The sequence below is a fragment of the Streptosporangium sp. H16 genome, from assembly GCF_051918855.1.
Classification (GTDB): Bacteria; Actinomycetota; Actinomycetes; order Streptosporangiales; family Streptosporangiaceae; genus Streptosporangium.
The window spans coordinates 111007-224252 of the sequence record NZ_JBPXMD010000010.1 but is presented as its reverse complement, the minus strand read 5'-3'; the positions used below and the strand labels follow the sequence as shown (position 1 = coordinate 224252).

The following is a 113246-nucleotide window of genomic DNA, read 5'->3' as shown; positions in this document are numbered from 1 at the left end:
ACGAGATCTACAGCTACGTCGTCATGATCATCCTCGGCCTCGCGGTGGGCGCGGCCGGCGACGCGGTCACCCGGCGAGGCCGCGGATGACCCGCCGGGCGTCCACGAGCCGGCCCGCGCGACGGCGCGGCGGGCCATCCGGCGGGAACGGCCGCCCGGCCTCGGCGATCTCGCGGCGCCCGCGCCCGCTACCCGGACACCTCCTCGGCGGCCGGCTCCGCCCGCCGGGTTCGCAGGGCCCAGCGCACGGCCGGTCCCGTGGCGAGGCCGGACAGCAGGAACAGGCCGCCGAGCACCAGCCAGCCCGGGGTCCCCCAGGTGAGGATCAGCGTCGTGAGCAGCAACGGGCCGAGCATCCTGGCGACCGCCGCGCCGGAACCGAAGAAGCCCTGGTACTGCCCCTGCCTGTCGGCCGGGGCGAGATCGAACCCGATCTCCCAGGCGCCGGAGGCGTGCGCCATCTCGCCGAACACCTGCAGGCAGGCCGCGAGGAGCAGGACGAGCGCGGCGGCCCATGCCGAGGACCAGGCCGTCGACGCCGACGACAGGGCGAACACCGCGCACGCGGCGAGCAGCACCGCGCCCGCCCGCCGCACGGACCTGGAGGCGCTCTCCAGGTCCGTGACCCGCCGGGCCACCCGCACCTGGAACAGCACGACGCCCAGGGTGTTGAGGATCAGCAGGGCGGAGACCGTCCAGCTCGGGGCCTCGGTCCGCTGGACGATCCACAGGGGGATGACCAGGCTGAGCAGCGGCATGTTCAGCAGCGTGACCATGTTGAGCAAGGAGAGCAGGGCGTACGGCCTGTCCCTGAGCACCGCCAGCGCCGGTTCGCCCGCCGGTGCGGGCGCCGCGGGCGGCACCGGGGGAAGGCGGAGCAGGATCAGGGCGGAGAGCAGGAAGCTCAGCGCGTCCATCGCGAGAACCGTCAGGTAGGCCGCCCGGGTGTCGAGGTGCAGCGCCGCCCCGCCGAGCGCGGCGCCGACCGCCAGCCCGGCGTTGACCGTCGCCTGCAGGTGGGCCCGGACCCGCGTCCGCCGCGTCCTGTCCACCAGACCGGCGAGCAGCGCCTGCCTGGCCGCGGCGAGCCCGCACTGCGAGATCGCGTACAGGCAGGCGGCCACCACGAACACGGGGAAGGAACGGACGAACAGGAACGAGCCGACCGCGGCGGCCGTGGCGACGGCCAGCAGGACCGCCGTGCCGCGAGGTCCCCGGCGGTCGGCGAGGTGGCCGAGCGGGACGCCCGCCACGAAGCCGACGGCCCAGCCGAGCGTCAGCGCGAAGCCGACCTGGGTCGGCGAGAGCCCCACGATCCGGATGAAGTAGAGCGCCGAGCACACGTAGTACGCGCCGTCCCCGATGGAATTTGTCAGTTGCGCGAGGGCGAGGACCCGGGGCGGCCCGGACGAGGGCATGATCCGGTTGAGCATGGTGCTCCTTCGTCGGCTTTTCGGTCGTCACGGGCCTGGCAGGACTCGCCGAGAGCCGTACGGAGGGCAACTTTAGAGAGCTGATTGGTCCCATGTAAGATCCAATATGAGGAGAGTCCACCGGGCCAATACGAGGGGACGCAATGGACTTCCACGTGAGCCTCACCGGTCGCGGCGACCTGTCCGCCCGCATCTACCGGCAGCTCCTGGACGCCGTCCTCGACGGCCGCCTGCGCCCGGGGGAGCGTCTGCCCCCCACCCGCGAGCTGGCGCGGCGGCTTGACGTGTCGCGCAACACCGCGGCGGTCGCCTACGAGCGGCTCACCGCCGAGGGCGTTCTCGTCGGCCGGGTCGGGGCGGGCACCTTCGTGTGCGCCGAGCCCCTCGCCCGCACCCGTCCCAGGAACGCGCCCGCGGGCGGCGGCGTGCGCCCCCGCCGCCTCTGGCGCTCCCCGGCCGCCCCACCGGCCGAACCGGAGGGAGAAGTCGCCTACGACTTCAGGGTGGGGCTCCCCGACGCAGAGCTGTTCCCGCTCGAAACCTGGCGCAGGCTCGTCGCCCGCGAGCTGCGTCCGGCGCTGGTGCGCTCCGCCGGCTACGGCGACCCCGCCGGGTACGCGGACCTGCGGGAGGCCGTCGCCCGCCACGTCGGTGTCTCCCGCTCGGTGCGGGCGAGCGCCGATGACGTGCTCGTCACGCAGGGAGCCCAGCAGGCGCTCGACCTGATCGGCCGCGTCATGATCGAGCCGGGCTGCCGGGTGGCCGTCGAGGAGCCGGGCTACCCTCCGGCCAGGCTGCTGTTCCAGTCCCTGGGCGCGCGGGTCGTCGGCGTACCCGTCGACGGGGAGGGCCTGGACGTGGCCGCCCTCCCCGACTCCGCCCGCCTCGTCTACGTCACGCCGTCACACCAGTTCCCGCTGGGTACGCCGATGTCGCTCGGCCGCCGCGCCGCGCTGCTCGAATGGGCCGGGCGGCGCGGCGCCGTGGTGATCGAGGACGACTACGACAGCGAGTTCCGCTTCGAGGACCGCCCGCTCGAACCCCTCCAGAGCCTCGACCGCAGCGGTCACGTCATCTACGTCGGCTCCTTCTCCAAGACGATGCTGCCGATGCTGCGCCTGGGCTTCCTGATCGCCCCCGCCTCGCTCCAGCCCGCCCTCCGCGCCGCCAAGCGGCTCACCGACTGGAGCGGCGAGCTTCCCACCCAGGCGGCGCTGGCCGGCTTCATCGACGAGGGCCTCCTCGGGCGGCACGTCCGCAGGGCGACGCGCGAGTACGCGGCCCGCCACGAGCGGATCCTCACCATCCTCCGGCGTGACTTCCACGAGTGGCTGGAGCCGGTTCCCTCCGCCGCGGGCCTGCACCTGTGCGCCTACCTGAAGCCGGACGCCGGGGTCGACACGGCCCTTGTGACGGCGTACGCGCGGGAGGCGGGCGTCGCGCTGCAGGACCTCGCCGTCTACTACGGCGAGGCTCCCGCGCGGGCGGGGCTGGTGCTCGGGTACGGTTCGATCCCCCTGGAGAGGATCGAACCGGGCCTGGGGCGGCTCGCGGAGAGCTTCCGCGAGGCGGGGAGCGTCCTCCCGCCGTCGCCCTGACCGGCCGCGACCTCCGCGAGGTCGGCCACGATCCGGTGATCGAACCGCTGGGCATGCGGAACACCTACCGGCCGGCCCCCGGCTCCCGGTCCGGGCCCGCCTCGGCCAGGAAGCGCCCGATGAGGGCACGCGCGCCCATGCCCGCGCCCATGCCCGCCGGCACCCCGGCGAGCACGCCCGAGCCCATCCCCACGAGCACGCCGACGGCGATCCCGATGACCAGCCACGCGATCACGCCCGCGACCGGGTACACGGCCGGGCGGGTGGTCACCGGGTACCCGCGGGGTGGACGTCCCGTCCCTCGGGGCGGGGAGGGAATCGCGCCCACGCCTACGCCTCGTCCGCCGTGCCGAGGCGCTCCTCCAGCCGTTCGAGCCTGAGCAGGACGGGGCGCAGCTCCTCGCGCACGGCCGCCGACAGGGCGCTCGCCGCGTCGGCGGGCAGGGCCGGGGGAGGGGCGGCGGGCCGGGTCTGCGCGCGCAGGTGGACGTACCCGGCGAGCGCGGCCGAGACCGCGTGGCGGGTCAGCCGGTGCTCGGCGCCCAGCTCCCGCAGGATGCGCCCGGCCGCCCCGTCCGGTTCGGCGACCAGCCCGAGGAGCAGGTGCTCGCAGCCGACGTAGTTGTGACCGAGCGAGGTGGCCTCGGTGACGGTCATCTCCAGGGCCGCCGCCGCGGGCGCCCCGAAGGCGAGCTCCGCCTCGTCGGAGCCGGTCGCGGCCGGGGTGTCGAGGCTGAGCCGGTCCAGGCGCCGCCGTACCTCCTCGGGGTCGATCTCCAGGGCGCCGAGAACCTGGATCGCCAGGTTGCCTCCCTCGGCGAGCATGCCGCCCAGCAGGTGCTCGGTGCCGACCTCGGCCGCACCCAGGGCGCGCGCCTGCTCCACCGAGAGCCTCACCACGTCCCGGGCCCGCGGGGTGAAGTGGGTGAGGCGCGCGGTCAGGTCGTCGAGGTCAGGGGCGCCGAGCGCCGTCTCGCGGATGGCCGTCACCCGCCGTACGGCCTGCTCCAGAGCCCGCTGGCACACGGCGGAGACCGGCACGCCCGCCTTCTTCACCGCTTCGGCCAGCTCGTCGGGCAGATAGACATTGATCTTCGGCATCACATCTCCCTTATGGGGTTACAGGAGGGTTATAACCCATTGATAACCCCAAAGGAGGCGCTTGTCCAGTGCCTGCCCGGGTTTCCCGGGCCCGCCGAGGGCCGTCTAGCGCGTCGCGCCGGTGAGGAACCGGGTGATACCGGGAGAGAGGGCCGTGCCTCTGGTGGAGAGCCACGCCAGGCGGTTGCGGCTGGTGAAGGCGGCGAGCCTGCGGGCCTCCAGCCGCGTGAGGTCGCCGGGACCGGCCAGCACGGGTGTCAGGGCGATCCGGTTCCAGGCGGCGCTCTCGCCCAGGGCGCGGGCGATCTGGGGGTGCGCGGCGCGGACGGCCGAGGCGATCGGGCGCAGGCGGCTCTCGGCGCCCGAGGTGGTGTCGACGGGCGCCAGGAGGTTGACGGCGGCGATCTCGGCGCCCGCCGCCACGGTGGTCCGGAGCATCTCCTGGCCGGCGGGGGACAGGCCGGTCCCGGTGACCGGGAGGGTGAAGCTCACCGTGAGGGAACGGCCCTCGCCGGCCGCCTCGCGCTGCAGGGCCGCGATCGCCCTGGCCCGCCGCAGCACGGTGGCGCCGCCCGCCGGGCCGTGGACCTCGAAGTCGATGTACGTGGCGTCGAAGGTGCCGATCGCCCGGCGGTAGGCGGCGGTGAGCCTGGCGAGGTCGGAGCAGGCCGCGGCGAGCTCGCGCCCCGCCGGGCCGCCGAAGGCGAGGCCCGCGTTCCCGCCCGCGGCGCGCAGGGGGGCGAGCCGGTTGGCGACCGGGTTGCCCCCCTGCGCCTGGAGCCCGCCCCACTTGGGGACGCAGCCCTTCTGCCCGGCGGTGAGGTGGCCCAGCGTGAACCAGCGCACGTGGCTCCTCCTGGCCTCCCTGGAAAGGTTGAAGCGCGGCTCGCGGACCGCGTCCACGAATGCCACGAAGCCCGAAGGGCGGGTGACGGCCGGTGGGGGCGAGGGCTCGGCCGCGGGCCCCGAGGTCGTTCCCGAGGGCGTCGCCCCGGACCCGGCCCGCCCGCCGAGGGGGGCCCACTCGCCCTGCGCCCTGGAGGGCAGCAGCCAGATCGCGGCCCCGGTGCCCGCGGCGAGCACGATCGAGGCGAGCACCACCAGGGGCCGGGGCGGGGTGCCGGGCTCGCGGACCCGGCGGGTGTGGGGGCGGTCGGTCGCCACAGGCATGTGATCCCCTCCTCGACGGCCAAGGGGTGATCGCTGTGAGTGGTCGATCCGCTACCCGTTGCGTCAGAGGCCAGAACGTTAGCAAGCGTTCCCGCCATGGCGCGGGCTTTCTGCGGATGCCGTCCGGAGTGCCCGGATAATGGTTCCCATGAAGTTGAGGATCTTCACTGAACCGCAGCAGGGTGCCACCTACGACGAGCTGCTGACGGTCGCGCTGGCCGCGGAGCGGCTGGGGTTCGACGCCTTCTTCCGCTCCGACCACTACATGCGGCTCGGACCCGGCGACCCGGGACCCGGCTCCACCGACGCCTGGACGACCCTGGCCGGCCTGGCCAGGGACACCTCCACGATCCGTCTCGGCACCCTGGTCACGCCGGTCACCTTCCGGCTGCCGGGCCCGCTGGCGATCAGCGTGGCCCAGGTCGACCAGATGAGCGGCGGGCGGGTGGAGCTGGGCCTGGGCACCGGCTGGTACGACGCCGAGCACACCGCGTACGGCATCCCGTTCCCGCCGATCGGCGAGCGGTTCGGCAGGTTCGAGGAGCAGTTGGAGATACTGGTCGGGCTCTGGACCACGCCCAAGGGCGAGACGTTCTCCTTCGAAGGCGCCCACTACCGGCTGGCCGACTCGCTCGCGCTGCCGAAGCCCGCGCAGAGCCCGAAACCGCCGATCATCATCGGCGGCACCGGCGCCACGCGCACCCCGCGCCTGGTCGCCCGGTTCGCCGACGAGTACAACGTGCCGTTCCGCACCCTGGAGGACACCTCGCAGGCCTTCGACCGGGTCAGGAAGGCGTGCGAGGCGGAGGGCAGGGAGCAGGTCGTGTTCTCCGTCGCGCAGACCGTCTGCGTCGGTTCCGACGACGCGGAGATCGCGCGGCGGGCCGAGGCGACCGGGCAGGACCTCGCCGCGCTGCGTGCGACGGGCCTGGCGGGCACCCCCGCCGAGGTGGCCGAGAAGATCGGGCGGTTCGCCGATCTGGGCGCCGAGCGGATCTACCTGCAGGTGCTGGACCTGGATGACCTCGACCAGCTGGAGCTCATCTCGGACGAGATCCTGTCCCACGTGTAGGCCGCGGGCCTGCGCGTCACCGCGCACGGACGGGCCGTTCCTCCTCGCCGTCCCGCCGGCACGCCACCGCCGAACCGGCTCGCAGCCGAACGGCCGAGCCGGTTCGCCGGCCATCGATGGCCGGATCATGGGGGTTCGGGGTGTTAACCGATGGCCGTCCCGGCGTGGGTGCGGCACACTGAACCGGGTGTTGCTGACGATCTCCACCACCGTGAGCCCCGCCACGGACCTCGGATTCCTGCTGCACAAGCACCCCGACCGGGTCCAGGAGTTCGGGCAGTCGTACGGCGTGGCACGTGTCCTCTACCCCGAGGCGAGCGAGGAGCGCTGCACGGCCGCGCTGATGCTCGACGTCGACCCGATCCGCCTGGTGCGCTCGCGCGACCGGTCCACGCCCGACTACACGCTGGGCCAGTACGTCAACGACCGGCCCTACGCCGCGTCGTCGCTGCTGGCCGTGGCGCTGGCCGACGTGTTCCGCACGGCGCGCACCGGGCGCTGTGACAGCCGTCCGGAGCTGGCCGCGGGGCCGATACCGCTGGAGATCACCCTGCCCGTGCTGCCGTGCAAGGGCGGTCCCGAGCTCGCGCGCCGGCTGTTCGAACCGCTGGGCTGGCGGGTCGAGGCGACCGCCCTGCCGCTGGACGAGGAGTTCCCCGAGTGGGGCGACTCCCGTTACGTGCGGCTGGTGCTGCGCGGGGAGGTCCGCCTGGCCGACGCGCTCAACCAGCTCTACGTGCTGCTTCCGGTGCTCGACGACGCCAAGCACTACTGGGTGGCCCCCGACGAGGTGGACAAGCTGATCAGGGCGGGCGAGTCGTGGCTGGCCGCCCACCCCGACCGGGGCCTCATCACTCACCGCTACCTCGGCCGTCGCCGGGCCCTCGCCCGTACCGCCTTCGCCCGCCTCGCCGAGATCGGCGACGACGTGGAGGAGGACCTCGAGACCCCTGCCGAGGAGGACCCCTCGGCCGACCCCGCCGAGGAGGGCGCCGCCGGAGAGGGGCCGACAGAGGGGAGCCCCGTCGCGGGGAGTGCCACCGGGGGAAACGCCGTCGCGGAGGGCTTCGCGGCGGGGAGCTCCGCCGTACCGGGAGCCGGTTCCTCCGCGCCGGGAGCCGCCACCGCCATCGGCGGGACCGGCGCGCCGGGCGGGGCACTTCCGGCCGGTGAGATCCCTTCCGAGGGGGAGGCGCGGACCGGGCCCGGGGGCGCCGCCAGGCGGCCGTTGAACATCCTTCGCCTGGAGGCCGTGCTCGCCACGCTGGAGGGACTGGGAGCGAGCACCGTCATCGACCTCGGGTGCGGTTCCGGCCGTCTGGTCGCGGCGCTGCTCGAACGGCCCCGGTTCACCAGGGTGGCGGGGGTGGACGTGTCCTCCCGGGCGCTGGCGTTCGCGGCCAGGCGGCTGAGGCTCGACCGGATGCCGGAACGCCGGCGGGAGCGGCTGGAGCTGTTCCAGGGCGCGCTGACCTACACCGACGTCCGGTTCGCCGGGTATGACGCCGCGGTGCTGATGGAGGTGATCGAGCACGTCGATCCGCCGCGCCTGGACGCGCTGGAGCGGGTGGTCTTCGGAACCGCCCGGCCGGGGCACGTGATCGTCACGACCCCCAACGTCGAGCACAACGTCCGCTACGAATCCCTGAGCGGTGTGCGCCACCCCGACCACCGCTTCGAGTGGACCCGCGCCGAGTTCCGCGCGTGGGCGGCGAAGGTGTGCGGCGAGTACGGCTACCGCGCCGAGTTCCTGCCGGTCGGCGACGACGACCCCGAGGTCGGCCCGCCCACCCAGATGGCCCTGTTCGGCCTCGCGGGCGTGAAGGACCCCGCGGGCGTGAACGATCCCGCGGGCGCGTCAGGCGATCCCGGGAGTACCGAAGGCGGTCCCGGAAGTACGGAGGCGCCCGTGGGCGCGGGAGACGCGGGAGGTGGAGATGACTGAGATCGCCGTACCGGAGATGTCGCTCGTCGTGCTCGTGGGGGTGTCCGGCAGCGGCAAGTCGACCTTCGCCGCCAGGCACTTCGCGCCGACCCAGGTGATCTCCTCCGACTTCTGCCGGGGGCTGGTCGCCGACGACGAGAACGACCAGGCCGCCACCCCCGACGCCTTCGACGTGCTCCACTACATCGTCGGCACCCGCCTGCGGCGCGGGCTGCTGACGGTCGTGGACGCCACGAACGTGCAGTGGGAGGCGCGCAAGCAGCTGGTCACCCTCGCGAAGTCGCACAACGTGCTGGTCGACGCGATCGTCCTGGACGTACCGGAGGAGCTGGCGATCGCGCGCAACGAGTCCAGGCCCGATCGGGACTTCGGGGCGCGCGTGGTCGTCAGGCAGCGCAAGGAGCTGCGCCGTTCCATGAGCAGGATCTCCCGCGACGGCTTCCGCCGGGTCCACGTGCTGCGCGGGGCCGAGGAGATCGAGGCCGCGACGGTCGTCACCGAGAAGGCGTGGACCGACAGGCGCGAGCTGACCGGCCCGTTCGACATCGTGGGCGACGTGCACGGCTGCCGCGCCGAGCTGGAGACGCTGCTGCGCGACCTCGGCTGGGAGGTCGATCCCGGCGGCGCGGGGGCGGTGCACCCCGAGGGCAGGACGGCGGTGTTCATCGGCGACCTGGTGGACCGGGGGCCCGACTCGCCGGGCGTGCTCCGGCTGGTCATGGGCATGGTCGCGGCCGGGACCGCGTTGTGCGTGTCGGGCAACCACGAGCAGAAGCTGGCCCGCGCGCTCAACGGCCGCAAGGTCCGGGTGGCCCACGGCCTCCAGGAGTCCCTGGACCAGCTGGCCGCCGAGCCGGAGGAGTTCAGGCGGGAGGCGCTGGCCTTCATGGACGGCCTGATCAGCCACTACCAGCTCGACGGGGGCAGGCTCGTCGTCGCCCACGCCGGGCTCAAGGAGGACTACCACGGCCGCGCCTCCGGCAGGGTCCGCTCCTTCGCGCTGTACGGCGACACCACCGGCGAGACCGACGAGTACGGTCTGCCGGTGCGCTACCCCTGGGCGCACGAGTACCGGGGCCGGGCCATGGTCGTCTACGGCCACACCCCGGTCCCCGAGACCGAGTGGATCAACAACACGATCTGCCTGGACACCGGGGTGGTCTTCGGCGGGCGCCTCACCGCGCTGCGCTACCCGGAGCGGGAGATCGTCTCGGTGCCCGCCGAGCGCGTCTGGTACGAGTCGGTCAAGCCGCTGACCGCCCCCGGTCACCGCGCCCCCGGCATGCTCTCCGTCGACGACGTGCGGGGCACCCGCCACATCGAGGTGCGCCACGGCGGCGGCCGCATCAAGGTCCGCGAGGAGAACTCGGCCGCCGCCCTGGAGATCATGAGCCGGTTCGCGGTGGACCCGCGCTGGCTGGTCTACCTCCCGCCGACGATGGCGCCTCCGGAGACCTCCCGTCTCGACGGCTACCTGGAGCACCCGGCCGAGGCGTTCGCCGAGTTCGCGGCGGCCGGGGTGACCCGGGTGGTGTGCGAGGAGAAGCACATGGGATCGCGGGCGGTGGCCGTGCTGGCCGCCGACCCGGAGGTGGCGGCGGCTCGGTTCGGGGTCACCGACGGCAGCGCGGGGGCGGTCTACACCCGTACCGGAAGGTCGTTCTTCGCCGACACCACCGAGCTGGTCGACAGGCTCAGGCGGGTGTGCGCGCCGCTGATGGAGGAGCTGGGGTCGGGTTGGATCGCCCTCGACTGCGAGCTGCTGCCCTGGTCGGCCAAGGCCGAGGGGCTGATCCGCGACCAGTACGCGTCGGTGGGCGCCGCGGCACGCACGGTGCTGCCCGAGGCGATCACCGTGCTGGAGGCGGCGGCCGGGCGCGGTTTGGATGTGGGCGATCTGTTGGACCGCACCCGACGCCGCTCCACCAACGCTGCCCGTTTCAGGCAGGCATATGCACGTTACTGCTGGCCTGTCTCCGGACTTGAGGGACTCCGGCTGGCACCGTTCCAGATCCTCGCCTGCGAGGGCAGGGCGACCGCGATCCAGGAGCCGCACTCCTGGCACCTGGACCTGCTGTCGCGGCTCGACGACCCGCTGATCGCGCCCACCCGGCACGTGTTCGCCGATCCGGCCTCGCCGGAGTCGACGGAGGCGGCCACGGCCTGGTGGTCGGCGCTGACCGCCGAGGGTGGCGAGGGCGGCGAGGGCATGGTCGTCAAGCCGCTCGACCCGCCGGACGGGCGGAGCCGGGTGCAGCCCGGGGTCAAGGTGCGCGGGCGGGAGTACCTGCGGATCATCTACGGGCCCGACTACACCGAGAGCCTGGACGTGCTGCGCCACCGGTTCCTGGGCCGCAAGCGATCGCTCGCCCTGCGCGAGCACGCGCTGGGTCTCGAGGCGCTCTCCCGGCTGGCCGAGGGGGAGCCGCTGTGGAGGGTGCACGAGGCGGTCTTCGCCGTCCTGGCACTGGAGTCCGAGCCGGTCGATCCCCGCCTGTAGTCCCCGCCCGTAACTCCCGCCCGTGCTCCCTGCCTGTGGTCCCGGCCTGTAGTCGCCGCCCGTGGCCCCCGTCGTCGGTTCCGGCCTGTGGTCCCCGCCGGTGCTTCCGGCCGTGGTCCTCGCGGGGGATGGCGCCGGTGGGAGCCGGGGGAACGACGCCGGTGGGAACGGCGCGGGTGGGAACGGTGCAGGTAGGGGCGGTGTGGACGGGGACGGTGCCGGTGGGGACGGCCGTCATGCGGCCGTCCCCGAAAGTCCGGGAGCCATGTCTCAAATCTCCTCATGGGGAAAAGAACCCTCATGGCCAGCACCGCTCCCACGGGCACCTCCGGTGAGAACATCGGGCACGTCGTCTTCATCACCGCCGCGGCGGCGATCGGCGGCTTCCTCTTCGGGTACGACAGCGCCGTCATCAACGGCGCCGTCACCGGGATCGAGAAGAACTTCGACGTCGGCCCGGTCCAGACCGGCTTCGTCGTGGCGATCGCGCTGCTGGGCTCGGCGCTGGGCGCCTGGATCGCCGGAGGGCTGGCCGACCGCTGGGGACGCACCAGAGCGATGCAGGTGGCCGCGATCCTGTTCGCGGTCAGTTCCATCGGCCAGGCCCTGCCCTTCGCGCTCTGGGACCTGGCCCTGTGGCGGGTGCTCGCCGGTGTGGGCATCGGCATGGCCTCGGTGATCGGCCCCGCCTACATCGCGGAGGTCGCGCCGCCCGCCTACCGGGGACGGCTGGGGTCCTTCCAGCAGCTCGCGATCGTGCTGGGCATCGCGGTCTCCCAGCTGGTCAACTACGCGATCGCGGAGCGGGCCGGGGGCGACGTCAACAACGAGCTGCTCGGGCTGCAGGCCTGGCAGTGGATGCTCGGCGCCTGCCTGATCCCCGCACTGCTCTATCTGGTCTTCGCGACGGTCATCCCCGAGTCGCCGCGCTTCCTCATCGCGGTCGGGAGAACGGACGCGGCACGCGAGGTGCTGTCGGAGGTCGAGGGCGAGGGAACCGACCTGGACGCCCGGGTGGCGGAGATCGAGACCTCGCTGCGCGGCGAGCACCGGCCCCGCCTGCGCGACCTGCGAGGTTCCCGGTGCGGGCTGATGCCGATCGTCTGGATCGGCATCCTGCTCTCCGTCTTCCAGCAGTTCGTCGGCATCAACGTGATCTTCTACTACTCGGCGTCACTGTGGCAGTCGGTCGGCATCAACCAGTCGGACTCGCTGCTCATCAGCTTCTCCACCTCGATCATCAATCTCGTCGGCACGTTCATCGCCATCGCGCTGGTCGACAGGATCGGCCGCAGGCCGCTGCTGCTGATCGGCTCCGCGGGCATGACGGCCGCGCTCGCCGTGGCCGCGTGGGCCTTCAGCGCGGGTGTCCCGAGTGGCGAGGCGGTCAAGCTGCCCGAGGCCCAGGGTACGGTCGCCCTGGTCGCCGCGAACGTCTTCGTGCTGTTCTTCGCGCTGTCGTGGGGTGTGATCGTCTGGGTGCTGCTGGGCGAGATGTTCCCCAACCGCGTCAGGGCCGCCGCGCTCTCGGTGGCCGCCGCCGCCCAGTGGGTGGCCAACTGGCTGATCACCGTCTCGTTCCCTTCGCTGAGCGAGTGGAATCTGGCCGGGGCCTACGTGGGGTACGCCGCCTTCGCCGCGCTCTCCTTCGTCTTCGTGCTGTTCAAGGTACGGGAGACCAAGGGGCGAAAGCTCGAGGAGATGGGCTAGGTTCGCCCCGTGCCGTCCAAGAGACAGGAAAGCGCCCCGCCCGCGAGGCGGGCGACCTCCGGAGCGCGAGTTCCGGCGCGGCCGAGCCGCGCCGAGCTCGAGGCGGCCGGGGAGAGGACGATCGAGGACGTGCTCGGGCCCTCGCTGGACGTGCTGTTCTGCGGGATCAACCCCGGCCTGTACTCCGCGGCCACCGGCCACCACTTCGCCCGCCCCGGCAACCGCTTCTGGCCCGCGCTGCACCGCTCGGGCTTCACCTCCCGGCTGCTCTCGCCCGCCGAGCAGGACCTGCTTCCCTCGTACGGGCTGGGCATCACCAACGTGGTGCGACGGCCCACCGCGCAGGCGGCGGAACTGTCCGCCGAGGAGTTCCGCGCGGGCGGGGAGCGCCTGGCGGGGCTGGTCGCCGAGATCCGCCCGAGGGTGCTGGCGGTGGCGGGGGTGACCGCCTACCGGCAGGCGTTCGGCGTGCCCAAGGCCGTGATCGGGCCGCAGGAGAGCGAGATCGGCGGCGCGGCGGTGTGGGTGCTGCCCAACCCGAGCGGCCTGAACGCGCACTGGACGCTGGACGGGATCGCGGGGGAGATGCGCAGGCTCCGGGAGTCCCTCGCCTGACCGGCCGGTGCGGGCGCCCCCCCGAGCCGGGACGGGCGAGCGGGCGAGCACGTCGCCCCGCTCGCCCGAACCCCTCAGAGGCCGGGCAGAGGCCGGCATGGGCCGGTCAGAGCGGGGTCAGGACGCGGTCGGGGGGCCGACCCTGCGGGAGTGCGTCCTGGAGCGCTCCCGCCTGCGGTGGAGCATGCCCAGCACCGCCATCACCAGCCAGGCGAGGAAGACGAACTTGAGCACCCCGAACCCGCCGATCAACACCCCGGCCACCATCACCAGGATGATCAGGGGGAAGAACGGCGGCCCGCCGCGGTGACCCCTGGGGTGGCGGCCCCCGGGGCGGTGGTGGCGCCAAGGGTGGGCGTGCGCGCGGTGCCGGTGACCCGGTCCCCACGGCCCGCCCGGCCCCCACGGACCTCCGCCCGGCCCCCACGGTCCTCTCCCCGGACCCCAGGGGGCCCCCGCGCCCCAGGGACCCCAGGTGTCCTCGGACTCCTCCGGCCGGAGGGCGCTCGGGCCGGGCAGGTCCGCGCTCACCCGGGCCAGCTCGCCGCCGGTCCGCGCGGACAGGATCAGTTCGAGGCGCTCGTCGAGCTCCTCACGGGTCAGGCGGCCCTGCACGTAGTGCTCGCGCAGGGACTCCATCGCCACGTCACGCTCGGCGTCTCCGATACGGAGGTCGTCTCGGGGGGTCATGGTCGGGTCACTCCTCGCCGGTGTCGCCGTCGGCCAAGATCTGGTAGAGCTTGCGGCGCGTCTCGACCAGGGTCTGCTTGGCCTGCCGGATCTGCGCGTCGCTGCCGGTCTGCAGGATCTGGAGCATGGCGAACCCCGACTGGCGGGTGATGTCCATCAGCTCCCAGGTGCTGTCGTCGACGTCGGGCGTCATCTCCTCCCACGGGGCGCGCACCTCGTCGGCGTGCTCGGCCACGTAGGCGCGTCCGGCGTCGGTGAGGCTGAAGGTCTTGCGGCCCTCGTTCTCCTCGGCCAGGACCAGGCCCTCGTCGGTGAGCTGCTGCAGGGCCGGGTAGACCGCTCCCGGGCTGGGCTTCCAGCCGCCCTCGCTGCGCCGCTCGATCTCCTGGATGATCTGGTAGCCGTTGCACGAGGACTCGGTGAGCAGGGCGAGGATCGCCGCGCGGACGTCGCCGCGCTTCGCCTTGCGCCCCCTCCCGAACGGCGGGCCGCCGAACGGGCCCCCGCCGAACGGGCCTCTGCCCCCCCTGCCGCCCCGGCCCATGTCCCAGGGGAACCCGCCGAAGGGGAAGGGGCCGCGGTGGCCGCGGTGCCGGTGCTCGCGAGGCCCGCCCTCGTGGTGCTCGTGGTGCGTGTGGTGTGGCGCGCGGGGGCCGTGCTCCGGGCCGCCCTCGTGCCATCCGGCGGCCATCTGCCGCCATGCCTCCCTGGCCGCGCGCTTCATCTCGCGCCTGACCTCGTGGGACCCGAATCCGGCCCAGGGAGCGCCCATCGCGTTGGACGATGTCATGCCGTACCTCCATGCTGCGATCGTCTTTTGATCGCTCTAGATGCTTCAAAGATATATCGAGAACATTCTGACGGCAACCTCATGTCACGAAATGTGGGACTTGGGGCATTTGATCGTTGGCGGGGTGGGAGGCTTCCCGGCCCGCCGGGCCGGGGGTCGACCGAGTCCGGGCCGGAGTCACCGAGCGGGTGACCCGGCGCGAGCCCCGAGGCTTCGATTCGCCGCCCTCCGCACCCTTTTCGGCGACCGTCGCAGAGAGTGATACTTCGTCACCCTGAGTAGAAGTGAGGCAGATCACGTAATTCTTGCCGGATTCTGGAACAAGTACTGAGACCTGCACGTTACAAAGGACGTAGACGGGATTCGTTCCGCGCCGGAAGGGCTGGGGGGTGCTTTCGGCGCGGAACGGTCCCGTCTGTCGTTTCTCCACGTTTTCGCACGTCTCTTCTTGATCGCGACCCTCCCGGGTTCGCGTCCTGGCCTCCGGTGACGACCCCCGGAGGGTTTCCCACCCCAGGCCCGCCCCGTGAGGGCGATCACTCCGCCGAGACGCTCCCGGGCCGCCGTCCCAGGCACCATTCGCCCGTTCCATCCGTTCCCCATCCGTAGGAAGATTCGGATGACAGGCACCTCTCGTGAAGGGACGGGAAGATCGAAGCGGACCGTCGTCGCTCTCGGGCGACCCTGGAGTCGGCCGGAAACGATCAGCACGCACGCGACGGGGCCATCTCGCCCGCGCGACACGCCGATGGCGTGAAATGGCACGGTCCTCCATCTGGAGGAGGCTTTGACGTACAGTCTCCCGAGGTGATCTTGATGGGGGTTTTTGACCGATGATGGGGCATACGCATGCGCTGACAGGGGCGATCGCCTGGCTGGGGGTGGCGCCCGCGCTGGCCGCGCTGCCCTTGCTGACCGAGACGTCCAGGTTCATCGAGACCGGTGTCATGGTCAACGCGCTCAACCCGGCCGAGTTCGTCGCCGGGGCCATCATCTGCGCCGGTGCCGCGATGCTGCCCGACCTCGACCATCCGAGCGCGACGATCGCGCAGACGTTCGGGCCGGTCACCTGGGGGCTGAGCAAGGCGGTCTCGTGGCTCGCCGGAGGCCACCGCAACGCCACCCACTCGCTGGTGTTCGCGATCGCAACGGGCTTCGGCGCGCACTACCTGGCCAACACCTATCCGATCGGCCGCGACATCCTGGTGATCCTGCTCATCGGCCTGGCGCTGCGGGCGATCGGCATCGGCATCCCGGGCAAGAAGTTCGCCTCGGCGATGCTCAACGTCGGCATGACGGCCGGGCTGTTCGTGGTGTTCCGCAGCGACAACGTGGAGTACGCCTGGCTGGGGCTCGCGGTCGCGATCGGGTGCCTCACCCACGTCGTGGGCGACTGCTGCACCGAGAAAGGTTGTCCTGTGCTCTGGCCGATGCGGCAGAAGTGGCTGCTGCCGTGGAAGATCGGCATCAAGACGGGCCGGGCCTTCGAGCAGAAGTTTCTCGCCCCGGTACTTTCCGTCGTCGTTCTCGGGCTGCTGTACCTCCGCCTCGCTCCGCAGTGATCATACTGAGGAGTAATTTGATGTCGAGATACCCGGAGGGATATCTTGATATCGAGACATCCGCTGCAACCTGTGGGTGGCCTGGAAGTTAGGCAGACCTAACAGTTCGGGGCGCTCGGGCGGTGCGGCAGGATTCAATCGCGCCCTATGTGCCGGCGCGCCAGACATCAGGTGATGAGGGAGGCGAACCGTGTCCGCGAACAGCTTCGGCAGTCGTGACACGCTCCGCGTCGGTGACGCGGAGTACGAGATCTACCGGCTGGACGCCGTGGAGGGGTCGGGACGTCTCCCGTACAGCCTGAAGATCCTTCTGGAGAACCTTCTCCGCACGGAGGACGGCGCGAACATCACCGCCGACCACATCCGTGCGATCGGCCAGTGGGACCCCAAGGCCGCCCCGAACGTGGAGATCCAGTTCACGCCGGCCCGCGTGATCATGCAGGACTTCACCGGCGTCCCGTGCGTCGTCGACCTGGCGACCATGCGCGAGGCCGTCCGCGACCTCGGCGGCGACCCCGCCAGGATCAACCCGCTCGCCCCGGCCGAGATGGTCATCGACCACTCGGTCATCGTCGACTTCTTCGGCGGCGCCGACTCCTTCCAGCGCAACGTCGACAGGGAGTACGAGCGCAACCGCGAGCGCTACCAGTTCCTGCGCTGGGGCCAGACCGCCTTCGACGAGTTCAAGGTCGTCCCGCCGGGCACCGGCATCGTGCACCAGGTCAACATCGAGCACCTGGCACGCGTCGTGATGGTCCGCGACGGGAAGGCGTACCCGGACACCTGCGTCGGCACCGACTCCCACACCACCATGGAGAACGGCATCGGCGTCCTGGGCTGGGGCGTCGGCGGCATCGAGGCCGAGGCCGCGATGCTCGGCCAGCCGATCTCCATGCTCATCCCGCGCGTGGTCGGTTTCAAGCTGACCGGCAAGCTCCCCGCCGGGGCCACCGCCACCGACCTGGTGCTCACGATCACCGAGATGCTCCGCAAGCACGGCGTCGTCGGCAAGTTCGTGGAGTTCTACGGCGACGGCGTCTCCAGCGTGCCGCTGGCCAACCGGGCCACGATCGGCAACATGAGCCCCGAGTTCGGCTCCACCTGCGCGATCTTCCCGATCGACGGCCAGACGACCGACTACCTCACGCTGACCGGCCGCCCCGCCGAGCAGGTCGCCCTGGTCGAGGCCTACGCCAAGGCCCAGGGCATGTGGCTCGACCCCGAGGCCGAGGAGCCGGTCTTCTCCGAGTACATCGAGCTGGACCTGTCCACGGTCGTCCCGTCGATCGCCGGCCCCAAGCGGCCCCAGGACCGCATCGCGCTGTCGGACGCCAAGAGCGCCTGGCGCGCGGCCGTCAAGGACTACGTGTCGAGCGAGCAGGGCCCGCTCGACGAGGCGTCCGGCGAGTCGTTCCCCGCCTCCGACTCCCCGGCGGTCTCCCACGACGACAACGGCGACAAGCCGCACCCGGCCGGCCTCAACGGCGAGCGCCCGCACAAGCGCGTGCGGGTCACGCTGGCCGACGGCACCGACTTCGAGATCGACCACGGCGTGGTCACCATCGCCGCGATCACCAGCTGCACCAACACCTCCAACCCGTACGTCATGATGGGCGCCGCGCTGCTCGCCAGGAACGCGGTCGAGAAGGGCCTGACCCGCAAGCCGTGGGTCAAGACCTCGCTCGCCCCCGGCTCGCAGGTGGTCACCGGCTACTTCGAGCGCTCCGGCCTGCAGCCGTACCTCGACAAGATCGGTTTCAACCTGGTCGGCTACGGCTGCACCACCTGCATCGGCAACTCGGGCCCGCTGCAGGAGGAGATCTCCGCCGCCATCCAGGAGAACGACCTCGCGGTCACCGCCGTGCTGTCCGGCAACCGCAACTTCGAGGGCCGGATCAACCCCGACGTCAAGATGAACTACCTGGCCTCGCCGCCGCTGGTCGTCGCCTACGCCCTCGCGGGCACCATGGACCTCGACCTGAACAACGAGCCGCTGGGCGTGGGCTCGGACGGCGAGCCGGTGTTCCTCGCCGACATCTGGCCGGCGCCCGAGGAGATCGCGGCGGTCGTCGCCTCCTCGATCGACCAGGAGATGTTCCTGCACGACTACGCCGACGTGTTCAAGGGCGACGAGACCTGGCGCTCGCTGCCGATCCCGACCGGCAACACCTTCGAGTGGGACCCGGACTCGACCTACGTCCGCAAGGCCCCCTACTTCGAGGGCATGCCGCCCGAGCCGCAGCCGGTGACCGACATCTCCGGGGCCCGGGTGCTCGCGAAGCTGGGCGACTCGGTCACCACCGACCACATCTCCCCGGCAGGCGCGATCAAGGTCGGCACCCCCGCCGCCGACTACCTCAAGGAGCACGGCGTCGGGGTCAAGGACTTCAACTCCTACGGCTCGCGCCGGGGCAACCACGAGGTCATGATCCGCGGCACCTTCGCCAACATCCGGCTGAAGAACCTGCTGCTCGACGGCGTGGAGGGCGGCTACACCCGCGACTTCACCCTTGACGGCGGGCCGCAGTCCTTCATCTACGACGCCTCGGCCAACTACCAGGCCGCGGGCATCCCGCTCGTGGTGCTGGCCGGCAAGGAGTACGGCTCGGGCTCCTCGCGCGACTGGGCGGCCAAGGGCACCGCGCTGCTCGGCGTCCGCGCCGTCATCGCCGAGTCCTACGAGCGCATCCACCGCTCCAACCTCATCGGCATGGGCGTGCTGCCGCTGCAGTTCCCCGAGGGCGAGACGGCGCAGTCGCTGGGCCTGACCGGCGAGGAGACCTTCGACGTCGTCGGGGTCGAGGCCCTCAACGAGGGCGGCGTCCCGCAGACCGTGACGGTCCGGGCCGACGGCAAGGAGTTCCAGGCGGTCGTGCGCATCGACACCCCCGGAGAGGCCGACTACTACCGGCACGGGGGCATCATGCAGTACGTCCTGCGCTCCCTGCTCGCCAAGAGCTGAGCAGGGGGGCGAGGCCGCACGTAAGCCTCGCCCGCATGGGGGCACACCCCAGACGAGAACCGCCCGGCGGGACACCATCCCGCCGGGCGGTTCCGTGCTTTCCGGAGACTTTCACGCGTCCCGAGGCCCCGGGATTCCGGGGATTTCCGAGGGGCGGCGCCGGGCAGGGGGCCGGGGCGGGCGGGGAGAGCGCCGCACCGCGCCGGGAAAAGGCAGCTCAAAGCCGCGATCCCGGTAACTGCGGGGGTATCGGGAGGGTGAAAGGCCGGTCGGACCCGGGACGGTTAAGGGCGCGTTTCTGGATTGTTACCGGCCACAACAAACTTTACCTACGGAGGGTCTGGCGCTCCAGGCCAACGGCGGAATACGTTGCCGCAAACAACATTCAACGGAACGGTGAGCCGAGACCCGGCAGAGCTGTACCCGCGAATCCGGCATGCCGCACGTCCGTACCCCCCAATTTCGAAGAAAGGACCCGTGCACCATGCGCAAGGGGATCCTCAGCCTTACCGCCGCCGCCGCGGCGATGACCCTCGGCCTCACCGCTTGCGGGAGCGACAGCCCCGAAACCAGCGCCTCGAGCGGTGCCGCCCCCACGGAGAGCGCGGCGGCCGCGGGCAAGGTCGGCGTCATCCTTCCCGACAGCAAGTCCTCCGCCCGTTGGGAGACCGCGGACCGCAAGTATCTGGAGGAGGCCTTCAAGGCCGCGGGTGTCGCCTACGACATCCAAAACGCCCAGGGTGACAAGACCCAGTTCCAGACCATCGCCGACCAGATGATCACCAACGGGGCCACGGTCCTGATGATCGTCAACCTCGACAGCGGCACCGGCAAGGCCGTGCTCGACAAGGCCAAGGCGCAGGGCGTGGCCACCATCGACTACGACCGCCTCACCCTCAACGGCGGCGCCCAGTACTACGTCAGCTTCGACAACACCAAGGTCGGCACCCTGCAGGGCGAGGGCCTGGTGAAGTGCCTGACCGACAAGAAGGCCGAGAAGCCGATCGTCGCCGAGCTCAACGGCTCGCCGACCGACAACAACGCCACGCTGTTCAAGAACGGCTACGACGGCGTGCTCAAGCCCAAGTACGACTCCGGCGAGTACGTCAAGGGCCCGGACCAGTCCGTCCCCGAATGGGACAACACCCAGGCGGGCACGATCTTCGAGCAGATGCTCACCGAGCAGCCGAAGATCGCCGGCGTCCTGGCCGCCAACGACGGTCTCGGCAACGCCGCCATCTCGGTCCTGAAGAAGAACAACCTGAACGGCAAGGTCCCGGTCACCGGCCAGGACGCCACCGTGCAGGGCCTGCAGAACATCCTCGCCGGCGACCAGTGCATGACCGTCTACAAGGCGATCAAGAAGGAGGCCGACGCGGCCGCCGCGCTCGCCATCGGCCTGGCCAAGGGCGAGAAGCCCGCGGCGACCGGGACGGTCAAGGACACCGAGAGCGGCGCCGACGTGCCCTCCGTCCTCCTCGACCCGCAGCCGATCTTCTTCGACAGTGTCAAGGACGTCGTCGCCGACGGCTTCGTGACCAAGGACGAGCTGTGCACCGGCGAGTTCGCCGACAAGTGCACCGAGGCCGGAATCCAGTAAGGCGCGGAGGGGGCGGCCGGTCGTTCCCCCCGGCCGGCCGTCCCCTCGCGCTCGATCGCGGCACACCTCACCCTGTGACGCCGGGAGACGCGGCAGGTGGGCGTCTCCCGGCGTCGCAGGGCGGGACGCCGCCCGCAGGCGCCCGAGCCGCGCGAGCTTCGCCGCGCGAAATGAACACAGGGAGCACAACCCCATGACCCCCGCACTGGAACTCCGCGGGATCGACAAGAGTTTCGGTCCCGTACAGGTCCTGCACGACGTCTCCCTCTCCGCGTACGCCGGAGAGGTGACCGCGCTGGTCGGCGACAACGGCGCAGGCAAGTCCACTCTCGTCAAGTGCGTCGGAGGCATCCACGCGATCGACTCCGGCGAGTACTTCTTCGACGGCAAGCCCGTCCAGATCGGCAGCCCGCGCGACGCGGCCGACCTGGGCATCGAGATCGTCTACCAGGACCTCGCGCTCTGCGACAACCTCGACATCGTCCAGAACATGTTCCTCGGCCGCGAGCACAAGCGCGGCATCGTCCTCGACGAGGACACGATGGAGGAGATGGCGGCCAGGACCCTGGAGAGCCTGTCGGTCAGGACCGTCAAGTCCATCCGCCAGCTCGTCGCCAGCCTCTCCGGCGGCCAGCGCCAGACGGTGGCCATCGCCAAGGCCGTGCTGTGGAACAGCAAGGTCGTCATCCTCGACGAGCCGACCGCCGCCCTCGGCGTCGCCCAGACGGCGCAGGTGCTGGAACTGGTCCGGCGCCTGGCCGACCAGGGCCTGGCCGTCGTCCTGATCTCGCACAACATGAACGACGTCTTCGCGGTGTCCGACCGGATCGCCACCCTCTACCTCGGCCGGATGGCGGCCCAGGTCAAGACCTCGGACGTCACCCACGCGCAGGTCGTCGAACTGATCACCTCCGGCCGCAGCGGGGACCTCGGCCTCACCAACGGAGTCACCGTATGACCGCCACGATTTCGCCGAAGACCGTACACGAGGCACCCTCGATCAGGACCAACGTCCGGGGCTACGCCGAGAGGGTACGCGGCGGCGACATGGGCGCGCTGCCCGCGGTGTTCGGCCTCGTGGTGCTCTGCGCGATCTTCGCCATCCTGCGTCCCTCCTTCCTGACCGCGGGGAACTTCGCCAACCTGTTCACCCAGGGCGCCGCGGTCACCGTGATCGCCATGGGCCTGGTCTTCGTGCTGCTGCTCGGCGAGATCGACCTGTCGGCGGGCTTCGCCAGCGGCGTCTGCGCGGCGGTGCTCGCGATCATGCTCAGCAGCCAGGGACTGCCCTGGTACGTGGCGGTGGGCGCGGCGATCCTCACCGGCGTGGTGATCGGCACCGCGATCGGCTCCATCGTCGCGAAACTCGGCATCCCGTCGTTCGTGGTGACGCTCGCGGCCTTCCTCGCCTTCCAGGGCCTGGTCCTGCTGCTCGTCAAGGGCGGCACCATCATCGCCATCCGCGACGAGACCATCCTGTCGATCGCCAACAAGAACCTCCCGCCCACGCTGGGCTGGATCCTGCTGGTCGTGGGCGTCGCCGCCTACGCCGGCCTCCAGTTGCTGCGTTCCCGCAAGCGCGCCTCTCGCGGCCTCACCTCCGACCCGCTCTCGCTGATCGCGGTCAGGGTCGGCGCCCTCGCGCTGCTCGGCGGTCTCGCCGTCTACTTCCTCAACATCGAGCGCAGCCGCAACGTCGCCGTCGTCTCCCTGGCGGGCGTGCCGCTGGTGGTGCCCATCATCGTGGTCCTGCTGCTGATCCTGACGTTCGTGCTCCGCCGCACGGCGTACGGGCGCCACCTGTACGCGGTCGGCGGCAACGCCGAGGCCGCGCGCCGGGCGGGCATCAACGTCGACCGGATGAAGATCAGTGCCTTCGTGATCTGTTCCTCCATGGCCGCGGTCGGCGGCATCATCGCCGCCTCACGGGCCAGCTCGGTCGACCCCAACACCGGCGGCAGCAACGTGCTGCTCTACGCGGTCGGCGCCGCCGTCATCGGCGGCACCAGCCTGTTCGGTGGCAAGGGCCGGGTGCTGGACGCCATCCTCGGCGGTGCCGTGGTCGCGGTCATCGAGAACGGCATGGGCCTGATGGGCTACAGCTCCGGAGTGAAGTTCATGGTGACCGGATCGGTGCTGTTGCTGGCCGCCATGGTGGACGCGCTGTCCCGCAAGCGGGCGGCCGCCACTGGTCTAAGGTGATCAGCGACTCCGATCCACCGAAGGAACATCACGTCATGCGGGCAGGCCCCTCCCAGGAGGAGATCAGGCGTCACAACCTTGGGGCCCTGCTCAGGCACGTCCATCTGAGCGGCCCCACCTCGCGTGCGGAACTCACCAACCGGATGGGCCTCAACCGCAGCACCATCATGGCGCTGACCGCCGATCTGACCGCCGCGGGGCTGGTCAGGGAGGAGCTCCCCAGGGAGACGGGCAGGGCCGGGCGTCCGTCCCTGGTGGTCCGCCCGGAGTCGGCGCGGGTCTACGTGTTCGCCCTCGACGTGGGCGTCGACCGGCTGGTCGCCGCCCGCGTCGGCCTGGGCGGCACCATCCTCGACCGCCGCGAGACGGTACGGCGGCGTGGCGACTTCTCCCTGGAGGAGATCGTCGGCCCGCTCGCCGCCTTCGCCCGGCAGATGCACCGCAGGACCCGGCCCGACACGGTGTGCGTCGGGGTGGCGGCGGCCTTCTCCGGGGGAGTGGGACGCGGCGACGGGGTCGTCAGGTTCGGGCCCAACATGGTCACCGTGGACGACGTGCCGTTCGCCGACGAGATGACCCGGCGGCTGGCCTTCGGCCTGCCGGTCACCGTCGGCAACGACGCCAACCTCGCCGCCCTCGCCGAGCAGACCAGGGGCGTCGGCGTCGGCTGCCGCGACCTCGTCTACCTCCACGGCGACGTCGGCATCGGCGGGGGAGTGATCGTCAACGGCCAGCTGCTCGGCGGACACCTGGGCTTCGGCGGCGAGGTCGGGCACATGATCGTCAACCCTGACAAGGGACGGCTCTGCGGGTGCGGCTCGCACGGCTGCCTGGAGGCGGAGGTCGGGGAGCGCGCCCTGCTGGAGGCCGCGGGCCGCTTCGGTTCCCGGGTCGGCAGGGACGCCGTCCGCGCCGCGGTCGACGCCGCCGACCGGGGAGACGTCGTCGCGCAGGCGGCCCTGAGCCGCGTCGGCGACTGGCTCGGCCTGGGCGTCTCCAACCTCGTCAACCTGTTCAACCCCGAGATGGTCGTCTTCGGGGGCACGCTCAGGGAGATCTACCTCGGCTCCGCCGCGCAGGTCCGCAGCCGCCTCGCCCTCGACGCCCTGCCCCCGTGTCGCGAGCAGCTGCGCCTGCGCACCTCGGCCCTCGGCGATGACGCCACTCTCGTCGGCGCCGCCGAGCTGGCCTTCTCCCAGGTCCTTGCCGACCCTCTCGAGGTCCTCGCCCGCGCGGGCTCCTGATCCTCCCGCGCCGTCCGGCTGTGGTGAGGGGCGGGGACCGCCCCGCTGCCCGGGGTGGGGCGTTCTGATCCGCGGCGGTTCGTGGCCTGCGGCGATCCGGGTTCTCGGGCGATCGGTGCGTCGTGGCGATCCGTGGGCTGTCGCGCCGCCGACACCCGGAGCCGCGGGTGCCGGCGGTGGTGCGGGGTTACTTCACGAGACCGGCGACCAGGTGGCGCAGCTCGATGTGACCGGCCTTGAGCTCGGCGACGTCACCCTCGACGCGCTTCATGGAGAGCTCCAGGTTGCCGACGGAGCGCTTGACCACGGAGATCTCCTCGCGGAGCTCGGCGTGCCCGGTTCGCATCTCGGCGCGCAGCTCGTCTTGCCCGATGCGCAGCTCGTCCTGCCCGGCGCGCAGCTCGTCCTGCCCGGTTCGGAGTTTGTCCATTTCCGTCCGGATTCCAGACATCTCCGTTCGCAGGTCGGTCAGGACCTCGAAGATCCCGGCGTTGATCACCTTGCTCTCCTCGTTCTCCAGGCGGAGCTTGGCGACGTCCGTTTCCAGGACGCGCAGGCGAATGTCTGTGGCGTTCATGTCCGTCTTTCTCCTTGCCGTCGACCAGCGGGGGGACCGAGCCTGGTTCCGTGGCGTGGACGGTGCTCACGGGGAGGGATGTTCAGTCAGCGTCGCCAGATTACCCAACGTCACGAAGCGGTCGCCACTCGTGTTCGCGTTTCGGGGGAGACCGCTCGCGCCGGGCGGGGATGAGTCCTGCACCCCTGGGGGGATGTGACTTACACCGGGTGGAAAGAACGACCACCCGTCGCGCGTCCGTGGGACGGCGGCGGGTGGTCGCGGGGGTCGGCGCGGTCGGGAGGGTCAGGCGACCCTGGACTTGGGGGCGGAGAAGGTGTTGCAGGCGCCGGGGGTCTCCTGCTGGAAGCCGCGGGTCACCCAGTAGGCGATGCTCTTGGTCGTACCGTGGCTGGCCGTGCTGTAGGCGGCGTTCAGGACGTACCTGAAGTCCGACTCGCGGCGGCCGAGGGAACGCCAGATGCTGCCGATGAAGGCGCCGCTCAGGCACTCGGCCTGGAGCTCGACCTTGCGCAGCTCGGGCAGGTACGCCTTGTCGTTCTTGTACTTCCGCTTGAAGACCGTGGGCAGGATCCCGGAGAGCTGCTGGACATGGTGACCGTACTCGTGGGCCAGGGTCTGCAGCAGGAACAGCTCGGTCGCCTGGGAGAGGATCCCCTTGTCGAGGTAGAAGGTGATCTTCTTGTTCAGCGAGCAGTAGACCGCCTGGGCGCCCTTGGGGAACTTGCCGCAGCCGGTCGGGACGCCGAGGCGCGTGGTGACCGCGAACCTGGGCTTGGAGAACGGCAGTTTCGCCTTGGAGAACTGGTACTCCCAGCCCTCGTTGAGGCAGTCCAGAGCGAAGCTGAGATAGGTCTCGGCGGTGTCCAGGTCGTCGTTGTAGACCGGCTGCTCAGGACAGGCATCCGGTTCGAGCTTGCCCGTCTTGTAGATCGGGTTGGCGGTCAGGGCGGCCTGGCCCGTGGGTACCGGCGCGAGTCGTCCGGTGGTGACCGCGGCGCCCGCCGTACCGGCGAGCAGGGTGCTCACGAGCACGCCGGAGAGCAGTGCGATAAGGGGGATGCGCATGATCCTCAACCCTAGGGGAGGTTAAAGCGGGGGGTAAAGCGGATATGCGGCCACGCTTGGAAAGCGCGGCCGCATATCGCGGTTTCGTGCCGGAAGTCGGGCGGCGTGAGGCGTGCCGGAGATCGGGCGACGGGTCGGGCGGCTCAGGCGACGCGGCCGGCCGGGGCCGTCCAGGTGTTGCAGCCGGACGGGGAGCCCGCGTTGAAGCCGCGCTCCATCCAGTAGGCCTGGCTGCGGCCCTTGCCGTGGTCGTTCTTGGGCCAGTTCTTGTGCCCGTTGGCGCTGACCCAGCTGACCATCGCCTCCCACTGCGCCTGCTCGACCGGCAGGTCGTCGGCGGCCTGGCGCAGGAAGGCGGAGGCCAGGCAGTCGGCCTGCAGTTCGAGGCGGCGGGAGAAGGCCAGCTTGGTGGACGAGGAGGCGCGCCAGATGCTGCGGCCGTAGTAGTCCATGATGCCCGCGAGGCGCTGCACGTGGTGGCCGTACTCGTGGGCGATGAACTGGGCGTGGTTGGCCGGGTGGGCGTTCTTCAGGACATCACGCGTGACACCGATGTAGATGGTGCGGTTGCTGGAGCAGTACAGCCCCCCGGCGCTGCTGGGCCACCGGCCGCAGGGGGTGTTCACCTTGGTGGTGGAGAAACGGAGCTTCGGGTGGGAGAACCCCAGGTTGGTCTTCCTGAACTGGGTCTTCCAGGCAAGGTTCAGGCAGCGGATGAGCTTGGTCACGAAGGTCCGGTAGGAGGCCGCGCTCCCCGCGCGGATCTGTCCGGCCTGGCAGCGCATGGTGGGCAGGGTGCCGGTGCGGTAAAGGGGACTGGCCGTCGCGGCGGCCCGGCCGCGCGGGGGTGCCTGCTCCTTGACGGAGGCGGCGGAGCTGGAGGGGGTGGTCGTACCCGACGTCGTCCCGGTGACCGGCGCGACCTGCTGCGAGGCGGAGGGCGCGATGGTCCGTGAGGCGGACGCGCCGGCCGGGGCCAGGCCCGTCACCAGCGCAAACGTCAACGAGGCGGCAACAAGAGATGATAGTTGCCTATAGGGGAGAGTTTTCATGGTGGGGCAAAGGTTATTGCAAGTGTGGATAAAACGTGCAGAATCACCGCTCTCGGGGGTTGCGTCCTCCATCGCAACTAGACTCGTCGTGACGTTGACTGGACAGAGAGGATGATTCCGTGAGCGAGCGGACCGGGCAGCCTGGAAATCTTCTGGAGTCGGTCAAGGGGCCAGGAGACCTCAAGCGCTTGGCGGTGGACGAGCTACCGGTCCTCGCCGCCGAGATCAGGGATCTCCTGATCTCCTCCACCGCCCGCAGCGGCGGCCACCTCGGTCCCAACCTCGGCGTCGTCGAGCTGACGATCGCGATGCACCGGGTCTTCGACTCGCCACGCGACCCCATCCTGTGGGACACCGGTCACCAGGCCTACGTCCACAAGATGCTCACCGGCCGGGCCGGGCAGTTCGACACGCTCCGCCAGGAGGGCGGCCTGTCGGGTTATCCGAGCCAGACCGAGTCCGAGCACGACATCATCGAGAACTCCCACGCCTCGACCGCGCTGTCGTACGCCGACGGCCTGGCCAAGGCGTACAGGCTGCGCGGCGAGGCCGACCGCACGGTCGTCGCGGTGATCGGGGACGGGGCGCTCACCGGCGGCATGGCCTGGGAGGCGCTCAACAACATCGCGGCGCGCAAGGACCTGCCGCTGATCATCGTGGTCAACGACAACGGCCGCTCCTACTCGCCGACCATCGGCGGGCTCGCCTCCCACCTGGCCTCCCTGCGCACGAACCAGCGCTACGAGGACGTGCTCGACTTCGTCAAGGGCAACCTGACCAAGGTCCCGGTGGTCGGCGCCCCCGTCTACGACGCCCTGCACGGCGTCAAGAAGGGCCTCAAGGACGTCCTGGCCCCGCAGGTCATGTTCGAGGACCTCGGCCTGAAGTACATCGGGCTGGTCGACGGCCACGACGAGCAGGCCGTGGAGTCCGCGCTGCGCAGGGCCCGCGACTTCCGCCGCCCCGTCATCGTGCACGTGCTCACCAAGAAGGGCTTCGGCTACTCCCCGGCGGAGAACCACGACGAGGACTGCTTCCACTCACCGGGCGTCTTCGACCCGCTGACCGGTGAGGAGAAGCCGAAGCCGCACGGCTGGACCAACGTCTTCGGCCAGGAGATGGTGCGCCTGGGCGCCGAGCGGCGCGACATCGTGGCGATCACCGCCGCGATGCTCGGCCCCACCGGCCTGATCCCGTTCTCCGAGGCCTACCCCGACCGCCTCTACGACGTCGGCATCGCCGAGCAGCACGCTCTGACCAGTGCCGCCGGCCTGGCGCTCGGCGGCCTGCACCCGGTGGTGGCCGTCTACGCCACCTTCCTCAACCGGGCCTTCGATCAGCTCCTGATGGACGTCGCCCTGCACCGGCTCCCCGTCACGGTCGTGCTCGACCGGGCGGGCGTCACCGGCGACGACGGCGCCAGCCACAACGGCATGTGGGACCTGTCGATCCTGCAGGTCGTCCCCGGCCTGTCGGTCGCCGTCCCCCGCGACGAGCCCCGCCTGCGCGAGCTGCTGGCCGAGGCCGTGGAGATCGACGACGGCCCGACCGTCCTGCGCTACCCCAAGGGAGCGGTGACCGCCGAGATCGAGGCGGTCGGCCGTCTCGGCGAGATGGACGTGCTGCGCGCGGGCGATCCCGACGTGCTGCTCGTGGCCGTGGGGCCGATGGCCGGACTGTGCCTGGAGGCCGCCGACCTGCTCGACGCCCAGGGCATCTCCGCCACGGTAGTGGACCCGCGCTGGGTCAAGCCCCTGGACGAGGCCCTGGTGTCGGCCGCCCGCGCCCACAAGCTGGTCGTGGTGGTCGAGGACAACGGCCGGGTGGGCGCGGTCGGCGACGCGGTGGCCCGCATGCTGCGCGACGCCGACGTGGACGTCCCGATCCGCACCTACGGCATCCCGCAGCGCTTCCTCGACCACGCCAAGCGCCCGAAGATCCTCGGCGAGATCGGCCTGACCTCGCAGGACATCGCCCGCCAGATCACCGAGGCGATCGCGAAGCGCTCCCCGGCCCTGGAGAACCACCCGGCCCGCTGACGGCGTCTCCGGCGCCCGCCCCCTCCCGGGGCGGGCGGGCGCGGTGGTTGATCACGAGGAGGCCCGCGACCACGACGGCCATGCACGCGAAGATCGGCACCAGCAGGTGCTGGTTCTGGCGCAGGGCCTGGCCCGCCAGGGCGCCCAGCGACAGGTAGACGGTCACCCAGACCGCGCCGCCCGCCAGGGCCCAGCGGACGAGGCGCGTGTACGGCACGCTCGACGCCCCGGCGACGACCGGGGTGAGCGAGCCGACCACGGGCAGGAAGCAGGCGGCCGCCAGGGCCGGGCCGCCGCCCGTACCCGTACCCGTGGCCAGTCGCTCGGCCCGCGACCAGCGCCGCTCGCCGATCCGGCGCCCGGCCCCGCCGTGGCGCAGCCGCGACCCGTACCGGCGGCCGACGAGCCAGCCGCCGGTCGCGTACAGGACACACCCGGCGCACCCGGCGAGCGCCACCACCGCGACGTCCCAGGGATCCGCCAGCGTCGCCCCCGCCACGAGGATCGCCGCGACACCGGGGATCAGCGATCCGGCGAACGCCAGCACCGCGAGGAGTACCGAACCGACCAGGTACGGAGACGACGACTGCAGCATGTCCAGGAGCATGCCCCCAGGATCGCCGCCGCGAGCGGCGGGCCGCATCGGGGACCTCCCCCCAAACAACCCCGAGTTCGCCGTTCGGCCGCCGATCGGCTGGGCATGTGACCTGAAACACAGTGCCGGCGGCCGAGGAGGGACCATGAGTGTCTTGCGCGTCAAGTCGGTGGAGCAGTCGATCTCGGATACCGAGGCACCGGAACACCGGCTGCGCAAGGACCTCAGCGCGCTGGACCTCACCGTCTTCGGCATCGGCGTCGTCATCGGCACCGGCATCTTCGTGCTCACCGGCCGGGTCGCCAGGGAGACGGCCGGACCCGCGGTCGCCCTGTCCTTCGTGGCCGCGGGCGTCGTCTGCGCGCTGGCGGCGCTCTGCTACGCCGAGTTCGCCTCCACCGTCCCGGCGGCCGGGTCCGCCTACACCTTCGCCTTCGCCACCCTCGGTGAGTTCCCCGCCTGGATCATCGGCTGGGACCTGATGCTGGAGATGATGCTCGGCGCCGCGGTCGTCGCGGTCGGCTGGTCGGGATACCTGACCTCGCTGCTGGCGTCCCTGGGCATGACGCTGCCCGGCGCGATCGCGGGGGAGGGGGCGGCGTTCAACCTGCCCGCCGCGCTGATCGTGCTGATCCTCACCGCCGTCCTGGTCGTCGGGATCAAGCTGTCGTCCCGGTTCAACCTGGTCATCGTCACGATCAAGCTCGCGGTCATCCTGCTGGTCATCGTCGCCGGGCTGTTCTTCGTCAGGGCCGCCAACTACTCCCCGTTCATCCCGCCGTCGAAGCCGACCCCCGCGGTGGAGGGGCTGTCCGCGCCGCTGATCCAGGTGCTGTTCGGGATCACCCCGGTCGCGTTCGGGGTGCTGGGCATCTTCAGCGCCGCGGCCATCGTGTTCTTCGCCTACATCGGCTTCGACGTGGTCGCCACCGCCGCCGAGGAGACGCGCAACCCGCAGCGGGACCTGCCCATCGGCATCCTGGCCTCGCTCGGCATCTGCACGGTGCTCTACGTCGCGGTCTCCCTGGTCGTCGTGGGCATGCAGCCCTACGGTCAGCTCAGCGAGGCGGCGCCGCTGGCCGACGCATTCAAGGCGGTCGGCCAGACCTGGGCCGCGTCACTGATCAGCATCGGGGCCCTGGCCGGCCTGACGACGGTCGTGATGATCCTCATGATGGGCATGTCGCGGGTGATGTTCGCCATGTGCCGCGACAACCTGCTGCCGCGCGGGCTGGCCAAGGTGCACCCCAAGTACCGGACCCCGTACCTCATCACCATCATGATGGGCCTCGTCGTCGCGGCCCTGGCCGGGCTGGTGCCGCTGTCCACCATCGCCGAGCTGGTCAACATCGGCACGCTCTTCGCGTTCGTGGTGGTCTCGATCGCGGTGATCATCCTCCGCCGCACCCGCCCCGACCTGCCGCGTTCCTTCCGCACCCCGCTGGTGCCGCTGGTGCCGATCCTGTCGGTGCTCGCCTGCCTCTACCTGATGCTCAACCTCCCGGTGGAGACCTGGCTCAGGTTCGTGGCGTGGATGCTCCTCGGGGTCCTGATCTACTTCGGGTACGGCTACCGGCACAGCCGGCTGTCGGAACACTCCCGGTGACCGCCGTACGGCTCCCCCGCCGCGGGAGGGAGGGGGAGCCGTACGGGGGACGGACCGTCAGGCGGGGACCGAGGCCACGCCCGGCGGCAGGAAGCGCGGCTCGGCGATGCCCGTCCGGTCGAGGTAGGGGGTGACGCCGCCCAGGTGGAACGGCCAGCCCGCGCCGAGGATCATGCACAGGTCGATGTCCTGGGGGGCCGAGACCACGCCCTCCTGGAGCATGAGGCGGATCTCCTCGGCCAGCGCCCGCAGCGCCCGCAGCCGCACCTCCTCCGCCGTCGACGGGGAGGTGCCGCCGGTGAAGAGGGCCACCGCCTCGGGGTCCAGCGAGAAGTCCGGCGCGTAGACGCCCGGCTTGCCCGCCGCGACCAGCCGGGCGAGGTTCTCCGACACCCCGTAGCGGGCCGGGAAGGCCTCGTGCATCGTCTCGGCGACGTGCAGCGCCACGGCGGGGCCGACGAGCTGCATCAGCGCGAACGGGGTCATCGGCAGGCCGAGCCCGTCCAGCGCGTGGTCGGCGACCTCCAGCGGGGTGCCCTCGTCAACGGCGCCGATGACCTCGCCCATGAAGCGCGTCAGCAGGCGGTTGACCACGAACGCGGGCGCGTCCTTGACCAGCACCGACGACTTCTTCAGCGACCGCCCGACGGAGAAGGCCGTGGCGAGCGTCGCGTCGTCGGTCTCCGCCCCCCGCACGATCTCCAGCAGCGGCATCACCGCGACCGGGTTGAAGAAGTGGAAGCCCACCACGCGCTCGGGGTGGCGCAGCCCCGAGGCCATCTCGGTCAGCGACAGCGAGGAGGTGTTCGTGGCCAGCACGCACTCGGCGGAGACGACCTCCTCCACCTCGGCGAACACCTTCCGCTTGACCTTCATGTCCTCGAACACGGCCTCGATGACGAAGTCGGCGTCGGCGAACGCGTCTTTGGTCAGCGAGCCGGTCACCAGGGCCTTGAGCCGGTTGGCCTGGTCGGCGGAGACGCGCCCCTTGCCGAGCAGCTTGTCCACCTCGGCGTGGACGTAGCCCACGCCCTTGTCCAGCCGGGCCTGGTCCAGGTCGGTCAGCACGACCGGGACCTCCAGGCGGCGGGCGAACAGCAGAGCCATCTGCGAGGCCATCAGGCCCGCGCCGACGACGCCGACCTTGGTCACCTTGCGGGCCAGCGCCTTGTCGGGGGCGCCCGCGGGCTTCTTGGCCCGCCGCTGTACCAGGTCGAAGGAGTACAGGCCGGCGCGGAGCTCGTCGCCCATGAGGAGGTCGGCCAGGGCCTGGTCCTCGGCGTCGAAGCCCTCGTCGCGCGAGGCGGTGCGGGCCAGCTCGACCAGCTCCAGCGCCCGGTAGGGGGCCGGGGAGGCGCCGTGCAGCCTCATGTCGAGCAGGAAGCGCGCGTCGGCGACCGTCTTGGCCCAGTCGTCCCCGCTGTGGTCGGTACGGGAGACCGTCACGTCACCGCGCAGCACCTGGGCGGCCCAGCGCAGCGACTCCTCCAGGAAGTCGGCGGGCTCGAACATCGCGTCGGCGACACCGAGCGCGAACGCCTCCCTGCCCTTGATCATGCGGTTCTGCGAGAGCGGGTTCTCGACGATCAGCTTGACGGCCGCGGCCGGGCCGATCAGGCGGGGCAGCAGCTGGGTGCCGCCCCAGCCGGGGACCAGGCCGAGGAAGCACTCGGGCAGCGCCACGGCGGGCACCCCGGAGGAGATGGTCCGGTACGTGCAGTGCAGCGCGACCTCCAGGCCGCCGCCCATCGCCGCGCCGTTGACGAAGGCGAACGAGGGCACGTCCAGCTCGCCGAGGCGGCGGAACACGTCGTGCCCCAGCTTGCCGATCCGCAGCGCCTGCTCCCGCTCGGTGACCAGCGCGGCCCCCTTGAGGTCGGCGCCGACGGCGAAGACGAACGGCTTGCCGACGACGCCCACCGCCGCCAGGTCGCTTCGCCCGGCGACCGCGTCCAGGGCCTCGCCCAGCGAGGTCAGCCCGCCGGGGCCGAACGTCGACGGCTTGGTGTGGTCGAAACCGTTGTCCAGCGTGATCAGGGCCATGGTGCCCGCCCCGTACGGCAGTTCCACGTCGCGGACGGCCGCCCGGGTGACGACCTCGTCGGCGAAGAGCTCCGCGATGTCGGTGGTGCCCGCGCTGCCAGTCTTGGTGTCCGTCACTTCTCGCCCTCCCAGCCGAGGTTCTCCCAGATGACCGTTCCGCCCATGCCCAGGCCCACGCACATCGTGGTCACGCCGTAGCGGACGTCGGGGCGCTCGCCGAACTCGCGGGCGAGCTGCGTCATCAGGCGCACCCCGGAGGAGGCCAGCGGGTGGCCGAAGGCGATGGCGCCGCCGTAGGGGTTGACCCGGGGGTCGTCGTCGGCGATGCCGAAGTGCTCCAGGAACGCCAGCACCTGCACGGCGAACGCCTCGTTGATCTCGAACAGCCCCATGTCGGAGATGGAGAGCCCGGCCAGGCGCAGCGCCCGCTCGGTGGACGGGATCGGCCCGACGCCCATCACCTCGGGGTCCACGCCCGCGAAGGCGTACGAGACCAGACGCATCTTCGGCGCCAGGCCGAGCTCCTCCGCGACGTCGGCGGCGGCCACGACACAGCCGGTGGCGCCGTCGTTGATCCCGGAGGCGTTGCCCGCGGTGACCCGGCCGTGCGGGCGGAACGGGGTCTTCAGCCCGGCGAGGCCCTCCAGCGTGGTGCCCGGGCGGGGCGCCTCGTCGGCGGTAGCCAGCCCCCAGCCCTTCTCCGCGGACCTGATCGCCGTCGGGACCAGGTCCGGCTGGATCCTGCCGTCGGCGTACGCCTTGGCGACCTTCTCCTGGGAGGCGAGGGCGAAGGCGTCCGCGCGGTCCTTCGTGATGGAGGGGTAGCGGTCGTGGAGGTTCTCGGCGGTCATGCCCATGACGAGGGCGGAGCCGTCCACGAGCTGCTCGGCCAGGAAGCGGGGGTTGGGGTCGACGCCCTCGCCCATGGGGTGGCGGCCCATGTGCTCGACGCCGCCGGCGATGGCGACGTCGTAGGCGCCGAAGGCGATGCCGCCGGCGACCGAGGTCACCGCGGTCATCGCGCCCGCGCACATGCGGTCGATCGAGTAGCCGGGCACGGTCTTGGGCAGGCCGGCCAGGATCGCGGCGGAGCGGCCCAGGGTCAGGCCCTGGTCGCCGATCTGCGTGGTGGCCGCGATGGCCACCTCGTCGACGCGCTCGGGAGGCAGATTCGGGTTACGCCGGATCAGCTCGCGGATGACGCGGATCACCAGGTCGTCGGCGCGCGTCTCGGCGTACAGGCCCTTGGGGCCCGACCTGCCGAATGGTGTGCGCACACCGTCGACGAATACGACGTCACGAGACGAAGGCACGGGGTTCGCTCCTCGTTGCTGGATGGCTTCCCCACCATGCTACTCGTCAGTAACAACGCTTGGCGCGGCCGGGCGCGCGCGAGGTGGGTAAGTTGTCCCCAAGGGTGTGCGGGCTTACGGCCCCACCTCGCGGGCCGTGTCCCGGGATGCGGGGCGGGGGTAACTCTGGCAGACTTTGGAAAACGCTTTCCGGGAGGTTGTCGGTGGTCACGCTTGAGGATGTCGCCCGGCAGGCGGGCGTCTCGCTCGCCACGGCGTCGCGGGTGCTCAACGGCAGCACCCGGCAGGTGGGCGCCTCCCTGCGGGCCAAGGTGGAACTGGCCGCCGCCGAGCTGGGGTACCGCACCAACGTGGCCGCGCAGACCCTCGCCAGGGGGGCCAGCAACGTGATCGGCCTGGTCGTCCACGACCTCACCGACCCCTACTTCGCCGCGATCGCCGACGGGGCCATGCGGGTCGCCGAGAGCCAGGGGCTCATGGTCATGATCGGCACGACCCACCGCGACCCCCAGCGGGAGATCGCCTACGTCTCGACGCTCAACGCCCAGCGGGTCCGCGCCGTGCTGCTCGTCGGCTCCCGGGTCACCGACCCGGAGACGACCCGGCGGCTCCGGACGGAACTCGACCACTACCGGGAGTCCGGAGGCCGGGTCGCCTGCGTGGGCCAGAACCTGCTCGGCGTCGACACGGTGGTGCCGGACAACCGCCTGGGCGCCGCCGAACTGGCCCGCGCCCTCGCCGGGCTGGGGCACCGCAACTTCGCGATCCTCGCCGGGCCGGACTGGCTGATCGCGCCCAGGGACAGGGTGGAGGGGTTCACCGGCGCGCTGGAGGAGCTCGGCCTGCCCGCGCCGCGCGTCCTGAACGGCTCCTTCGACCGGGAGGGCGGCTACGCGGCGGCCACCCAGGTGTCGGGGGTCACGTGCGTCTTCGCCGTCAACGACGTGATGGCGGTGGGCGCCCTGGCCGCCTTCAGGGACCGGGGCATCCGGGTTCCCGAGGACGTCTCCGTGGCGGGCTTCGACGACATCTTCACCCTGCGCGACCTGGTTCCCTCGCTGTCCACCGTACGGCTGCCGCTCGCCGCCATGGGCGGCCGCGCGCTGGAGCTGGCCCTCGACCCTTCCGAGGAGTCCAGGGCCGAGATCGTGACCGGCGAGGTGATCCTCCGGGAGAGCACCCGCGGCCTGGGGTGACACGCCTCCGTCCAGGGAAGCCGGTCCGCCGCCCGTCACGGCGAGCCGGATCCGGTGGCCCGGCCGCCACGGGGTCGTCATGAGAGGCCTGATGTGGGGTCCGGCCGCCACGGGGTCGTCATGAGAGGCCGGAGGCGGTGAGGCCGGCACGACGATCGGCCCGGACACCTTCCGGGGTGTCCGGGCCGATCGTGTCGTAGGGGAAGGCGGGGGCCGGGAAGAGAGGGGAGTGGCGGGGGTCAGCGCATGCCGGGAACGGGGTTTCCCTGTTCGTTGACCGGCGGGACCATGATCTGGCCGCGCAGCCAGCGAATCGTCCTGATGACCCCGTCGCCGTAGCCGGGGGAGTGCTGGCGTCCCCGGCCGAGCTGCCGGGACACGTCCTCGGCCGCGCTCTCCTCCATGCCGAGGTTGAGGCCGGTCGGTCCGTGGATGGGGCGAGGCGTGTTACGGACCGGGGACTTCCTGCGCGTGCCGAGAACCCACTCGCATACGGCGATGGTGCCCGCGCACCATTCCTTCTCCCACTCGCCCGCCGCGTTGGGCCGGCCTTCGGCGGCCAGCTCGGCGATCCTGGCGATCTCGGCCTCGGTGCGCAGGATCACACCGCGCCCGCCGACCAGGTGTCCCCAGCCCTCCGAGGACTTACGGCCGGGAATGGGCAGGCCGTCCTTGGCGCCGATCAACCAGTTCAGGGTGCTGATGACCCCGTCGGCCGGCACGACCCGGCCCTCGCGCGGAACCCGCTCGGCGGCGTCGATCTCGGCGCGTGCCTCGGCGAGGGTGGGCGGGGATCCCGAGGAGGGGCGGCCGCTGATCGGCGCCTGCTCCCGCTTGCCCAGGGCCCAGAGAATTGCCTCTCCCTGACCGGAGGGGGCCGAGTCGGGGTTGGCCGCCTCCCACTCCCGGATCGCTTCCAGTACGGCCATCACATGTTCCGGCGGCCGCTGTACGGCGGGGCTGGCTTCGCTTTCTGCGGTCGTCATACCCCTACCGTACGAGTACCTGCCATGTCACTCCAACGTGAAGCGGTAATCCGGGCCCTGCCAACGTGTTTTCCCGCGTGTTGGAACGGTCCCCCGCCCCCGGAACGCCGTGGCGGGGGACCGCGTGTCAATCGCCGACGAACTCGGCGAAGGCGGCCTTCACCCTGGACAGGATCCCGTCGGGGTCGGCGGCCCACACGTCCGCGTTGAAGATCTCCACTTCGACGTCCCCTGTGTAGCCCGCCTCGGCCACCGCCCGGGTCAGCGGCGCGAAGTCGATCACCCCGTCGCCCATCACCCCCCGGCCGAGCAGCACGTCGGCGGGGAGCGGCGACAGGAAGTCGCACACCTGGTAGCTCGCGATCCGGCCCGAGGCTCTGGCGATCTCCTCCAGCACCCGCGGGTCCCACCACACGTGGAAGGTGTCGACGACGACGCCCACCTGCTCGGCGGGGTGCGCCTCGGCCAGGTCGAGCGCCTGGCCGAGCGTGGACAGCACGGCCCGGTCGGCGCAGTACATCGGGTGCAGCGGTTCGAGGGCGAGCCGCACGCCGCGCTCGCCCGCATACGGGGCCAGCACGGCCAGCGCCTCGGCGACCCGCTCCCGCGCGGCGGGCAGGTCGCGGGAGATCGTGCCCAGCGGCTCGCCGGGCACCACGCCGGGCAGGCCGCCGACCACCATGACCAGGCAGGCGGCGCCCAGCGCCGCGGCCTCGTCGATCGCCCTGCGGTTGTCGTCCAGGGCCTCCGGCCCGCCGGAGGTGAGGAACCCGCCCCGGCACAGCGACGACACCCGCAGCCCGGCGTCCGCGACGAGCTTGACGGTCTGCTCCAGACCCTGCGCGGCGACGTCCTGCCGCCACAGGCCGATGGCCTCGACGCCGTGCCGCACGCACCCGTCGACGGCCTCGGCCACCGACCACCGCTTCGTGGTCCACTGGTTCAGCGAGAACCGGCTCGTGCGCGCTCTCACAGGCCGTTCACCGCCAGCAGGGAGCGCATCCGGGAGACCGCCAGCTCGGGGTCGGCCAGCAGCCCGGCCCCGTCGGCCAGGCGGAACACCTCGGCCAGGTGGGGCAGGGAACGGGCCGCCTGGGCGCCGTTGACCATGGCGAAGGCGTCCTGGTGGCCGTTGAGCCACGCCAGGAAGACGATGCCCGTCTTGTAGTTGTACGTCGGGGCCTCGAAGATCTTCCGCGAGAGCGGGACCGTGGGCTCCATGATCTCGTCGTACCGTCCGAGGTCGCCCGCGTCGAGCGCCTCCAGGGCCGCCGCGGACGCGGGGGCGATCGCGTCGAAGATGCCCAGCAGGGCGTGGCTGCCCGACTTGATGAGCGAGGGGTAGTTGAAGTCGTCGCCGGTGTAGAGCCGCACGCCCTCGGGCAGCGCCGCGCGCAGCCCGATCTCGTGCTCGGCGTCCAGCAGCGAGACCTTGACCCCGTCCACCTTCGCCGCGTGGTCGCGGATCAGGGACAGGAACGACGCGGTGGCCTCGGGCACGTCCCGCGAGCCCCAGTAGCCCGCCAGGTTCGGGTCGAACATCTCGCCCAGCCAGTGCAGGATCACCGGCCGGTCGACCCGGGAGAACAGCTCGCCGTAGACCCGGTGGTAGTCCTCCGGGCCCCGCGCGATCGCGGCCAGCTGACGGCTCGCCATCACGATGACCCCGGCGCCCGCGTCCCGCACGGTCTCGATCTGCTCGGTGTAGGCCGCCACGACCTCGTCCAGGGTCCGGGCGTGCGGGGCCTGGTCGGTGCCCGCGCCGCAGGCCACCAGCTCCGCCGGGTCGCCGAAGGCCTTCGCCTCGGTGGCGCTGCGCCGGATCAGCTCGCGGGTGGCCGCCCAGTCGAGACCCATGTTGCGCTGCGCGGTGTCCATGGCGTCGGCGACCCGCAGCCCGTACGACCACAGGTGGTGCCGGAAGCGCAGGGTGGCGTCCCAGTCGACGGTGGCCGGGGAGCCGGGGGTGTTGTCGCCGAGCGGGTCGGCGACCACGTGGGCGGCGGCGTAGACGACGCGGCTCACCGCCGGGCCCGCGGGCCTGGTCCAGGTGACCCGCTCGCGCAGGGTGTGCTCCCCGCCGGGCAGCGCGATCCTCAGGGCGGTCATCAGGGCTCCACCGGCAGGCGGCGGCCCTCGGCGGAGGAGCGCAGGCCCAGCTCGGCGAGGCGGACGCCGCGCGCGCCCGAGGCGAAGTCATAGGGGAAGGGCGCGTCCTCGACCACGTGGCGGACGAACAGCTCCCACTGGATCTTGAAGCCGTTGTCGAACTCCGCGTTGTCGGGCACCTCCTGCCAGCCGTCCCTGAAGCGGGCGGTGGCGGGCAGGTCGGGGTTCCAGACCGGTTTGGGGGTGGTGGCGCGGTGCTGGATCCGGCAGTCGCGCAGGCCCGCGACGGCGCTGCCGTGCGTGCCGTCCACCTGGAACTCCACCAGCTCGTCGCGGTTCACCCTGACGCTCCAGGAGGAGTTGATCTGCGCGATGATCCCGCCCTCCAGCTCGAACACCCCGTAGGCGGCGTCGTCGGCGGTGGCCCGGTAGCTCTCGCCCCGCTCGTCCACCCGCTCGGGGATGTGGGTGACGGCCTGGGCGTAGACCGAGGTGACCCGGCCGAACAGGTTCTCCAGCACGTACGCCCAGTGCGGGAACATGTCGAGGACGATGCCGCCGCCGTCCTCGGTGCGGTAGTTCCACGACGGGCGCTGCGCGTCCTGCCAGTCGCCCTCGAACACCCAGTAGCCGAACTCGCCGCGCACCGACAGGATCCGGCCGAAGAAGCCGCCGTCGATCAGGCGCTTGAGCTTGAGCAGGCCCGGCAGGAAGAGCTTGTCCTGCACGACGCCGTTCTTCACGCCCCTCGCGGTCGCGGCCTCGGCCAGCGCCAGCGCGTCCCCGTACGTCTCGGCGGTCGGCTTCTCCGCGTAGATGTGCTTGCCCGCCTCGATCGCCGCGAGCACGGCCTTCACCCGGGCCTGGGTGACCTGGGCGTCGAAGTAGATCAGGTTGGCGTCGTCCGCGAGGGCGGTGTCGAGGTCGGTGGTCCAGTCCGCGATGCCGTGCCCGCTCGCCAGCCTCTCCAGTTTCTCCGCGCTCCGGCCCACCAGCACCGGCCTGAGTAGAACCCTCCCGCCGTCCGACAGCGTCACGCCGCCCTGCTCGTTGATCGCCAGGACCGATCGGACCAGGTGCTGGCGGTAGCCCATGCGGCCCGTGACACCGTTCATCACGACGCCGATGCTTTGCGGGGACATCTTTTCTCCGACCTCCGATTGGAAAGCGCTTTCCTTTCCACGGTACGGCAGCCGTCCCGCCTGCTGCAAGCGCCGGGGGAAAGGAGGAGTGGGCTGGAGGGCGTCCGCGAGGGCGGCGGACGGGCCGCGCCGGCGGCCGGTCCGAGGGTGGCGTGCGCTCCTCGCCCTCCCGGCGGCGCGGGACCGGTAAGCTCCGGTCACCGATTGTTCGAAGATGGGGGCTGGGGTGTCGGCCATCCGGCTGCTGGTGCTCGGGGCCGTCCGCGAACGCGGCCGGGCGCACGGTTACCAGGTGCGCGGAGATCTGGAGAGCTGGGGCGCGCACGAGTGGTCCACGGCCAAGCCCGGCTCGATCTACCACGCGCTCAGGCAGATGGCCAAGCAGGGGCTGCTGCGCGCCCACGAGATGGCGCCGAGCGCCGCGGGCGGACCGCCGCGCGTGGAGTACGAGCTCACCGACGCGGGTGACGCGGAGTTCCTGGACATGCTGCGCAAGGCCCTGGCCAGGCACGACCAGAAGATCGACGAGCTGACGGCCGGGGTGGGTTTCCTCACCTGCCTGCCCAGGGAAGAGGTGGTCGCGCTGCTGAAGGAGCGGCTGGCGGCACTCGACGGCTGGCGGGCGGAGGTCGCCCGCCACTGGACGTCCGACGACGCCGACTCCCGGGACTGGGAGCCGATCGCCGAGATCATGCGCCTGTGGACGCACTTCTCCGGCAGCGGCGCCGAGTGGACCCGCGGCCTGATCGAACGCCTGGAAAGAGGCGCACACACCTCCTGAGGGAGGCCGCGTCGCGCCGTCGGCTCCCACGAGGCCACCGGCCCGCCCCTGGCGCGGGTGGCCGGCGCGGCCGGCCACGGATCCTCGTTCGCCGGGGTTCCCGCGCGGATACACGACAATTCGGAGAGCGCCGCCGTTCATTCGCCGATACCCTCGAATCCGGCAATAGTACAATTTGACTAGTGTTCATCCGGAGAGTGACATGGCCAACGAGACGACCGTGCCGGCACTGCCCTGCCGATCGATCGACGAGATCGAGGAGTTCTACACCGCGCTGGGTTTCACGAGGACCTATCACCAGGTTCGCCCGAACCCGTACCTCGCCCTACGGCGGGAGGACATCCATCTGCACTTCTTCACCATCCCGGGCTTCAACCCGGAAGACTCCTACGGCACCTGCATCATCACCGTCCCCGATACCGGAGCTCTCTTCAGCGCCTTCGCCGAGGGCATGCGATCCGCGTACGGCAAGCTCCTGATCTCCGGGATCCCCCGGATGACCAGGCCCAGGAAACGGAAGAACGCCGACAACCTCGCCGGGTTCACGATCGTCGACCCGGGAGGGAACTGGATCCGGATCTTCCCCTCGGCCGCGGCCGCGGACCGGGAGGAGCCTCCGGCGGGCAGGCTCGCCACGGCGGTGCGGAACGCCGTCGTCATGGGCGACTCCCACGGCGACCACCGGCAGGCCGCCAAGATTCTCGACGGCGCGCTGGCGCGAGCCGGGGACGCGCCGAACGCGGACCTCGTCGAAGCGCTCGTCTACCGCGCGGAGATGGCCCTGGCGCTCTCCGACCGCGAGCGGGCGGGCGAGCTGCTGGCCCGCGTCCGCGCGATCCCCCTGGACGCCGCGGAGCGGGAACGGCTGGCCGACTCGCTGGCCGGCGCCGACGACATCGAGGCGGTCCTGTCGGCCGGTTGAGCCTCGCGAGGATTACGGCGTTCACCAGATCTTCATGCCGCGTTGGCAGGGGAAGGGGAGGTCCGCGCCTTTCCGCGCGCGGTGTCGTCGCAGATCAAACACATCCGATCATGGACCGAGGCAGTATCCGACCAAGCGCGCCCTGACTCGTCGTCAAACCATGACATTTCAGCATTTGTCATGAGTTGAGACGTTCCGTCTGTCGTCCTCTCGCCGTGCCCAGACCCCCCGACTGGCCGAGGTGGAACGACAGAAGGGGCCACTCGTGAAACGAGTCGTCACCGGGGTTTCCGCTGCCCTCACGGCAATTCTCCTCACCGTCTCCCTGACGACGGGGACGGCGTCGGCGACCCCGCCGAACATCCCCTCGGCGTCCACCGCCGCCAGCAGGCTGGCGACGCTCACCGTCGCCCCGGAGACCAACCAGTCCTCCTACGACCGGTCGTTGTTCAACCACTGGATCACCATCAGCGGCGCCTGCAACACCCGCGAGACGGTGCTCAAGAGGGACGGTACGGGAGTGGTCGTCAACTCCAGCTGCGTGCCCACCTCCGGCAGCTGGTACTCCCCGTTCGACGGCGCCACCTGGACCGCCGCGAGCGACGTCGACATCGACCACATGGTGCCGCTCGCCGAGGCGTGGCGCTCGGGCGCCTACGCCTGGACCAGCGCGCAGCGCCAGGCCTACGCCAACGACCTGGGCGGTCCCGAGCTGTGGGCGGTCACCGACAACGTCAACCAGGCCAAGGGCGACCAGGACCCCTCGACGTGGCAGCCGCCGCTGGGAGGCTTCGACTGCACCTACGCCAGGGCGTGGATCCAGGTGAAGTACTACTGGAAGCTGACGCTGCAGAGCTCGGAGAAGAGCGCCCTGCAGGGCATGCTCGCGACCTGCTGAGCGTCTCGTCCCCCTGGTCAGGGGACGAGGTGCCCGCCGTCGTCCCCGCGGGGCGAATGTCCCGGGTTCTTCGCCGGTCGCGTGAAAAGCGCGCGGAAGCGCGTACCCGCGCGTGTCGAGCCGGACACGAAGGGTAGTCGTTCTTTGAAGGATTCCCGCGAGGGCGGATGTGACGACGGCGATTCGTGCGACCAGGTGGAGGGCTTCGGGCATGGAGACGGGAAAGCTCGCGGAGGTATTTCTGGACAGTGCCTACGAATCGGTCGGGCGGGCGCGCCGCGAGACGCGCGAGGCCCTCGGCCCGGACCACGTCCTGCTGCCGGACGTGGTCCAGGTGGTCTCGGAACTGCTGGCGAACGCCGTGGAGCACGCCGACCGCGGGCTGGTGGGCGACCTGATCGGCCTGACGCTGACCGCCACCCTCGACTCCGTCCACGTCGAGGTCTCCGATCCCGGCTCCGCCTCCCGTGCCCCGTACATCCCGCGGGACCTGCCTCCCGGTGCCGGGCGCGGGCGCGGCCTGTTCATCGTCGACCGGCTCTCCGGCGGGCGCTGGGGGACCCGCGAGCACGGCCCGGGGCTGGGCCGGACGGTGTGGTGCGCCGTTCCCTACGTGCGGCCGGAGCCGCTCGCGGCGGAGGAGGACGAGGTGGAGCGGTTCTCGTCGTGGACCCTCTCGGCGGCCTGCCGGAACTGAGCCGGAGCGTTCCCACAGGCCGGGGAGCCAGGCCGGGGAGCCAGGTCGGGGAAGCCGGGCCGGAGCGGGCCAGGCCCGCCCGGGTCCCGGAAGCAGTGATCTACTTTGTAAAGGGCGGGGGCCTCACGCCTGTCCCTTGATCTCCAGGCGGAGTAGCGCCTTGGCGATCGGATGGGCGGTCAGCCCGATCTGCCACTCGCGGGCGCCCAGCTCGCGCAGCCGGGCGATCACGGCCTCGTCGTCGATGACCGGGGGAGGCTCCCAGGTCAGCCGGCGTACCGCGTCGGGCTGGATCAGGTTCTCCGCGGGCATGTGGTGCTCGTCGGCGAGCGCGGCCACCACGGCCCTGGCGGCGGCCAGCCGGCGGGCGGCCACCGGGTCGCGGTCCATCCACCGGTTGGCCGGCGGCGGTCCGTCGCCGGGGGTGCTGGGCTGCGGCAGCTCCGCCTCGGGCAGCGAGCGGGCGGTGCCGATCGCGGTCAGCCAGTCGCGCAGGTGCCGCCGGGCGCTGCGGCCGGTGAACGGGGGGATGTCGGTGAGCGCCTTGGTGGTGCGGGGCAGCTCCAGCGCGGCCGTGACGATCGCCGAGTCGGGCAGGACCCGCCCGGGGGCGACGTCGGACTCGCGGGCGAGCCCGTCGCGCAGTGTCCACAGCTCCCGTACCACCGCCAGCCCGCGCAGCGAGCGGACCTTGTGGATCCCCGAGGTGCGCCGCCACGGGTCGGAGCGCGGGGCGGGGGCCTTGTGCGCGAGCACGGCGGCGAACTCCTCACGCGCCCACGCCAGCTTGCCGCTGGAGACCAGCTCCTCATGCAGGACGTCGCGGAGCTCGATCAGCACCTCGACGTCGAGCGCGGCGTAGCGCAGCCAGTCCTCCGGCAGCGGGCGGGTGGACCAGTCCGCGGCCGAGTGGCCCTTCTCCAGTCTGAATCCGAGGACGTTCTCCACCATGAGGCCGAGCCCGACCCGCTCGTAGCCGAGCAACCGGCCGGCCAGCTCGGTGTCGAACAGCTCGCGCGGGTGGAAGCCCACCTCGGCCAGGCACGGCAGGTCCTGGGAGGCGGCGTGCAGCACGATCTCCGCGTCGGCCAGCGCCGCGTCGAGCCCCGACAGGTCGGGGCAGCGGATGGGGTCGATCAGGGCGCTGCCCGCGCCGGCCCGGCGCAGCTGGACCAGGTAGGCGCGGCCGCTGTAGCGGTAGCCGGAGGCGCGCTCGGCGTCGACGGCGACGGGGCCGGTGCCCTCGGCGAAGGCGCGCACCACGCGTGCGAGAGCGGCCGGGTCCTCGATGACGGGTGGGATTCCCTCGCGAGGTTCCAGCAGCGGGACTACGGTCGTCTCATCGGTCACGTTCTGAAGGGCTCCGGATCTTCGCGACGGCGCGGCGGCAGCGCCGCCACGTCGGGTGGCAGGGGTGGTATGCCCGCGGCAAGGCACATCAGGTCGCACCAGGCGGCGACATGGCCGGAGAGGTCCTCCTGCAGCGGCGACCAGGACGCGCGCAGCTCCAGCTCGGTGGTCACCGGGTCCTCGGCCTTGTTGCCGAAGCCCTCGGAGACCGCCCGGGTGACGGTGCCTCCGGCGGCTGCGTAGCCGGCGTCGTGCGCGTCGAGCGACTCGGTGAGCCAGCTCCACGCGACGGGGCCGAGCAGCGGGTCCTCGGTGATCTCCGGCTCCATGTCGGCCCGCACGTAGGCGACGAGCCGGAACTGGCCGTCCCAGCCGCGCTGGCCGTCGGGGTCGAAGAGCACGATGAGGCGGCCGACGGCGAGCTCGTCGTCGTCGCGGTACACCGACGCGCCGATCGCGGCCGAGTAGGGGGCCAGGCGCTGCGGGGCCGGGATGTCCTCCAGCTCGATCTCCGGCCTGACCTCCGCGGGGCGCATGCTCGCCACCGCGCGCCTGAAGGCGGCGGGAGCGGGCGGCGCGTCACCGACGGTCATATCGGAAGCGTAGGTCGAAACTGAGCGCATGGGGACCACTGGGGTGTGTGTAGGAGCCATTGGAGCCGATCAAGCCGCTGCCGGCGGCCTGCGGAGGGCGGGGACGACCCCGCCGATGGGAACTCCCAGAAAGAGCGCGCGACCGCGCGTGGCGCCGGCCCGTGCGGCGCGGGGCCGTTCCGGGCGCCCGTCTCGGCCGTGGTCGCCGGAGTGGGGTCGTGGTCGGGGAACCCGTCCGCGGGCGCAGGAGGCACGGTGCTCACCGCGATGTTCGGGTGAACTCCACATGGTGGACATCGCACGGGCCTTTCGTCGGGTCGTGGTCCGACGTTGGCACGTCGCGCCGACATTTCCGCGCAGCGTGCTCGGCGTGTCCCCAAAGTGGTGCGGGAATCGATGCCGCGCGGTGAGTTGGCGAACATTTGGACCAGCCGGGGGCCGGGCCAGGATCGCCGATGGGAGGAACTGTACCCGGAAACATGATCGCTTCGCTCCGTGCGACGGCACTTGTCGCGTACCAACATCGGATTTCAGTGGACGAAGCTCTCAAAACCGGTAAGACGCGATCATTGTCATCACTTGGTCGTGCCTGGGTGGTGTGAGGTGGGATCTCATTGAATGGTCGGTGATTTCGTATCGGTCTCACCGGTCGGCGGCCTTGGTGAGCCGACCGGTCCCCCGACATGGCACCCTGGTGGGGTGACTTCCGAGCCCGCCGACTCCGCTTTCCTGCGCGCCTGCCGCCGCCGGCCCGTCTCCCACACCCCGGTGTGGTTCATGCGCCAGGCAGGGCGCTCGCTGCCCGAGTACCGGGCGCTCCGCGAGGGGGTGCCGATGCTCACGGCCTGCGCCACCCCCGAGCTGGTCGTGGAGATCACGATGCAGCCGGTCCGCCGCTACGGCGTGGACGCGGCCATCCTCTTCAGCGACATCGTCGTGCCGCTCAAGGCGATCGGCGTCGACCTCGACATCAAGCCCGGTGTCGGGCCGGTGGTGGCCACGCCGATCAGGGACGCCGAGGCGGCCAGGGCGCTGCGCCCGATCGAGCCGGACGACGTCTCCTATGTCACCGAGGCCGTCCAGGCGCTGACGAAGGAGCTGGGCGCGACCCCCCTGATCGGTTTCGCGGGAGCGCCGTTCACGCTGGCGTCGTACCTCATCGAGGGTGGCCCCTCCAAGAACCACGACCACACCAAGGCCATGATGTACGGCGAGCCGGAGCTGTGGCACGCCCTCATGGACAGGCTGACCGAGATCACCCTGGGCTTCCTGCGCGTGCAGCTCGCCGCCGGGGCCTCCGCCGTCCAGCTCTTCGACTCCTGGGTGGGGGCGGTCTCGCCCAACGACTACCGAGAGTTCGTCCTCCCCTACACCAGCCGGATCTTCGCGGGCCTGGCCGGTCTGGACGTCCCGCGCATCCACTTCGGCGTCGGCACCGGCGAGCTGCTCGGCCTGCTCGGCGAGGCGGGGGCCGACGTCGTGGGCGTCGACTGGCGGGTCCCGCTCGACGAGGCCGCCCCGCGGGTCGGCCCTGGCAAGGCGCTGCAGGGCAACCTGGACCCGGCGATCCTGCTCGCCCCGTGGGAGGTCGTGGAGCGCCGCGCGGGCGACATCCTCGCCCGCGCGTCCAAGATCGAGGGTCACGTGTTCAACCTGGGGCACGGAGTGCTGCCCGGCACCGATCCCGGCCAGCTGGCCCGTCTCACCGACTTCGTCCACGAGGCCTCGGCCCGCTGACCGTCCCGCTCATCGAGGACCGCTCGCCAGGACCGCTCGCCGGGGTTCGTCCTCCCGGCCCCGTTCCCCGGAGGCGTTCACCCGGGGGTGTCGTTCCTTCGCGGGCTCATGGGGACGGGCCCCTCGTCGTCGTCCTCCACCCTGTCGTCGGCGTCGTCGCCGGCGACCTCCCTGTCCTCGACCGGCGCGGGGTCCGGGTCCGCCGGCGCGGGAGCGAGCGGCCTGTCGCCCCGCCCGCCGCGGCGCAGGCGCAGCAGGAAGGCCAGCACCAGCCAGACCAGGCCGATCAGGACCAGCCAGGGGAGCAGCACGCCCAGCAGCGTCAGGCCGATCTTGACGGCGGCGACGAAGGCGCTCCACCCCGTTTCCAGGCCGCCGAAGAAGCCGGACGGCTCGTCCTCCTCCTCCTGGACCACCGCCGCAGGGCCGACCAGGTTCAGCGTCAGCGTCGCCATGCTCGTCTGCGAGGCGAGGGTCCTCTGCCTGGCCTGCAGTGACTCCAGCTCGCTCTCGCGGTTGGAGACCTCCCGCTCCACGTCGAGCACCTCGCCGATGGTGTTGGCCCGCTTCAGCAGCGTGCGCAGCGAGTCGAGCGCGGCCTTGGCCGACTTCAGCCGGCTCTCCACGTCGGCCACCTGCTCGGTGACGTCCTTGGTGTTCTGCTGCAGCGACTCGCGAGTGCCCAGGTCCTTGCCCAGGCGGTCGAGCGTTCCCGGGTAGTTCCCCGGGGGGATCTTGAAGACCAGCGTCGCGGAGCCCTCGCCGTTGGAGTGGGCGTCCGACCTCTCCCTGGCCAGGTAGCCGCCCGCGGTGGTGACGATCTGCCTGGCGCGGTCCGCCGCGGCGGTGACGTCCTTGGCCCTCACCGTCATCTCCGCGGTGTAGACGATCGCCCGGTCCTCCGGGAACACCTTCACCTGGGCGGTGTTCTGGGAGTCGGACTTGGACGCCGGGGACACCGGGGACACCGGGGACGCGGAGGACGCGGCGGCCTCCCTGGCGGCCGACTCCCCCTCGGGAGCCCGCATGTCGGAGTCGGCGGCGGGTGCCGCGGCGCCGGACGTGCTTTGTAACTCGCCGCCACCGCAGGCGGACACCAACAGCGCCAGGCCCACCAGGGGGACCGCCAGGCGCGGGCCGTACCGGAATCTGCTCATGAACATCATGACGGCGGGCGCGGCGGAGGAGTTCGGCGAAGGGCAGTCACGATGGCGTCACGTTCTCCGCGCCGTCGGGTCACGGGGGCGCCGGGCGGGATGCGCGGGCGGGCGGGGGGACCGATACGGTCGGGTCATGGAAGGCAAGCGGAGGCATGTGGTGGTCGTCGGCGGCGGGATCGCCGGGCTGGCCGCCGCGTGGCACCTGCGGCGGCACGGCGAGCACCTCAGGGTGACCGTCCTCGACGGTGCCTCGCGGATCGGCGGCAAGCTTCACGCCACCGAGGTGGCGGGTGTCGCGATGGACGCGGGGGCCGAGGCGATGCTCGCCAGGCGGCCCGAGGGCAAGGAACTGGCCAGGATGGCCGGGCTGGGCGAGGAGCTGAGGCTCCCCGGCACCACCAAGGCGGGCATCCTGACCAGAGGCGTGCTGCGGCCCATGCCGGAGGGGCACGTCATGGGCGTCCCCTCCGACGTCCTCGCGCTGGCCAGGTCGGGCGTCCTGAGCCCGGCGGGCCTGGCCCGGGTGCCGCTGGACCACGTCCTGCCGGCCACGCGCGTCACCAACGACGTGTCGGTGGCGGCGTACATCCGGGCCAGGATGGGCGAGGAGGTGGTCGACCGGCTCGTCGAGCCGCTGCTCGGCGGCGTCTACGCGGGCAGGGCCGAGCGGCTCTCGCTGGACGCGACCATGCCGAGGATCGCCATCGCGGCCAGGTCCGAGCGGTCGCTGCTCACCGCGGCCAGGGAGATCGCCGCCGACGCCCCCAAGGACGCCGGGCCCGTCTTCACCACCCTGAGCCGGGGGATGGGCAGCCTGCCCGAGGCCGTCGCCGCCGCCTCGGGGGCCGAGATCAGGACCGGTGTCACGGTCAGGGAGCTGCGCAGGACCGAGGACGGCTGGCTGCTGGTCACCGGCCCCGTCCCCGCGCCGGAGACCGTCGAGGCCGACGCGGTGATCGTCGCCGTTCCGGCCCCCGCGGCGAGCCGCCTGCTCGCCGAGGAGGTGCCCCGGGCCGCCGCAGAACTGGCCAGGATCGAGTACGCCAGCATGGCCATCGTCACCCTGGCCTATCCGCGCGAGGCGTTCCCCAAACCGCCGACCGGCAGCGGCTACCTTGTCCCGGCCGTCGACGGGCGCCCGATCAAGGCCGCCACGTTCAGCTCGGTCAAGTGGCCGCACCTGGCGGAGAGCGACCCCAACCTGGTCCTGCTGCGCTGCTCGATCGGCAGGATCGGCGAGGAGGCCGTGCTCCAGCGCGAGGACGCGGAGCTGGTCGCGCTGGCGATGGCCGAGATGGTCGAGGTCATGGGCGTGCGCGGGCTGCCCCGCGACTCCCGGGTGACCCGCTGGGGAGGCTCCCTGCCGCAGTACGAGGTGGGCCACCTCGACCGGGTGGCCCGCATCCGGGCCGCCGCGGCCGACCAGCCGGGCCTGGCCCTGTGCGGTGCCGCCTACGACGGCCTCGGCATCCCCGCCTGCGTCGCCACCGCCCGCACTGCGGCGGCCCGGATTCTCGACCACCTGGACCCCACGGGAGAATGGCAGAACAGCACCGATTCGTTGACAAAGGGGTGACGATGACGGACGGGAACCCGCGGCCCAAGGCGCGCGACCTGAACCAGGTGATCCGCTACACGATGTGGTCGGTCTTCAGGATGAAGGAGCACTGCCCGGGACACCGCGAGGGCATGGCCGCCGAGGTCGAGGAGCTCATGGCCCAGATGGGGCGCAAGGACGTGGTCACCCGCGGCCTGTACGACGTGGCGGGCTTCCGCGCCGACGCCGACTTCATGTTCTGGTGGCACGCCCCGACGGCCGAGGACCTGCAGGAGACCTACTCGCGCTTCCGCCGCACCGGCCTGGGGCAGCTGGCCGAGCCGGTCTGGTCGGCGATGGCGCTGCACCGCCCGGCCGAGTTCAACAAGTCACACATCCCGGCCTTCCTGGCCGAGGAGGAGCCACGGGCGTACGTGAGCGTCTACCCGTTCGTGCGCTCCCTGGAGTGGTACCTGCTGGACGACGCCGACCGCCGCCGGATGCTCGCCGAGCACGGCAGGATGGCCCGCGACTACCCCGACGTGCGGGCCAACACCGTCGCCTGCTTCTCACTGAACGACTACGAGTGGATGCTGGCCTTCGAGGCCGACGAGCTGCACCGCATCGTCGACCTGATGCGCGCCCTGCGCGGCGCCGAGGCCCGGCGGCACACCCGCGAGGAGATCCCCTTCTACACGGGGGTCCGCAAGCCCCCGAGCGAGCTGATCGCGGCACTGCCTTGACGCGCTCCCCGGCCTGAAGCGGGGGATTCGGTCCGTGCCGCGTCGAGCGGCACCTCTGAGGCTTCCTGCGCGGCCTTCGCGCGTTCCCGCGCCACCGCCGGGTCCGGCCCGGCGAAGGCGCGGTTCCCGAGAGCCTCGCGAAACCCGCTTTCCGCGGGCGCCGGGAGCCCCGCGAAAGCCGTGAGCCCCGCGGACTCCGCGGACTCTGGGGATTCCGCGGGTTCTGGGAGGTTCGGGAGTTCCGCGAGGTGAAGGGTGTGTCTCCTGTGACGACCCCGCGAAAAATAATCCCGTGAAGGTCTCTTTACCGCTCCCTGGCTTTGTCATACTCGGGGAAAATCACCTGTCTATGTGAGGCCAAGGGTGAAAAGGGGCGAAGGTCTGGCACGGTCCAGGCGGCGTGCTCGGGGGCGCCGGAGGAAGAAGTCTCGCTCGCGCGTTCTCGAGGTCTCGGTGGCCGTCGTCGCCTTCGCAGTGGGGGCCCTCGCGGTGAGCGGGTGGTTCTCCGGTGGGGCGACCCCCGTGGGCGGGACGGCTCGGGCGCCGGTTCCCGGCGGCGTGGCCGCCCTGGCGCCTCCCGGGGCCCCGGCGGCCGGCAAGGTGGTCGCCGCCGAGGTGGACGGGAAGGGCAAGGGGAGCGAGGAGGCGGCCGAGAAGCGGGCCAAGGCCGAGAAGAAACGCCAGAAGGACAGGGAGACCGAGGCGTCGGGGCCTTCCAAGCACACCGACAAGAAGGCGGTGGCCTACTTCGAGAGCCGTAAGGTGACCAAGCGGATCAAGGACATCCGCATGGTCGGCGGCTATCTGCGGATATACACAGACCTGCCGGAGACGGCGGACAACTCGAAGCAGGCGATCAAGCTCTGCGAGGCGGGCGTCGACTATCTCGTCGGAGAGCTCGGCATGCCCAGCCCCGTGGTCTTCGTCCAGGCCGAGTTCGGGGAGAACGGCAACCCGGTCCTGGCCAACGTCCTCGGCCCCGACGACGCCGACTGCCGCCTCACCTATCCGAGTCCGCGATAGTCGACGCGGGGGGCCGCCGGGTCACCCGGACCCTGGTCCTGCCGCAGATCGAGCAGCGCTGGGTGACCACCCGGCCGATGGTCTCGATGATCTCCCATCTGTGGCGGAGATGCACGGGAGCTCCTTAGGGTGAGCACGCTACGGATGTGTCCGAGCACTACGCGTCATCTCACTTTGCCCCTCCTGGCGGCGGTTAACCTCCCGGACGGAGCGAGGTGACCGTCCGAGCGCGGGAAGGCCCCGCCGGAGGTCGGTCCGGCGGGGCCTTCCACAGGTGAGCCGGTAGCCTACTCGACGGGCTCCAGCCTCAGCGAGATGGAGTTGATGCAGTAGCGGTCGTCGGTGGGCGTCCCGTAGCCCTCGCCGTGGAACACGTGGCCGAGGTGCGAGTCGCAGGTCGCGCACCTGACCTCGACGCGGGTCATGCCCATCGAGCGGTCCTCGATCAGCGTCACGGCCTCGGACTTCGACGGCTCGTAGAAGCTGGGCCAGCCGCAATGGCTGTCGAATTTGGTATCGGACCGGAACAGTTCGGTGCCGCAGGCCCGGCAGCTGTAGACGCCCACTGTCTTGGTGTCGACGTACTCGCCGGTGAAGGGACGCTCGGTCCCCGCCTGGCGGAGCACGCGGAACTCCTCGGGAGAGAGCTGGACGCGCCATTCGGCGTCGCTCTTTACCACCTTGTCCATTCCACCAGCCTATGCGGTCGCGGAAGCGGGCGGAGGAGCGAGTCCCGGCGTCGGGCGGCCGGTACGTACCCGGGCTGATATGCCCGGAAAAATCTTGATGGGCGAAGCATCCTTTGGTGACCGTTTTGGCGTCTTTAAGGGTGTGGAGGGTGGTTCACCTTCCCGTTGAGGGGTGAAATCATCTGCCGGTCGTCCGCGTAACGCGGATCGGTCACAATGCCGCCGTCCGGGTGGCGCGCCAGCGCCCGGACACCGGTGGGTACGGCAGGTGATTGTGCGGTCCGTCCCGTCGAGTGCCCGGTCCCGCCGCCGTGGCGGCTCCGGGGCGGACCTACCCGTCCCCGCGCGGCCGGTTCCGAGGACACCTCCCGCTTTCGCACCCGTCGTTTCCGAGGGCTTCGGACCGCGCGTCTCGACACCCATCACCGCATGCGAGCGATCCAGGTCCCGCGGCGACGGCCCGGTTCCCGGCTGGTCTACGGTTGGTCCCGACCGGCGGGCGGACGCCCGCGCCTCCCCCTCACCCAGGACGGGCTCCCTTGAGCGACCATGACCGTGACCATGACCGTGACCACGACCGTGACCACGACCGTGACCACGACCGTGACCACGACCGTGACCACGATCCGGCCCCCGTCGACCCCCGCCCGGCCGGCCGTTCCCACATCGGGGTCAGCTGCAGCTTCGTCTGTCACGACGGCGAGGGCCGGATCCTCCTGCACCGGCGCGGCCCCGGGGCGAGGGACAGCCGTGAGGTGTGGGACTCCGGGGCGGGCGAGCTCGGGTTCGGCGAGGACTTCGAGGAGTGCGTCCGGCGCGAGGTCGGCGAGGAGTTCGGCGCCACCGCCCTGGACCTGATCCAGGTGGGGGTGGCCAACGTGAGGCGGACCTCGGGCGAGCTGCCGACGCACTGGGTGTCCGTCCAGTTCGCGGTGCTGGTCGATCCGCGGGAGGTCACGCCGTCGGAGCCGGACCGCATCGGGAACCTGACCTGGTTCGGTGAGGGCGAGCTGCCGACCGGCCTTCACCCCGCGCTGCCGGGCCTTCTCGCCCACGCGGCACCCCATATCGGCTGGTCGACCGCGCACGTCTGAACGGTGTCCGGCCGGACCTATCGCCGTACGTCCTCCTGTGACCTGATGAGGGCCATACGCCCGTGTTGGGGCCGGATGGGGTAATAGAGTGCACATGACACTCTTTGATCTTGAGTCGTTTCCTGGAGGATCGGATGACCACGGCTGACGGCCGCTTCGGGCGGACTGGCAACCCTGAGGTGGACCGGCTGGCGGAGGGATTTGACAAGCTCTCGGCGCAGTACGAGGGGATGCGCGAGGAACTGGCCGATATGCGGGCCCACGGCGAGGCGGCCGACGGGCTGGTGAAGGTGGAGGTCGCTCCCGGCGGGGCCCTGCTGGGCGTCGACATCAATCCCAGGGCCATGAGGCTGGGCTCCGAGGCGCTGGGGGAGGCGATCATGGAGGCCGTCGGGGAGGCCACGAAGGTGGCGTCCGCCCGGATGGACGAGGTGTTGGCGCCCCTGCTCGGCGACATGACGGGGTTCAGCGAGGCGCTGCAGGGTCGGATGCCCAGCCTGGACCCGGGGGCCGGTGTCTCCGCGGATCCGCGGGTTGCCGAGGCACTGCGGAGCCTGCGGGAGCTGCGCGACAAGTACGAGGGCTGACGCGGCCCCGCGCCGGATCGGCGCCGGTGTGGTGCGCGACGGGTGGTCCGACGTGGGGGCGGGGGCACGCCGTGTCCCGCCCCCACGTTCGCGATCAGGTGTAGGACCAGCCTTCCCCCGGCGACCTGACCGCGCTCCTGCGCGTGATGTCGTCGAAGTCCGTCTTGCCGTCGGTACCGTCGCTGTTGAGGTTGGCCTGCGGCAGGGGGAACTGGTTGTCCGCGCTCATCAGGGCGGTCAGATTGCCCATGCTGAAGATGACGGCCGCCGTCGCGCCGACGATCGCGTTGACCGCCGTGCCCATCAGCAACAGCCCGGACGACGCCTGGGTTGCCTGGGCCATCGCCACCACCACGGCGCCCTTCGCGGCGATCGGCGGCACGGCCGAGGCCATCATCTGCTTGCCGATCAGCTCGGCGATCTCCGAGGCGATGATGATGCCCAGGAGGCTGTCGACGATCACCCCGGCGTTGCTGACGATCTTCCGGATGTCCGACTGGGCTTCCTGTACCGCGTTGGCCATCTGCGTCGCGGCCGTCTCCGTCTGCAGGGCCTCCTGGTGGACCACCGCCATGAACCTGTCGAAGGCCTTGCGGTCCTCGCCCTCCGGCCAGGCGGCCTGGACCGCCTTGAGCTCGTTGTCCCACTCCCTGATCCGCATGTGCAGGAGTTTCAGGTTGATCGTGCGCCAGTCGTTGAAGACCTTGGTGATCGCATCGTCGTCCCACGGCTGGGCGAGTAACCAGACGGCCGCCGCGCCCGCCGCGGGTTTGGCCAGCGTCCCGGCCAGCTGAATCTTCGCCAGGCTGGCGGCCCACGAGGGGCCGATCTTGCCCAGGACCTTCATGCCGCCGATGACGGCACCCCCGGCTACGGCACCGATGAAGACCTCTTCGCCCGCCATGGTGCCTCCTTCCTGTTCAGTCGGTGGGCCCCAAGGCCTTGCCCTTTGTCGCACCTTCGAGGGCGGACCTGTCCAGCGCGATCTTGCCCGGGAGGTCCGCCATCTTCTGTGCGTCCTGTACGCGAATGGCGGTCGCCAGCTCGGCCTCCCGGTAGTGGAGCACCACGCTGAGCAGTCCCGCGTGGATGCCGTCGAGGCATTTGACGAAGTCGGCGGCCTGCTTGGCCTGGTACTCGCGGGCCGGTGTGTAGTTGTTGGCCACCGTGGCCGCGCCGATGGCACCCCACTGATAGGGGTGGAGGTGGGTGCCCTCGGCCAGGGTGCTGACCTGCTCCGCGATGGGGCGGAGGACACTGATCAAGTTCTGCGTCGCGGCCTTGAGTGCCTCGGTGTTGACGTCGACCACTGCGCACCGGCCTCCTGGATGTCACGCGTGCCGCACCCCCGTGGCACGACTCCGGGTTTCCTGTCCATGAACGAGGAGTAAACCAGGAGAATAGCCAACATTGCAGGTGTCTCTCGATCTTTGTGGCAAAGATCAAAAAAGCCTGGCATGGACGAGCGGGGCCCGGCCGTGCCGGGAAGCCTCCCGGGCCCATGCCTACCTGGCGTGAGAGCGGGAGCGGCCGGCCGGGGTCAGCTCCGGCGGCGCCGCGCGATGGTGAACGTCACGTTCACACTGATGATCCCGACCCACATGAGCACCAGGATGAACCCGAGGAGCGATTCGCTCAGGCCGGTGTAGGACACCGCGATCGTTCCCGGCACCCCGAGCCCGAGGGAGATGATCGCCAGGGCCAGCCGCTGCCCGGCGTCCAGGGAGGGGCGGACTCCGGGGCTCTCCCCGCGGGCGCGGGCGGCGAGCCGGTCGTCCACCCGCTTGTCGATCTCCTGGTCCACCTTCTCCAGGAAACCCTCGACGAGGGAGTCTTCGTATTCCGGCCCGAGGTGTCGTCGGGCCTCAAGGGAGGCGCGCAGGTCGTCACCGGAGGAAGAAGCTCGTGGCATATTCGAGATATATCGTTTCTTTGCCGAGATGTCCAGACGAATGCGGTCTGGCCTCGCGGACCTCCGGAACCCGCCGAACCCCGTCGCGAGGTCGCGGGACCCCGGCGTCATGAGTCCCGGTGTCCCGCAGCCCCGATGTCAGGGAACTCTGGAGTCACGGGGCTTTGGAGCCGAAAAGTCCCCGGAGCCGAAAAGTCCCCGGAGTCCCGGAGCTAGACGGTCCCCGCCTCCTCGCCGCGTTGCCGGACGTACCGGGTGAAGAGGAACCCCTCGTCCTCCAGGACGTGGGCCAGGCGCAGGCGCGCGAGCGTGGACGGGCCGTCGAGGACCCTGGCGGCGTCCCCGCCGATCAGCACCGGGCTCACCGTGAGGCAGAGCTCGTCGACCAGGTCCGCGGCGGCCAGCTGGGCGTTGACCTTCGGGCCGCCCTCGCACAGCACCCGGGTCAGGCCGCGCTCGGCGAGCTCCCGCATCGCCAGCGCCGGATCCACCCGCTCGTCCCCGGCCACGATCACGTCGGCGTGCCTGGCGGCCTCCTCGCGACGCTCCCCGGGCGCGGCCTCGCAGGTGATGACGATCGTCCGGGCGTACGGCTCCGCCTCGGCGAACAGCGGGCCCGACAGGTCGAGGTCGAGCCCGCGGGTGATCACCGCCACCGGCGGGACGGCCGGGCGGCCCTCGCGCAGCCCTCGCCACGACGGCCTGGCCCGCGCCGGGCCGTACCCCTCGGCTCGTACGGTCGCCGCCCCGGCCACGATGACGTCGGCCAGCCCGCGCAGCACCCAGAAGACGTGGCGGTCGCCCCGGCCGGAGAGCTCGCCCGACAACCCCTTCAGCCAGGTCCCGCCGTCGGCGCTGGCGACCATGTTGATCCGGAGGCAGGGGCCGGCCGGGTAGGCGTAGGCCCGCGCGAGGTCGACCTCGGCAGAGGTCTCGGGATGGATGAGGCGCATCGCCCTACCTTCGCACGAAGGCGGTCTGTGAGCTTTCCCGGCATGGTCGATAACGGTTGTGACGGCTTGTAGTGACTTCGGACGGCTCCCGATACATGATTCATCCTTGGAGACACGGGGAGGGCTGTGTGGGGCTTGTCGCGATCGTGACATGGTTGATCACCGCGATGGTCGGGATCTATCTGCTGTACCTGTGGCTCTCCGGGGGAGGGCTGCGCCAGCAGGCGACCAAGGTCACTCGCTTTCCGACATTGCTGATCTTCGCTCATCCGGTCCTGGCGGTCTCCGCCCTGGCCTGCTGGGTCGTCCACGTGCTCACCCTGGATCCGCTCTTCGCCTGGTTGTCGTTCGGCGTGCTCTCGGCCTCCGCGCTGCTGGGCTTCACGATGTTCACCCGCTGGCTGGGCGGTGGCCGCCACGCCCGCGGCGCCGAGCAGCGCTTCCCCACGGTCGCCGTCCTGCTGCACGGCGCCGTGGGGGTGGTGACGTTCGTGCTCGTCCTGCTCACCGCCGCGGTCGCGTCCGGCGCCTGAGAGGCCTCAAGGGCGCCCAAGGGACCTTCGAGGACGCCCAGGAGACCTGGAAGACGCCCGAAAGGCCTCAGGCAGCCCAAGGGATCTCAGGGCGCGGGAGAAGGATCTCAAGCCGCGCGAGAGACCTCGAAGCGCTCTACAGGCGCGCGCAGCGCAGGATCCGCACCGAGCGCGCGGTCACCTCCACCGAGGCCTCGGCCGGCCATGACTCCTCGGCGAACGGGGCCTCGGCCGGCCCGTCGTCCGCGGTGTCCAGCACGCGCTGCCACCGCTTGCCGTACTTCGCCTCGGGCAGGTTGAAGGACATGTCCTCGTGGTGGGCGTTGATCAGGAGCAGGAAGGAGTCGTCCGTGATCCGCTCGCCGCGCGTGCCCGGTTCGGTGATGGCGTCGCCGTTCAGGAAGACGGTCAGCGACTTGGCGTAGCCGGTGTGCCAGTCGCCGGCCGACATCTCCTCGCCGGCCGGGGTGAGCCAGACGATGTCGCGGGTCCCGTCGTCGGCCTTGTGGCCGTGGAAGAAACGGCGCCGCTGGAAGACGGGGTGCTCGCGCCGCAGCTTGGACAGGCTCCTGACGAAGTCGAGGAGCTCCCCCTCGGTGTTGACCAGCGACCAGTCGATCCAGGAGATCTCGTTGTCCTGGCAGTAGGCGTTGTTGTTGCCGCGCTGGGTCCTGCCGAACTCGTCACCGGCCAGCAGCATCGGCACGCCCTGGGAGATGAACAGGGTGACCAGGAGGTTGCGGCGCTGGCGCCGGCGCAGGTTCACGATCTCCGGGTCCTCCACCGGGCCCTCGGCGCCGCAGTTCCACGACCGGTTGTCGTCGGTGCCGTCGCGGTTGTTCTCCTTGTTGGCCTCGTTGTGCTTGCGGTCGTAGGAGACCAGGTCGGTCAGGGTGAACCCGTCGTGGCAGGTGACGAAGTTGATGGAGGCCACCGGGCGGCGCCCGGAGGTGGCGTACAGGTCGGCGGACCCGGTCAGCCGGGAGGCGAACTCCGGCAGCGCGGACCCGCTCCCGCGCCAGAAGTCGCGCACGCTGTCGCGGTACTTGCCGTTCCACTCCATCCACAGCGGCGGGAAGTTGCCCACCTGGTAGCCGCCGGGCCCCACGTCCCACGGTTCGGCGATCAGCTTCACCTGGGAGATCACCGGGTCCTGCTGGATCAGGTCGAAGAAGGCGCTCAGCCGGTCGACGTCGTGCAGCTCGCGGGCGAGGGCGGAGGCCAGGTCGAACCTGAAGCCGTCCACGTGCATCTCCAGCACCCAGTAGCGCAGCGAGTCCATGATCAGCTGGAGGGCGTGCGGCGAGCGGACGTTGAGGGAGTTGCCGCAGCCGGTGTAGTCGAGGTAGTAGCGCCGGTCGCCGTCGTGCAGGCGGTAGTACGACCGGTTGTCGATGCCGCGGAAGCCGAGCGTGGGCCCCATGTGGTCGCCCTCGGCGGTGTGGTTGTAGACCACGTCGAGGATGACCTCGATCCCCGCCTCGTGCAGCGCCCGCACCATCGCCTTGAACTCCAGCACCTGCTCGCCGCGCTGGCCAGAGCCGGAGTAGGCGGCGTGCGGGGCCAGGTAGGCGATCGTGTTGTAGCCCCAGTAGTTGGTCAGCCCCCGGGCGACCATCGCGTGCTCGGGCACGTACTGGTGCACCGGCATCAGCTCCACCGCGGTGACGCCCAGGCTCAGCAGGTGGTCGATGACCGCCGGGTGGCCCAGCCCCGCGTAGGTGCCGCGCTGCTCCTCGGGCACCGCGGGGTGGCGCATCGTGAGCCCGCGCACGTGCGCCTCGTAGATCACCGTCTGGTGGTACGGCGTCCGGGGCGACCTGTCGTTGCCCCACTCGAAGAACGGGTTGATCACCACGTTCTTCGGCATGAAGGGGGCGGTGTCCTCGTCGTTGCGGTTGCCGGGATCGGTGAACTGGTACGAGAACATCGCCTCGTTCCACTTCAGGTCACCCTCGACGGCCTTGGCGTAGGGATCGAGGAGCAGTTTGGAAGGGTTGCACCGGTGCCCCTGGGAGGGGTTGTAGGGGCCGTGAACGCGGTAGCCGTACCGCTGCCCCGGCATGATCCCCGGGACGTAGCCGTGCCAGACGAACCCGTCGACCTCGGTCAGCTCGACGCGCTCCTCGCGGCCGTCGTCTCCGAAAAGGCAGAGTTCGACACGCTCCGCTACCTCGGAGAACAGTGAGAAGTTGGTACCCACGCCATCCCAGGTGGCGCCGAGCGGATAGGACTCTCCCGGCCAGACTGCGCGCATGTGACCCCGTTCTCCTCTGGTCCGGCTCCCTTGTGCAGGCTGTATCTCGCCCCTGTCACTTTAAGGTGGTATCGAGGAGTTTCGTATCCGGGGTTTGGAGTGCTTTCCGTACCTGTCCTTTCCGTGCACGCCGCGCGACCACGCGTGACCGGTGAGGTACGCGTGGCCGCGAAGGCGTCGTGATCGGCCGCCGCCGACCACCCTCGGTGACCGGTTCGAGGCGACCGTCCACTCCGGGCCGCCCACCCGGGGTGAGCGCCCGGAGGGACGGTTCGGCCGCGGTCAGCCCGATCGCGGAGGCAGGGCCGCGATCAGCTCAGCAGCTCGGCGTTGAGGCTGATCGTCGTGCCCGAGAGGGCCTTGCTCACCGGGCAGTTCGCCTTGGCGGTCTCGGCCGCCTCCTGGAACTGCTCGGCCGTCAGGCCGGGAACCTGGGCGCGGACCGAGATGACGATCCCGGTGATGCCCTCGCCCGGCTGGAAGGTCACGTCCGCCTTCGTCTCCACGGTCTGGGGCGGAGTGCCGGCCTGGGCCAGCCCGTGGGAGAGGGCCATCGAGAAGCACGAGGAGTGGGCGGCCGCGATGAGCTCCTCCGGGGAGGTCTTGCCGTTGGCCTGCTCGGCGCGCGAGGGCCAGGACACGTCGAACGTGCCCACCCCGGAGGAGTCGAGGGAGACGCTGCCCGAACCGTCGAGCAGCGCGCCCTTCCACTGAGTCGTCGCGGTACGTGTCGTCGCCATGGCGATTGTCCTTTCGATCATGAACCGTTGGCCATGACCGACCCTACTCGGCGCCGTGACCCCGCCGTGTCCCGGCCACGTCCTCCGCCGTGTCCCCCGCGTGTCCCCCGTCATGTCCCGGCCGTGTCCCCGTCATGTCCCGGAGCGCCCGTTGCGCCGGAACCCGGGGGGCCGGGGTTCAGAACGAGGCGCGCTCGACGAGGACGTCCAGGTCCAGGCCGGTGGGCAGGGTGCCGAAGGCGCGGCCCGCGTCGCCGGACAGGCGGGAGACGCAGAAGGCGTCGGCCACGGCCGCGGGAGCCAGCCGGACGAGCAGAGAGCCCTGCAGCACCAGCGCCATGTCCTCGGCGACGCGCCGGGCCCGGATCTCGAAGTCGGTGGTGTCGTCCAGGGACTTGCGCAGGCGGTCGGTGGCGGCGTCCAGGTGCCGGTCGGCTCCGGCGGCGAGCGCGACCTCGGCGAAGAACGCCTCCTGGGCCTCGGGCTCGCGGCCCAGGGCGCGCAGCACGTCCAGCGCCGCGACGTTCCCCGACCCCTCCCAGATGCCGTTCAGCGGCGATTCGCGGAACAATCGCGGCATCTGCGACTCCTCGACGTAGCCGTTGCCCCCCAGGCACTCCAGCGCCTCCGCCGCGTGGACCGGGGCGCGCTTGCAGACCCAGTACTTGCTCACGGCCAGCGCGGTGCGGCGCAGCGCGGCCTCGGCCTGGTCGCCGGCGATGGCCCGGTCGGTGGCCCCGGCCAGCCGCGTCATCAGGACGGTCGCCGCCTCCGACTCCAGGGCCAGGTCGGCCAGGACGTTGCGCATCAGCGGCTGGTCGGCGAGCTTCCTGCCGAACGCGCCACGGTTCCTGGAATGGTGGACGGCCTGCGTGACGCCGTACCTCATGCCGGCCGCGGAGCCGATCACGCAGTCCAGCCGGGTCATGTTGACCATCTCCAGGATGGTCCGCAGCCCCCGGCCCTCCTCGCCCACCAACCAGGCCGTCGCGCCGTGGTACTCCACCTCGGCGCTGGCGTTGGACCTGTTGCCCAGCTTGTCCTTCAGCCGCATCAGGTGGACGGCGTTGCGGGTCCCGTCGGGAAGGACGCGGGGGAGCAGGAAGCACGACAGCCCGCCGGGAGCCTGGGCGAGGACCAGGAACACGTCGCACATCGGGGCGGAGTTGAACCACTTGTGGCCGGCCAGGACGTAGCTCCCGTCGCCCTGCGGTTCGGCGCGGGTGGTACCCGCGCGCACGTCGGATCCGCCCTGCTTCTCGGTCATCGCCATCCCGGCGAGCACGCCGCGCTTGCCGAGCGGCGGGCGCAGCCCGAAGTCGTAGCTGCGGGCGGCGAGCAGGGGTTCCCAGTCCGCGGCGAGCGCCGGGCTGTGGCGCAGCGCGGCGATCGAGGCGTAGGTCATCGAGATCGGGCAGCCGTGCCCGGCCTCGACCTGGCTCCAGACGTAGAACTTGGCGGCGCGGGCCACGTGCGCGCCCGGCCTGGCGCTCGACCACGGGGTGGCGTGCATGCCGTTGTCGACGGCGACGGTCATCAGCTCGTGCCAGGCGGGGTGGAACTCCACCTCGTCGATCCGCCGCCCGTACCGGTCGTGGGTACGCAGGACGGGCGGGTGCTCGTTCGCCAGCCGCCCCCAGTCCTGGGCCTGCTCGGAACCGGCGAGGAGGCCGAGCCGGCGCAGTTCCCCGGTGGCCCACCCCGCACCCTCGCGGGCCACGCCCTCCATCAGGGCGGCGTCGGCGGACACGTCGTGCCCGGTGAGCGGATGAGCCTGGTTGAAGACGTCATGGGTCACGTGCGGCCTCCGGTGAATCATCCGGCTCGTCGCCGGCTTCTGTGCCTATCTCAACACCCTTCCGGAGGGGGAGCGCCCTTTATTGGGGGCTATATCCGATTTTCGTCCATAGTTGGACACCGGCCCCCGGAAGTTCACCCCGCCGTACGCGGGACGGGCCCGTCCGCGCCCCGACGACGCCGGGGCGGGGACGGAGCGGGGACAGCGGGGACAGCGGAAACGGAGCCCGAGCGCGGAGCGGCCGGCTCGCGGGTCAGGGGTTCTTGACCAGATCGCGGATGTAGTCGTCGTCCTCGTCGCTCTCGGCGAGCACGCGGTCGGCGCCCCGCTGGGCCCGCGCGTCGCCCCGGGTGGCCAGGCCGCGGGTGGCCTCGGCGACCGTGTTCAGGTCCTCGTCGTCGAGCCTGGCGGCCAGCGCGTCGCGGACCCGCTCGCTGTCCTGCGGGGCCTCCGACAGGCCCGCCAGGCCCATGGTGGCCCAGTCGCGTACCTCCGCGTCGGGGTCCTGCGTCATGGAGATGAGCAGCGCGAGCCCCTCGGCGTCGCCCGGGGGCAGGACGGCGGCCAGCGCGGCGGGGTCGGCCTGCGTGCGGGTCCAGCCGTCGGCGTTGATGATCTCCAGCACCTCGGGCAGGGCGCGCGGGTCGGCGTGGTGGCCGAGCGCGCCGAGCACCGAGCGCAGCACCCGCTCGTCGCCCTCGGTGGCCGCCATCCGGCGCAGGATCGGCAGCGCCTCCTCCAGGTAGGGCTTCTCGTCGCCGGTGAACCCGAACTGGGCGAGCACGTCGACGGCGAACTCCCGCTTGCGCGGGTCCTCGTTGGAGCACAGCCGCGCCGCCGCGTCGAAGGTCTCCCCGTCACCGCGCCCGCTCAGCGAGCTCGCCACGGTCCACCAGGTCTCGGCCTCCTCGTCGATGTCCCGGTAGGGCATCGCCCGCTCGACCATCTCGTCGAACGGCAGCCGCTCGCCCGTGGCGTCCTCCAGCAGGGTGGCGACGGCCGCGTGCCCGCGCTGGCAGGTGAGCTCGGCCAGGCGGGTCCCGTCGGGGCCCACCGCCGCGACGGTCACCAGGTCGGTGCCGTCCTTCGCCCTGCTGCGGCCCACGACGAACTGCGAGTCCTCGGGGACCTGCTCGGTGATCTGCTCCAGGAGCGCGCTCTCCAGCTGGGTGCCCAGCCAGTCGTAGGCGATGGACAGCGGCGTGTCGCCGTCGCCGTCGGGCCGGTCGGCCTCGGCGCCCGCCCGCAGCAGCGCCTGCACGACGCCCAGGGCGCCGCGCCGGGTGGCCAGGGTGAGCGCGGTGTCGCCGGTCTCGTTGGCGTCCTCGGGGTCCGCCCCGGCGGCGAGCAGCGTCTGGATCGCGTCGGCCCGCCCGTTGGCGGCGGCCCAGAGCAGGGCGGTCCACCCGCCGGCCTCCCGCCCCGACACGTCGGCACCGGCGGCCAGCAGCGCCTCCAGGGCCTCGACACGGTCCAGGGCGGCGGCGGCGGACAGGGGCAGCCCTCCGTCCTCACCGCCGCTGATCCGGTTGGGGTCGGCTCCGTGGGCCAGCAGCGCGCGCACGACGGCCACGCGGCCCTGGTTCGATGCCAGGTAAAGGGCGGTGGGCTCTTCCGCGCCCTCGGGGTCGGCGCTCGTGCCGCCCTGCAGCAGCCGCTCGGCCCGCTCGGCGTCGTTGGCCGCCACCGCGTCCAGGAGTTCTCGGTACATGTCTCCGGATCATATGGCGTGCCTCCCCGGCTCGGCCGTACGCCGGCCTCGCGCCCGGCGACGAGGCGTCATCCGATGTGTTTACCGGGCTTCCTCCTTCTGAGGGATCCTCTATTGGGGCAACTCGCGATATGTTGTGAGTTATGAATGATCCCGGGGATATGCGGGTCTCGGACGCGGAGCGGGAAGCCGCCGTCGAGTGGTTGCGGGTCGCCTCCGTCGAGGGCCGCCTGACCCTCGGGGAGCTGACCGAGCGCACCGAGGCGGCCTACACCGCCCGCACCCAGGCCGAGCTGGCGGTGGTCACCTCCGACCTGCCCGGCGGCCACCCGGTGCCCGCACCCGCCTACCCCCCGCCCCCGGCGGAGCGGAGCGGCCAGGCGCGTCGCTGGTTCGTCGCGGTGCTGGGCAGCTCCAAGCGGCGCGGTTCGTGGAAGATCGACAAGCCGCTCGGCGCCGTCGCCGTGATGGGTGACGTCGTGCTGGACCTGCGCCAGGCCGAGGTCCGCACCGGGGGAGTGGTCGACATCATGGCCACCGCGGTCATGGGCGACGTGAAGATCATCGTCCCGGACGGGGTGGACGTCGAGCTCGACGGCATCGCCGTCATGGGGGACAAGAAGGTCCAGGTCATCGAGGCGCCCCCGGGCACGAACGCGCCGCTGGTCAGGGTCAGGGCCTACGTCCTCATGGGAGACGTCAAGGTGGTCGGGGACGCCAAGGCCAAGCCCCTCAAGAAGGCGTGGGCCGCCTGGCGGGAGCAGTGGAACGAGCTGCGCGGCGAGCTCACCGGCGGGCCGGGCCCCCACCAGGTCGGACCGGGCTCCCACCAGATCCACCCCTCCCACCAGGAATGGTCGCGGCACCCGCAGGCGCACCCGTGGCCTCCGGCGCCGCCCCAGCCCCCGCAGCCGCCCCGCCACTGAACGGGGCTCAGCCATCCCTTCCCGCGCGGAGAGCTAGCTGGCTTGATCAGGACCAGACCGCGGTCTGGGTTGCCCTCCCTCTCCCGCTCTTCCGCGCGGAGGGCTCCTTCCGTGCCCTCCGCGACCGAACCCCGAGACATGTGCAACGTCCCGGGACCCTCGGAGCGTAGTGATCGGTGACATACACCGAACAGTGAGGATTCCCCCGATGCGAGATCGGGCTGACTTCGAGCACTACGTGGAGCAACGCTCGGCCCGTCTCTTGCGGGCCGCCTACCTGCTGTGCCGCGACTGGGGCACGGCGGAGGACCTGTTGCAGACGGCCCTGGCCAAGGCGTGGCTCGCCTGGCGCAGGGTGGGCGACGATCCGGACCCGTACGTCTACCGCATCCTGGTCAACACCCACGCCACCTGGTGGCGCCGCAGGTGGCGTGGAGAGGTGCCGAGCGAGATCCTCCCCGAGGCGCCTGACGGTGACACGACGGACGCGCTGGCCACGCGGGAGGCGGTCCGGCAGGTCCTGGCCGGGCTTCCCGGCAGGCAGCGGGCCGTGATCGTCCTGCGCTACTTCGCGGACCTGCCCGACCAGCGGATCGCCGAGATCCTCGGCTGCTCGGTGGCGACCGTACGCAGCCAGGCCAGCCGGGCGCTGCGCAAGCTGCGCGTCGATCCCGCGGCCGTCGCCGCCATCACCACGGGGAGCTGAGATGACGATCACCGAATCCGAGCTGCGCGAGATCCTGAACGGGGACGGGGACGGGGACGGGGGCGAGGACCAGACCAGAGGCGTGACCGTCGCCGGTGTCTACCGGCGCGTCCGCGCGATCAGGCGCCGCCGCCGCTGGACGGCGGGTGGCGCGGTCGCGGTCGCCCTCACCGTCGCGATGGCCCTCAACACGCCCGCGGGTGGCGCCGCCGACGACCCGGACGTCTGGACCGGCGTCATGGCCCGGCCGTCCCCCACCGTCCCGACGACGTCGCAGCCGCTGGGCGGACCGTACCCCGGGGACGAGGTCGCGAGCGGTGACTACAGGACCGGCGGGAAACGCGAGCGACTCCGGATCGGATCCGGGAGCAAGCCGCTGAAGGTGACCGTCCACTGCTCCGGGCCGCTACGGCGGGCGCTCGTCTGGATCGGGGACGGTCCTCCCCAACGGCACCTCTGCGGAACCGGTCCCGACGGGTACACCATGGAGATCTACTGGGACAACGTGGGCGGCACGGTGATCGAGGGCGAGGATCGCCTGGCCGGGGGACGGGTCGTGTCCGCGGCCGTACTGCCCGGCGAGGTCGACAGGGCGGGCAGGACGGCCGGTGAGCTGGTCGAGGGGATGGAGGGCCTCTTCGAGGGCTGGGAGGAACAGCTCGCCGGAGCGGAGCCCTTCCCCCTCAAGTGGTCGGTCACGGTGCGGGAGATGATCCACCCGGTCTGCCGGGACAACGTACGCCAGGTGGATCCGCGCACCGAGGAAATGGTCCGCCTGACCTGCCAGGGTGGGACCACCCCCTCGAGTGGTCCCTGAGATCCGTGCGGCTCGGCTCCCGTCGGGATTCAGGCCGTGGCGAGCGCCGGATGCCGGTGCGTGGCCCGCTCGTAGCGTTCGAGCAGCACCGCGGCGACCTCGGGGGCGGCGCCCAGCACGTCGGCGACGGCGTCGGCGCCCGCGGCCAGGGTCTCGCGGCGGATCTTGTCGGCGAAGTGGCCTGGGGCGAGCAGGTAGGGGGCGACCACGATCCGCGAGGCTCCCGAGCGTCGCAGGCGCAGCACCGCCTCCTCGGGGGTGGGGCCGGCGGCCGAGGCGTAGGCGGCGGTCACCGACCGCCAGCCGCGCGCCCTCGCCCAGTCTCCGGCGATCCCGGCGACCGTCGCGTTGGCCCGCCGGTCGCTGGAACCGGCCGAGACCAGCACCACGGCGGTGCCGGGCTCGCCCGGCTCCACACCCGCCTCGGCCAGGCGCCGCTCCAGCGCGGTGACCAGCAGCGGGTGCGGGCCCAGCGTGGCGCCCGCGTGCACGCGCAGAAGGGGCCTGCGGGCCGTCGCCTCGGCCAGCGCGCCGGGGATGTCGACCCGGCTGTGGTAGGCCTCGGTGAGTAGCAGCGGCAGCACCGCCGCCTCGGCCAGCCCCGACAGCGCCATGGGAAGCGTCGGGGTGGTGTGGTCGAGGTAGGCGGTGCGTACGAGGAGCTCGGGCCGCGCGCCCCGTACCAGGTCGAGCAGGTCCTCCACCGTCGCCGAGGCGCGCGGGTCGCGGGACCCGTGCGCCACCGCGACCAGCGGTGTCCCGACGGCGGCGCCGGGGGCACGCCACGTCATACGTGCAGCCCGCACTCGGTCTTGCCCATGCCCGCCCAGCGACCGCTGCGCGGGTCCTCTCCCGGGGCGACCTGGCGGGTGCAGGGGGCGCAGCCGATCGAGGGGTAGTTGTCGTAGTGCAGCGGGTTGATCAGCACCCCGTTGTCGGCCATGTAGTTGTCGACGTCCTCCTGCGTCCACCGGGCGATCGGGTTGATCTTGACCATCTGGCGCTTGGCGTCCCACTCGACGACCTTGACGCCGGCGCGGGTGACGGCCTCGTCGCGGCGGATGCCGGAGACCCAGGCGAGGTACGGCTCCAGGGCGCGGTTGAGCGGCTCGACCTTGCGCAGGTAGCAGCACAGGTCGGGGTTGCGCCCGAACAGGCGCGGACCCAGGTCGCGCTCCTGCTCGGCCACCGTGCGGGACGGCTTCACGTCGATCACGTTCACGTCGTAGACCTGCTGGACGGCGTCACGGGTGCCGATCGTCTCGGCGAAGTGGTAACCGGTGTCGATGAACAACACGTCCACGCCCGGCTTGACCCGGCTGACCAGGTCGATCAGCAGGGCGTCGCTCATCGAGGCGGTCAGGCAGAGCCGGTCGCCGAAGGTCGCCGCCGCCCAGCGGATGATCTCGAGGGCCGAGGCGTCCTCGAGGAACCGCGCGGCGGACTCGACGATCTCCTGCAGATCGAGCGTCCCTCGCTGCTGACGTAATCCGACTTCGATGTCCACCAGTGTCATCGCTCGCTCACCCAATCCTCGTTCGCCGCGCGGGCAGGTCGTGCCGCGCGGACCACTGCGCTCGTCGTCGTGCCGGAATTCACCGTGCGGGCCGCGCGGATCGCGGTGACCTCGCCGGTCGGAGAGGTCACCGCGGTCATCGCGTTCGCCGCGCCGGATTCGCCGCGCGTCACGAGCGCACCCCGATTCCGAGAAACTTCAGTTTGAAGGCGCGCACGCACGACCGGCAGTACCAGCCGCCGTCGCCCTCGTAGGGCTCCAGGTCCTCCTCGCCGCAGTACGGGCAGTGGAAGGGAACGGCTCGCTCGCTCATCCGCTCCTCCTCGTCCCGGTACGCGTCCGGCTCGTCCGGCCCGTTCCCGGGAGGACGGCGTATCGGCCGTTCACTTCAGGTCCGCCTCGTCGGCGCGCTGCACCCATTCGGAGAAGGTCTCCTCCTCGTCCTTCTGCTTCTCGAAGTTGCGGAGCACGCGCTCCACGTAGTCGGGAAGCTCCTCGGAGGTGGCCTTCAGGCCGCGGACCTTGCGGCCGAAGCCGGGGTTGACGCCCAGCGAGCCGCCCAGGTGGATCTGGAAGCCCTCGACCTGCTCGCCCTTGTCGTTGACGACGAGCTGGCCCTTGAGACCGATGTCGGCGACCTGGATGCGGGCGCAGGAGTTGGGGCAGCCGTTGACGTTGATGGTCAGCGGGTTCTTGAAGTCGGGCAGCCGCTGCTCCAGCTCGTCGATCAGGTTGGCCGCGGTGACCTTGGTCTCGACGATGGCGAGCTTGCAGAACTCGATCCCGGTGCACGCCATGGTCTGGCGGCGGAAGGTGGAGGGGTTGACCCGCAGGTCGCCCGCCTCCAGCTCGGCGACGAGGCTGTCGACCCTGTCGGGCGCCACGTCGAGGATGACCATCTTCTGCTCGACCGTGGTGTGCACCCGGTCGGAGCCGTGCCGCTCGGCGATGTCGGCGATCAGGTGCAGCTTGTCGCCGTCGAGGCGGCCGACCTTCGGGGCGAAGCCGACGTAGAAGTTGCCGTCCTTCTGCGGGAAGACGCCCACGTGGTCCCTGCGGCCGCCGCGCGGCTGCTCGGGCGCCGGGCCGTCGGGCAGGGTGTATCCCAGGTATTCCTTCTCCAGGATGTCGCGGAACTTCTCGACACCCCAGTCGTTGATCAGGAACTTGATCCTGGCCCGGTGGCGCAGACGGCGGTAGCCGTAGTCGCGGAAGATGCCGATCACGCCGCCGTAGGCGGGGGCGACCTGGTCCGGGGTGAGGAAGACGCCGAGCCGCTTGCCCAGCATCGGGTTGGTGGACAGGCCACCGCCCACCCACAGGTCGAAGCCGCGCTCGCCGTTCTCGTTCACGACGCCCACGAACGCCACGTCGTTGATCTCGTGCACGGTGCAGTGCGCCGGGCACCCGCTCACCGCGGACTTGAACTTGCGCGGCAGGTTGGAGAAGGCCGGGTCGCCGATGTAGGTGTCGTGGATCTCCTGGACCAGCGCGGAACCGTCGATGACCTCGTCGGTGTCGATCCCGGCCAGCGGGCAGCCCAGGATCACCCGCGGGGTGTCGCCGCAGGCCTCGGTGGTGGACAGGCCCACCGACTCCAGGCGCTCCCAGATGTCGGGGACGGCCTCGATCTCGATCCAGTGCAGCTGGATGTTCTGCCGGTCGGTGACGTCGGCGGTGCCGCGGCCGTAGAGGTTGGAGATGTCGGCGATGACGCGCAGCTGGGCCAGGTTGAGCCGGCCGCCGTCGATCCTGACGCGGAGCATGAAGTAGCGGTCGTCGAGCTCCTCCGGCTCCAGGATCGCGGTCTTGCCGCCGTCGATCCCGGGCTTGCGCTGGGTGTAGAGCCCGAACCAGCGCATCCGGCCGCGCAGGTCGGCGGGGTCGATGGAGTCGAAGCCGCGCTTGGAGTAGACGTCGATGATCCGTTGACGGACGTTGAGGCCGTCGTCGTTCTTCTTGTTCTCCTCGTTCTTGTTCAGGGGCTCGCGGTAGCCGAGAGCCCACTGACCTTCGCCGCGCGGGCGCTTGTGATGTCGATTCGCCGACCGGGCTGGGGTCGTCATGTGCGCGTCCTTTTTGTGGCTCGATGGAATGATTTCCGGACGCGCACCGGCGGCACCTCCCGCCTCATCGTCGAGTGCGGGGGTTGATTACTCAGAAGAGGACGCCTGTTACGCGGCCGAGCTGGGTGAAATCAGCAGGGGGCGACGGTTAACGGACGTCACAACAGATGGCACTGCGGACACGCAGGAGGTCGACGTGGCGTCGCACGACGAGCAACGGGTCCGCTGGCATGTATACGACGATACCCCGGGCGTCGTGGATGTCCAATGTCAGGTCCACTATCTGGACGTGAGTGTGGACATCCGGTCGCGGACGCGGTGATCCGGACCCGCGCCGGAGCGCGGGGGCCGGGAGCGTCCGTAGCGCGGAGCACCGGCCCGCCTGGAGCGCCGGTCCGGCAAGGGGGCCGGTCCGGCGGGGACACCGGTCCGATGCAGAGACCGGCCCGATGCAGAGACCGGCCCGCCCGGAACGCCGGCCCGCCCGGAACGCCGGCCCGGCAGGGGGTGGACGTTCCTGACGAGCCGGGTCGCGGGTCATCCCTGGCGCGGCCAGTCCAGCGCCGACTCCCTGGGCTCGGGGGCGGGCTGGTGCTGGCAGTCGCACCACGAACCTCCCCGGCACTTCTCGTGCCGCCGCTCCTTGCAGTCTTCGCAGATCACGTGCAGTCCTCGCAGATCATGAGTCCATTCTGCGCTGTTCCTTCTAGAATATTACTCGGTTATCCTTGTCCGGGTCGCGACAGGGAGGCGTCATGGGGCTGATGGACGAGCTGCTGGCGGACCTGCGCGCCGAGACGGCCGAGTTCGACGCCATGATCGGAGGCCTCGGCCCCGGCGAGTGGGAACTGCCCACCCCGGCCGAGGGCTGGGCGGTCCGGGACCAGGTCGGCCATCTCGCCTGGTTCGACGACGCAGCCTCCCTCTCCGCCGTCGACCCCGAGGCGTTCCGCGCCGCCCTGTCCGCGTTCCTCGCCCGAGGGGACTCCGCGGTGGACGAACTCGCCGCCGTCTCGCGCGGGCTGACCGCGGCCCGGCTCCACGAGTGGTTCCGCGAGGCGAGGGCCCGCTGCCTGGAGGCCTTCGCCCGGCTGGACGCCGGTGCCAGGCTGCCCTGGTACGGGCCCGAGATGTCGGCCGCGTCCTTCGTCACCGCGCGCCTGATGGAGACCTGGGCCCACGGGCAGGACGTGGCGGACGCGCTCGGAGTCGAACGCGTGCCGACCGCCAGGCTCAGGCACGTGGCGACGCTCGGGGTGCGCGCCATGCCGTACGGCTTCGCGGTGCGCGGCCTGGAGCCGCCGTCGCGCCCGGTGCGGGTGGAGCTGACCATGCCCGACGGGTCGCTGTGGGAGGCAGGGCCCCCGGCCGCCGCCGACGTGGTCCGCGGCCCCATGCTCGACTTCTGCCTCCTGGTGGTCCAGCGCCGCCACCTCGCCGACACGTCCCTGCTGGTGCGCGGCGAGACCGCCCGGACGTGGACCGCGATCGCCCAGGCCTTCGCCGGGCCCCCGGGCAAGGGGCGGGCCCCACTCGGGCCGGGGCCCGGATCAGGGCGTGGGTCAGAGCCCGGACCAGGGACTGGATCAGAGCCCGGATAAGAGCCTGGATCGGGGGCGGTTCAGGGGGATGCCGGATGGAACCGGTCTCGTCTCGCCTGACATGCTCGTAAATATGCGGACGCTGTTGAACGTCATCTGGCTGGTTTTCGCGGGAGTCTGGCTGGCGATCGGCTACGTCCTCGCGGGAATCGTGTGCTGTGTCCTGATCATCACGATCCCGTTCGGCATCGCGTCGTTCCGGATCGCCGCCTACGCGCTGTGGCCCTTCGGCCGGACCGTGGAGCGCGACCCCGAGGCGGGGGCGCTGTCGACCATCGGCAACGTGATCTGGTTCGTCGTGGCCGGGATCTGGCTGGCGATCGGGCACCTGCTGACCTCGATCCCGCTCTTCCTGTCGATCATCGGCATCCCGCTGGGCCTGGCCAACCTCAAGCTGATCCCGGTCTCCCTGCTGCCGCTGGGCGCGCGCATCGTCGACGTCGGCGACGCCGGGGCGTTCCACCGGGGGTAGGTTTCGCCACAGGCGGTGCGGGCAGGGGCGTGAGATTGGATCGTTGCCCGCCCGACTCGTGATCAAGCGCGGCTAGGAATACCGTTGTGTGGCATGACGTCCACTGATGCCCCGGCCCATCGGCCCGGGCCCGAGCGGCGCCCTCCGCGCGGGCCCGGGGTTCGCTGGCGCGCCGGTATCGCGTGGATCCGCGGTACGGACGTCTGGGCCAGGTTGCGGGCGCTGCGCGCGTGGGTCCGCGGCACCGACGTGTGGACCCTGATCGTCGCCACCACGAACGCGGGCATCACCTATCGCGTCACCGGCCTGGCGGGCGAGGCGGCCTTCTTCGCGCTGCTGTCGCTGCCGCCGTTCATGCTCGGCCTGATCGGCGTGCTCAGCCAGCTGACCCGGGTGTTCGGCCCCGAGACGGTCAAGAACGTCAGCGTCTGGATCGACCAGCAGGCCCACCTGCTGTTCACCGACAGCGCCGTGGACACCGTCGTCACCCCCCTTCTCCAGGACGTGCTGAAGCCCGAGAACCAGGTCTCGCTGATCTCCCTGGGCTTCCTGCTCGCGCTCTGGTCGGGCTCGCGGGCGCTGTTCGTCTACGTCGACCTGATCTCGGTCGCCTACGGCCTCGGCGAGGAGCGCGGCATCATCCGCACCCGCCTGATGTCCTTCGGGTTCTATCTCGCGGGCCTGCTGATCGGGCTGGTGGTCATGCCCGTGCTCGTCCTCGGCCCGGCCGCGCTGCGCGGGGCCCTGCCGGCCGACTACACCGTGCTGGTCGACATCCTCTACTGGCCGGTGGTGATCATCGGTTCGGTGATCTTCCTCACCCTGCTCTACCACGTGAGCGTTCCCGTACGCACGCGCTGGTGGCGCGAGCTGCCCGGGGCGTTGCTCGCGCTCGTCATCTGGATCATCTGCGCGGCCGTGCTGCGCGCGGTCCTCGCCGCCTGGTTCTCGCCGGTGTCCATCTACGGCTCGCTCGCCGCCCCCGTCGCCGTGCTGCTGTGGCTCTACATCACCGCGCTGGCCGTGCTCATCGGCGCCACGCTCAACGCCGAGGTCGACCGGCTATGGCCTGTCGAGGGCGCAGGTCGCGCCGGGCGCGGAGCCCAGTCCGCTATCGTCTAAGCGCGACTGGCGCATAAGGTGGGAGAGACCACCGGGGAGCGAAAAAGCGAGGAGGCCGAGCGCCTGGGTCTTCGCGCGATGTCGACGATGACAGGGGAGTGAAGGCGCATGAGCGCTCTTTCCAGCGTGGATCCGCAGATCGCCGAGCTCATCAGGGCCGAGGAGCGGCGGCAGTCCGACACCGTCAAGCTGATCGCCTCGGAGAACTACGTCTCCAAGGCCGTCCTCGAGGCCACGGGCACCGTCCTGACCAACAAGTACTCCGAGGGTTACGCCGGCAAGCGTTACTACGAGGGCCAGCAGGTCATCGACCAGGTCGAGACCCTCGCCATCGACAGGGCCAAGGCCCTGTTCGGCGTGAACCACGCCAACGTGCAGCCCTACTCGGGCTCGCCCGCCAACCTCGCCATCTACCTGGCCTTCCTGAAGCCGGGCGAGACCGTGATGGGCATGGGCCTGCCGTTCGGCGGCCACCTGACCCACGGCTGGTCGGTCTCGGCCACCGGCAAGTGGTTCAACCCGGTCCGCTACGGCGTGCGGCAGGACACCGGCCGCGTGGACATGGACGAGGTACGCGAGATCGCCCTCCGCGAGCGTCCCAAGCTGATCTTCTGCGGTGGCACCGCGGTCCCGCGCACGATCGACTTCCCGGCCTTCGCCGAGATCGCCCGCGAGGTCGGGGCCGTGCTCGCCGCCGACATCGCGCACATCGCGGGCCTGGTGGCCGGTGGCGCCCACCCGTCGCCGGTCGGCCACGCGGACGTCATCTCCACCACCACTCACAAGACCCTGCGCGGTCCCCGGGGCGCCATGCTCATGGCCACCTCCGACGAGCACGCCACCGCCCTCAACAAGGCCGTCTTTCCCGGCCTGCAGGGCGGGCCGCACAACCACACCACCGCGGCCATCGCGGTGGCGCTCAAGGAGGCGTCGACCGACGACTTCAAGGACTACGCCCGCCAGGTCGTCCTGAACGCGCAGGCGCTGGCCGAGGAGCTTCTGGGCCGGGGCTTCGACCTGGTCTCCGGCGGCACCGACAACCACCTCATCCTGTTCGACCTCACTCCCAAGGGCATCGGCGGCAAGCCCGCCGCCCAGGCCCTGGACAAGGCCGGGCTGGAGACCAACTACAACAGCGTGCCCTTCGACACGCGCAAGCCGTTCGACCCCTCGGGCATCCGCATCGGCACCGCGGGCGTGACCAGCCGGGGCATGGGCGTCGCGGAGATGCGGCAGATCGGCGCCTGGATCGACCAGGTCGTCACCGCGCTGGCCAAGGACGAGGAAGAGGCCAAGCACGTGATCACCCGCGTCCACGGCGAGGTCAGGGAGCTCACCTCCCACTTCCCCGCCCCCGGCCTGTGACCGTGTCCGTGGCGTCCGGACCGCCGTCCGGATGACTTTCGCGGTTCGCGAGGTCTCCGGGGCGCCGTGACGCGCCGATCGACCACGTCGAGCAGGACGAGCAGGACGAGCAGGACGAGACGCCCGGCCGGGACTCCCCGGCCGGGCGTTCTCGCGTCGCCGGGCGCCGTGGCGGCCGGAAGGTCCACCTCGGGGACGGAACTCGCCGCGCGGCACCGGGACCGGGGCGCGCCGGGCGCCGGCGGCGCCCGTGCCGCCCGGGATTTCCGGGCCTCGGCCGCGGGAGGCGCGCCAAATGTGTTTGCGCCATGGGGGCGGCACTGCGCTAAAGTTCTCCCGAAGACGCCGTTCGAGAGACGCGCGGCCACGAGGCGACAGGAGGTGGGGACCATGCGGGTTGTTCTGGTGAGCCTGCCGTCCGTCAACCTCCGGGTGCCCGCCTAGCCGATTCGCGACAGGGCACCCGGCCTTCCACAAGGGTGCTTACGTTGTCTTCGCCAATCGTCTCTTCTTCATCCGTTCTCACCGCGCTCGGCTGGAACGACTCCTTCGCCGCCGAGCTTCCCGAGGGCCTGATTCCCGCCCGGGTGTCCCGCGTCGATCGCGGTGCCGCCGAGGTGCTGACGGCCTCCGGCCATCTCCGGGCCAACTACGGCGCCAGGGTGCGGCGCGACGCCGCCGCCGACCCCGTGGCCCTGCCCTGCGTCGGGGACTGGGCCGGGCTCCGCCGCCTGGCCGAGGGCCGCTTCGAGCTGGAGGCACTGCTGCCCCGGCGCACCGCGTTCGTACGCGGCGGCGTCGCCAGGGTCTCCAGGGGCGGGCTCTCCGGAGACTCCCAGGGCCAGGTGCTCGCCGCCAACGTCGACGTCGTCTTCGTCGCCGAACCCGCCCTGCACGCCACCGACACCGCCGACCTGGGCAGGATCGAGCGGCTGCTCGCGCTCGCCTGGGAGAGCGGTGGCCGTCCCGTGGTGCTCGTCACCAAGTCCGACCTGATCGGCGAGGGCCTCGGCTTCCTGATGGACGAGGTCGCCTCGGCGGCGCCGGGTGTGGACGTGCACCCGATCTGCTCCGTCACGGGCGAGGGCGTCGACATCGTCCGCGGATACCTGGGGGGCACGCGCACCGCGGTGGTGCTCGGCGCCTCGGGGGCGGGCAAGTCGACGCTCGTCAACGCCCTGGCGGGGGAGGGGGTCATGGAGACCCAGCAGGTCAGGGCCGGTGACGGCCGGGGCCGTCACACCACCGTGCACCGCGAGCTCATCCCGCTCGCGGGGGGCGGGCTCATCATCGACACCCCGGGTATCCGCCGCGTCGGCCTGTACGACATGGGCGAGGGCGTGGACATGGTCTTCTCGGACCTGGAGGAGCTCGCCGAGCGGTGCCGGTTCGGCGACTGCCGCCACGACAGCGAGCCGGACTGCGCCGTGATCGCCGCGATCGAGGACGGCACGCTTCCCGAGCGGCGGCTGGAAAGCTGGAACAAGCTCCAGAGGGAGGCCGCGTGGATGGCGTCCAGGAGCGACGCGCGGCTCCGCAAGGAGCTGCAGGGAAAGTGGAAGAGCATCACCAAGGAGATGCGGAAGGCGGGCCGTAACAGGCCCTGACATGCGGGGGAAGCCCGCCGTGCGGTCGCCCGTCCCGGGGGCCGCACGCGCGGGGCCCGACACGACAACGTGTGATCTCGCAGGGGGTGCGCGAGATCACACGTGCGGGGGAAGCCGGGTGGAGGTACTGCTCAGGCGACGGCACTGATGCCGGCGCTGGCGGCGCGGCGCATGCGACGGCGACGCTCGGAGGCGCGCTCGTCCTCGTTCAGACCGCCCCAGGTGCCGTACTTCTCCGGACGGGAAAGCGCGTAGTCCAGGCACTCTGCGCGAACGGGGCACTGGGCGCAGATGGCCTTGGCCTTACGCTCACGGATGTCACGCTCGGGCTGGCGCTCGCCGTCGGGGCCGAAGAAGAGCACGAGGTCCTCGCCCCGGCACGCGGCGTCATCCTGCCAGCCCCAGCTGGGCCGAGGCCGGGCGGTCTGCCGACGTACCTGAGACATGAGAAAACCACCTTATAGTGAGAGGTATTTCTGGTTAATGCCGCATTGGACGCTTGTGACGTCCCTGGGTCCAACGCCTGGATTGGCCGTGATGTTCCCTCAGGTCAGGTCAGGGCGGACGTGGCGTACCGCACAGGGGTGAGCCTGTCCAGCGTGACCAGCCGGTAGGTAGTGATCGTATCGGCGCAAGCCGTACCGCATGGCGTTGTCAGCGTCATGGGTTCAACCACTACCCGAAAACGAGCGCCACTACCGCGCACAAATGCCTCGGTGACGGCGCCGTCCAACCTGGAGGATTCCACGGCCACTCCGCCAACCGAGAGATCACCCGTATGAATGCGGATGAAATGCTCAGCGGCCTGCAGTGGCTCAGGGATGCCTGCGCGTCCCCGGAAACGGTCGAGGATGACCTCGCCGGACCGGTACGCATCGGCTGCCGCGATCGCAGCAGCCTGAGACATGCTGCCGTAGTAAAGCCCGTGTGGCAAGCACACGAGGTTGGCGGCGTATCGATCGCCGCCAACATGTGATGTTTCCCATACTGTGTCCGGCAATGTTTTTGCCAAGGACCGAGCTAGGGGTAGTCCAATGCGGGCGCAGCACGCGTTGCGCTTGGCATGCGTGCAGACCAGAAAAACCGGCTCACTCACAAGTATGCAGGACTCCGGGACCACTCCGGCCACCACGCTGTCAAGGTTAAGATCGTCCGGACCTGCGATGACGCCTTCGGCGATCCATGGCTCGGCGGAGCCGGAGTCGGCGACCATGACGTGAATGCCGGTTTCCTCGACGTTCCTGCGTCCGGGACGACGGATCAGCTGGGGCCGGATGCCGAGCCGCGTGGCGCGTTTGATAAGGATGTGAACGTCCTCGGGGAGGCTGCAGTCCTCCAGGTGGGAGGCCCAGGGGCCGGAGTGCTCGATGAGCAGCCAGAAACGGGCTCCGACGGTCGCGCTGGCGTAGACCGGAAGCTCGCCGGTGTGACAGCCCGGTGGGTGCGTGCACCCCTTGGCCGTCGTATTCGCCCTGCTCACGACACTCCCCGCGCTCACGCTCTCTCCTCGCTCTGACTTAGGTAAGACTAACCTAACAGTCTGATCGAGGTGGCGAAGAGTAAAACGATCACAGGGATGTAAAGGCCGCGCGCCCGCTGCGAGGAGTACGCAAAAGGCGGCCGGCATCCGCAAAAGGCGGCCGGCGTTCGCGGGAGGCGGGCGTTCGCGGGAGAGCGGGGAGGCAGCCCGCGGGGAGGGACCCGGTGGGTTCGGCGGCCTCCCGGCCGCCGGTGGACGGGCGCGGGTGTCAGTAGGCCAGTGCGGCGCGTGCCAGGGGAAGGGCCGCGGCGCGGTCCTGCGGGACGAGGCCGATCCTGGTCCGCCGGTCGAGGAGGTCGTCCACGTCCAGGGCGCCCTCGTGCCTGACCGCCCAGACGAGCTCGGCCCCGGTGACCCCCGTCGGCCCGGGCTCGGCCAGCCAGGGGTCCTCCGCCATCAGGGTTCGTACGGCGCCCGCCTCGCTCCCGTACCGCTCCAGCAGCCGGTCCGCCTCCCGGCCCTTCTCGCTGTCAACGCCCTTTCCGCTCTTCGTGCCGTTCGCGTCCTCGGGGCCGTCCACAGGGACGGCCCCGACCAGGGGCAGCTCCGCCGTGCGGCTGCGTCCCGCGTCGAGCCGGCCCAGTGACACGGCCCGGTCGACCGCGTCCTCGGCCATTCGCCGGTACGTGGTCAGCTTGCCGCCCACGATCGTCACCATCCCGTCCGGCGTGGTCAGCAGCGCGTGCCTCCTGGACAGGTCGGCGGTGCGGCCGTCGGCGGCGAGCAGGGGCCGCAGTCCCGCGTAGGTCCCGGCGACGTCCTCGCGCCGGACCGGCTCCTCCAGCACGGAGTTCAGGACGGCCAGCAGGAAGGTCACGTCCTCCTCCGGCACCGGGGGGACGTCCGGGACGGGGCCGTCCACCGGCTCGTCGGTGAGGCCGACGTGGACCCGTCCGTCGGGCTGGGGGAGAACCAGGGCGAAGCGATTGCTCTCCCCGGGGATCGGCACGTGCAGTCCCGCGGCCAGGCCCGGCAGCGTCTCGGGCCGCAGCACCAGGTGGGTGCCGCGCGAGGGGCGCAGCCGGATGCCCGGGTGCAGCTCGGCGGCCCAGACGCCGGTGGCGTTGACCACCGTCCTGGCCCGGATCGTGAAGGTGTCCCCGCCGAGCTCGTCGCGGACCAGCGCGCCGTCGCCGGACAGCTCCAGCGCCCGGCAGCGCGTCAGTATCCTCGCCCCCTGGGCGGCGGCCGTCCTGGCCACGGTGACCACCAGGCGGGCGTCGTCGGCCAGCCGGCCGTCCCACGACAGCAGGGCGCCGCGCAGCCCTCGCGAGGTCAGCGGCGAGGCGAGGGCGAGGGCCTGCGCGGCGGAGATCCGCGAGGGGCCGGGCAGGAGGTGGCGGGGCGTGCGCGCGGCGATGCGCAACCCCTCGCCGGCGCGGTACCCGGTCATCACCAGTGCCGCGTGGCGGCGGGAGACCTCCGGGACCAGCGGCAGCAGGTAGGGGTGGGCCCTGACCAGGTGCGGCGCGGTGCGCCCGAGCAGGTGGCCGCGCTCCACCGCGCTCTCGTACGCCACCCCGACCTGCCCTTTGGCCAGGTAGCGGAGCCCGCCGTGGACCATCTTGGAACTCCACCGGGAGGTCCCGAAGGCCATGTCGTGGGCGTCGATCGCGGCCACGGAAAGGCCCCGGGAGGCCGCGTCGAGCGCGGCCCCGGCGCCGGTGGCGCCCAGACCCACCACCAGCACGTCCACCACGAGGTCGCGCACCTCGGCCAGCTCGCGTTCGCGGCGGGCGGCGTTGAGAGAGGAGTTCACGGTCGCAGGTACCTTTCCAGGAGCGTGGTGAGCTCGGCGTCCAGGTGGTCCAGGCCGGCCGGGCCGAGCATGGTCGGACCGGAGATCAGGAACGACTGGGCGGTCAGCAGCACGGCCCTGGACAGCCTCGCCGGGTCACCGGGGCGCACGGTGCCCCCCTGCTGGCCTCGGACGATCGCGGCCTCGACGAGCGTGAGCATGGCCTCGTGGCTGGCACCCCTGCGGTCCAGCAGGTAGGGCAGGAGCAGCTCCGGGTCGACCTCGACGATCTTCCGCCAGAGCGGGTGGTCGCGCAGCGCCCGTACCACCGCCACCGACGAGGCGACCGGGTCCCCGGTCGCGAACCGGTCCGCGACGCGCACCCACTCGCGGGTCATCAGGTCGGCGACGAGGGTGCGCACGTCGGGCCAGCGGCGGTAGATCGTCATGCGGGAGAGCCCGGCCCTGCGCGCCACGTCGGTGAGCGTGGTGCGCCGCACCCCCACGGCGAGGACCGTCTCCCGGGCGGCGTCCAGAACCCGGTCGGTGCGCTCCGCGTCCGCATTGTGACGAATAGACGTCATGTGTCACAGTGTAAGGGTGGAAAATCCGACGAGCGCCGCAGATCCCATGCTCTGGTCCGGCTGGGGCGACCCCGGCAAGGCCGCCGACCTGCCGGAACCGGTCAGAAAACTGCTCCAGGACGTGCTGGGCGTGCGCCCGCGGCAGGACCGGGCCGCCGAGCTCGGCGAGGTGCGGCTGCCCGCCGTGACCCTCCCCCCGCCCGTCCTGGCGGAGCTGCGCGGCGTCGTCGGCGCCGGCCACGTGCGCTCCGGCGACGAGGCCCGCGTCCGGCACACCCGGGGCAAGTCCACTCCCGACCTGATGCGCATGCGCGCCGGAGACGGCTCCGACGCGCCCGACGCCGTGGTGCTGCCCGGTTCCCACCGCGAGGTGCTGGAGGTGCTTGCGGCCTGCGCCGCGCACCGGGTCGCGGTGGTCCCGTTCGGTGGCGGGACCTCCGTGGTCGGCGGCCTGGTCGCGGACCGGCGCGGCTTCGCCGGTGTCGTCGCGCTGGACCTGGCCAGGCTGGACCGGCTGGTCGCCGTCGACGCGGAGTCGATGGTCGCCGAGATGGAGCCGGGACTGCGGGCCCCGGAGGCCGAGCGGCTTCTGGCCGGGCACGGGTTCACCCTAGGTCACTTCCCGCAGTCGTTCGAGTACGCCACGCTGGGGGGCTTCGCCGCGGCCCGCTCCAGCGGCCAGGCCTCGGCCGGGTACGGGCGCTTCGACGACATGGTGGTCGGCATGACCGTGGCCACTCCGCGCGGCACCCTGGAACTCGGCCGGGCGCCCAAGTCGGCGGCCGGGCCCGACCTGCGCCAGGTGATCCTCGGCTCCGAGGGCGCCTTCGGTGTGATCACCTCCCTGCGGCTCCGCGTCCGGCGCGCGCCCGCCGAGCGGGTCTACGAGGGGTGGCGGTTCGCGTCGTTCGCGGAGGGAACGGCCGCGCTGCGACACCTCGTCCAGGAGGGTGTCGTGCCCACCGTGCTGCGCCTGTCCGACGAGACCGAGACGATGGTCGGTCTGGCCCGCCCCGGCGAGATCGGCGCCTCGCCGACCGGCGCGGGCTGCCTGGCGATCGCCGGGTACGAGGGCTTCTCCGGGGTGCCCGCGCTGCGGGAGCGGGTCGCCGCCGTGCTGTCGGGCCTCGGCGGCGTCCACCTCGGCACGGAGCCGGGGGAGTCGTGGGCCCGCGGACGCTACTCCGCGCCCTACCTGCGCGACTCGCTGCTCGCCGCCGGGGCGACCGTCGAGACGCTGGAGACGGCCGGGTTCTGGTCCAACCTGCCCCGCCTCTACGACGCCGTACGGCTCTCGCTGCACGCCTCGCTCGGCTCGCCGCTGGTGATGTGCCACATCTCCCACGTGTACGGCACCGGCGCCTCCCTGTACTTCACGGTCGTCACGGCGCAGGACGACGACCCCGTCGGGCAGTGGGAGGAGGCCAAGCGGTCGGTCAACGAGGCGATCGTCGCCGCCGGGGGCACCGTCTCGCACCACCACGGCGTCGGCCGCGACCACCGGGAGGCCTACGCGACCGAGATCGGCGACCTGGGCGTGGAGATCCTGCGCGGGATCAAGGACCGGCTCGACCCCGAGGGCGTCCTCAACCCCGGCGTTCTCGTCCCTCCGGGGAGGTGACGGGTACGGGTACGGGGAGACTCGACCGGGTTCGACCGGGGAGGCTCGACCGGGGAGGGGCGATCGGGAAGGTCCGGCCGACGAACTCGTCCCGGAAGGTCAACCGGCGACCACGAGCTTCTCCATGGCCTCGCGGAGCGGTCCGGGGATCCCGGCCGGCCGGCGTGTCTCCCGGTCGACGAACACGTGGACGAAGTGGCCCTCCGCCACGAGCGTCTCGCCGTCCTCGCGGAACAGCCCCAGCTCGTACCGGACGCTGGAGCGGCCCAGACGGCCGACCCGCAGCCCCACCCTGACGGCCTCGGGGAAGGACACCGAGGCCCGGTAGACGCAGTGCGACTCGACGCACAGGCCGATGGCGTCGCCGCCGTGGATGTCAAGGCCCGCGGTCCTGATCAGCCAGGTGTTGATCACCGTGTCCATCATCGAGTAGTGGACGGCGTTGTTGACGTGGCCGTAGACGTCGTTGTCCTTCCACCTGGTCGGAACCGTCTCCCAGTAGGCGTACACGGTAGAACCATATTCCAGAGGGTGGCCGCTCGGGCGGGGACGTACGTCGACGGCTTCGAGGCCGGCCGCCTTTCCCGAGAGGACGTGCGGCCCTTTAAGATCATTGCCAAGATATGGGACATGGTTGACATAGGACAGGCGGCGGAGCGCGGGCGTGAGGCCTCCTCCCGGGTGTCGAAGGAGGGTGCGGGCTGGTCCTGCGCCCAGACGGGCACCTTCAAGGACCTGCTGCCCAGCAAGGAGACCTTCTCCTGGCTGAACCCGCGTACCATCTGGCGGTCGCGGAACGAGGTCCTCGCGATCCTGTTCGGAGACCCCTCGGGGCAGGTACGGGCGCGCTGGGTGGGCTCCCAGCGGGACCGGGGCGTCGACCCCTCCTTCCGCATCCCGATGGACGTCGGCCCCGAGTTCTCCTTCCTGGTCCTCGGCGACACGGGGGAGGGCGACGCCTCGCAGTACGCCGTGGTGCCGGGCATGCTCAAGATCGGCGAGGACACCGCCTTCGCGGTCGTCGCCAGTGACGTGATCTACCCCACCGGCTCGGGCAACGAGTACGAGGACAAGTTCTTCCGCCCGTACCAGGACTACCGGGCGCCGATCTACGCGATCCCCGGCAACCACGACTGGTACGACGGGCTCGGCGGCTTCATGCGCGTCTTCTGCGACGCCCCGGCGCTGGCGGCCGAGAACGAGGGGTTCAAGCTGTCGCCCTCGGGGCTGCGCGGCCTGCTCTGGCGCAAGCCCGAGAAGATCGACGAGGCCAGGCTGGCCAGGGCGCGCGAGTGGCGGGCGCGGCCCGAGCAGCGGGTCGTGCAGCCCGCCCCCTACTGGGCGATGGAGACCCCGGGGCTGCTCATCGTCGGCGTGGACACCGGGATCCGCGGTGACATCGACAGGGAGCAGGCCGAATGGCTGCGCACGGTCTCCCGCGACCCCCGGCCCAAGGTGCTGATCACCGGGAAGCCCATATACACCCGTAACGACCACAAGCCGTCGAAGCTGGCCGGCGGCGGCACCATCGACGACATCGTCACCGATCCCGCGCACAACTACGTCGCGGCGATAGGCGGCGACGTGCACAACTACCAGCGCTTCCCGATCAAGGTCGGGGAGCGGACCATCCAGTATCTCGTGGCGGGCGGCTCCGGGGCGTTCATGCACGCCACCCACACCATTCCAAGGGTCACCGTCGGCGGCCTGGACGAGGACGACTACCGCTGTTACCCGCTGCGCGGCGACTCGCTGTCGTTCTACAGCAGGCTCTACAGCGACCGGCTGCGCATGCGCTGGCTCTACCTCACGCCCGACGAGAGCGCGGCGCTGATGTCCCGCCGGATCGGCAACACCCCGGTGCGAGACACCCCGGCCGTGCCGATCACCCGGCGGATGAGGTGGGCGGCCCGGATCCTCGGCGGCTGGCCGATGCCGCTGCGGCTGCCCGTGGGCAGGACCTTCCACCGCTACCTGTCGGAGCTGTCCGACTGGGACACCCCGCCGTTCTTCAAGAGCTTCCTGCACATCTCGGTGACCCCCGAGGTCCTGACGATCCGCTGCTTCGCCGCCACCGGCTGCCTGCAGCAGGAGATCGAACCCCCGATCGAGGACGAGATCGCCATACCGCTCGTCTGATCGAGAGTGTCGTACCGGCATGGCAGTGTTGGGGCATGCACGTGTCGGTCGCGGCGGCTCCCGGGGGTGGGGGCGTGCTGCGTGTGGACGGCGAGCCCGCCGGGGCCGTCGCCGATCTGGCCTCGGCCGCCCGCGAGCTGGAGGCTCGGAGCCCGCGCTGGGTCTGGGCCGACACGCGGGAGGTCTACCCCGCGCTGCTCGCCGCCGGGGTGCGGCTGGCGCGCTGCCACGACCTGGTGCTGACCGAGGGCCTGCTCCTGGCCCACGAGGGGCGGTTCGGCGAGCCGAGGTCCGTCCACGCGGCCTACGCCCGGCTGCACGGCCTGCCGGTGCCCGACGACCACCACGGGCCCGCCGGGGGGCAGGCGCGGCAGGCCACCCTCTTCGAGGAGGAGGCGCCCCCGCCGGACGCGAACCTGATCGCCGAGGTGTACGCCGACCAGCTGCGCCGCATCGAGGCCACCGCCGATCCGCGGCGGTTCCGGCTGCTGGTCGCCGCCGAGTCGGCCGGGGCGCTGATCGCCGCGGAGATGGCCCAGGAGGGCATGCCCTGGCGGGAGGACGTGCACGACGAGCTGCTGACCGGCCTGCTCGGCCCGCGCCCGGTGCACGGCATGCGGCCCGTCAAGCTCCAGGCCCTGGCCGACCAGGTGGCCGCGGCCTTCGGCACGTCGTTCAACCCCGACTCCCCGCAGCAGATCGTCAGGGCGTTCAAGGCGGCGGGCGTGCCGGTCGCCTCCACCCGCGCCCACGACATCAAGCAGGTCGAGCACCCGGGCGTCGCGCCCCTGCTCGCCTACAAGGAGATGGCCAGGTTCTACAGCTTCCACGGCTGGGCCTGGGCCGACCAGTGGGTGCGCGGCCACCGCTTCCGCCCCGAATACGTGGTGGGCGGCGTGGTGACGGGCCGCTGGGCCACCAACGGCGGCGGGGCCCTGCAGATCCACAAGCTGATGCGCAAGGTCGTCGTGGCCGACGAGGGCTGGACACTCGTCGTCGCCGACGCGGCCCAGCTGGAGCCGCGGGTGCTGGCCGCCATGGCGGGAGACGGCGGCCTGGCCAGGGCCGCCGGGCAGGCCGACCTCTACCAGGCGTTGGCGAAGGCGTTCGGCGGCGAGCGCGAGAACGCCAAGCTCGCCATGCTGTCGGCGATGTACGGGGGCACCAGCGGTGACGCGTCCAAGCTGCTGGCCGTGATGCGCGGGCGCTTCCCCCTCGCCCACCGGTTCGTGGAGGACGCCGCCCGGGCGGGGGAGGAGGGCAAGGTGGTCCGCTCCTGGCTGGGCCGCACCTCGCCGCCGCCCTCCGCCAGGTGGCGGGAGCTGGTCTCCGGCCCCGAGGGAGCCCGCGCGGCCCGCGACCGCGGCCGGTTCACCCGCAACTTCGTCGTCCAGGCGACCGCGGCCGAGTGGGCGCTCGCGCTGATGGCCGTGCTGCGCGGCCTGCTGCCCGACCCGGCCAGGCTGGTGTTCTTCCAGCACGACGAGGTGATGGTGCACTGCCCGGCCGAGCAGACCGGCGAGGTCGTCGCGGCGGTCGGCAAGGCCGCGGAGGAGGCGACCCGGCTGCTGTTCGGATCGACCCCGGTGCGCTTTCCCATGCAGGCCGTCCCGGTCAGGTGCTACGCCGACGCCAAATGACGCCCGGCGCCCCGCGCATTCCGGCCCTGACCGCGCTCAGGAGCGGGCCAGGGCCAGCCAGGCACCGGTGACCGTCACCATGACCGCGACGGCCGCGCCGAGCACGCCGTACGACAGGCTGCCGACGATCACCCCGGCGATCACCGTGCCGGTCGCGCCGCAGACGTTCATCAGCAGGTCCGAGAGGCCCTGCACGGGGGTGCGGTGTTCCAGCGGCACGGCCTCGCTGAGCATCGCCGAGCCGGAGATCAGCCCGCACGACCAGCCGAGGCCGAGCAGGAACAGGCCGGCGGTCACCTGCGGGACGTCGTGCGCCCCGGCCCCGCCCGCGAGGACGGCGGCGGCCAGCAGCAGGCCCATCCCCAGCACCAGCACCGGGGTCCTGCCGGCCCGGTCGGCCAGCCAGCCGACCACGGGTGACAGGACGTACATCCCCGCGATGTGCAGGCTGATCACGATGCCGATGACCGTGTACGTCGAGCCGCCGTGATCGAGGTGGACCGGTGTCATGGACATGACCGAGACCATCGCGGTGTGGCTGACCGCGATCGCGACCAGGGCACGGCCCGCCACGGGCGTCTCGCGCAGCACCCGCCAGGCGGTACGGAACGTCCCCCCGCCCTTCCCCGGAGAGCCGGCCGGGCCGGACGCGGGGGTGCCGGGAGCGGGAGGCGCGTCCGGGGCCCGGAGGGCGGCGTGGGCCAGGAGCAGCGGATCGGGGCGCAGGGCGATCACGATGATGCCGAGGGCGATGGCGAAGCCCAGCAGGGCGAGGGCGAACGGGCCGCTGCCCGCCGGCAGCCCGAGACCGGCGCTGAACCGTTCGGCCGGTCCCGCGAGGTTCGGCCCGGTGACCGATCCGACGGTGGTGGCCCACACCACCAGCGACAGGTGCCGGGCGGAGTGCCCCGGCGGGGACAGGTCGGTCGCGGCGTAGCGCGAGGCCAGGCCGCCCGCGCTGGCCGCGCCGAACAGCACCAGCCCGGCGAGCAGCAGCGGCCACGATCCGAGGCCGACGGCGAGCAGCGAGACCAGGCAGCCGAGCAGGGCGCACCCGTAGGCCAGGGCGAGTCCGGCCCGCCGCCCGCCCCTGCCGGACGATCTCGCGGTGGGCAGCGCCAGCAGCGCGGCGCCCAGCACGGTCGCGGTCCCGGCCAGCCCGCTGAGCGCGGTGGAGCCGGAGAGCTCCTCCACGGTCACCGAGCTGAAGGTGAGCCCCACGGCGATACCGATCCCGCCGCTGATCTGGGCGGCGGACAGGACGGTGAGCGTCCGCCGCTGCACGGCGGCGATCCGTTCGGCGCCGGGGGAGCCGCCGGGGTTCGCGGTGTTCGTGGGGTTCGCGGTCACGAGCGAAGTCTGCCATCACTCATGACCGCATCACGAGGTCATTTCGCCGACGGGGTGAGGAAACGACGACAGGCGGGATCAGTCGACCGGTACGAAGGTGGCGAAGAACGTCTGGAGGATCTCCGAGTTCTTCTCCCAGTCCAGATCCTGGACCCTGAACGTGATCTGGTAAGCGTTCAGGCCGTTGACGGCGATGTAGCGCGTCAGCCCGTGCATCGGGACGCCGTTGGACTGGACGTAGGTGTACTCCCAGTCCGCGGCCTTCCACGTGCGGTAGTTCACCGTCGTCACGCCGACTTCGGTGTATTCGTCCAGGCCCTTCTTGCTCGCCCGGCTCAGGGCCAGCACCGGCTCCGCGACCGGCACCTTGGCGACGACGAGGTTCTGCCCGCCGCCCTTCGGCCCGGAGAAGGTGGCCGTTCCGCCGGCGCCCTCCTTCACCGTCCAGTCCTCGGGCACCGCGCCGGAGACACCGGCGGCGTCCACCCGCTTGAAGCCCTCGGGGACCTCGCTCGGCCCGGCGGGGGTCAGCGGCTCGGCCGCCGTGGAGATCGCCGTGGACGGGGTCGCGGGGGCCGCGGGGTCGGGGTTCCCGCCGGGCAGGAAGACGAGCAGCCCGGCCACCACGATGGCCAGCACGCCGCCCCCGCCGAACATCAGCAGGCGGATGTCAGGACCGCCGCTCTCGTTTCCCGGCGCGCGGCGCGCGCTCCCGCGCGCCGCGCTCCGGCTGGGAGAGGTCATGGCCTGCGAGTCCCGTACGGCGGCGCGGGAGGGCGCCTCCGGCGAGGAGGGGGTGGGCCAGAGCGCCGCCTCGCGGGCCCGGGACGCCTCGCTCTGCCCGCCGCGCCGCGGCGTGGCCGGTGGCGCGGACAGCGGCGCTGACGGCGCTGACTGCGCTGCGACGGGCAGGTCGCCCGAGAAGCTGGTCAGCGGGTCGAACGGGTTGCCGTCGGGCCCGGTCGCCGGGATGCGCAGCGCGTCGTAGCCGCGCTGGTGCCCGCCGGTCAGGCCGGTGGCCGCGTCGGCGGGCGGCCCGCCCGCCCGCGGGAACCCGCCGGAGGCGGAGGAGGGAAAGGACAGCAGGTCCGAGCGCTGGGATCCCGACGGGCCGGAGAGCGCGTCGTAGGGGAGCGGGTGGCCGCCGGAGGAGTCGTTGCCCGAGCCGTACGGCACCCGGATCGGGCCGGAGGGCGTCTCGATGATCCGGGAGGGCATCGGCCCCGACGGCATGTCCAGCGGGGGCATCAGGTGGATCGGCATGGAGTCGCCGGGGACCGGCATCGACGAGGGCGGCGGGGTGGGCGCGCGGTTCGGGGTGCTGGAGCCGTGGCTGCGCAGTATGCGGTCGAGCAGGTCGGACACCTGCGAGGCGCTCATCCGGTCGGCGGGGTTCTTGCGGAGCAGGCCCTCGATGACGGTGATCAGGGCGCCGGCCCGCTGGGGGCGGCTGGGCTCCTGGGTGAGGATCGCGCCGAGCACGGCCACCGCGTCCGGACCCTCGTAGGGAGGCCGCCCCTCGACCGCCGCGTACAGGGTGGCGCCGAAGGACCACAGGTCGGAGGACTGCGTGACCGGCTGGCCCGACAGCCGCTCCGGCGGGATGTAGGCGGGCGAGCCCATCAGCAGGCCGGTCTGGGTGATCGCGACGTCGCCCTCGATCGCGGCGATGCCGAAGTCGGTGAGGACCACCCGGTCGGAGGTGAGCAGCACGTTGCCCGGCTTGACGTCGCGGTGCATGATCCCGGCGGCGTGGGCGTGGCGGAGCGCGTCGAGCACCCGGACGCCGATCTCGGCGGCCTGGACCACCGGCAGCGGCCCGCTCTGCCGCACGGCCTGCTCCAGCGACCAGGCGCGGACCAGCTCCATCACGATCCAGGGGCGGCCGTCCTCCTCGACGACGTCGTGGACGGTGACGATGCCGGGGTGGCTGAGCCGGGCCGCCGAGCGGGCCTCGCGCAGCATCCGCCGGTGGGCTCCCTGGGTGCCCGCGTGGTCGAGCCCGTAGGGGAGGATCAGCTCCTTGACCGCGACGTCCCGGTCGAGCAGGACGTCGTGTGCGTGCCACACCATGCCCATGCCGCCACGGCCCACCGGTGACACCAGGCGGTAGCGCCTGCCCACCAGCCTGCCCTGACCCTCCGGTGTTCCGCCGGCGGAATCGCCGCCCTCAGGCCCCTGGGGGTTTCTCCCGAGCAAGCGATCGGTCATCGTTCCCCGTTCCCCATAACCAGCGCTTTTGTGAGGTGGACACGATAGCGAGATGGCATTTGGTCATGGAAGTTTGCATGCTGAGAAAGCACGTGACGGTATTTGTCAGGATCGGTGTTCTCCGGATCACCGAGCCTGCGCCCGCGCTCTGACGTCGCCGAATGCTACCGGCGGATGGCGGAATTGTCAGCTTTACCCAATCTTAATAGACAAAAGATCACTAAGATGCCGTATGTTCATGATCGGCCACCGCGGCCGCCTCTGCCAGCGCGGCCAGGGCCGAGGTGAAGGCCGAGGCGGGCGGGCTGACCAGGCCCGCGCCGACCTGTCCGGTCCCCGCGACCCGTCCGGCGATACCGGTGTTCACGGTGGGCAGCAGGCCCGTCCTGGCGACCAGCGTGACGTCGACGCCGACCGGCGTGCCCCGGAAGTCCAGCCCCGGGATCTGGTACGCGGGATGCTCGGCCAGGGTGATCTCGTACATGGACCGGGTGGCCGCCATCGCGTCCGACACGTCGCCGCCGACGAACCTCACGATCGCCGGGGCCGCGGCCATCGCGAAGCCGCCCAGCCCCGCCGTCTCGGTGATCGTCGAGTCGCCGATGTCGGGGTTGGCGTCATCCGGGCCGTACGCGCCCAGGTAGAGACCGTCAGGCACGCCCGCGGGGCCGGTGAACCACCGGTCGCCCAACCCGGAGACCTGGACCCCGAAGTCCGTGCCGTTGCGGGCCATCGCGACGACCATCGTGGAGCCGGGGACGTCCCGTGCGGCGTCCGTGCTGACCTTGCACGCGGCCATGCCCGCGTTGAGGAAGAAGTGGTCGTTGCCGTTGACGAAGCGCAGGACCTCGGCGGCGTGGCCGGGAGCGGCCTCCACCACGTCGGGGGCGAGTTCGCGCACCAGCAGCGAGGTGGCGGCGCGGTTGCGGTTGTGCAGCTCGTCGCCCATCTGCAGGGCCTGCGCGGCCAGCGACCTGAGGTCGAGCGGCCCGCTCCGCTCCAGGGTGGCCTGGAGCACCGGGCCGAGCACCTCGGCCATCCAGCGCAGCCGCCGCAGCACCTCGGGGCCGTACGCGCCGTACCGCAGCACCTTGCCCAGGCCCTCGTTGAGCGAGCAGTAGGCGGTGCCGCCGTGCTCGGCGTCGTGGACCTCGAACATCCACATCGACGGGGTGACCACGCCCGCCATCGGCCCGACGGTCCGGTGGTGGTGGCAGGAGTCGAACCGGGCCCGCCCGGCGGCCAGCCGCTCCTCGGCCTCCCCGGCGTCGGCGGCCAGCCCCTCCAGCAGCATCGCCCCGATGAGCGCGCCCCGCATCGGGCCCGACGCCCGTTCCCACTCGATCGGCGGTCCCGCGTGCAGGAACGTCCCCCTCGGCAGGTCGAGCACCTCGTGCGCGGGCCGCACCCCGACGAGCTGAGGCCGCGCCGAGACCAGGCGGCCCACGGCCGTCTCGTTGGCGCCGACCCTGCGCGGGTCGGCCAGCACCCTGGCCAGGTCCGCCTCGGTGCCGGGCATCGGCGGGCGCCAGTCCACCCGGACCCGCGGGACGGCCTGCGCGTCCAGCGCCTCGCCGAGCACGTCGGCCCCCACCGTGATCACTTCCGGCTCGCCGGAAAGCATGGACAGCGTCATCGTGTTCCTTTCGGCGTGGAGACCCCCGCCTTTGGATGTGGGGAGGAGACCCGGCCCGTGAGGGTCGGAATCCCCTGGCCTCAGTCATGGGGAGGACGTCAACGGTTCTCCCCGAACCTGAAAACGGTCAACGGGAGTTCGCGGCGATCCCGGCGGCCGCTCGCGCGGCGTACCCGGCGGCCCCGGCGTTGGACGTGAACACCGCGGCCCCCGCCGCGTTCAGGGCCCCGGCCTGCGCGGCCAGCCCCTGCGGGTCGCCCTCGGAGCCGACCAGCGCGACCACCGCCGTGACACCTCTCGCGACGGCCTCGGCGATCGCGGGCGCGAGCCCGGCGGAGGGGTCGGGGTCGGCGCCGTGGCCGAGCACCACGTCGAGCAGGACGACGTCGCCGGGCGGCACCTCGGCCAGGGCCTCCAGGCGGAGCGTCGGGTCGATCATCGGGTGGGCCCTGCCGACCGTGTAGGCGTCGTCGCCGAAGTCGGTGAACTCGCCGTGCCCGGCGATCAGCCGCGCCTCCACGCACAGCGTCCCGCCCGAGTAGATCCCCCGCAGGTTCCCCCCGGCTCCCGCGCCACCCGTCCCGGGGGTCGCGGGGGTCGCGCCGGCCGTCCCGGGGGCGGGCCAGGAGGGCCAGGTGGGGACCGGGACGCCGAGGGCGCGCAGGGCGGCCTCGGTCACCGAGGTCAGGTCGTCCTGGCCGGGACAGAGCAGGGCGGTCACGACCGGTGTGCCGAGTTTCGCGACGGCCTCCTCGACGGCCCGCGCGACCTCGGGGGCCGGAGGCTTGGAGATCAGGACGATCAGCTCGGTGGCCGGGTCGGCGTCGAGGGCCTCCAGGGCGCGCAGGGTGGACAGCCCGCCCACGTCCGCGGACAGGTCGCGACCGCCCACGCCCAGCACGTGCGACACCCCCACCCCCGCCAGGTCGAGCAGGCAGGTCACCTGCTGCGCACCGGTCCCCGAGGCGGCCACCAGCCCGACCGGGCCCGGCCGCAGGACGTTCGCGAAGCCGAGACCCGCCCCGCCGACCACCGCGGTGCCGCAGTCGGGACCCATGACCAGCACGCCGCGCTCGGCGGCGCGCCTCTTGAGCAGCACCTCCTGCTCGACCGGCACGTTGTCACTGAAGATCATCACGGACAGGCCCGCCTCGACGGCGTCCAGCGCCTCGGCGAACGCGTACGGGCCCGGCACCGAGACCAGGGCCAGGGTGGCGGCGCGCTCGCGGGCCGCGGCACGGACGGTCCGCGGGGGGCGCTCGGCGCCGCCGCCACCGCCGCCCGCGGACGGGGCCGACAGCGCGGCGAGCAGCCCGTCGAGTTCCGCGGACGCGGCCTCCAGGGCGTCCGCCTCGCCGCGCAGCGCGATCAGCAGGTCGGCGGGATCCGCCCGGGGAAGGTCGAAGCCCAGCTCGGCGGCGATCCCGAGGTTGAGCCCGGTGGCCATCGCCACCACCGCGACCTCCACGCCGGGAAGCGCGGACGCCGCGCGGCTGACCCGCATCAGGCTCACGGAGTCGTGGTAGACCCCCGTACGCGTCCGGACCACATCAGTACTCGCCATTGCCCCCGCCTTCCAGATCGATCACCGCCGCGAGCCCGATCCGCAGCCCCCACGCCAGGTCCGCCCCGGAGGTGTGGCCCAGCTGCAGGAGGCGGTGCAGCGCCGGCTCCAGGGACTGCCGTCCCGCCATGCCCCGCAGCACGGCCAGCACCTCGCCGCTGGCCTCGCCCCGGGCGGCGCAGTGCAGCAGCGCCGCCGAGATGGGGGTGGTCCTGCCGAGCACGTCGAAGGTGACCGCCGCGGCCAGCCAGCCGGCCAGCCAGACGGCCCGGCCCGCCCCCGCCGCCCCGCCCAGATGACGCAGCGCGACCAGCAGTCCCGCGAGCACGTCGTCACCGCTCGGCGTGAGCCCGGGACCCAGGCCGACCAGCTGCTCGGCGGCCACCACGCTCTTCAGCAGCGAGCCCTCGGCGCATCCCTGGGCCAGCAGGCCGGCCGCGCCGTTGCCCTCCAGCCCCGGACGCCTCGGCGACCGCTCGCACAGCTCCGCCATCGCGGGCAGCGAGCGGGCCAGCCGCGCGACGTCCACGGCGCCGAGCGGCGGGGACGGGTTCCACCAGCGGTGGGCCCGCAGGCTGAGCCGCCCGACGTCGATCGAGCCGTCGCCGACGGACGCCTCGTCGCCCACCGCGACCTTCGGCATCGGGCCGGTGACCACCATGGCGTTGGGCAGGCGGGTGGCCTCCCCGGTCACCACCGCGATGACCTGCGGTTCCAGCTCGGTGCGTACCTCAAGGTAGACGCCGGCGGGGAAGGCCGCCAGCACCCGCGCCGGGCGGCGGGGCGCCTCCAGCATCCGGCGCAGGGCCGTGCTGGCCGCGCCGGTCCGGTGCGTCCGTACGTGCACGCGCTGCGCCCTCGGGCGCGTCGTGATGCTCATGAACGCTCCTCGGCCGGCCCCGTGGGTGTGAAGGCGCTCTCTCCAGCGGTTCGCTCGCTCACGAACTCCCCCATCCGTTGAGCCGACGGTAGAACGGGCGCGGACACAGGCCGTACGGAGAAAGCTGCCAACAGTCTGTCCAAAGGTTGGCTCTTCCTGACAGACGGGTCCATCAGTCACAATCACCTCATGGAACCCCCCGTGCGCCCGGCGAGCACCGGAACGATCATCCATGGCGTCGCCGTCGGCGAGGTCCTCGGCGTCTCGACACTGGCGGGGGCCCGGCTGATCGCGGGGGAGCGGGGCCTGGACCGCGTCGTGCAGCGCCTCAACGTGATGGAGGTGCCCGACGTCCTGGCCTGGGTCAAGCCGCACGAGCTGCTGCTCACCACCGGCTACCCGCTGCGCAACACCCCCCAGTCGCTCGGCAGGCTGGTGGCCGACCTCGACGAGCGCGGCCTGGCCGCGCTCGCCGTCAAGCTCGGCCGCTATCTCGACGAGCTGCCCGAGGAGATGGTGGAGCAGGCCGACCGGCTGGGCTTTCCGCTCATCCAGCTTCCCGACAACGTCGGCTTCGACGACATCCTCAACCAGGTCCTGACCGACATCCTCAACCGCCAGGCCGCCGTGCTGGCCAGGGCCGAGGAGGCGCACCGGGCGCTGGTGCAGGTCGTGCTCGCCGGGGGCGGGCTGCGCGAGGTGACGGCCGAGGTCGCCGGGCTGCTGGGCGTGGGGGTGGCCGTGCTGGACGGGACGGGCCACGTGCTGGCCGCGGCCGGGCCCGTCGAGCACATGGCCACGCTGCGCGAGGTCCCCGGGGCCGCCGGGCCCCCCGAGGGGCACCACACCTCGGTGCCGGTCGTGGCGGGTGGCCACCACCACGGCAGGATCGTCGCCTGCGGCCCGGTCGGGTCCATCGGCGACGGCGACGTCGGCATTCTGGAACGTGCCGCCACGGTCGCCGCGCTGGTGGTGACCCGGCAGGAGGCGGTCAACGCCGTCGAGAGCAAGTACCGCGCCGACTTCCTGCGCGACGTGCTCACCGGCAGGGCCGGGGGCTCCGAACGGGTCGCCTCCCGGGCCAGGGCCTTCGGCTGGGACCTGCAGCGCCCGGTCACCGTACTGGTGGCCGAGCTCGACCCCGAGGGTGACGAGCGGGCCGCCCAGGACCGCCTGGTCACCTGCTGGACCGGCGCGATGCGCCGCCACGACGTGCGCGGCGCGGTGGCCGGGTTCTCCCACGAGGTCGTCACCGTCGTGGACGCGTCCGTCGACGCGGGCCGCCTGGCCAAGGACGCCGCGGCGGCCTTCGCCGAGTCCCTGCCCGCCACCTTCTCCACCGGCGCCAGCCGCGTCGCCGTCGGGGCCGAGGCGCTGCCCGAGGCGTACGGCCAGGCGCTGAAGGCCGCGCGGGTGGGCCGCCAGCTCCACGGCAACGGCGCGGTCGCGCACTTCGACCAGCTCGGCGTCTACCGGCTGCTCTCCCTGGTCAACGACACCGCCGAGCTGCACGCCTTCGTCCGCGAGACCCTCGGGCCGCTCGCCTCGGACGACGACGCGGAGAACGCCGACCTGCGCCGCACGCTGCAGGTGCTGCTGGAGACCAACCTCAACGTGGCCGAGACGGCGCGCAGGCTGCACTTCCACTACAACACGCTGCGCTACCGGATCGGCAAGCTGGAGCGCATGCTCGGCGGCTTCACCGAGGACGCCCACCTGCGTCTGAACCTCACCCTCGCCCTGCACGTCCTGCGGATGCGCGGGATCTGACGACCTCACCCCGGATGTGTTCGGCGGCGAGGAGCGGCCGCGTCCGGCGCGTACGCGGGATCTAAGCTGTTCGGCGTGAACGAGACCTTCGAGCTGGACACCGAATACATCCCGCTGTGCGACCTGCTCAAATACTGCGGCGTCACCGAGACGGGCGGCCAGGCCAAGCACTTCATCGCCGACGGCAACGTGCTGGTGGACGGCGAGGTCGAGCTCCGCAAGACCTGCAAGATCCGCGACGGGCAGGTGGTGACCGGCGACGGCTTCGAGATCCACGTGGTCGCGAAATAGCGCGCGTCATGCGTGCCTCCCGCCGGGCCGGCAGGCGCACCGTGCGTGATCCTCGCCGGGCCCGCGGGGGCGACGTACACGATTCTCACCGGGCGGGTAGGTAGGCCGTGCGCGAGGTGTCCACTGGTCGGCCGCTCAGATTTGGCAGATCATGACGGTGTAAGGGCATGCTTCCCGTCCTAACGTGCCCGCAACAGCTGTAAGGGGATTCGCCGGAGGGAAGCCCGCGGGGTGGTCACCGACCGACGGCCCGGTGAAAGGTGGGGCTCGATGGTTGCAGGTTGGACGAAACACGGCGACGGCAGGACACTCGCCCCGGGAGAGGTGGTCAGACCCGACGAGCGGCTGTCGTGGCCGCGCATGGTCGGGTTCGGGGCGCAGCACGTCGTCGCGATGTTCGGCGCGACCTTCGTCTTCCCCCTGGTGATGGGACTCGACCCCAACGTCGCCATCATGTTCTCGGGCGTCGGAACGATCATGTTCCTGCTCATCGTGAAGGGGAAGGTTCCCAGCTACCTCGGCACCAGCGCCTCGTTCGTGGGCGGCGTGCTCGCCATCCGGGCGCTCATGGGCGGCGACACGCCCGCCACCGACGCGATCGTCACCGGCGCCATCCTCGTCGCCGGGCTCGTCCTCGCGCTCGTGGGCGTGGCCATCCACTTCCTCGGCGTGCAGATCATCAACCGCGTCTTCCCGCCGGTCGTCACCGGCGCCGTCGTCATGCTGATCGGCTTCGGCCTGGCGTACGTCGTCGCCGACATCTACTGGCCGCAGGACCAGTGGATCGCCCTGATCACGATGACCGTCACCTTTGTCATCATCGTGCTCTTCAAGGGCTTCATCGGCAGGATCGGCATCCTGCTCGGCCTGGTCATCGGTTTCCTGCTCTCCTGGGTGGCCGACAAGGTCTTCGGGAACATCACCGCCTTCAACGCGGGCACCGGCGCGGTCGACACGCACCCGAGGGTGAGCTTCGACGCGGTGGCGTCGGCCGACTGGATCGGCCTGCCGAGCATGCACTTCCCCGACTTCAAGTTCTCCGCCGTGCTGCTGGTCCTCCCCGCGGTGATCGCGCTGGTCGCCGAGAACGTCGGCCACGTCAAGGCCGTCGGCGAGATGACCCGGACCGACGTCGACCCGTACATGGGCCGGGCGGTCGCCGCGGACGGCGCCGCCACCGTCGTCGCCAGCGCCTTCGGCGGCTCCCCGACCACCACCTACGCCGAGAACATCGGCGTGATGGCCGCCACCCGCGTCTACTCGACGGCCGCCTACTACATCGCCGCCGTCATCGCGATCCTGTTCGGCCTCTGCCCGAAGTTCGGCGCGCTGGTCGCGGCCACGCCGGGCGGCGTGCTCGGCGGCATCACCGTCATCCTGTACGGCATGATCGGCCTGCTCGGCGCGAAGATCTGGATCGAGAACCGGGTCGACTTCGCCGACCCCGTCAACCTCGTCCCGATCGGGGCCGGGATCATCCTCGCCATCGGCCCGGTCAAGCATATGATCAGTTCGGACTTCACGCTGGAGGGCATCGCCCTCGGCACCATCGTGGTGGTGGCCGGCTACCACCTGCTCCGGGTCATCGCCGGGCGGGGCGGCACCGGAGGCGGCGCCGGTCCGAAGGTGTCCGAGCCGCAACGAGAGGCCACTGGGTGAAGCCACCCCCGTTCGAATACCACGCCCCCCGCTCCCTCGGCGAGGCGCTCGACGCCCTCGCCGGGGCCGGGGAGCACGGCAAGGTGCTCGCCGGGGGGCAGAGCCTGATCCCGCTGCTGAACATGCGGCTGGCCGCCCCGGCCCACCTGGTCGACATCAACCGGCTGCCGGAGCTGGCGTTCGTCGACGTCGCCCCGGAGGGCGTCCGGGTCGGCGCCCTGGCCAGGCACGCCCAGGTGGAACGGCACGATCCGGCCGCCGCCGCCCAGCCGCTGCTGCGCCAGGCGCTCCGGCTGGTGGCCCACCCGGTGATCCGCAACCGGGGGACCGTGGTCGGCAGCCTGGCCCACGCCGACCCCGCCGCCGAGCTGCCCGCCGTCCTGGCCCTGCTGAAGGGCTCGGTACGGCTGGCGCGGCCCGGCGCGGTCAGGGACGTCGACGCGGGGGACTTCTTCACCGGCCCGCTGGAGTCGGCCCTCGCCCCGGGCGAGCTGGCCGTCTCCGCGTTCTTCCCCGCGCCGCCCCCGCGCTCGGGCACCGCGTTCCGCGAGATCGCCCGGCGGCACGGCGACTACGCCCTGGCCGGGATCGCGGCGCTGGTCGTCCTGGACGACGACCTGAGGATCACCTCGGCCACGGTGGCGTGCGTGAGCCTCGCCCTCGTCCCGCTGCTCGTCGACGTCACCGAGGCCGTCGGCCACCGCCCGGCCGCCTCGGCGGACTGGGACTCGGCGGCCCGGCTCGTACGGGAACGGGTCGATCCCGAGACCGACATCCACGCGACCGCCGCCTACCGGCGGCACCTCGCCGGAGTCCTCACCGAGCAGGCACTCCGTGACGCCGCCAGGGAGGCCGCGGATGCATGAGATCACGCTGACCGTCAACGGGGTACTGCGGCAGGCGGAGGTCCCGGCGCGACGGCTGCTGTCCGACTGCCTGCGGCACGACCTCGGGCTGACCGGCACCCACGTCGGGTGCGAGCACGGGGTCTGCGGGTGCTGCACGGTGCTGCTGGACGGCGAGCCCGTCCGCTCCTGCCTGACGTTCGCGGTCACCGTGGACGGGCGCGACATCACCACCGTCGAGGGACTCGCCGACGGGGACGGCACGCTCTCGCCGGTGCAGCGGGCCTTCGCCGAGTGCCACGGCCTGCAGTGCGGCTTCTGCACCCCCGGCTTCCTGTGCACGGTGACCGCGCTGCTGCGCGACAACCCGGCGCCGACCGACGAGGAGGTGCTGGAGGGCATCTCCGGCAACCTGTGCCGGTGCACGGGGTACCAGAACATCGTCAAGTCCGTCCACCGCGCGGCCGAGATCATGGCGGAGGACCCGTGAGCGGGCGTGGCGAACACCCGGGCGGGCGAGGCAGGTGAGGCGATCATCATGACCACGAAACTGTTCGGCGAACCGGTCATCCGGCGCGAGGATCCCCGGCTGCTGACCGGCCAGGGCCGCTACGTCGACGACCTGGGAGCCGGGGCGCTGGAGGCGGCGTTCGTCCGGTCCCCGCACGCCCACGCCAGGATCCGCGACATCGACGTCTCGGCCGCCATCGAGGTCGACGGGCTGGTGGCGATCTACACCTGGGAGGACCTGCCCGGCGCGCTCGCCCAGCCGCTGCCGCTGCTCATCCCGCACCCGGCGCTCACCCACGGCCGCACCGCGTACCCGCTGGCCCGCGAGATCGTCAGGCACGTCGGCGAGCCCGTCGTGATGGTCGTCGCCCGCGACCGCTACCTCGCCGAGGACGCCTGCGCGCTCATCCAGGTCGACTACGAGATCCTCAAGCCGGTGGTCGGCGTGGAGGAGGCCGCGCAGTCGGCCCAGCTCGTCCACGAGGGCGTGCCGGGCAACGTCGGCGCGCACCTGGTCCAGGAGGTGCCCTCGGCCGCCGGGCTCGGCGCGCGCGAGGCGATCGACGCCGCGCCGCACACATTGTCCTTCCGGCTCGACATCGAGCGCAGCGCGTCCATGCCGCTGGAGGGGCGCGGTGTGCACGCCCGCTGGGACGCCGACGACCGGTCCCTGCGCGTCCACTCCAGCACCCAGACCTCCACGAGCGTCCGCATGGCCATCGCGGCCAAGCTCGGCCTGCCGCTGCCGAAGGTCGAGGTGATCGCCCCCGACGTGGGCGGCGGGTTCGGGGTGAAGATCGTGCACCCGTGGCCGGAGGAGATCCTCGTCCCGTGGGCGGCGATCACGCTCGGCCACGAGGTCAAGTGGACCGAGGACCGGCGCGAGCACTTCGTCTCCTCCGCGCACGAGCGGGCCCAGGTGCAGTCGGTCCGGGTCGGCTTCGACGACGAGGGCCGGGTGCTCGGCCTGGACGTCGAGATCCTGCACGACCACGGCGCCTACACGCCGTACGGGATCATCGTGCCGATCATCACCTCCACCCAGCTGCTCGGCCCCTACCGGATCGGCGCCTACCGGGTCGAGTTCTCCTCGATCTACACCAACACCGTGCAGGTCACCCCGTACCGGGGGGCGGGCCGCCCACAGGGGGTCTTCTGCATGGAACGGACGATGGACCACATCGCCGAGCATCTCGGGGCCGACCGCACGGCGGTGCGCGCGATCAACTTCATCCAGCCCGACGAGTTCCCCTACGACCAGGGCCTGATCTTCCAGGACGGCCGCCCGCTGATCTACGACAGTGGCGACTACCCCGAGTCGCTGCGGATGCTCAAGGAGCTGATCGGCTGGGACGACTTCCCGGCCCTGAAGGCCCGCGCCGCCGAGGAGGGCCGCACGATCGGGATCGGCGTCGGCTGCTACGTCGAGGGCACCGGCGTCGGCCCGTACGAGGGCGGGCACGTCCAGATCACCTCCGACGGCCGGGTGCACGTCTCCACCGGCCTCACCTCCCAGGGCCAGGGCCACGAGACGGTGTTCGCGCAGATCGCCGCGTCCGAGCTGGGCGTGCCGATGGAGCGGGTCTCGGTCGTCACCGGCGACACCCGCAGGTTCGGCTACGCGGTCGGCACGTTCGCCTCGCGCGCCGCGGTGATGAGCGGCAACGCGATCGCGCTGGCCTGCAGGAAGGTGCGGGAGAAGGCGCTGCGGATCGCCGCCGACGCGCTGGAGGCCGACCCGCGCGACCTGGAGATCGTCGACGGGGAGGTGCGGGTGGCGGGCACCCCCGGCGCCTCGATCCCGCTGGCGACCGTGGCGGTGCTGTCCAACCCGCTGCGCTACGCCTTCGACGAGGAGGCGGCCAGGGCCACCCAGTTCGCGGGCGCCGCGTCCTACGACCGGCCGCCGGTGGCCGAGGGGGAGGAGCCTGGGCTGGAGGGCCGCGACTACTACTCGCCGATCCGCTCGACCTTCGCCTCCGGCATGCACGCGGCCGTCGTCGAGACCGACCCGCTCACCGCGGAGATCCGCATCCTGCGCTACGCCGTCGTCCACGACTGCGGCAGGCTGATCAACCCGATGATCGTCGAGGGTCAGATCCACGGCGGGGTCGCCCAGGGTGTCGGCGGCGCCCTGTACGAGAAGATGGTCTACGACGGCCACGGCCAGCTGCTGAACGCCTCCTTCATGGACTTCCTGATGCCGTACGCCACCGAGGTGCCCCACATCGAGACCGCCCATCTGGAGACGCCGTCCCCGCTCAACCCGCTGGGCATCAAGGGCGCGGGGGAGGCCGGGGTCATCCCGGTCTCGGCGGTGATCGCCTCGGCGATCGAGGACGCGGAGGGGATCAGGATCGACAGGATGCCGATCTCCCCGTCGGACCTGTTCGACCTGCGCCGCGCCGCCACGGGCTGAACCTCGGCCCTCCGGGCCGAGACCCGGCCATGTCTTCAGCGTCCATTGGCCTTCGGTGTCCGGATACTTTCGAACGTCAAACTGATCACATCATCAGAGAGCCCGCAATCGATGCTTCTCGCGCGCCGTGCGCGCTTCTTTCTGGTGGCCGGAGGCTCGTAGACCTCCAGGCCGCGCGGGGTCAATCGCCACACGCCGGCCCGAAGTTGGCTGGCCTCGCTGCACATCGCCGAGAGATTGCGAGTGATCAGCTCCTTACGCTCCTCGATCTTCGACTCTCCCGGCAGGAGGAACACCGCGACCTTGGCCAGGAGGTAAGCCTGGTACTCGTGCGGACGCTCGAAGATACGAATGTCACACGCGATCACCAACCAGCCACGCTGCCCCACCAGAGGCAGCCATCGCTCGTCGGGGACGCCGAGCGCTTCGTCTCTCGAACCGAACAGTTCCGCGGGAGTATGCACCTGGTAGCCCAGGCCGCCCAGCAGTTTGCGGACGCTGCGGCTGACGCTGTTCTCGTCGAGATAGAACTCAGGCGGCGTGGCCCAGGAGGATGCGGGTGGCGGTTCTGACGTCGTCGAGGGTGACTCCGAGCTCATCGGCGATCACCTCGGGCGCCTCTCCGGCCTTCATCATGGCCGCGACCTCGGCCACCCGGGTGCGGGTCTGCGCGAAGATCGGCTGCCCGAAGGCCCGGAGTGGATCGATCACCACCTTGGACGGGAGACAGCTTCGCAGCCTCAGGCTCGCAGGGAATCCGTCCTCGGCGCGAATCACGTAGTCCAGGTAGTCGGTGACGATCTCCCTGATGACATGCTGGCCCGTCCTGCCCTCGATGAGCCCCGCACCGGCCTCGGTTCGAGAGAAGTCCCAGAGCACGTCGATGCCGTCCGTCGCCAGCTCGGGCGCCAGTAGAACGTACTCGTGACCGAATTCCTGCTGAAGCCGCTGGAGTGCGGGCCGGATTCTGCCCGGCTTCACCCCGGCCCGCTTGAGGGCATCGAGCACGTACGCCTCGGCCATGGCGACGAACGGTACGGTCGCCTGCCTGGTCCCGCCGGGAGGAAGAACGTGCAGTAGCGGACGTTCCCGCTCGTGGCCCCTGGCCCAGCGGTTGAAGGTCTGCTGCCGGATATCGAGGAAGCGCGCAGCGTCGCTCTGACTCAGCAGACCCGTCCGAGTCCGGATATCGTCCACGCCACTCGCCTCCTCCCATCGTCGCGCTTACTGTCATCATCGCCGATCGGCCTATCACCGGACAGGGTGCCTCGCCGCCATGACCATCATGGCCGACAGCGAGAAGATCATGATGGGGTGACCCCGGGTGATGGACCCGCTCGCCGGTTGGTCGCACCCCGGTCTCGTACGTGATCAGGCAGCGAGTTCGTGGTTCAGATGGTCGCGGAACTCGCGGACCATCACGCTGCCTTTGTACGGCTCAAGTTGATCAGCGAACTGCTGGAGGCGCTCCACCAGACGAGGGGAGGTCAACGCTTTGATCGCCGGAATCGCGGCACGTGCGCGGGTGATCCCCTGCTCCAGCTCGCCCGTCCCAAGGTAGGCCTCGGCGGCGTTGACCTGGGCGAACTGCACCGCACGGATGAAGCGCCCGTCGTAGCCCTGTATGGCCGTTTCCGCGAAGGCGGCCGCCCGCCGGTGCTCGCCGATCTGCTGCCAGCAACAGCCCATGGCCGCGACCAGCCCCGGTCTGCCGTACGAGGCCAGCCACTCCGGGTCGCGGTCGCCGGAACCCTGGTCGTACGCGCGCTCGGCCGCGGCGAGCAGCCGTTCGACCTGCTTGGCGACATGCCCGCCAGAAGTCGCGCTCCCCGCGGTCCGCGAAGCGATGGCCCCGGCCTCCTTGACCAGCATCAGCGCCATGACACGTGAGGGCGCATCGGCCCGGCGTGCCGTGTCGACGGCGGCGCGGGCCAGCCATTCCGCCCACCTGGGCTGCCGCAGATAGATTGCCTGCTGGGTCAGCGTCATCAGCACCCAGGCGCCCGCGAGGGGGTCGTTCCCGGTTTTCGCCAGCTTGAGTGCCTGGCCGAAATGGTGCTGTGCCTTGCCATGGTGGCCGAGATCGAAGGCCGTCCAGCCAGCCAGTTCGGTCATCCCCGCCGCCGCGACCATCAGCTCGGCCCCGACCTTGTCGTTGTAGCGACCACGCAGTAGCGGCGACACGCTGCCGTTCAGGTAGTTCATGACCACCGGGCGCACCACCCCGGACCCGAAGCGCTGGTCCATCTGGCTGAAAGCCCTGCGGGACTCGTTGATCCGGGTGACGTCGGAGAGACCCACGATCGGTCCGGATCCGTGGTGCGCGGTCGACTCGGCGGGGACGTCATAGCTCCAGGAGACCAGCCACTCACCCAGGGCGGCGGGCACGAACGGCAACGCGGCCAGCATCTCGCGCCGGGACGAGTCCACCTCACACCTCCACAGATGCGTGACCGCCTTCACCGTAGCCGCCTGTGAACCGTCTCCGAAGTCGGCGTTCGGCCACGATGATGTCGCCGCGAAGGCCCACCCTTCTATCCACCGCTCGACCTCCACCGCGTCCACCTCGAACACGGCGGCGATCCGCTTCCGGCTGTACGCCCGGACACCCTGCTCGCCCCGCTCCCACCGCCCCCAGGCCGCAGCGGACACTCCGACTGCATCCGCCGCCGCTTCCTGGGTCATTCCCCGCTGTTTACGCGCCCTGGCCAGCTCCGGACGCCCTTTACCGCCGCACGGCTCACTCACGACAGCCCCTCTAGGTAATCGAATGACAACTCATTGTGATATTCGAAGGCCTTCGGTCGCCACCTTCTGCGAAAACGTTCGGTTAACGTCCACCTTCGGAACGTAACGCGATCGGTCAGCGGCCAACGAGCGGCGTTGGTGTTCACCCTTCGAGCGCCCTGGCGTTTCCTGCTGTGCACAGCCCTACAGTGAACGGAGCGTGCTTATGCTGCCAGTCGGCGACATCACCCCGGGTGCTCGACACCGCCCGGCCGAAAGCCCGGCTTCTCTGCCGGACCGGAACGGGAAACACCTCGGCGCAACCAGACAGAGCACCATTGCGGCGGTGCATGACACCGGGACGATGGGGCGAGACGGGCAGGACGACATCCGTGCGCTGGTGAAGGTCCTGCGACCCGGCTCCGCCTCGCGCCGCGCCCGCGCTGTCGTCCGCGAGGTGCTCCAACACGTCGGACTGTCCGGCGATGACATCGACACCGCTGAACTCATCGTCGCCGAACTCGCAGCCAACGCCGAGAAGCACGCCCGCCCTCCGTACGAGCTGCGCGTCCTCAGCCTGGACGGTATCCCCGCCTGGTGCGAGATCGTCGACGGCGACCCCGACCTGCACGAGATCAGCATCATCCTCAACCTGCTGCGCTCGGTGGAGGAGATCGGCCTGCCCCTGCTCGCCGAGAACGGCCGCGGACTGCTCCTGGCCCACCGGCTTTCGCACGGCCACTGCCAGACCTACCCGGTTGTCACCCTCACCACTGCCACCCCCGGCAAGGCCGTCGCCTTCGCCCTGCCCAACCTTCTTCGGCAACCGCCTGATCTTCCCACCCCTCCCCGACCTTCGCTCTGGCCTCGCCGAACTCCGGCACCGGTCATCGGGACAAGCACTACGCCGTCGTCCATGACTGCGGCAAGCTGATCAACCCGATGATCGTCGAGGGGCAGATCCACGGCGAGGTCTTTTGCGAGAGGCTGGTCCACGACGGCTGCGGCCAGCCGAGGCCATCTTCCCGATCTCCGCGGGATCATCCGGCCGGGCGGCCGTGGTCCCGGGCCGTGCCGAACCGGACCGGACCGGCGGGGCCCGCTCCAGGTCATGCGTCGTCAGGTGGGAGGTGCCGCTCACTCCAGCGAGACAAGGGTTGAAGGGCGGAGATCAGCTCTTCGGCGTCGGGCGTGAGGGCGTAGGTGATCTGGACCGGCATGCTGGGGATCACCGTGCGTTCGATGAGCCCGCGGGCCTGGAGTTGCTTGAGCCTCAGCGTGAGCTGCGGATCCGAGATACCAGGCACCAGGGCGCGGTACTCCTTGAACCGGCGGGCGCCGCGGACCGCGGCGAGCAGGATCGGCCCGGTCCAGCGGACCCCGATGATGTCGATCGCGCGCAGGATGCGGTGGCAGTGCTCCTCGTCGATCTGAGTGGTGGGCGGCGTGGTCACTTTCCAAATGTAAGTAACTTCAGTGTCCTTTGCCAACCCGGATCGGCGGATGGATGCTTCTGATGACCGACGAAAGGGAGGGTCATCATGACCGCGCGAACCGTGCCGGCGAGCCGGAAGGTGGACCGGGTTCTCGACAAGGTGGACATCGGCGCGACCGCGACGTCCGATCACAGCGCGATGATCATCGCGCCGGGCAACAACGCCTGGACCGATCCGTTCCTGGTGATGGGGGAGGAGCTGGTCAACCAACCGGGGTTCGACTGGCACCCGCACCGTGGGCTGGAGACCGTGACCCTGATCCTGGACGGGGCCCTGGAGCACGGCGACAGCATGGGCAACGCCGGTGTGCTCGGGGCGGGGGACGTGCAGTGGATGACCGCGGGGCGGGGCATCATCCACCGTGAGGTCGCCGCCCGCTCAGAGCGGGCCCACATCATCCAGATATGGGTCAACCTGCCGGCGCATCAAAAGATGGTACCCACCCGCTATCAGGACCTGCGGGCCGGCATGCACGCCGTGCACACCGAGGACGGTGTGCTGGTCCAGCTGATCTCGGGGGAGACCGGGCCGGCGCGCGGGCCGGCGCTCAACCACTGGCCGATTCTGGGCATGATGATCACGCTCGACCCGAGGACCGAGTACCGGCAGCTGCTCGACGGGGACCAGCGCGCGTTCGCGTACGTGATCTCGGGCCGGCTGACGGTCGCCGGCCGGACCGTGCACGCCGGGCAGATCGCCTGGTCCGATCCGGTGTCCGGGCAGGGCGACGCGACCACGCTGACCCTGGCCACCGGCGACGGTGACGAGCAGACCAAGGTGCTGCTGCTCGCCGGGCGGCCCATCGGTGAGTCCGTGTACGCCAGCGGCCCCTTCGTGATGAACACGCGCGCCGAGATCGAGCAAGCCTACCGCGACTTCCACTCCGGCAAGTTCGGCAAGATCCCCCGGCACACACGCCTGCCCGCCGGTGCGTGACCGGTCGAGGTCGCCGCTCGGCGAACAGGCGTGGCCACGCCCCCGGGCCGGGTCACGGCTCGGAGGCCGGTGCCCGGTTCGGGGTCAGGGCGGTGCCGGTGGCGGAGAAGTCCCTGGTCCGGCCGAAGTTGTCGAACGAGCCGAAGCCGATCCGGCCGGAGGTGAAGGTCTGGTCGGTGGCCGTCATCAGCGGGGTCGCCGAGCCGTCCACGTAGACCGCGATCTCGCCCGTGCCGGCGCAGTGCCGGACGCGGACCCGGTGCCAGCCGGCGTCGGTCACCGCCGGGGGAGCGCCGACCGTGCCGGTCCACTGGTCGTCGATGCGCAGCCGGTCGGCGTTGTTCACCACGAAGATGCCGTTGTGCGGGTAGATCGTGTTGTCCTGCGACAGGTGGACGTAGTAGTACTCCGTGTCGGACCGGTGGCCGAAGACGACGATCACGTCCCGGTTGCTCACGCTCACGCTCTCGTCCAGCCTGACCTCGGCGTCGATCTGCACCGATCCGAAGACCGGGCCCTTGGTGAGCACGGCGTACTCGAACGGGCGGCGCGGGCCGGAGGGAGCCGTCCCGGCCTCGGCCAGGATCACCTCGTCGCCGGGAAAGCGCCACTTGGCGGGGGTGCGCGGGGCCCAGCTCGACTGGGCCGCGGTGCCGGTGACGCTCGCGGTGCCCACGGCGCAGCCGGCGTGCTGCGGGGGCCGGGTGACCCGCCAGATCTTGCCGTTGGCCTTGGACAGGACGAGCAGTTCGCCGTCGCCGTCGACGCCCAGGCGGAAGTCGACCCGGTCGTTGCCGGCCAGCTGCCGCATCGTCACCTGCCGCTCGGCCGCGTCGAACAGCGTCAGCTCCTTGACCGTGGCGAGCTTCGCGCCACGGACCATCTCCCCGACCTCGGAGTAGAAGATCCGGCCGCTGACGATGTCGCCGTAGACGTACTTGCCGGTGAGCTCCGGCACCGCCTCGCCCCGGTAGACGAAGCCGCCGACCAGCGCGTTGCCGGTGTCGTGGTCGTAGCTGATCACCGGGTAGGTGTAGCCGTAATTCGCGTCGTCGGCGGGGAGCGGGTAGACGTTGGTCGGGTCGGACTTCTTGAACAGGAAGCCGCCCTCGCGCTCGTTCCAGCCGAAGTTGTCGCCCGCCTCCACCTCGTAGACCGAGTCGATGTTGACCTCGCCGATCATGCCGACGTACATCTTCCCGGTGGCCGGGTCCCAGCTGAACCGGTGCGGGTTGCGCAGCCCGTAGGCGTAGATCTCGCCGAGCGCGCCCGCGCGGTTCACGAAGGGGTTGCCGGGCGGCACGCCGTACCCGCCGCCGGGCCCGTCGGTGCCCGCCGGGTCGATGCGCAGGATCTTGCCCTGCGGCACGCCCAGGTTCTGCGGCCCGGCGGTGAAGTTCGGCGTCTCCTCGCCGTCGCCCAGGGCGAGGTAGAGGAGGGTGCGGTTGGCGTCCCCGGCCTCGGCGGTCGGGTTGAAGCCGATCTCCTGGACGCCGTGCAGGAAGGTGTCGAAGCCGAGCCTGAGGACCTCGCGCCTGGTGCCGGCGAAGACGTTCGCGGCCGGGTCGGTCGCGGTCCACTCGGTGATCACGTTGTGCACGGAGGTGCCGGCCGGGTACGGCAGGTCGGGTGTCTTCGTGGTGAGCGCCGGTCCCGCCTCGGAGTGCGTGGTGTAGAACTTCCCGTTGGTCCGGTAGTCGGGGTGGAAGGTGACGAAGCCGAAGCCGGTCCCGAGGTTGGGGTTGAGCCGGAAGTCGGGGAAGGCGGCCGCGACGTCGAGGAACCGCACCGGGGCGCCGTTCACGACGAGGTACATCGTGCCGTTCAGATCGGGCACGTAGAGCCGTCCGGAGCCGTCGGGGATCTCACCGGCGTAGTTGATCCGGGCCCGGGGCGCGGTGGCGTTGCTGGCGGGGATGGTGACGAACTCCCGCAGCGTGACGCCGAGGCCGGTGACGACGGGGTCGCCGGGCAGCGGGTCGGGCAGCGGCAGGTCGCTCGTGCCGGTCACGCCGCAGGCGTCGGCGGCGCCGCCCGGCACCCGCAGGTTGACCCCGCCGGTGTCGACCGCGATGTCGTCGAAGTAGAGGGCGGAGGCGCTGTTCGCGCCGTTGATCACGGCGAACCGGTCCAGCGCCTCGGCGGTGCCGTTGCGGAAGCCGAACCGTCTCTCGGTGCCCGCGGGCAGCCGGGTGGTCACCGCGTACGGGCCGCCCCTGCTGTACATCGCGAAGGTGTCGGTCGTGTTGTCGGCGACCAGCCACACGCACTGCCAGGTGCCGGGCGCCCAGGTGCCCGCGGGGGAGAAGGCGCCCCGGTCGCGGGCGTTCAGCGTGGCGGAGTTCTGGTTGTTGGCCTGGACCTCGAAGTCGCCGAACGCGGCGGGCGCGTCCGCGTCGGTCAGCCCGGCGCTGGTGTCGACGTTGCCGGTCCGCTGGAAGCGGAAGAAGAGGGTGCCGCTCGCGCCCGGTGCGATGGCGGGGACCGCCCGGTGCGCCCGCAGGTTCGGGCCGGTCATCCGGATCGCCTGGTTCCCGGCCTGCCTCGGGTCGGCGGCGACGACGACGGCCGCGCCCGAGGTCCTCCAGCCGTCCTGGCCGTTCAGCGCGCCCGCGGTGTAGCCCTCCAGGTCGAGGACCTCGTCGAAGGCGGGGGTCGGGTCGGCCAGGGTGGCGCCGTCGGGGTCGAGGTGAATGTTGTCGACGTAGGACACCCCACTCGGCGGGTCCTCCGGGTCGTTCAGGTGCAGGAAGGTGACGAGCGGGGCGGAGCCGCCGGTCCGGAAGGCGAAGGTGTCGTCGCCGCCCGCGGCGGCCCGCACCGGCTGCCCGCCCGGCGCGGCGACGTGCACGCGGTAGCTGTCGGCGGCGGTGTCGACCACGGCCCAGATCCGGTGGACCGCGCCGGGGGTGAGGGTGACGTTGTCGGCGACGCGGTCCTGGCCCCCGTCCCTGATGACGAGGCCCCGTTCGTTGAAGCGCACCTGTACGGCGTAGTCGTCCAGGTCGAGCTCGTCACCGGTGGTGTCGAAGCCCAGGCCGGGGGACTCGTCGGCGCTCAGGCCCAGGCTGACGTCCGTCCTGGCCGGGTCGTCGGCGGCGAACTCCAGGAAGAGGGTGCCGGTGGCGCCCTCGGCGATGGCGAGGTCGCCCAGGGTGGCGTAGGCGTTGCCGCGGTAGCGGACAGGCTGGGCACTGGCGTCCAGCTTGTCGATCAGGGTCTTGCCGGAGAAGCCCGCGGGCACCGCGTCGCCCGCGAGGGCTCCGTCGGCGGCGCCGGGGGTGTTGACGTGCCAGGTTCCCTGCGAGCGCAGGCTGCCGTTGTCGTAGTCGTCGAAGGTGGCCAGGGCGCAGAGGGCGGGACAGGGGGGTGCCGCCGCGGCGGCCGGGGCCGTGGCGACCAGCGCGAACCCCAGGCCGGTGACCAGGGCGAGCGCCGGTGACAGCAGCCGGCGGAGGGGGGTGGGCAGGGCGGGCATCCGGATCCTCTCGGGGGGTGAGTGATCCGTAAGCGCTTGCGAAAGCGCTTACGTTCGGGCCTGCGCAGATGTTAACTCTGAAGATCGGGATGTCAACAGTCGTGACCGCCGGACTGTGCGGGAGGGGCTCCTCGCGCCGCGGGACGGGCTTCCTCGCGCTACGGGCCCCATGCCGCGGGTACGGGCTCCCGCGCCGCGGGACGGCACGCCGCCCGGGGGCGTTCCACGGGTCTCCACCGCGGGCTCGAAGGGCTCGAAGGGCTCAGCGGGTGAGGCGGGCCGCCCCGGATCTGGCGGGGACCGGGCCGGTGGAGGCGCGGACGACCAGCTCGTGGCCGGTGCGCCGGCGCCGGGGGCGGGAGGCGGGAGGCTTGAGGACGAGTTCGAGCGCCTGCCGGCCCATGCCGATCATCGGCAGGCGGATCGTGGTCAGGCCCGGGTAGACGTCGGCGGCCACCGGGATGTCGTCGAAGCCCGCGACCGAGACCTCGCCGGGGATCAGGCGGCCGTCGCGCAGCAGCCAGGACAGCGCGCCGACGGCCATCGGGTCGTTGAGTGCGACGACCGCGGTCAGCTCCGGGTGCTCGCGCATCAGCCGCGCGGTCGAGGACACGCCGCCCTCGCGGGTGAAGTCGCCGTGCACGACGGGGATCGCCCCCCAGCTCAGGCCGTGCGCCTCGGCGGCGCCGCGCAGGCCGGCGAGGCGGTCCTCCACGGTGGTGAGGTTGGCCGGGCCGCCGACCACGCCGATGTCGCGGTGGCCGAGGTCCAGCAGGTGGCGCATGACGGTCTCCGCGCCGTTGCGGTTGTCCGGCAGCACCGCGTCGACCGGCAGGTGGTGGCGGCCTATCACCGCCACGCGGCCTCCCGCCGCGCTGAAGGACGCCAGCTCGGCGGCGGTGTCGACCTCGGTGTCCGCCTCGACGTACCCCGATCCGGCCAGGACGATCGAGGTGACCCGGTGGGCCCGCAGCGTGCGGATGCGCGCAAGCTCGGCGCGCGGGTCGCGCTCGGTCTGGCTGATCATGGCCATGTAGCCGCGGCTCTCGGTCTCGCGCAGCACGCCCCGGGCGATCTCGGAGAAGTAAGGGTCGCCGACGTCGTGGACGATCAGCCCGATCATGGAGGCCTGCCCGCCGGCGAGGGCCCGGGCGTGGCTGTTGGGGACGTAGCCCACCTGGGCCGCGACTGCCTGGACGTGCGCCGCGAGCGTGGAGCTGACCCCGCTGCTCCCGGTCATGGCGCGGGAGGCCGTCGCCAGCGAGACCCCCGCGGCGCGGGCGACGTCCACCAGGCGCGGGATGGCCGGACGCTCTTTCATTGGCGAAGTTAGCCCCTTGTCACGTCGCTGTAATGCGTGCCATGGTAACCGAAAGCGCTTGCGAAAGCGCTTTCGAAGGCGAAACCGATCCAAGCCCTGGAGGGTTCGACATGGTAAGGGCTCCCCTCGCCCTCAGAAGCCTTGCCTTGGTAGCGATGTGCAGTCTAGGCCTTTCCGCCTGCGGCGGCATCGGCGACGAGCCGGCCGCGGAGAGCGGTGGCACCGGTCCGGTCAAGGTCGGCATCTCCCTGCCGCTGACCGGTGATTTCTCCGAACCCGGCAAGGGTGTGCGGGAGGGGTACGAGGTTTGGGCCGACCAGGTCAACGCGGCCGGCGGCCTCCTCGGCCGGAAGGTCGAGCTGATCTTCCGGGACGACGCCTCCGACCCCAACCGTGTCGTCTCCGACTACGAGTCGCTCATCACCCAGGACAAGGTCAACCTGGTGTTCGGCCCGTTCTCGACCCGCCTGGTGATCCCCGCAGCCGAGGTCGCCGAGTCCTACGACATGCTGTTCGTCGAGCCCGCGGGCGCCGCCAAGGAGGTCTTCGAGCAGGGGTTCAAGAACCTGTTCTACGCCGCTCCGGCCATCGCGAGTGACCACTACAACTACCTGGCCGAGTACATCCTGGCGCTCCCGGCGGACAAGCGGCCCAAGACCGCGGCGTACGCCTCCCTGGACGACCCGTTCGCCCAGGGCACCGCCTACGGCCTGCGCGACAAGCTCGCCGCGGCCGGGATCAAGACCGTGGCCGACGAGGTCTACCCGCCGGAGACCACCGACTTCGCCCCCATCGCCGCCCGGATCGCCGACGCCAAGGCGGACATCGTGGTCGGCGGCACCCAGTTCGAGGACTCCGTCGGCCTGGTCCGCGCCCTGCAGGAACTCGGCGCCCAGCCCAAGCTCGCGGCCTTCTCCACCGGCCCCACCCTGCAGGAGTTCCCCGAGGCGGTCGGCGGCGCGGTCGAGGGCATCCTGTCGCCCGTGGGCTGGTCGCTCACCTCCGGCTTCCCCGGCAACGACGCCTTCGTCAAGCGCTACAAGGAGATGTTCAAGGGCGAGGCCAACGAGGACGCGGCCAACGGCTACACCGTGGGCCAGATCGTGCAGGCCGCCGTCAAGTCGGTCGGCTGCGTCGACCCGACCGAGGAGTGCCAGACGAAGCTCGCGGACCACATCCGCGCGGGCACGTTCGACACCATCGTCGGCCCGCTCTCCTTCGACGACAAGGGCCGCCCCGAGGCCGCGCACATGATCCAGCAGTACGTGGACGGCAAGGTCCAGATCGTGCTGCCCGAGGGCTCCAAGGCGCAGACCACCAAGCTGGTCTTCCCCAAGAAGGACTGGTGACCTGATGCCGTCGGGCTCCCTCCTGCTGCAGGGACTCGTCCTGGGCGTGCTGACCGGCGGCCTGTACGCCCTGCTCTCCTCGGGCCTGTCGCTGTACTTCGGCGTCATGCGCGTGGTGATGGTCGCCCACCCGGCGTTCCTCATCGTCGCCGCCTACCTCACCTACACGCTCAACGTCCGCCTCGGGCTCGACCCGCTGCTCACCATCCCGCTCACCGTGCCGCTGTTCTTCGCGGCGGGCGTGGCGATCCAGCGGCTGCTGATCTCCAGGCTCGCCTCCGACACGATGGCGATGATGTCGGTGCTGCTCACCTTCGGCATGGCCCTGATCATCGAGGGGGTGCTCGGCACCGTCTACACCGGCTCCTACCGGTCGATCAGCATGGACTACGCCACCCAGTCGCTGTCGCTTGGCGCGGTCCGCCTGCCCTACGACCGCATCATCGCCTTCTGCGTCGCCGCGCTCACTTTGGGCCTGCTCTTCGTGGTGCTGCGGATGACCCGCTTCGGCCAGTCCCTGCGCGCGACCATCCAGCACCCGCAGGCCGCCCGGCTGGTGGGCATCAGGACCGACCGGGTCACCGGATACGGCTTCGGGCTGGGCCTGGCCACCGCAGCGGTCGGCGGCGCCGTACTCGCGCTGATCACCCCGTTCTTCCCGGCCGCGCACTGGGCCTGGATCGGCAAGCTGATGGCGATCATCGTCGTAGGCGGCCTGGGCAGCGTGCAGGGGGCCGCCGCGGCCGCGCTCATGCTCGGTGTCATCGAGAGCCTGGTGCTGGTCACCGTCGACGCCACCTGGGCCACGATGATGTTCTACGTCTTCCTCTTCCTGACCCTCGTCGTGCGTCCCCAGGGATTCTTCGGAGGTCGCCTTGCGCAACGGTTCTAAGGCGGGTTCCAAGGGAGGTTCCGGGGCGAAGGCCGGGCTCTTCGCGCTCGGGGCGCTCCTCGCCCTGGCCTACCCGTGGCTGGCGCCCAACACCTATCTCCTCTACGCCGGCGTGCTCACCGTGATGTACGCGGTGATGGCCACCTCGTGGAACCTGCTCGGCGGGTTCACCGGATACGTCTCCCTCGGCCACTCGGCGTTCTTCGGGCTCGGCGCGTACGGCACCGGCCTGCTGATCACCCGGGCCGAGTGGAACTGGGTCCTCGCGCTGTTCGCCTCGGCCGTCGTGGTCGCGCTGTTCGCCGTGCTGGTCGGCATCGCCGCGGTCCGGGTGCGCGGAGCCTCCTTCGTGATCGTCTCCATCGCCCTGGTCTCCATGATGAACCTGCTGGTCCAGGGCTGGCGGTCGCTGACCGGCGGCTCCACCGGCCTGCGGGTGCCCGCGCAGTTCCGCGAGCTCAACCGCGGCGAGACGCACCTGGTGTTCTTCTACCTCTTCCTGCTCCTGCTCGTCGTGGTCCTGCTGACCTGGTGGTTCGTCGGCCGCTCCCGGTTCGGCAGCGGCCTGCGGGCCATCCGCGAGGACGAGGACAAGGCCGAGTCGCTCGGCGTGCCGACGGTCGCGTTCAAGGTCGTCGCCTACGCGTTGTCGGCACTGTTCGTGGCCCTGGCCGGCGGCCTGTACGCCGTCTGGTTCCGCAGCCTCGACCCGATCTTCGTCTTCTCGATCCTGATCGGCTCCTACATGGTTCTGATGAGCCTGCTCGGCGGGGTCCGCCACCTGTTCGGCCCGCTGCTCGGCGCGCTCATCGTGGCCC

The 113246-nt window shown here is 71.4% G+C and carries 99 protein-coding genes, 1 pseudogene and 1 riboswitch (2 of these 101 only partly in view); of the genes and pseudogenes, 50 read left to right on the top strand and 50 right to left on the bottom strand.

Annotated elements, in window-relative coordinates:
- Nucleotides 1-89, top strand: partial view of a hypothetical protein gene (locus ACTOQ2_RS19220; protein WP_440101015.1) — the end only. Its footprint begins 148 nt before the window's first position; only the last 89 of its 237 coding nucleotides appear in the window; its start codon lies beyond the left edge, outside the window; its stop codon occupies nt 87-89.
- A 98-nt stretch (nt 90-187) separates the two neighbouring features.
- Here ACTOQ2_RS19220 and ACTOQ2_RS19215 read toward each other — a convergent pair whose 3' ends face one another.
- A complete protein-coding gene (locus ACTOQ2_RS19215; RefSeq protein WP_440101014.1) occupies nt 188-1432 on the bottom strand; it encodes an MFS transporter in 1245 nt (414 codons plus the stop codon).
- Between the two features lie 143 nt (nt 1433-1575).
- Here ACTOQ2_RS19215 and pdxR point away from each other — a divergent pair, with 143 nt between their 5' ends.
- On the top strand, nt 1576-3030 hold the full coding sequence (gene pdxR, locus ACTOQ2_RS19210) for a MocR-like pyridoxine biosynthesis transcription factor PdxR (protein ID WP_440101012.1): 1455 nt from the start codon (nt 1576-1578) through the stop codon (nt 3028-3030).
- Nucleotides 3031-3094: 64 nt separating this feature from the next.
- Here pdxR and ACTOQ2_RS19205 read toward each other — a convergent pair whose 3' ends face one another.
- The 3 genes from ACTOQ2_RS19205 to ACTOQ2_RS19195 form a co-directional block, all read right to left on the bottom strand.
- On the bottom strand, nt 3095-3301 hold the full coding sequence (locus ACTOQ2_RS19205) for a hypothetical protein (protein WP_440101010.1): 207 nt from the start codon (nt 3299-3301) through the stop codon (nt 3095-3097).
- A 59-nt stretch (nt 3302-3360) separates the two neighbouring features.
- Entirely contained in the window at nt 3361-4131 is a 771-nt protein-coding gene (locus tag ACTOQ2_RS19200) for a Clp protease N-terminal domain-containing protein (protein ID WP_440101008.1), read from the bottom strand.
- A gap of 105 nt (nt 4132-4236) precedes the next feature.
- Nucleotides 4237-5301, bottom strand: coding sequence for a hypothetical protein (locus ACTOQ2_RS19195; protein WP_440101007.1), 1065 nt, complete (start codon nt 5299-5301; stop codon nt 4237-4239).
- A gap of 148 nt (nt 5302-5449) precedes the next feature.
- Between ACTOQ2_RS19195 and ACTOQ2_RS19190 the strand changes: the two genes are divergently transcribed.
- From ACTOQ2_RS19190 to mug, 5 genes are all read left to right on the top strand, one after another.
- Nucleotides 5450-6373 carry an LLM class F420-dependent oxidoreductase gene (locus ACTOQ2_RS19190; RefSeq protein ID WP_440101005.1) on the top strand — a complete coding sequence of 308 codons (924 nt, stop codon included), beginning with the start codon at nt 5450-5452 and terminating at the stop codon, nt 6371-6373.
- A 187-nt stretch (nt 6374-6560) separates the two neighbouring features.
- Nucleotides 6561-8318 carry a 3' terminal RNA ribose 2'-O-methyltransferase Hen1 gene (locus ACTOQ2_RS19185; protein ID WP_440101003.1) on the top strand — a complete coding sequence of 586 codons (1758 nt, stop codon included), beginning with the start codon at nt 6561-6563 and terminating at the stop codon, nt 8316-8318.
- Entirely contained in the window at nt 8311-10818 is a 2508-nt protein-coding gene (locus ACTOQ2_RS19180) for a polynucleotide kinase-phosphatase (protein WP_440101001.1), read from the top strand. The genes ACTOQ2_RS19185 and ACTOQ2_RS19180 overlap by 8 nt, the downstream gene beginning before the upstream one ends.
- Before the next feature lie 300 nt (nt 10819-11118).
- Complete coding sequence (locus tag ACTOQ2_RS19175; protein ID WP_440100999.1) at nt 11119-12528, top strand: sugar porter family MFS transporter; 1410 nt, start codon at nt 11119-11121, stop codon at nt 12526-12528.
- A gap of 9 nt (nt 12529-12537) precedes the next feature.
- The gene (gene mug, locus ACTOQ2_RS19170; protein WP_440100997.1) at nt 12538-13143 is read left to right on the top strand and encodes a G/U mismatch-specific DNA glycosylase; all 606 of its coding nucleotides are present in this window, start codon (nt 12538-12540) and stop codon (nt 13141-13143) included.
- Nucleotides 13144-13260: 117 nt separating this feature from the next.
- Here the strand turns inward: mug and ACTOQ2_RS19165 are convergent, their stop codons facing one another.
- Both ACTOQ2_RS19165 and ACTOQ2_RS19160 read right to left on the bottom strand, forming a co-directional pair.
- Nucleotides 13261-13833, bottom strand: coding sequence for a DUF1707 domain-containing protein (locus tag ACTOQ2_RS19165; protein WP_440100996.1), 573 nt, complete (start codon nt 13831-13833; stop codon nt 13261-13263).
- 7 nt (nt 13834-13840) lie between these two features.
- Nucleotides 13841-14623, bottom strand: coding sequence for a PadR family transcriptional regulator (locus ACTOQ2_RS19160; protein ID WP_440100994.1), 783 nt, complete (start codon nt 14621-14623; stop codon nt 13841-13843).
- A gap of 836 nt (nt 14624-15459) precedes the next feature.
- Here ACTOQ2_RS19160 and ACTOQ2_RS19155 point away from each other — a divergent pair.
- The 6 genes from ACTOQ2_RS19155 (at nt 15460) to ACTOQ2_RS19130 (ending at nt 24193) form a co-directional block, all read left to right on the top strand.
- On the top strand, nt 15460-16185 hold the full coding sequence (locus ACTOQ2_RS19155) for a metal-dependent hydrolase (protein WP_440064296.1): 726 nt from the start codon (nt 15460-15462) through the stop codon (nt 16183-16185).
- 190 nt (nt 16186-16375) lie between these two features.
- The gene (gene acnA / locus ACTOQ2_RS19150; RefSeq protein ID WP_440100992.1) at nt 16376-19147 is read left to right on the top strand and encodes an aconitate hydratase AcnA; all 2772 of its coding nucleotides are present in this window, start codon (nt 16376-16378) and stop codon (nt 19145-19147) included.
- Between the two features lie 484 nt (nt 19148-19631).
- Entirely contained in the window at nt 19632-20747 is a 1116-nt protein-coding gene (locus ACTOQ2_RS19145) for a sugar ABC transporter substrate-binding protein (protein ID WP_440100990.1), read from the top strand.
- Between the two features lie 193 nt (nt 20748-20940).
- A complete protein-coding gene (locus ACTOQ2_RS19140) occupies nt 20941-21705 on the top strand; it encodes an ATP-binding cassette domain-containing protein (protein ID WP_362681189.1) in 765 nt (254 codons plus the stop codon).
- Nucleotides 21702-22949: a sugar ABC transporter permease gene (locus ACTOQ2_RS19135; RefSeq protein ID WP_440064292.1), complete on the top strand. Its 1248-nt coding sequence runs from the start codon at nt 21702-21704 to the stop codon at nt 22947-22949. The genes ACTOQ2_RS19140 and ACTOQ2_RS19135 overlap by 4 nt, the downstream gene beginning before the upstream one ends.
- A gap of 35 nt (nt 22950-22984) precedes the next feature.
- Entirely contained in the window at nt 22985-24193 is a 1209-nt protein-coding gene (locus ACTOQ2_RS19130) for an ROK family transcriptional regulator (RefSeq protein WP_362681183.1), read from the top strand.
- A 187-nt stretch (nt 24194-24380) separates the two neighbouring features.
- Here ACTOQ2_RS19130 and ACTOQ2_RS19125 read toward each other — a convergent pair whose 3' ends face one another.
- From ACTOQ2_RS19125 to ACTOQ2_RS19115, 3 genes are all read right to left on the bottom strand, one after another.
- On the bottom strand, nt 24381-24770 hold the full coding sequence (locus ACTOQ2_RS19125; protein WP_440100989.1) for a hypothetical protein: 390 nt from the start codon (nt 24768-24770) through the stop codon (nt 24381-24383).
- A gap of 285 nt (nt 24771-25055) precedes the next feature.
- The gene (locus ACTOQ2_RS19120) at nt 25056-25838 is read right to left on the bottom strand and encodes a neutral zinc metallopeptidase (protein ID WP_440100987.1); all 783 of its coding nucleotides are present in this window, start codon (nt 25836-25838) and stop codon (nt 25056-25058) included.
- Between the two features lie 143 nt (nt 25839-25981).
- Nucleotides 25982-26827 (bottom strand): neutral zinc metallopeptidase, encoded by an 846-nt coding sequence (locus ACTOQ2_RS19115; RefSeq protein ID WP_440100985.1) that lies wholly within the window; start codon nt 26825-26827, stop codon nt 25982-25984.
- Nucleotides 26828-27009: 182 nt separating this feature from the next.
- On the opposite strand from ACTOQ2_RS19115, the gene dxs reads away from it, so the two are divergent.
- Complete coding sequence (dxs, locus tag ACTOQ2_RS19110; protein ID WP_440100982.1) at nt 27010-28929, top strand: 1-deoxy-D-xylulose-5-phosphate synthase; 1920 nt, start codon at nt 27010-27012, stop codon at nt 28927-28929.
- Here dxs and ACTOQ2_RS19105 read toward each other — a convergent pair.
- The gene (locus tag ACTOQ2_RS19105) at nt 28874-29536 is read right to left on the bottom strand and encodes a DedA family protein (protein ID WP_440100981.1); all 663 of its coding nucleotides are present in this window, start codon (nt 29534-29536) and stop codon (nt 28874-28876) included. The genes dxs and ACTOQ2_RS19105 overlap by 56 nt on opposite strands.
- Before the next feature lie 133 nt (nt 29537-29669).
- On the opposite strand from ACTOQ2_RS19105, the gene ACTOQ2_RS19100 reads away from it, so the two are divergent.
- Entirely contained in the window at nt 29670-31130 is a 1461-nt protein-coding gene (locus ACTOQ2_RS19100; RefSeq protein WP_440100979.1) for an amino acid permease, read from the top strand.
- A 57-nt stretch (nt 31131-31187) separates the two neighbouring features.
- Here ACTOQ2_RS19100 and ACTOQ2_RS19095 read toward each other — a convergent pair whose 3' ends face one another.
- Complete coding sequence (locus ACTOQ2_RS19095; RefSeq protein WP_440100977.1) at nt 31188-33290, bottom strand: 3-hydroxyacyl-CoA dehydrogenase NAD-binding domain-containing protein; 2103 nt, start codon at nt 33288-33290, stop codon at nt 31188-31190.
- A complete protein-coding gene (locus ACTOQ2_RS19090; protein ID WP_362681159.1) occupies nt 33287-34486 on the bottom strand; it encodes a thiolase family protein in 1200 nt (399 codons plus the stop codon). The genes ACTOQ2_RS19095 and ACTOQ2_RS19090 overlap by 4 nt, the downstream gene beginning before the upstream one ends.
- A gap of 203 nt (nt 34487-34689) precedes the next feature.
- Here ACTOQ2_RS19090 and ACTOQ2_RS19085 point away from each other — a divergent pair, with 203 nt between their 5' ends.
- Nucleotides 34690-35682 (top strand): LacI family DNA-binding transcriptional regulator, encoded by a 993-nt coding sequence (locus ACTOQ2_RS19085; protein WP_440100975.1) that lies wholly within the window; start codon nt 34690-34692, stop codon nt 35680-35682.
- Between the two features lie 239 nt (nt 35683-35921).
- On the opposite strand, the gene ACTOQ2_RS19080 is transcribed toward ACTOQ2_RS19085, so the two are convergent.
- The 4 genes from ACTOQ2_RS19080 to ACTOQ2_RS19065 form a co-directional block, all read right to left on the bottom strand.
- Entirely contained in the window at nt 35922-36668 is a 747-nt protein-coding gene (locus ACTOQ2_RS19080; RefSeq protein ID WP_440100973.1) for a hypothetical protein, read from the bottom strand.
- 127 nt (nt 36669-36795) lie between these two features.
- The gene (locus ACTOQ2_RS19075) at nt 36796-37641 is read right to left on the bottom strand and encodes a sugar phosphate isomerase/epimerase family protein (protein ID WP_440100971.1); all 846 of its coding nucleotides are present in this window, start codon (nt 37639-37641) and stop codon (nt 36796-36798) included.
- On the bottom strand, nt 37638-38777 hold the full coding sequence (locus ACTOQ2_RS19070; protein ID WP_440100969.1) for a dihydrodipicolinate synthase family protein: 1140 nt from the start codon (nt 38775-38777) through the stop codon (nt 37638-37640). The genes ACTOQ2_RS19075 and ACTOQ2_RS19070 overlap by 4 nt, the downstream gene beginning before the upstream one ends.
- Nucleotides 38777-39919 (bottom strand): Gfo/Idh/MocA family protein, encoded by a 1143-nt coding sequence (locus ACTOQ2_RS19065; RefSeq protein WP_440100967.1) that lies wholly within the window; start codon nt 39917-39919, stop codon nt 38777-38779. The genes ACTOQ2_RS19070 and ACTOQ2_RS19065 overlap by 1 nt, the downstream gene beginning before the upstream one ends.
- 214 nt (nt 39920-40133) lie before the next feature.
- On the opposite strand from ACTOQ2_RS19065, the gene ACTOQ2_RS19060 reads away from it, so the two are divergent.
- The 4 genes from ACTOQ2_RS19060 to ACTOQ2_RS19045 all read left to right on the top strand — a co-directional run bounded on the left by ACTOQ2_RS19060 (nt 40134) and on the right by ACTOQ2_RS19045 (nt 43217).
- On the top strand, nt 40134-40700 hold the full coding sequence (locus tag ACTOQ2_RS19060; protein WP_440100965.1) for a PadR family transcriptional regulator: 567 nt from the start codon (nt 40134-40136) through the stop codon (nt 40698-40700).
- 202 nt (nt 40701-40902) lie between these two features.
- On the top strand, nt 40903-41622 hold the full coding sequence (locus tag ACTOQ2_RS19055) for a VOC family protein (RefSeq protein ID WP_440100963.1): 720 nt from the start codon (nt 40903-40905) through the stop codon (nt 41620-41622).
- 265 nt (nt 41623-41887) lie between these two features.
- On the top strand, nt 41888-42520 hold the full coding sequence (locus ACTOQ2_RS19050; protein ID WP_440100961.1) for an HNH endonuclease family protein: 633 nt from the start codon (nt 41888-41890) through the stop codon (nt 42518-42520).
- A 211-nt stretch (nt 42521-42731) separates the two neighbouring features.
- Complete coding sequence (locus tag ACTOQ2_RS19045) at nt 42732-43217, top strand: ATP-binding protein (RefSeq protein ID WP_440100959.1); 486 nt, start codon at nt 42732-42734, stop codon at nt 43215-43217.
- Between the two features lie 123 nt (nt 43218-43340).
- Here the strand turns inward: ACTOQ2_RS19045 and ACTOQ2_RS19040 are convergent, their stop codons facing one another.
- On the bottom strand, nt 43341-44567 hold the full coding sequence (locus ACTOQ2_RS19040; protein ID WP_440100957.1) for an HRDC domain-containing protein: 1227 nt from the start codon (nt 44565-44567) through the stop codon (nt 43341-43343).
- Nucleotides 44564-45160, bottom strand: coding sequence for a DUF3000 domain-containing protein (locus ACTOQ2_RS19035; protein ID WP_362681124.1), 597 nt, complete (start codon nt 45158-45160; stop codon nt 44564-44566). The genes ACTOQ2_RS19040 and ACTOQ2_RS19035 overlap by 4 nt, the downstream gene beginning before the upstream one ends.
- A 699-nt stretch (nt 45161-45859) precedes the next feature.
- Between ACTOQ2_RS19035 and hemE the strand changes: the two genes are divergently transcribed.
- Nucleotides 45860-46897 (top strand): uroporphyrinogen decarboxylase, encoded by a 1038-nt coding sequence (gene hemE / locus ACTOQ2_RS19030; protein ID WP_440100955.1) that lies wholly within the window; start codon nt 45860-45862, stop codon nt 46895-46897.
- Nucleotides 46898-46974: 77 nt separating this feature from the next.
- Here hemE and ACTOQ2_RS19025 read toward each other — a convergent pair whose 3' ends face one another.
- Nucleotides 46975-48054 (bottom strand): DUF4349 domain-containing protein, encoded by a 1080-nt coding sequence (locus tag ACTOQ2_RS19025; RefSeq protein WP_440100953.1) that lies wholly within the window; start codon nt 48052-48054, stop codon nt 46975-46977.
- Nucleotides 48055-48190: 136 nt separating this feature from the next.
- On the opposite strand from ACTOQ2_RS19025, the pseudogene hemG reads away from it, so the two are divergent.
- The 3 genes and pseudogenes from hemG to ACTOQ2_RS19010 all read left to right on the top strand — a co-directional run.
- Nucleotides 48191-49618 (top strand): annotated as a pseudogene (hemG, locus tag ACTOQ2_RS19020) (protoporphyrinogen oxidase); the annotation flags it as partial.
- A 17-nt stretch (nt 49619-49635) separates the two neighbouring features.
- Nucleotides 49636-50337, top strand: coding sequence for a hydrogen peroxide-dependent heme synthase (gene hemQ / locus ACTOQ2_RS19015; RefSeq protein WP_440100951.1), 702 nt, complete (start codon nt 49636-49638; stop codon nt 50335-50337).
- Nucleotides 50338-50790: 453 nt separating this feature from the next.
- Nucleotides 50791-51360, top strand: a complete 570-nt coding sequence (locus tag ACTOQ2_RS19010; RefSeq protein WP_440100949.1) for a hypothetical protein — start codon at nt 50791-50793, stop codon at nt 51358-51360.
- A gap of 287 nt (nt 51361-51647) precedes the next feature.
- Here ACTOQ2_RS19010 and msrB read toward each other — a convergent pair whose 3' ends face one another.
- Entirely contained in the window at nt 51648-52049 is a 402-nt protein-coding gene (msrB, locus tag ACTOQ2_RS19005; RefSeq protein ID WP_440064253.1) for a peptide-methionine (R)-S-oxide reductase MsrB, read from the bottom strand.
- Between the two features lie 539 nt (nt 52050-52588).
- Between msrB and ACTOQ2_RS19000 the strand changes: the two genes are divergently transcribed.
- Both ACTOQ2_RS19000 and ACTOQ2_RS18995 read left to right on the top strand, forming a co-directional pair.
- Complete coding sequence (locus tag ACTOQ2_RS19000) at nt 52589-53143, top strand: NUDIX hydrolase (protein ID WP_440100947.1); 555 nt, start codon at nt 52589-52591, stop codon at nt 53141-53143.
- A gap of 134 nt (nt 53144-53277) precedes the next feature.
- Nucleotides 53278-53730, top strand: coding sequence for a YbaB/EbfC family nucleoid-associated protein (locus ACTOQ2_RS18995; RefSeq protein WP_440100946.1), 453 nt, complete (start codon nt 53278-53280; stop codon nt 53728-53730).
- A gap of 94 nt (nt 53731-53824) precedes the next feature.
- Here the strand turns inward: ACTOQ2_RS18995 and ACTOQ2_RS18990 are convergent, their stop codons facing one another.
- The 4 genes from ACTOQ2_RS18990 to ACTOQ2_RS18975 all read right to left on the bottom strand — a co-directional run bounded on the left by ACTOQ2_RS18990 (nt 53825) and on the right by ACTOQ2_RS18975 (nt 56595).
- Nucleotides 53825-54634, bottom strand: a complete 810-nt coding sequence (locus tag ACTOQ2_RS18990) for a hypothetical protein (RefSeq protein ID WP_440100944.1) — start codon at nt 54632-54634, stop codon at nt 53825-53827.
- Between the two features lie 16 nt (nt 54635-54650).
- Nucleotides 54651-55040: a hypothetical protein gene (locus ACTOQ2_RS18985; protein ID WP_440064248.1), complete on the bottom strand. Its 390-nt coding sequence runs from the start codon at nt 55038-55040 to the stop codon at nt 54651-54653.
- A 230-nt stretch (nt 55041-55270) separates the two neighbouring features.
- The gene (locus tag ACTOQ2_RS18980) at nt 55271-55642 is read right to left on the bottom strand and encodes a hypothetical protein (protein ID WP_440100942.1); all 372 of its coding nucleotides are present in this window, start codon (nt 55640-55642) and stop codon (nt 55271-55273) included.
- 212 nt (nt 55643-55854) lie between these two features.
- The gene (locus tag ACTOQ2_RS18975) at nt 55855-56595 is read right to left on the bottom strand and encodes a pyrimidine reductase family protein (protein WP_440100940.1); all 741 of its coding nucleotides are present in this window, start codon (nt 56593-56595) and stop codon (nt 55855-55857) included.
- Between the two features lie 128 nt (nt 56596-56723).
- Here ACTOQ2_RS18975 and ACTOQ2_RS18970 point away from each other — a divergent pair, with 128 nt between their 5' ends.
- Nucleotides 56724-57128 (top strand): hypothetical protein, encoded by a 405-nt coding sequence (locus ACTOQ2_RS18970; RefSeq protein WP_440100938.1) that lies wholly within the window; start codon nt 56724-56726, stop codon nt 57126-57128.
- 136 nt (nt 57129-57264) lie between these two features.
- Here ACTOQ2_RS18970 and glgX read toward each other — a convergent pair whose 3' ends face one another.
- The 4 genes from glgX to ACTOQ2_RS18950 all read right to left on the bottom strand — a co-directional run bounded on the left by glgX (nt 57265) and on the right by ACTOQ2_RS18950 (nt 63634).
- A complete protein-coding gene (glgX, locus tag ACTOQ2_RS18965; RefSeq protein ID WP_440100936.1) occupies nt 57265-59385 on the bottom strand; it encodes a glycogen debranching protein GlgX in 2121 nt (706 codons plus the stop codon).
- A 311-nt stretch (nt 59386-59696) separates the two neighbouring features.
- A complete protein-coding gene (locus ACTOQ2_RS18960; protein ID WP_329083919.1) occupies nt 59697-60125 on the bottom strand; it encodes an OsmC family protein in 429 nt (142 codons plus the stop codon).
- Nucleotides 60126-60303: 178 nt separating this feature from the next.
- On the bottom strand, nt 60304-61944 hold the full coding sequence (locus tag ACTOQ2_RS18955; protein WP_440100934.1) for an isovaleryl-CoA dehydrogenase: 1641 nt from the start codon (nt 61942-61944) through the stop codon (nt 60304-60306).
- 232 nt (nt 61945-62176) lie between these two features.
- Complete coding sequence (locus ACTOQ2_RS18950; protein ID WP_440064241.1) at nt 62177-63634, bottom strand: ankyrin repeat domain-containing protein; 1458 nt, start codon at nt 63632-63634, stop codon at nt 62177-62179.
- Nucleotides 63635-63777: 143 nt separating this feature from the next.
- On the opposite strand from ACTOQ2_RS18950, the gene ACTOQ2_RS18945 reads away from it, so the two are divergent.
- From ACTOQ2_RS18945 to ACTOQ2_RS18935, 3 genes are all read left to right on the top strand, one after another.
- On the top strand, nt 63778-64560 hold the full coding sequence (locus ACTOQ2_RS18945; RefSeq protein WP_440100932.1) for a DUF1707 SHOCT-like domain-containing protein: 783 nt from the start codon (nt 63778-63780) through the stop codon (nt 64558-64560).
- Between the two features lie 208 nt (nt 64561-64768).
- Nucleotides 64769-65266 carry a SigE family RNA polymerase sigma factor gene (locus ACTOQ2_RS18940; protein WP_440100930.1) on the top strand — a complete coding sequence of 166 codons (498 nt, stop codon included), beginning with the start codon at nt 64769-64771 and terminating at the stop codon, nt 65264-65266.
- A gap of 1 nt (nt 65267) precedes the next feature.
- Complete coding sequence (locus ACTOQ2_RS18935) at nt 65268-66083, top strand: hypothetical protein (RefSeq protein ID WP_440100928.1); 816 nt, start codon at nt 65268-65270, stop codon at nt 66081-66083.
- Nucleotides 66084-66112: 29 nt separating this feature from the next.
- On the opposite strand, the gene ACTOQ2_RS18930 is transcribed toward ACTOQ2_RS18935, so the two are convergent.
- From ACTOQ2_RS18930 to ACTOQ2_RS18905, 6 genes are all read right to left on the bottom strand, one after another.
- On the bottom strand, nt 66113-66874 hold the full coding sequence (locus tag ACTOQ2_RS18930; RefSeq protein WP_440100926.1) for a sirohydrochlorin chelatase: 762 nt from the start codon (nt 66872-66874) through the stop codon (nt 66113-66115).
- Nucleotides 66871-67599: a phosphoadenylyl-sulfate reductase gene (locus ACTOQ2_RS18925; RefSeq protein ID WP_344746662.1), complete on the bottom strand. Its 729-nt coding sequence runs from the start codon at nt 67597-67599 to the stop codon at nt 66871-66873. Before ACTOQ2_RS18925 ends, ACTOQ2_RS18930 begins: the two co-directional genes overlap by 4 nt.
- The gene (locus ACTOQ2_RS18920; RefSeq protein ID WP_440100924.1) at nt 67596-67772 is read right to left on the bottom strand and encodes a hypothetical protein; all 177 of its coding nucleotides are present in this window, start codon (nt 67770-67772) and stop codon (nt 67596-67598) included. The genes ACTOQ2_RS18925 and ACTOQ2_RS18920 overlap by 4 nt, the downstream gene beginning before the upstream one ends.
- On the bottom strand, nt 67769-67912 hold the full coding sequence (locus tag ACTOQ2_RS18915) for a hypothetical protein (RefSeq protein WP_012893136.1): 144 nt from the start codon (nt 67910-67912) through the stop codon (nt 67769-67771). The genes ACTOQ2_RS18920 and ACTOQ2_RS18915 overlap by 4 nt, the downstream gene beginning before the upstream one ends.
- A gap of 70 nt (nt 67913-67982) precedes the next feature.
- Complete coding sequence (locus tag ACTOQ2_RS18910; RefSeq protein WP_440100923.1) at nt 67983-69665, bottom strand: nitrite/sulfite reductase; 1683 nt, start codon at nt 69663-69665, stop codon at nt 67983-67985.
- A gap of 537 nt (nt 69666-70202) precedes the next feature.
- The gene (locus tag ACTOQ2_RS18905) at nt 70203-70328 is read right to left on the bottom strand and encodes a hypothetical protein (RefSeq protein ID WP_440064229.1); all 126 of its coding nucleotides are present in this window, start codon (nt 70326-70328) and stop codon (nt 70203-70205) included.
- Nucleotides 70329-70420: 92 nt separating this feature from the next.
- Here ACTOQ2_RS18905 and ACTOQ2_RS18900 point away from each other — a divergent pair, with 92 nt between their 5' ends.
- The 5 genes from ACTOQ2_RS18900 (at nt 70421) to rsgA (ending at nt 75832) form a co-directional block, all read left to right on the top strand.
- Nucleotides 70421-71266, top strand: a complete 846-nt coding sequence (locus ACTOQ2_RS18900) for a TIGR03084 family metal-binding protein (RefSeq protein WP_440100921.1) — start codon at nt 70421-70423, stop codon at nt 71264-71266.
- 73 nt (nt 71267-71339) lie between these two features.
- Nucleotides 71340-71738 (top strand): YccF domain-containing protein, encoded by a 399-nt coding sequence (locus ACTOQ2_RS18895; RefSeq protein WP_440100919.1) that lies wholly within the window; start codon nt 71340-71342, stop codon nt 71736-71738.
- Nucleotides 71739-71831: 93 nt separating this feature from the next.
- On the top strand, nt 71832-72860 hold the full coding sequence (locus ACTOQ2_RS18890) for a YihY/virulence factor BrkB family protein (protein ID WP_440100917.1): 1029 nt from the start codon (nt 71832-71834) through the stop codon (nt 72858-72860).
- Nucleotides 72853-72936: riboswitch (ZMP/ZTP riboswitch) on the top strand. (Overlaps the previous gene by 8 nt.)
- A gap of 32 nt (nt 72937-72968) precedes the next feature.
- Entirely contained in the window at nt 72969-74225 is a 1257-nt protein-coding gene (gene glyA, locus ACTOQ2_RS18885) for a serine hydroxymethyltransferase (RefSeq protein ID WP_362681052.1), read from the top strand.
- A gap of 488 nt (nt 74226-74713) precedes the next feature.
- Nucleotides 74714-75832: a ribosome small subunit-dependent GTPase A gene (gene rsgA / locus ACTOQ2_RS18880; protein WP_440100916.1), complete on the top strand. Its 1119-nt coding sequence runs from the start codon at nt 74714-74716 to the stop codon at nt 75830-75832.
- A 131-nt stretch (nt 75833-75963) separates the two neighbouring features.
- On the opposite strand, the gene ACTOQ2_RS18875 is transcribed toward rsgA, so the two are convergent.
- The 4 genes from ACTOQ2_RS18875 to ACTOQ2_RS18860 form a co-directional block, all read right to left on the bottom strand.
- The gene (locus ACTOQ2_RS18875; protein ID WP_012893126.1) at nt 75964-76278 is read right to left on the bottom strand and encodes a WhiB family transcriptional regulator; all 315 of its coding nucleotides are present in this window, start codon (nt 76276-76278) and stop codon (nt 75964-75966) included.
- A gap of 104 nt (nt 76279-76382) precedes the next feature.
- Entirely contained in the window at nt 76383-77330 is a 948-nt protein-coding gene (locus tag ACTOQ2_RS18870) for a sucrase ferredoxin (protein ID WP_440100914.1), read from the bottom strand.
- Nucleotides 77331-77580: 250 nt separating this feature from the next.
- Nucleotides 77581-79131, bottom strand: coding sequence for a glycerol-3-phosphate dehydrogenase/oxidase (locus ACTOQ2_RS18865; protein ID WP_440100913.1), 1551 nt, complete (start codon nt 79129-79131; stop codon nt 77581-77583).
- A complete protein-coding gene (locus ACTOQ2_RS18860) occupies nt 79128-79694 on the bottom strand; it encodes a TetR/AcrR family transcriptional regulator (protein ID WP_440100912.1) in 567 nt (188 codons plus the stop codon). The genes ACTOQ2_RS18865 and ACTOQ2_RS18860 overlap by 4 nt, the downstream gene beginning before the upstream one ends.
- A gap of 46 nt (nt 79695-79740) precedes the next feature.
- Between ACTOQ2_RS18860 and ACTOQ2_RS18855 the strand changes: the two genes are divergently transcribed.
- Nucleotides 79741-81315 carry an FAD-binding oxidoreductase gene (locus tag ACTOQ2_RS18855; protein ID WP_440101114.1) on the top strand — a complete coding sequence of 525 codons (1575 nt, stop codon included), beginning with the start codon at nt 79741-79743 and terminating at the stop codon, nt 81313-81315.
- A gap of 99 nt (nt 81316-81414) precedes the next feature.
- On the opposite strand, the gene ACTOQ2_RS18850 is transcribed toward ACTOQ2_RS18855, so the two are convergent.
- Nucleotides 81415-81825, bottom strand: a complete 411-nt coding sequence (locus ACTOQ2_RS18850) for an acyl-CoA thioesterase (RefSeq protein WP_440064217.1) — start codon at nt 81823-81825, stop codon at nt 81415-81417.
- A gap of 120 nt (nt 81826-81945) precedes the next feature.
- Between ACTOQ2_RS18850 and ACTOQ2_RS18845 the strand changes: the two genes are divergently transcribed.
- Nucleotides 81946-83454 (top strand): metallophosphoesterase family protein, encoded by a 1509-nt coding sequence (locus tag ACTOQ2_RS18845; RefSeq protein WP_440100910.1) that lies wholly within the window; start codon nt 81946-81948, stop codon nt 83452-83454.
- Between the two features lie 35 nt (nt 83455-83489).
- Nucleotides 83490-85094, top strand: a complete 1605-nt coding sequence (locus ACTOQ2_RS18840; protein WP_440100909.1) for a bifunctional 3'-5' exonuclease/DNA polymerase — start codon at nt 83490-83492, stop codon at nt 85092-85094.
- A gap of 36 nt (nt 85095-85130) precedes the next feature.
- Here ACTOQ2_RS18840 and ACTOQ2_RS18835 read toward each other — a convergent pair whose 3' ends face one another.
- The 5 genes from ACTOQ2_RS18835 to ACTOQ2_RS18815 form a co-directional block, all read right to left on the bottom strand.
- Nucleotides 85131-86444 (bottom strand): MFS transporter, encoded by a 1314-nt coding sequence (locus ACTOQ2_RS18835; protein WP_440100907.1) that lies wholly within the window; start codon nt 86442-86444, stop codon nt 85131-85133.
- A gap of 78 nt (nt 86445-86522) precedes the next feature.
- Nucleotides 86523-88655 (bottom strand): protein kinase domain-containing protein, encoded by a 2133-nt coding sequence (locus ACTOQ2_RS18830; RefSeq protein ID WP_440100906.1) that lies wholly within the window; start codon nt 88653-88655, stop codon nt 86523-86525.
- Nucleotides 88656-88875: 220 nt separating this feature from the next.
- Nucleotides 88876-90291, bottom strand: coding sequence for a DUF1116 domain-containing protein (locus ACTOQ2_RS18825; protein ID WP_440100904.1), 1416 nt, complete (start codon nt 90289-90291; stop codon nt 88876-88878).
- 127 nt (nt 90292-90418) lie between these two features.
- A complete protein-coding gene (locus ACTOQ2_RS18820) occupies nt 90419-91855 on the bottom strand; it encodes an FdrA family protein (protein ID WP_440100902.1) in 1437 nt (478 codons plus the stop codon).
- Complete coding sequence (locus tag ACTOQ2_RS18815; RefSeq protein WP_440100901.1) at nt 91842-92735, bottom strand: DUF2877 domain-containing protein; 894 nt, start codon at nt 92733-92735, stop codon at nt 91842-91844. The genes ACTOQ2_RS18820 and ACTOQ2_RS18815 overlap by 14 nt, the downstream gene beginning before the upstream one ends.
- 189 nt (nt 92736-92924) lie before the next feature.
- On the opposite strand from ACTOQ2_RS18815, the gene ACTOQ2_RS18810 reads away from it, so the two are divergent.
- The 6 genes from ACTOQ2_RS18810 to cutA all read left to right on the top strand — a co-directional run bounded on the left by ACTOQ2_RS18810 (nt 92925) and on the right by cutA (nt 100229).
- Nucleotides 92925-94505, top strand: a complete 1581-nt coding sequence (locus ACTOQ2_RS18810; RefSeq protein WP_440100900.1) for a PucR family transcriptional regulator — start codon at nt 92925-92927, stop codon at nt 94503-94505.
- Between the two features lie 75 nt (nt 94506-94580).
- Nucleotides 94581-94796 carry an RNA-binding S4 domain-containing protein gene (locus tag ACTOQ2_RS18805; RefSeq protein ID WP_362681009.1) on the top strand — a complete coding sequence of 72 codons (216 nt, stop codon included), beginning with the start codon at nt 94581-94583 and terminating at the stop codon, nt 94794-94796.
- A gap of 270 nt (nt 94797-95066) precedes the next feature.
- Entirely contained in the window at nt 95067-96455 is a 1389-nt protein-coding gene (locus ACTOQ2_RS18800; RefSeq protein WP_440100897.1) for a uracil-xanthine permease family protein, read from the top strand.
- A complete protein-coding gene (locus ACTOQ2_RS18795) occupies nt 96452-97321 on the top strand; it encodes an FAD binding domain-containing protein (protein ID WP_440100895.1) in 870 nt (289 codons plus the stop codon). The genes ACTOQ2_RS18800 and ACTOQ2_RS18795 overlap by 4 nt, the downstream gene beginning before the upstream one ends.
- A complete protein-coding gene (locus ACTOQ2_RS18790; RefSeq protein WP_440064197.1) occupies nt 97314-97790 on the top strand; it encodes a (2Fe-2S)-binding protein in 477 nt (158 codons plus the stop codon). The genes ACTOQ2_RS18795 and ACTOQ2_RS18790 overlap by 8 nt, the downstream gene beginning before the upstream one ends.
- A 48-nt stretch (nt 97791-97838) precedes the next feature.
- Entirely contained in the window at nt 97839-100229 is a 2391-nt protein-coding gene (cutA, locus tag ACTOQ2_RS18785; RefSeq protein ID WP_440100893.1) for an aerobic carbon-monoxide dehydrogenase large subunit, read from the top strand.
- 35 nt (nt 100230-100264) lie between these two features.
- Here cutA and ACTOQ2_RS18780 read toward each other — a convergent pair whose 3' ends face one another.
- From ACTOQ2_RS18780 to ACTOQ2_RS18770, 3 genes are all read right to left on the bottom strand, one after another.
- A complete protein-coding gene (locus tag ACTOQ2_RS18780) occupies nt 100265-100828 on the bottom strand; it encodes a hypothetical protein (RefSeq protein WP_440100891.1) in 564 nt (187 codons plus the stop codon).
- Nucleotides 100761-101426, bottom strand: a complete 666-nt coding sequence (locus ACTOQ2_RS18775; protein ID WP_440100889.1) for a DUF433 domain-containing protein — start codon at nt 101424-101426, stop codon at nt 100761-100763. Before ACTOQ2_RS18775 ends, ACTOQ2_RS18780 begins: the two co-directional genes overlap by 68 nt.
- Before the next feature lie 174 nt (nt 101427-101600).
- Nucleotides 101601-102977: a helix-turn-helix transcriptional regulator gene (locus tag ACTOQ2_RS18770; RefSeq protein ID WP_440100887.1), complete on the bottom strand. Its 1377-nt coding sequence runs from the start codon at nt 102975-102977 to the stop codon at nt 101601-101603.
- 325 nt (nt 102978-103302) lie between these two features.
- On the opposite strand from ACTOQ2_RS18770, the gene ACTOQ2_RS18765 reads away from it, so the two are divergent.
- Entirely contained in the window at nt 103303-103890 is a 588-nt protein-coding gene (locus ACTOQ2_RS18765; protein WP_440100885.1) for an ATP-binding protein, read from the top strand.
- Nucleotides 103818-104117 (top strand): molybdopterin cofactor-binding domain-containing protein, encoded by a 300-nt coding sequence (locus ACTOQ2_RS18760; protein WP_440101112.1) that lies wholly within the window; start codon nt 103818-103820, stop codon nt 104115-104117. The genes ACTOQ2_RS18765 and ACTOQ2_RS18760 overlap by 73 nt, the downstream gene beginning before the upstream one ends.
- Here ACTOQ2_RS18760 and ACTOQ2_RS18755 read toward each other — a convergent pair.
- A complete protein-coding gene (locus ACTOQ2_RS18755) occupies nt 104066-104410 on the bottom strand; it encodes a winged helix-turn-helix transcriptional regulator (protein ID WP_440100883.1) in 345 nt (114 codons plus the stop codon). The genes ACTOQ2_RS18760 and ACTOQ2_RS18755 overlap by 52 nt on opposite strands.
- A gap of 87 nt (nt 104411-104497) precedes the next feature.
- On the opposite strand from ACTOQ2_RS18755, the gene ACTOQ2_RS18750 reads away from it, so the two are divergent.
- Nucleotides 104498-105388, top strand: coding sequence for a pirin family protein (locus ACTOQ2_RS18750; protein ID WP_440100881.1), 891 nt, complete (start codon nt 104498-104500; stop codon nt 105386-105388).
- A 52-nt stretch (nt 105389-105440) separates the two neighbouring features.
- Here the strand turns inward: ACTOQ2_RS18750 and ACTOQ2_RS18745 are convergent, their stop codons facing one another.
- Nucleotides 105441-108866, bottom strand: coding sequence for a PQQ-dependent sugar dehydrogenase (locus ACTOQ2_RS18745; RefSeq protein ID WP_440100880.1), 3426 nt, complete (start codon nt 108864-108866; stop codon nt 105441-105443).
- Nucleotides 108867-109128: 262 nt separating this feature from the next.
- On the bottom strand, nt 109129-110187 hold the full coding sequence (locus tag ACTOQ2_RS18740; protein ID WP_440064191.1) for a LacI family DNA-binding transcriptional regulator: 1059 nt from the start codon (nt 110185-110187) through the stop codon (nt 109129-109131).
- Between the two features lie 155 nt (nt 110188-110342).
- On the opposite strand from ACTOQ2_RS18740, the gene ACTOQ2_RS18735 reads away from it, so the two are divergent.
- The 3 genes in view from ACTOQ2_RS18735 to ACTOQ2_RS18725 are tightly spaced (at most 4 nt apart) and all read left to right on the top strand, a layout consistent with a single transcriptional unit that may run on beyond the window.
- Nucleotides 110343-111536, top strand: a complete 1194-nt coding sequence (locus ACTOQ2_RS18735; protein WP_440100878.1) for an amino acid ABC transporter substrate-binding protein — start codon at nt 110343-110345, stop codon at nt 111534-111536.
- 4 nt (nt 111537-111540) lie between these two features.
- On the top strand, nt 111541-112428 hold the full coding sequence (locus ACTOQ2_RS18730) for a branched-chain amino acid ABC transporter permease (RefSeq protein ID WP_440100876.1): 888 nt from the start codon (nt 111541-111543) through the stop codon (nt 112426-112428).
- On the top strand, nt 112412-113246 hold the 5' portion of the coding sequence (locus ACTOQ2_RS18725) for a branched-chain amino acid ABC transporter permease (RefSeq protein WP_440100874.1). Its footprint extends 209 nt past the window's final position; only the first 835 of its 1044 coding nucleotides appear in the window; the start codon lies at nt 112412-112414; its stop codon lies off the right edge, out of view. The genes ACTOQ2_RS18730 and ACTOQ2_RS18725 overlap by 17 nt, the downstream gene beginning before the upstream one ends.

Bases quoted from the DNA above. Each gene is read 5' to 3' on its own strand.
- ACTOQ2_RS19215 (WP_440101014.1), bottom strand. From the start codon at position 1,432: ATGCTCAACCGGATCATGCCCTCGTCCGGGCCGCCCCGGGTCCTCGCC.
- pdxR (WP_440101012.1), top strand. From the start codon at position 1,576: ATGGACTTCCACGTGAGCCTCACCGGTCGCGGCGACCTGTCCGCCCGC.
- ACTOQ2_RS19200 (WP_440101008.1), bottom strand. From the start codon at position 4,131: ATGCCGAAGATCAATGTCTATCTGCCCGACGAGCTGGCCGAAGCGGTG.
- ACTOQ2_RS19195 (WP_440101007.1), bottom strand. From the start codon at position 5,301: ATGCCTGTGGCGACCGACCGCCCCCACACCCGCCGGGTCCGCGAGCCC.
- ACTOQ2_RS19190 (WP_440101005.1), top strand. From the start codon at position 5,450: ATGAAGTTGAGGATCTTCACTGAACCGCAGCAGGGTGCCACCTACGAC.
- ACTOQ2_RS19180 (WP_440101001.1), top strand. From the start codon at position 8,311: ATGACTGAGATCGCCGTACCGGAGATGTCGCTCGTCGTGCTCGTGGGG.
- ACTOQ2_RS19175 (WP_440100999.1), top strand. From the start codon at position 11,119: ATGGCCAGCACCGCTCCCACGGGCACCTCCGGTGAGAACATCGGGCAC.
- ACTOQ2_RS19165 (WP_440100996.1), bottom strand. From the start codon at position 13,833: ATGACCCCCCGAGACGACCTCCGTATCGGAGACGCCGAGCGTGACGTG.
- ACTOQ2_RS19160 (WP_440100994.1), bottom strand. From the start codon at position 14,623: ATGACATCGTCCAACGCGATGGGCGCTCCCTGGGCCGGATTCGGGTCC.
- ACTOQ2_RS19155 (WP_440064296.1), top strand. From the start codon at position 15,460: ATGGGGCATACGCATGCGCTGACAGGGGCGATCGCCTGGCTGGGGGTG.
- ACTOQ2_RS19145 (WP_440100990.1), top strand. From the start codon at position 19,632: ATGCGCAAGGGGATCCTCAGCCTTACCGCCGCCGCCGCGGCGATGACC.
- ACTOQ2_RS19140 (WP_362681189.1), top strand. From the start codon at position 20,941: ATGACCCCCGCACTGGAACTCCGCGGGATCGACAAGAGTTTCGGTCCC.
- ACTOQ2_RS19135 (WP_440064292.1), top strand. From the start codon at position 21,702: ATGACCGCCACGATTTCGCCGAAGACCGTACACGAGGCACCCTCGATC.
- ACTOQ2_RS19130 (WP_362681183.1), top strand. From the start codon at position 22,985: ATGCGGGCAGGCCCCTCCCAGGAGGAGATCAGGCGTCACAACCTTGGG.
- ACTOQ2_RS19125 (WP_440100989.1), bottom strand. From the start codon at position 24,770: ATGAACGCCACAGACATTCGCCTGCGCGTCCTGGAAACGGACGTCGCC.
- ACTOQ2_RS19120 (WP_440100987.1), bottom strand. From the start codon at position 25,838: ATGCGCATCCCCCTTATCGCACTGCTCTCCGGCGTGCTCGTGAGCACC.
- ACTOQ2_RS19105 (WP_440100981.1), bottom strand. From the start codon at position 29,536: ATGCTCCTGGACATGCTGCAGTCGTCGTCTCCGTACCTGGTCGGTTCG.
- ACTOQ2_RS19100 (WP_440100979.1), top strand. From the start codon at position 29,670: ATGAGTGTCTTGCGCGTCAAGTCGGTGGAGCAGTCGATCTCGGATACC.
- ACTOQ2_RS19080 (WP_440100973.1), bottom strand. From the start codon at position 36,668: ATGACGACCGCAGAAAGCGAAGCCAGCCCCGCCGTACAGCGGCCGCCG.
- ACTOQ2_RS19070 (WP_440100969.1), bottom strand. From the start codon at position 38,777: ATGACCGCCCTGAGGATCGCGCTGCCCGGCGGGGAGCACACCCTGCGC.
- ACTOQ2_RS19065 (WP_440100967.1), bottom strand. From the start codon at position 39,919: ATGTCCCCGCAAAGCATCGGCGTCGTGATGAACGGTGTCACGGGCCGC.
- ACTOQ2_RS19060 (WP_440100965.1), top strand. From the start codon at position 40,134: ATGGGGGCTGGGGTGTCGGCCATCCGGCTGCTGGTGCTCGGGGCCGTC.
- ACTOQ2_RS19055 (WP_440100963.1), top strand. From the start codon at position 40,903: ATGGCCAACGAGACGACCGTGCCGGCACTGCCCTGCCGATCGATCGAC.
- ACTOQ2_RS19045 (WP_440100959.1), top strand. From the start codon at position 42,732: ATGGAGACGGGAAAGCTCGCGGAGGTATTTCTGGACAGTGCCTACGAA.
- ACTOQ2_RS19035 (WP_362681124.1), bottom strand. From the start codon at position 45,160: ATGACCGTCGGTGACGCGCCGCCCGCTCCCGCCGCCTTCAGGCGCGCG.
- ACTOQ2_RS19025 (WP_440100953.1), bottom strand. From the start codon at position 48,054: ATGAGCAGATTCCGGTACGGCCCGCGCCTGGCGGTCCCCCTGGTGGGC.
- hemQ (WP_440100951.1), top strand. From the start codon at position 49,636: ATGACGGACGGGAACCCGCGGCCCAAGGCGCGCGACCTGAACCAGGTG.
- msrB (WP_440064253.1), bottom strand. From the start codon at position 52,049: ATGGACAAGGTGGTAAAGAGCGACGCCGAATGGCGCGTCCAGCTCTCT.
- ACTOQ2_RS18995 (WP_440100946.1), top strand. From the start codon at position 53,278: ATGACCACGGCTGACGGCCGCTTCGGGCGGACTGGCAACCCTGAGGTG.
- ACTOQ2_RS18990 (WP_440100944.1), bottom strand. From the start codon at position 54,634: ATGGCGGGCGAAGAGGTCTTCATCGGTGCCGTAGCCGGGGGTGCCGTC.
- ACTOQ2_RS18980 (WP_440100942.1), bottom strand. From the start codon at position 55,642: ATGCCACGAGCTTCTTCCTCCGGTGACGACCTGCGCGCCTCCCTTGAG.
- ACTOQ2_RS18975 (WP_440100940.1), bottom strand. From the start codon at position 56,595: ATGCGCCTCATCCATCCCGAGACCTCTGCCGAGGTCGACCTCGCGCGG.
- glgX (WP_440100936.1), bottom strand. From the start codon at position 59,385: ATGCGCGCAGTCTGGCCGGGAGAGTCCTATCCGCTCGGCGCCACCTGG.
- ACTOQ2_RS18960 (WP_329083919.1), bottom strand. From the start codon at position 60,125: ATGGCGACGACACGTACCGCGACGACTCAGTGGAAGGGCGCGCTGCTC.
- ACTOQ2_RS18955 (WP_440100934.1), bottom strand. From the start codon at position 61,944: ATGATTCACCGGAGGCCGCACGTGACCCATGACGTCTTCAACCAGGCT.
- ACTOQ2_RS18950 (WP_440064241.1), bottom strand. From the start codon at position 63,634: ATGTACCGAGAACTCCTGGACGCGGTGGCGGCCAACGACGCCGAGCGG.
- ACTOQ2_RS18945 (WP_440100932.1), top strand. From the start codon at position 63,778: ATGAATGATCCCGGGGATATGCGGGTCTCGGACGCGGAGCGGGAAGCC.
- ACTOQ2_RS18940 (WP_440100930.1), top strand. From the start codon at position 64,769: ATGCGAGATCGGGCTGACTTCGAGCACTACGTGGAGCAACGCTCGGCC.
- ACTOQ2_RS18935 (WP_440100928.1), top strand. From the start codon at position 65,268: ATGACGATCACCGAATCCGAGCTGCGCGAGATCCTGAACGGGGACGGG.
- ACTOQ2_RS18930 (WP_440100926.1), bottom strand. From the start codon at position 66,874: ATGACGTGGCGTGCCCCCGGCGCCGCCGTCGGGACACCGCTGGTCGCG.
- ACTOQ2_RS18925 (WP_344746662.1), bottom strand. From the start codon at position 67,599: ATGACACTGGTGGACATCGAAGTCGGATTACGTCAGCAGCGAGGGACG.
- ACTOQ2_RS18915 (WP_012893136.1), bottom strand. From the start codon at position 67,912: ATGAGCGAGCGAGCCGTTCCCTTCCACTGCCCGTACTGCGGCGAGGAG.
- ACTOQ2_RS18910 (WP_440100923.1), bottom strand. From the start codon at position 69,665: ATGACGACCCCAGCCCGGTCGGCGAATCGACATCACAAGCGCCCGCGC.
- ACTOQ2_RS18900 (WP_440100921.1), top strand. From the start codon at position 70,421: ATGGGGCTGATGGACGAGCTGCTGGCGGACCTGCGCGCCGAGACGGCC.
- ACTOQ2_RS18895 (WP_440100919.1), top strand. From the start codon at position 71,340: ATGCGGACGCTGTTGAACGTCATCTGGCTGGTTTTCGCGGGAGTCTGG.
- ACTOQ2_RS18890 (WP_440100917.1), top strand. From the start codon at position 71,832: ATGACGTCCACTGATGCCCCGGCCCATCGGCCCGGGCCCGAGCGGCGC.
- glyA (WP_362681052.1), top strand. From the start codon at position 72,969: ATGAGCGCTCTTTCCAGCGTGGATCCGCAGATCGCCGAGCTCATCAGG.
- ACTOQ2_RS18875 (WP_012893126.1), bottom strand. From the start codon at position 76,278: ATGTCTCAGGTACGTCGGCAGACCGCCCGGCCTCGGCCCAGCTGGGGC.
- ACTOQ2_RS18860 (WP_440100912.1), bottom strand. From the start codon at position 79,694: ATGACGTCTATTCGTCACAATGCGGACGCGGAGCGCACCGACCGGGTT.
- ACTOQ2_RS18855 (WP_440101114.1), top strand. From the start codon at position 79,741: ATGCTCTGGTCCGGCTGGGGCGACCCCGGCAAGGCCGCCGACCTGCCG.
- ACTOQ2_RS18845 (WP_440100910.1), top strand. From the start codon at position 81,946: ATGGTTGACATAGGACAGGCGGCGGAGCGCGGGCGTGAGGCCTCCTCC.
- ACTOQ2_RS18840 (WP_440100909.1), top strand. From the start codon at position 83,490: ATGCACGTGTCGGTCGCGGCGGCTCCCGGGGGTGGGGGCGTGCTGCGT.
- ACTOQ2_RS18830 (WP_440100906.1), bottom strand. From the start codon at position 88,655: ATGACCGATCGCTTGCTCGGGAGAAACCCCCAGGGGCCTGAGGGCGGC.
- ACTOQ2_RS18825 (WP_440100904.1), bottom strand. From the start codon at position 90,291: ATGACGCTGTCCATGCTTTCCGGCGAGCCGGAAGTGATCACGGTGGGG.
- ACTOQ2_RS18820 (WP_440100902.1), bottom strand. From the start codon at position 91,855: ATGGCGAGTACTGATGTGGTCCGGACGCGTACGGGGGTCTACCACGAC.
- ACTOQ2_RS18815 (WP_440100901.1), bottom strand. From the start codon at position 92,735: ATGAGCATCACGACGCGCCCGAGGGCGCAGCGCGTGCACGTACGGACG.
- ACTOQ2_RS18810 (WP_440100900.1), top strand. From the start codon at position 92,925: ATGGAACCCCCCGTGCGCCCGGCGAGCACCGGAACGATCATCCATGGC.
- ACTOQ2_RS18800 (WP_440100897.1), top strand. From the start codon at position 95,067: ATGGTTGCAGGTTGGACGAAACACGGCGACGGCAGGACACTCGCCCCG.
- ACTOQ2_RS18790 (WP_440064197.1), top strand. From the start codon at position 97,314: ATGCATGAGATCACGCTGACCGTCAACGGGGTACTGCGGCAGGCGGAG.
- cutA (WP_440100893.1), top strand. From the start codon at position 97,839: ATGACCACGAAACTGTTCGGCGAACCGGTCATCCGGCGCGAGGATCCC.
- ACTOQ2_RS18780 (WP_440100891.1), bottom strand. From the start codon at position 100,828: ATGAGCTCGGAGTCACCCTCGACGACGTCAGAACCGCCACCCGCATCC.
- ACTOQ2_RS18750 (WP_440100881.1), top strand. From the start codon at position 104,498: ATGACCGCGCGAACCGTGCCGGCGAGCCGGAAGGTGGACCGGGTTCTC.
- ACTOQ2_RS18745 (WP_440100880.1), bottom strand. From the start codon at position 108,866: ATGCCCGCCCTGCCCACCCCCCTCCGCCGGCTGCTGTCACCGGCGCTC.
- ACTOQ2_RS18740 (WP_440064191.1), bottom strand. From the start codon at position 110,187: ATGAAAGAGCGTCCGGCCATCCCGCGCCTGGTGGACGTCGCCCGCGCC.
- ACTOQ2_RS18735 (WP_440100878.1), top strand. From the start codon at position 110,343: ATGTGCAGTCTAGGCCTTTCCGCCTGCGGCGGCATCGGCGACGAGCCG.
- ACTOQ2_RS18730 (WP_440100876.1), top strand. From the start codon at position 111,541: ATGCCGTCGGGCTCCCTCCTGCTGCAGGGACTCGTCCTGGGCGTGCTG.